This is a genomic window from Streptomyces sp. NPDC021012 (assembly GCF_044333355.1).
Taxonomy (GTDB): domain Bacteria; phylum Actinomycetota; class Actinomycetes; order Streptomycetales; family Streptomycetaceae; genus Streptomyces.
Window position 1 is genome coordinate 54,552 of sequence record NZ_JBIRQU010000017.1, and the last position, 89,518, is coordinate 144,069.

The 89,518-nt window shown below is 71.9% G+C and carries 95 protein-coding genes and 1 tRNA gene (1 of these 96 running past the window's edge); 47 read left to right on the forward strand and 49 right to left on the reverse strand.

Annotated elements, in window-relative coordinates; translation table 11 throughout:
* The 3 genes from ACH4TP_RS35395 to ACH4TP_RS35405 form a co-directional block, all read right to left on the reverse strand.
* Window positions 1-722, reverse strand: the 5' portion of a protein-coding gene (locus ACH4TP_RS35395; protein ID WP_398440208.1) for a restriction endonuclease. Its footprint begins 1,384 nt before the window's first position; the window shows 722 of its 2,106 coding nt (coding positions 1-722); the start codon lies at window positions 720-722; the stop codon falls past the left edge of the window.
* A 129-nt stretch (window positions 723-851) separates the two neighbouring features.
* On the reverse strand, window positions 852-2,285 hold the full coding sequence (locus ACH4TP_RS35400) for a PA14 domain-containing protein (RefSeq protein ID WP_398192447.1): 1,434 nt from the start codon (window positions 2,283-2,285) through the stop codon (window positions 852-854).
* 152 nt (window positions 2,286-2,437) lie between these two features.
* A tRNA-Thr gene (locus ACH4TP_RS35405) sits at window positions 2,438-2,514 on the reverse strand.
* Window positions 2,515-2,696: 182 nt separating this feature from the next.
* Here ACH4TP_RS35405 and ACH4TP_RS35410 point away from each other — a divergent pair.
* From ACH4TP_RS35410 to ACH4TP_RS35420, 3 genes are all read left to right on the forward strand, one after another.
* Window positions 2,697-3,794 carry an ABC transporter ATP-binding protein gene (locus ACH4TP_RS35410; RefSeq protein ID WP_398440209.1) on the forward strand — a complete coding sequence of 366 codons (1,098 nt, stop codon included), beginning with the start codon at window positions 2,697-2,699 and terminating at the stop codon, window positions 3,792-3,794.
* A 264-nt stretch (window positions 3,795-4,058) separates the two neighbouring features.
* Complete coding sequence (locus ACH4TP_RS35415) at window positions 4,059-4,469, forward strand: hypothetical protein (protein ID WP_398192095.1); 411 nt, start codon at window positions 4,059-4,061, stop codon at window positions 4,467-4,469.
* A gap of 46 nt (window positions 4,470-4,515) precedes the next feature.
* Window positions 4,516-5,232: an NDP-sugar synthase gene (locus ACH4TP_RS35420; RefSeq protein ID WP_389236884.1), complete on the forward strand. Its 717-nt coding sequence runs from the start codon at window positions 4,516-4,518 to the stop codon at window positions 5,230-5,232.
* 76 nt (window positions 5,233-5,308) lie between these two features.
* On the opposite strand, the gene ACH4TP_RS35425 is transcribed toward ACH4TP_RS35420, so the two are convergent.
* From ACH4TP_RS35425 to ACH4TP_RS35450, 6 genes are all read right to left on the reverse strand, one after another.
* On the reverse strand, window positions 5,309-6,859 hold the full coding sequence (locus tag ACH4TP_RS35425) for a DoxX family membrane protein (RefSeq protein WP_398440210.1): 1,551 nt from the start codon (window positions 6,857-6,859) through the stop codon (window positions 5,309-5,311).
* Window positions 6,860-6,954: 95 nt separating this feature from the next.
* Window positions 6,955-7,914: a 23S rRNA (guanosine(2251)-2'-O)-methyltransferase RlmB gene (gene rlmB, locus ACH4TP_RS35430; protein WP_389236888.1), complete on the reverse strand. Its 960-nt coding sequence runs from the start codon at window positions 7,912-7,914 to the stop codon at window positions 6,955-6,957.
* A gap of 77 nt (window positions 7,915-7,991) precedes the next feature.
* On the reverse strand, window positions 7,992-9,392 hold the full coding sequence (gene cysS, locus ACH4TP_RS35435; RefSeq protein ID WP_389236890.1) for a cysteine--tRNA ligase: 1,401 nt from the start codon (window positions 9,390-9,392) through the stop codon (window positions 7,992-7,994).
* A 67-nt stretch (window positions 9,393-9,459) separates the two neighbouring features.
* On the reverse strand, window positions 9,460-9,963 hold the full coding sequence (gene ispF, locus ACH4TP_RS35440; RefSeq protein WP_398192090.1) for a 2-C-methyl-D-erythritol 2,4-cyclodiphosphate synthase: 504 nt from the start codon (window positions 9,961-9,963) through the stop codon (window positions 9,460-9,462).
* Window positions 9,953-10,702, reverse strand: coding sequence for a 2-C-methyl-D-erythritol 4-phosphate cytidylyltransferase (ispD, locus tag ACH4TP_RS35445; RefSeq protein ID WP_389236894.1), 750 nt, complete (start codon window positions 10,700-10,702; stop codon window positions 9,953-9,955). The genes ispF and ispD overlap by 11 nt, the downstream gene beginning before the upstream one ends.
* A gap of 324 nt (window positions 10,703-11,026) precedes the next feature.
* Window positions 11,027-11,509: a CarD family transcriptional regulator gene (locus tag ACH4TP_RS35450; RefSeq protein WP_003953493.1), complete on the reverse strand. Its 483-nt coding sequence runs from the start codon at window positions 11,507-11,509 to the stop codon at window positions 11,027-11,029.
* A gap of 663 nt (window positions 11,510-12,172) precedes the next feature.
* On the opposite strand from ACH4TP_RS35450, the gene ACH4TP_RS35455 reads away from it, so the two are divergent.
* Window positions 12,173-12,820 (forward strand): DUF461 domain-containing protein, encoded by a 648-nt coding sequence (locus ACH4TP_RS35455; RefSeq protein ID WP_389236896.1) that lies wholly within the window; start codon window positions 12,173-12,175, stop codon window positions 12,818-12,820.
* Window positions 12,821-12,927: 107 nt separating this feature from the next.
* On the opposite strand, the gene ACH4TP_RS35460 is transcribed toward ACH4TP_RS35455, so the two are convergent.
* Window positions 12,928-13,608, reverse strand: a complete 681-nt coding sequence (locus ACH4TP_RS35460; protein WP_015035162.1) for a response regulator transcription factor — start codon at window positions 13,606-13,608, stop codon at window positions 12,928-12,930.
* Entirely contained in the window at window positions 13,605-14,834 is a 1,230-nt protein-coding gene (locus ACH4TP_RS35465; protein WP_389236898.1) for a sensor histidine kinase, read from the reverse strand. Before ACH4TP_RS35465 ends, ACH4TP_RS35460 begins: the two co-directional genes overlap by 4 nt.
* A gap of 263 nt (window positions 14,835-15,097) precedes the next feature.
* Here ACH4TP_RS35465 and phoU point away from each other — a divergent pair, with 263 nt between their 5' ends.
* Window positions 15,098-15,778, forward strand: a complete 681-nt coding sequence (phoU, locus tag ACH4TP_RS35470) for a phosphate signaling complex protein PhoU (protein ID WP_041130440.1) — start codon at window positions 15,098-15,100, stop codon at window positions 15,776-15,778.
* Between the two features lie 91 nt (window positions 15,779-15,869).
* Entirely contained in the window at window positions 15,870-16,022 is a 153-nt protein-coding gene (locus ACH4TP_RS35475) for a hypothetical protein (protein ID WP_177181680.1), read from the forward strand.
* Between the two features lie 56 nt (window positions 16,023-16,078).
* Here the strand turns inward: ACH4TP_RS35475 and ACH4TP_RS35480 are convergent, their stop codons facing one another.
* The 4 genes from ACH4TP_RS35480 to ACH4TP_RS35495 all read right to left on the reverse strand — a co-directional run bounded on the left by ACH4TP_RS35480 (window position 16,079) and on the right by ACH4TP_RS35495 (window position 18,702).
* Window positions 16,079-16,546 (reverse strand): GNAT family N-acetyltransferase, encoded by a 468-nt coding sequence (locus ACH4TP_RS35480; RefSeq protein WP_398192085.1) that lies wholly within the window; start codon window positions 16,544-16,546, stop codon window positions 16,079-16,081.
* Window positions 16,547-16,580: 34 nt separating this feature from the next.
* Window positions 16,581-16,934, reverse strand: coding sequence for a hypothetical protein (locus ACH4TP_RS35485; RefSeq protein WP_389236902.1), 354 nt, complete (start codon window positions 16,932-16,934; stop codon window positions 16,581-16,583).
* A gap of 134 nt (window positions 16,935-17,068) precedes the next feature.
* Window positions 17,069-17,749, reverse strand: coding sequence for a hypothetical protein (locus ACH4TP_RS35490; protein WP_398440211.1), 681 nt, complete (start codon window positions 17,747-17,749; stop codon window positions 17,069-17,071).
* A 194-nt stretch (window positions 17,750-17,943) separates the two neighbouring features.
* On the reverse strand, window positions 17,944-18,702 hold the full coding sequence (locus ACH4TP_RS35495; RefSeq protein ID WP_398192082.1) for a phosphoglyceromutase: 759 nt from the start codon (window positions 18,700-18,702) through the stop codon (window positions 17,944-17,946).
* A gap of 125 nt (window positions 18,703-18,827) precedes the next feature.
* Between ACH4TP_RS35495 and ACH4TP_RS35500 the strand changes: the two genes are divergently transcribed.
* On the forward strand, window positions 18,828-20,108 hold the full coding sequence (locus tag ACH4TP_RS35500; protein ID WP_389236926.1) for an MDR family MFS transporter: 1,281 nt from the start codon (window positions 18,828-18,830) through the stop codon (window positions 20,106-20,108).
* Here the strand turns inward: ACH4TP_RS35500 and ACH4TP_RS35505 are convergent.
* Window positions 20,098-21,024: an MBL fold metallo-hydrolase gene (locus ACH4TP_RS35505; RefSeq protein WP_398192078.1), complete on the reverse strand. Its 927-nt coding sequence runs from the start codon at window positions 21,022-21,024 to the stop codon at window positions 20,098-20,100. The genes ACH4TP_RS35500 and ACH4TP_RS35505 overlap by 11 nt on opposite strands.
* Window positions 21,025-21,126: 102 nt before the next feature.
* Here ACH4TP_RS35505 and ACH4TP_RS35510 point away from each other — a divergent pair, with 102 nt between their 5' ends.
* A complete protein-coding gene (locus tag ACH4TP_RS35510; protein WP_398440242.1) occupies window positions 21,127-22,059 on the forward strand; it encodes an AraC family transcriptional regulator in 933 nt (310 codons plus the stop codon).
* Here the strand turns inward: ACH4TP_RS35510 and ACH4TP_RS35515 are convergent.
* Together ACH4TP_RS35515 and mshA are read right to left on the reverse strand one after the other, a co-directional pair.
* Window positions 22,034-22,522, reverse strand: coding sequence for a YbjN domain-containing protein (locus ACH4TP_RS35515; RefSeq protein WP_389236930.1), 489 nt, complete (start codon window positions 22,520-22,522; stop codon window positions 22,034-22,036). The two genes, ACH4TP_RS35510 and ACH4TP_RS35515, sit on opposite strands and share 26 nt — an antisense overlap.
* Window positions 22,515-23,882 (reverse strand): D-inositol-3-phosphate glycosyltransferase, encoded by a 1,368-nt coding sequence (gene mshA, locus ACH4TP_RS35520; RefSeq protein ID WP_389236932.1) that lies wholly within the window; start codon window positions 23,880-23,882, stop codon window positions 22,515-22,517. The genes ACH4TP_RS35515 and mshA overlap by 8 nt, the downstream gene beginning before the upstream one ends.
* Window positions 23,883-24,082: 200 nt before the next feature.
* On the opposite strand from mshA, the gene ACH4TP_RS35525 reads away from it, so the two are divergent.
* The 3 genes from ACH4TP_RS35525 (at window position 24,083) to ACH4TP_RS35535 (ending at window position 27,834) form a co-directional block, all read left to right on the forward strand.
* A complete protein-coding gene (locus ACH4TP_RS35525; protein WP_398192076.1) occupies window positions 24,083-24,883 on the forward strand; it encodes a class I SAM-dependent methyltransferase in 801 nt (266 codons plus the stop codon).
* Between the two features lie 227 nt (window positions 24,884-25,110).
* Window positions 25,111-26,160, forward strand: a complete 1,050-nt coding sequence (locus ACH4TP_RS35530) for a C40 family peptidase (protein ID WP_389236936.1) — start codon at window positions 25,111-25,113, stop codon at window positions 26,158-26,160.
* A gap of 450 nt (window positions 26,161-26,610) precedes the next feature.
* On the forward strand, window positions 26,611-27,834 hold the full coding sequence (locus ACH4TP_RS35535; protein ID WP_389236938.1) for a PP2C family protein-serine/threonine phosphatase: 1,224 nt from the start codon (window positions 26,611-26,613) through the stop codon (window positions 27,832-27,834).
* A 25-nt stretch (window positions 27,835-27,859) separates the two neighbouring features.
* Here the strand turns inward: ACH4TP_RS35535 and ACH4TP_RS35540 are convergent, their stop codons facing one another.
* The 3 genes from ACH4TP_RS35540 to ACH4TP_RS35550 all read right to left on the reverse strand — a co-directional run bounded on the left by ACH4TP_RS35540 (window position 27,860) and on the right by ACH4TP_RS35550 (window position 29,285).
* The gene (locus tag ACH4TP_RS35540) at window positions 27,860-28,207 is read right to left on the reverse strand and encodes a DUF2516 family protein (RefSeq protein WP_388856953.1); all 348 of its coding nucleotides are present in this window, start codon (window positions 28,205-28,207) and stop codon (window positions 27,860-27,862) included.
* 91 nt (window positions 28,208-28,298) lie between these two features.
* Window positions 28,299-28,853: a hypothetical protein gene (locus tag ACH4TP_RS35545; protein ID WP_398440212.1), complete on the reverse strand. Its 555-nt coding sequence runs from the start codon at window positions 28,851-28,853 to the stop codon at window positions 28,299-28,301.
* 30 nt (window positions 28,854-28,883) lie between these two features.
* Window positions 28,884-29,285: a helix-turn-helix domain-containing protein gene (locus ACH4TP_RS35550; RefSeq protein ID WP_389236942.1), complete on the reverse strand. Its 402-nt coding sequence runs from the start codon at window positions 29,283-29,285 to the stop codon at window positions 28,884-28,886.
* A 91-nt stretch (window positions 29,286-29,376) separates the two neighbouring features.
* On the opposite strand from ACH4TP_RS35550, the gene ACH4TP_RS35555 reads away from it, so the two are divergent.
* Genes ACH4TP_RS35555 through ACH4TP_RS35565 form a run of 3 tightly spaced genes read left to right on the forward strand, consistent with a single transcriptional unit; the run spans window position 29,377 to window position 30,870 of the window.
* On the forward strand, window positions 29,377-29,823 hold the full coding sequence (locus ACH4TP_RS35555) for a helix-turn-helix transcriptional regulator (RefSeq protein WP_389236944.1): 447 nt from the start codon (window positions 29,377-29,379) through the stop codon (window positions 29,821-29,823).
* A gap of 10 nt (window positions 29,824-29,833) precedes the next feature.
* Complete coding sequence (locus ACH4TP_RS35560) at window positions 29,834-30,250, forward strand: VOC family protein (protein WP_398440213.1); 417 nt, start codon at window positions 29,834-29,836, stop codon at window positions 30,248-30,250.
* A gap of 35 nt (window positions 30,251-30,285) precedes the next feature.
* Window positions 30,286-30,870 carry a DinB family protein gene (locus ACH4TP_RS35565; RefSeq protein WP_398440214.1) on the forward strand — a complete coding sequence of 195 codons (585 nt, stop codon included), beginning with the start codon at window positions 30,286-30,288 and terminating at the stop codon, window positions 30,868-30,870.
* A 6-nt stretch (window positions 30,871-30,876) separates the two neighbouring features.
* Here ACH4TP_RS35565 and ACH4TP_RS35570 read toward each other — a convergent pair whose 3' ends face one another.
* Window positions 30,877-31,383 carry a hypothetical protein gene (locus tag ACH4TP_RS35570; protein WP_398192067.1) on the reverse strand — a complete coding sequence of 169 codons (507 nt, stop codon included), beginning with the start codon at window positions 31,381-31,383 and terminating at the stop codon, window positions 30,877-30,879.
* A 196-nt stretch (window positions 31,384-31,579) separates the two neighbouring features.
* Between ACH4TP_RS35570 and ACH4TP_RS35575 the strand changes: the two genes are divergently transcribed.
* Both ACH4TP_RS35575 and ACH4TP_RS35580 read left to right on the forward strand, forming a co-directional pair.
* Window positions 31,580-32,065: a MarR family winged helix-turn-helix transcriptional regulator gene (locus ACH4TP_RS35575; RefSeq protein WP_398440215.1), complete on the forward strand. Its 486-nt coding sequence runs from the start codon at window positions 31,580-31,582 to the stop codon at window positions 32,063-32,065.
* 90 nt (window positions 32,066-32,155) lie between these two features.
* On the forward strand, window positions 32,156-33,592 hold the full coding sequence (locus ACH4TP_RS35580) for an MFS transporter (protein ID WP_398440216.1): 1,437 nt from the start codon (window positions 32,156-32,158) through the stop codon (window positions 33,590-33,592).
* A 190-nt stretch (window positions 33,593-33,782) separates the two neighbouring features.
* Here ACH4TP_RS35580 and ACH4TP_RS35585 read toward each other — a convergent pair whose 3' ends face one another.
* From ACH4TP_RS35585 to ACH4TP_RS35600, 4 genes are all read right to left on the reverse strand, one after another.
* Window positions 33,783-35,756 (reverse strand): HelD family protein, encoded by a 1,974-nt coding sequence (locus ACH4TP_RS35585; protein ID WP_398440217.1) that lies wholly within the window; start codon window positions 35,754-35,756, stop codon window positions 33,783-33,785.
* Window positions 35,757-35,838: 82 nt separating this feature from the next.
* Entirely contained in the window at window positions 35,839-36,462 is a 624-nt protein-coding gene (locus ACH4TP_RS35590; protein ID WP_389236956.1) for a TetR/AcrR family transcriptional regulator, read from the reverse strand.
* 54 nt (window positions 36,463-36,516) lie between these two features.
* Window positions 36,517-37,761 (reverse strand): GNAT family N-acetyltransferase, encoded by a 1,245-nt coding sequence (locus ACH4TP_RS35595; protein WP_398440218.1) that lies wholly within the window; start codon window positions 37,759-37,761, stop codon window positions 36,517-36,519.
* 55 nt (window positions 37,762-37,816) lie between these two features.
* On the reverse strand, window positions 37,817-38,449 hold the full coding sequence (locus tag ACH4TP_RS35600; RefSeq protein WP_389236960.1) for an ABC transporter substrate-binding protein: 633 nt from the start codon (window positions 38,447-38,449) through the stop codon (window positions 37,817-37,819).
* Between the two features lie 141 nt (window positions 38,450-38,590).
* On the opposite strand from ACH4TP_RS35600, the gene dtd reads away from it, so the two are divergent.
* Window positions 38,591-39,016, forward strand: coding sequence for a D-aminoacyl-tRNA deacylase (gene dtd, locus ACH4TP_RS35605; RefSeq protein ID WP_041130415.1), 426 nt, complete (start codon window positions 38,591-38,593; stop codon window positions 39,014-39,016).
* A gap of 13 nt (window positions 39,017-39,029) precedes the next feature.
* On the opposite strand, the gene ACH4TP_RS35610 is transcribed toward dtd, so the two are convergent.
* The 6 genes from ACH4TP_RS35610 to ACH4TP_RS35635 all read right to left on the reverse strand — a co-directional run bounded on the left by ACH4TP_RS35610 (window position 39,030) and on the right by ACH4TP_RS35635 (window position 43,727).
* Window positions 39,030-39,995, reverse strand: a complete 966-nt coding sequence (locus ACH4TP_RS35610) for a YgfZ/GcvT domain-containing protein (protein WP_398192056.1) — start codon at window positions 39,993-39,995, stop codon at window positions 39,030-39,032.
* A gap of 10 nt (window positions 39,996-40,005) precedes the next feature.
* Window positions 40,006-40,443 carry a Fur family transcriptional regulator gene (locus tag ACH4TP_RS35615; RefSeq protein ID WP_389236964.1) on the reverse strand — a complete coding sequence of 146 codons (438 nt, stop codon included), beginning with the start codon at window positions 40,441-40,443 and terminating at the stop codon, window positions 40,006-40,008.
* A gap of 42 nt (window positions 40,444-40,485) precedes the next feature.
* A complete protein-coding gene (locus tag ACH4TP_RS35620) occupies window positions 40,486-41,058 on the reverse strand; it encodes an FABP family protein (protein ID WP_086826836.1) in 573 nt (190 codons plus the stop codon).
* 235 nt (window positions 41,059-41,293) lie between these two features.
* On the reverse strand, window positions 41,294-42,160 hold the full coding sequence (locus ACH4TP_RS35625; protein WP_398440219.1) for a hypothetical protein: 867 nt from the start codon (window positions 42,158-42,160) through the stop codon (window positions 41,294-41,296).
* Window positions 42,157-42,957 (reverse strand): hypothetical protein, encoded by an 801-nt coding sequence (locus ACH4TP_RS35630; RefSeq protein WP_398440220.1) that lies wholly within the window; start codon window positions 42,955-42,957, stop codon window positions 42,157-42,159. The genes ACH4TP_RS35625 and ACH4TP_RS35630 overlap by 4 nt, the downstream gene beginning before the upstream one ends.
* A gap of 17 nt (window positions 42,958-42,974) precedes the next feature.
* Complete coding sequence (locus ACH4TP_RS35635; RefSeq protein WP_398192052.1) at window positions 42,975-43,727, reverse strand: hypothetical protein; 753 nt, start codon at window positions 43,725-43,727, stop codon at window positions 42,975-42,977.
* Between the two features lie 166 nt (window positions 43,728-43,893).
* Here ACH4TP_RS35635 and ACH4TP_RS35640 point away from each other — a divergent pair, with 166 nt between their 5' ends.
* A complete protein-coding gene (locus ACH4TP_RS35640; protein ID WP_398192050.1) occupies window positions 43,894-44,256 on the forward strand; it encodes a DsrE family protein in 363 nt (120 codons plus the stop codon).
* 113 nt (window positions 44,257-44,369) lie between these two features.
* The gene (locus ACH4TP_RS35645; RefSeq protein WP_306330089.1) at window positions 44,370-44,633 is read left to right on the forward strand and encodes a DUF3099 domain-containing protein; all 264 of its coding nucleotides are present in this window, start codon (window positions 44,370-44,372) and stop codon (window positions 44,631-44,633) included.
* Between the two features lie 120 nt (window positions 44,634-44,753).
* Here the strand turns inward: ACH4TP_RS35645 and ACH4TP_RS35650 are convergent, their stop codons facing one another.
* From ACH4TP_RS35650 to ACH4TP_RS35685, 8 genes are all read right to left on the reverse strand, one after another.
* The gene (locus ACH4TP_RS35650; protein WP_398440221.1) at window positions 44,754-46,484 is read right to left on the reverse strand and encodes an IS200/IS605 family accessory protein TnpB-related protein; all 1,731 of its coding nucleotides are present in this window, start codon (window positions 46,482-46,484) and stop codon (window positions 44,754-44,756) included.
* Between the two features lie 278 nt (window positions 46,485-46,762).
* The gene (locus tag ACH4TP_RS35655; RefSeq protein WP_030693674.1) at window positions 46,763-47,053 is read right to left on the reverse strand and encodes a DUF1416 domain-containing protein; all 291 of its coding nucleotides are present in this window, start codon (window positions 47,051-47,053) and stop codon (window positions 46,763-46,765) included.
* Window positions 47,054-47,085: 32 nt separating this feature from the next.
* A complete protein-coding gene (locus ACH4TP_RS35660) occupies window positions 47,086-47,931 on the reverse strand; it encodes a sulfurtransferase (protein ID WP_389236974.1) in 846 nt (281 codons plus the stop codon).
* A gap of 182 nt (window positions 47,932-48,113) precedes the next feature.
* Window positions 48,114-48,218 carry a putative leader peptide gene (locus tag ACH4TP_RS35665; RefSeq protein WP_359096586.1) on the reverse strand — a complete coding sequence of 35 codons (105 nt, stop codon included), beginning with the start codon at window positions 48,216-48,218 and terminating at the stop codon, window positions 48,114-48,116.
* Window positions 48,219-48,390: 172 nt separating this feature from the next.
* Window positions 48,391-49,077 (reverse strand): DUF2993 domain-containing protein, encoded by a 687-nt coding sequence (locus tag ACH4TP_RS35670; RefSeq protein ID WP_398440222.1) that lies wholly within the window; start codon window positions 49,075-49,077, stop codon window positions 48,391-48,393.
* Between the two features lie 118 nt (window positions 49,078-49,195).
* On the reverse strand, window positions 49,196-50,404 hold the full coding sequence (locus tag ACH4TP_RS35675; RefSeq protein ID WP_398440223.1) for a hypothetical protein: 1,209 nt from the start codon (window positions 50,402-50,404) through the stop codon (window positions 49,196-49,198).
* Window positions 50,405-50,415: 11 nt separating this feature from the next.
* Window positions 50,416-50,670: a MoaD/ThiS family protein gene (locus ACH4TP_RS35680; protein WP_389236980.1), complete on the reverse strand. Its 255-nt coding sequence runs from the start codon at window positions 50,668-50,670 to the stop codon at window positions 50,416-50,418.
* A 45-nt stretch (window positions 50,671-50,715) separates the two neighbouring features.
* The gene (locus tag ACH4TP_RS35685; RefSeq protein WP_398192045.1) at window positions 50,716-51,534 is read right to left on the reverse strand and encodes an alpha/beta hydrolase; all 819 of its coding nucleotides are present in this window, start codon (window positions 51,532-51,534) and stop codon (window positions 50,716-50,718) included.
* A 240-nt stretch (window positions 51,535-51,774) separates the two neighbouring features.
* Here ACH4TP_RS35685 and ACH4TP_RS35690 point away from each other — a divergent pair, with 240 nt between their 5' ends.
* From ACH4TP_RS35690 to ACH4TP_RS35710, 5 genes are all read left to right on the forward strand, one after another.
* Window positions 51,775-52,581, forward strand: a complete 807-nt coding sequence (locus ACH4TP_RS35690) for a winged-helix domain-containing protein (RefSeq protein ID WP_389236984.1) — start codon at window positions 51,775-51,777, stop codon at window positions 52,579-52,581.
* 130 nt (window positions 52,582-52,711) lie between these two features.
* Window positions 52,712-53,752, forward strand: a complete 1,041-nt coding sequence (locus tag ACH4TP_RS35695; RefSeq protein ID WP_389236986.1) for a LacI family DNA-binding transcriptional regulator — start codon at window positions 52,712-52,714, stop codon at window positions 53,750-53,752.
* Between the two features lie 96 nt (window positions 53,753-53,848).
* Window positions 53,849-54,919 (forward strand): S1C family serine protease, encoded by a 1,071-nt coding sequence (locus ACH4TP_RS35700; protein ID WP_389236988.1) that lies wholly within the window; start codon window positions 53,849-53,851, stop codon window positions 54,917-54,919.
* A 35-nt stretch (window positions 54,920-54,954) separates the two neighbouring features.
* Complete coding sequence (locus tag ACH4TP_RS35705; RefSeq protein ID WP_398440243.1) at window positions 54,955-55,683, forward strand: response regulator transcription factor; 729 nt, start codon at window positions 54,955-54,957, stop codon at window positions 55,681-55,683.
* Window positions 55,680-57,071 carry a sensor histidine kinase gene (locus ACH4TP_RS35710; protein WP_398192041.1) on the forward strand — a complete coding sequence of 464 codons (1,392 nt, stop codon included), beginning with the start codon at window positions 55,680-55,682 and terminating at the stop codon, window positions 57,069-57,071. Before ACH4TP_RS35705 ends, ACH4TP_RS35710 begins: the two co-directional genes overlap by 4 nt.
* Before the next feature lie 23 nt (window positions 57,072-57,094).
* On the opposite strand, the gene ACH4TP_RS35715 is transcribed toward ACH4TP_RS35710, so the two are convergent.
* Window positions 57,095-57,949, reverse strand: coding sequence for a phosphatidylinositol-specific phospholipase C (locus ACH4TP_RS35715; protein ID WP_398440224.1), 855 nt, complete (start codon window positions 57,947-57,949; stop codon window positions 57,095-57,097).
* Window positions 57,950-58,077: 128 nt separating this feature from the next.
* Window positions 58,078-59,907, reverse strand: coding sequence for a bifunctional metallophosphatase/5'-nucleotidase (locus ACH4TP_RS35720; RefSeq protein WP_398440225.1), 1,830 nt, complete (start codon window positions 59,905-59,907; stop codon window positions 58,078-58,080).
* A gap of 152 nt (window positions 59,908-60,059) precedes the next feature.
* Between ACH4TP_RS35720 and mshD the strand changes: the two genes are divergently transcribed.
* The 11 genes from mshD to pstB all read left to right on the forward strand — a co-directional run bounded on the left by mshD (window position 60,060) and on the right by pstB (window position 71,726).
* Window positions 60,060-60,986 (forward strand): mycothiol synthase, encoded by a 927-nt coding sequence (gene mshD, locus ACH4TP_RS35725; RefSeq protein WP_389236996.1) that lies wholly within the window; start codon window positions 60,060-60,062, stop codon window positions 60,984-60,986.
* An 89-nt stretch (window positions 60,987-61,075) separates the two neighbouring features.
* On the forward strand, window positions 61,076-61,459 hold the full coding sequence (locus ACH4TP_RS35730) for a GntR family transcriptional regulator (protein WP_398440226.1): 384 nt from the start codon (window positions 61,076-61,078) through the stop codon (window positions 61,457-61,459).
* Window positions 61,456-62,289, forward strand: a complete 834-nt coding sequence (locus ACH4TP_RS35735) for an ATP-binding cassette domain-containing protein (protein ID WP_398440227.1) — start codon at window positions 61,456-61,458, stop codon at window positions 62,287-62,289. Before ACH4TP_RS35730 ends, ACH4TP_RS35735 begins: the two co-directional genes overlap by 4 nt.
* Window positions 62,286-63,254, forward strand: coding sequence for a hypothetical protein (locus ACH4TP_RS35740; protein WP_398440228.1), 969 nt, complete (start codon window positions 62,286-62,288; stop codon window positions 63,252-63,254). The genes ACH4TP_RS35735 and ACH4TP_RS35740 overlap by 4 nt, the downstream gene beginning before the upstream one ends.
* 108 nt (window positions 63,255-63,362) lie before the next feature.
* On the forward strand, window positions 63,363-65,708 hold the full coding sequence (locus ACH4TP_RS35745) for an RNA degradosome polyphosphate kinase (protein WP_389237004.1): 2,346 nt from the start codon (window positions 63,363-63,365) through the stop codon (window positions 65,706-65,708).
* Window positions 65,695-66,678, forward strand: a complete 984-nt coding sequence (locus ACH4TP_RS35750) for a CHAD domain-containing protein (RefSeq protein WP_389237006.1) — start codon at window positions 65,695-65,697, stop codon at window positions 66,676-66,678. Before ACH4TP_RS35745 ends, ACH4TP_RS35750 begins: the two co-directional genes overlap by 14 nt.
* Window positions 66,675-67,088: an NUDIX hydrolase gene (locus ACH4TP_RS35755; RefSeq protein ID WP_398440229.1), complete on the forward strand. Its 414-nt coding sequence runs from the start codon at window positions 66,675-66,677 to the stop codon at window positions 67,086-67,088. Before ACH4TP_RS35750 ends, ACH4TP_RS35755 begins: the two co-directional genes overlap by 4 nt.
* 522 nt (window positions 67,089-67,610) lie before the next feature.
* Window positions 67,611-68,753: a phosphate ABC transporter substrate-binding protein PstS gene (gene pstS / locus ACH4TP_RS35760; protein ID WP_389239109.1), complete on the forward strand. Its 1,143-nt coding sequence runs from the start codon at window positions 67,611-67,613 to the stop codon at window positions 68,751-68,753.
* 123 nt (window positions 68,754-68,876) lie between these two features.
* Complete coding sequence (gene pstC / locus ACH4TP_RS35765; protein ID WP_389239107.1) at window positions 68,877-69,851, forward strand: phosphate ABC transporter permease subunit PstC; 975 nt, start codon at window positions 68,877-68,879, stop codon at window positions 69,849-69,851.
* Window positions 69,848-70,924 carry a phosphate ABC transporter permease PstA gene (pstA, locus tag ACH4TP_RS35770; protein WP_398440230.1) on the forward strand — a complete coding sequence of 359 codons (1,077 nt, stop codon included), beginning with the start codon at window positions 69,848-69,850 and terminating at the stop codon, window positions 70,922-70,924. The genes pstC and pstA overlap by 4 nt, the downstream gene beginning before the upstream one ends.
* Before the next feature lie 25 nt (window positions 70,925-70,949).
* Entirely contained in the window at window positions 70,950-71,726 is a 777-nt protein-coding gene (pstB, locus tag ACH4TP_RS35775) for a phosphate ABC transporter ATP-binding protein PstB (protein WP_389239102.1), read from the forward strand.
* 374 nt (window positions 71,727-72,100) lie between these two features.
* On the opposite strand, the gene ACH4TP_RS35780 is transcribed toward pstB, so the two are convergent.
* Together ACH4TP_RS35780 and ACH4TP_RS35785 are read right to left on the reverse strand one after the other, a co-directional pair.
* On the reverse strand, window positions 72,101-73,099 hold the full coding sequence (locus ACH4TP_RS35780) for an anion permease (protein ID WP_389239100.1): 999 nt from the start codon (window positions 73,097-73,099) through the stop codon (window positions 72,101-72,103).
* 5 nt (window positions 73,100-73,104) lie between these two features.
* Window positions 73,105-73,725, reverse strand: a complete 621-nt coding sequence (locus ACH4TP_RS35785) for a DUF47 domain-containing protein (protein WP_041130381.1) — start codon at window positions 73,723-73,725, stop codon at window positions 73,105-73,107.
* 193 nt (window positions 73,726-73,918) lie between these two features.
* Between ACH4TP_RS35785 and ACH4TP_RS35790 the strand changes: the two genes are divergently transcribed.
* Window positions 73,919-74,275, forward strand: coding sequence for a metal-sensitive transcriptional regulator (locus tag ACH4TP_RS35790; RefSeq protein ID WP_389239098.1), 357 nt, complete (start codon window positions 73,919-73,921; stop codon window positions 74,273-74,275).
* A gap of 40 nt (window positions 74,276-74,315) precedes the next feature.
* Here the strand turns inward: ACH4TP_RS35790 and ACH4TP_RS35795 are convergent, their stop codons facing one another.
* Window positions 74,316-74,492, reverse strand: coding sequence for a hypothetical protein (locus ACH4TP_RS35795; RefSeq protein ID WP_389239096.1), 177 nt, complete (start codon window positions 74,490-74,492; stop codon window positions 74,316-74,318).
* A gap of 118 nt (window positions 74,493-74,610) precedes the next feature.
* Complete coding sequence (locus tag ACH4TP_RS35800; RefSeq protein WP_398192026.1) at window positions 74,611-75,453, reverse strand: hypothetical protein; 843 nt, start codon at window positions 75,451-75,453, stop codon at window positions 74,611-74,613.
* A gap of 128 nt (window positions 75,454-75,581) precedes the next feature.
* Here ACH4TP_RS35800 and ACH4TP_RS35805 point away from each other — a divergent pair, with 128 nt between their 5' ends.
* Window positions 75,582-75,737, forward strand: coding sequence for a hypothetical protein (locus tag ACH4TP_RS35805; protein ID WP_398192025.1), 156 nt, complete (start codon window positions 75,582-75,584; stop codon window positions 75,735-75,737).
* Between the two features lie 16 nt (window positions 75,738-75,753).
* On the opposite strand, the gene ACH4TP_RS35810 is transcribed toward ACH4TP_RS35805, so the two are convergent.
* Together ACH4TP_RS35810 and ACH4TP_RS35815 are read right to left on the reverse strand one after the other, a co-directional pair.
* Window positions 75,754-76,476, reverse strand: coding sequence for a phosphatase PAP2 family protein (locus ACH4TP_RS35810; RefSeq protein ID WP_398440231.1), 723 nt, complete (start codon window positions 76,474-76,476; stop codon window positions 75,754-75,756).
* A 223-nt stretch (window positions 76,477-76,699) separates the two neighbouring features.
* Window positions 76,700-77,731 carry an NlpC/P60 family protein gene (locus ACH4TP_RS35815; RefSeq protein WP_389239088.1) on the reverse strand — a complete coding sequence of 344 codons (1,032 nt, stop codon included), beginning with the start codon at window positions 77,729-77,731 and terminating at the stop codon, window positions 76,700-76,702.
* 312 nt (window positions 77,732-78,043) lie between these two features.
* Here ACH4TP_RS35815 and ACH4TP_RS35820 point away from each other — a divergent pair, with 312 nt between their 5' ends.
* The 6 genes from ACH4TP_RS35820 to ACH4TP_RS35845 all read left to right on the forward strand — a co-directional run bounded on the left by ACH4TP_RS35820 (window position 78,044) and on the right by ACH4TP_RS35845 (window position 85,096).
* Entirely contained in the window at window positions 78,044-78,352 is a 309-nt protein-coding gene (locus ACH4TP_RS35820) for a hypothetical protein (protein WP_388857185.1), read from the forward strand.
* A gap of 99 nt (window positions 78,353-78,451) precedes the next feature.
* Window positions 78,452-79,288 carry a hypothetical protein gene (locus ACH4TP_RS35825; RefSeq protein WP_398440232.1) on the forward strand — a complete coding sequence of 279 codons (837 nt, stop codon included), beginning with the start codon at window positions 78,452-78,454 and terminating at the stop codon, window positions 79,286-79,288.
* Window positions 79,278-80,636: a hypothetical protein gene (locus ACH4TP_RS35830; protein WP_398440233.1), complete on the forward strand. Its 1,359-nt coding sequence runs from the start codon at window positions 79,278-79,280 to the stop codon at window positions 80,634-80,636. Before ACH4TP_RS35825 ends, ACH4TP_RS35830 begins: the two co-directional genes overlap by 11 nt.
* The gene (locus ACH4TP_RS35835) at window positions 80,633-82,186 is read left to right on the forward strand and encodes an SCO6880 family protein (RefSeq protein WP_389239082.1); all 1,554 of its coding nucleotides are present in this window, start codon (window positions 80,633-80,635) and stop codon (window positions 82,184-82,186) included. Before ACH4TP_RS35830 ends, ACH4TP_RS35835 begins: the two co-directional genes overlap by 4 nt.
* A gap of 20 nt (window positions 82,187-82,206) precedes the next feature.
* A complete protein-coding gene (locus tag ACH4TP_RS35840) occupies window positions 82,207-83,601 on the forward strand; it encodes an ATP-binding protein (protein WP_389239080.1) in 1,395 nt (464 codons plus the stop codon).
* A 1-nt stretch (window position 83,602) separates the two neighbouring features.
* The gene (locus tag ACH4TP_RS35845; RefSeq protein ID WP_398440234.1) at window positions 83,603-85,096 is read left to right on the forward strand and encodes a type IV secretory system conjugative DNA transfer family protein; all 1,494 of its coding nucleotides are present in this window, start codon (window positions 83,603-83,605) and stop codon (window positions 85,094-85,096) included.
* A 33-nt stretch (window positions 85,097-85,129) separates the two neighbouring features.
* Here ACH4TP_RS35845 and ACH4TP_RS35850 read toward each other — a convergent pair whose 3' ends face one another.
* Window positions 85,130-85,690, reverse strand: coding sequence for a GNAT family N-acetyltransferase (locus ACH4TP_RS35850; protein WP_398440235.1), 561 nt, complete (start codon window positions 85,688-85,690; stop codon window positions 85,130-85,132).
* Between the two features lie 130 nt (window positions 85,691-85,820).
* On the opposite strand from ACH4TP_RS35850, the gene ACH4TP_RS35855 reads away from it, so the two are divergent.
* Genes ACH4TP_RS35855 through ACH4TP_RS35870 form a run of 4 tightly spaced genes read left to right on the forward strand, consistent with a single transcriptional unit; the run spans window position 85,821 to window position 89,386 of the window.
* Complete coding sequence (locus tag ACH4TP_RS35855) at window positions 85,821-86,732, forward strand: ATP-binding cassette domain-containing protein (protein ID WP_398440236.1); 912 nt, start codon at window positions 85,821-85,823, stop codon at window positions 86,730-86,732.
* Complete coding sequence (locus tag ACH4TP_RS35860) at window positions 86,729-87,517, forward strand: ABC transporter permease (protein ID WP_398440237.1); 789 nt, start codon at window positions 86,729-86,731, stop codon at window positions 87,515-87,517. Before ACH4TP_RS35855 ends, ACH4TP_RS35860 begins: the two co-directional genes overlap by 4 nt.
* 13 nt (window positions 87,518-87,530) lie before the next feature.
* Window positions 87,531-88,718 carry a sensor histidine kinase gene (locus ACH4TP_RS35865; protein WP_398440238.1) on the forward strand — a complete coding sequence of 396 codons (1,188 nt, stop codon included), beginning with the start codon at window positions 87,531-87,533 and terminating at the stop codon, window positions 88,716-88,718.
* Entirely contained in the window at window positions 88,715-89,386 is a 672-nt protein-coding gene (locus ACH4TP_RS35870) for a response regulator (protein ID WP_398440239.1), read from the forward strand. Before ACH4TP_RS35865 ends, ACH4TP_RS35870 begins: the two co-directional genes overlap by 4 nt.
* Window positions 89,387-89,518 lie beyond the last annotated feature (132 nt).

The following is an 89,518-nucleotide window of genomic DNA, read 5'->3' on the forward strand; positions in this document are numbered from 1 at the left end:
TCGAGCACCAGCCCCCGCCCGGCCCGGTCGTACGCCGCCGACACCTCCCGGGGGAAGCCCTCCGGCCAGGCCGTCGACGCGAAGAGCACGGCGGAGAAGAACTCGACGACGGTGTCGGGCTCCCCGTCCCGCAGCGCCGCGACCGTCCCGTCGACCCCCGCGTTGTGGGCACGGATCTCGGCTGTACGGGCGGCCACCCAGGCGTCGTACTCCCGCCGGTACGCCGCCAGTTGCTCCACCCGCCGCGCCTCCGCCGCCTGCGCCGCGTACCAGTCGTGCTCGAACCTGGCCCGCGCGTCCCGCTCGGCCTGGGCGCGCCCGGCCGGCGTCCAGGCCCCCTGCGGCTGGTAGAACCGCTGGTCCGGCATCGCCACGGGCTCCCCCAGCGGCCCCGGGGCGAACGGCTCGACCGCCTCCTCCCGCCGCAGCGACTCCACGCCGAAGGCGGGCGCCCGGCAGCCCGTCGCGAGCAGCGACTCCAGCGCCGCGACCCGCTCATCGAGCTCCCGCGTCCGCCGCAGGGCGTCCGCGTCCCGCTGCTGCCGATAGGCCGCCCGCTGCTCCCGCTGCATCCGGGCGACGTCCCGCTCGTACGCCCGCTGCGCCCGCTCGGCGTCCCGCTGCTGCCGCAGCGCCGCCTGGTGCTGCCCCTCCCGCTGCCTCTGCGCCACCCGCTGCTGCTCGGCCCACACCCCGATCAGCCCACCGGAACGCCGACTCATTCGCACACCCTCCCCATGACCCCGACGACCACCCGCACACCCCCGTGCCGCACAAGTGTCCCCCGACGGCGGCGGGCCGGGACACGCGAACGTCGCGGTGTCCCGGCCCGGCCGGACGTCAGCCGGGCGTCAGCCGAGCGGCAGCGTCGCGGTCCGGGTCTCGCTGTACGGCGAGTGGTTCCCGGCCTCGTCATAGGTGCGGGCCCGGTACTCGTAGGCGACGCCGTCGGCGGCCTGCGGGGCGCAGACGGTGACCTTGGCCGGGTCGAGGCGCGGGTCGTACGTCTTCTGCAGGACGACCGACCAGGTGGCCGCCCCCGCCGCGCGGCGCGTGATCTCGAAGCCGGAGAAGTCGCGGATCGGGGCGGGGGTCCAGTCGGTGGCGGTGGCCTGCACGCCGCCCGCGCAGGAGCCCAGGGTCAGGTCCGGGGCGTAGGCGGGGGCGATGCCGTCGGGGATCTCCAGCCACAGCTCGTTGAGCGCGGTGGCGTCGAGCGTGCTCGGGCTGAGGGTGGTGGTGCCGCCGTCGTTGGTGACGAGGACGCGGTAGTGACGGGTCTCGCCGTCGGCGGCGACGGGGGCGGTGGTCCAGGTGTTGCCCTTGGTGGTGCCGAGCGGGACCCAGCGGTAGTAGCCGTCGACCAGGTCGTTGCTCAGGACCGTGTAGTGGTCGAAGTGCGGCTCGGTGTTGAGGGGCCACTTCAGGGTGACCTTGCGGGTCGCCTTGTCGAAGGTGCCGGTCAGGGAGGTGACGACGGGCAGCGGCCGCACGATGACGTCCGCGCTGCCGGCCGAGGTGTTGCCCGCCTTGTCCCTGGCGCGCACCTCGTAGTAGTAGGGCGTGCGGTCGTCGGGGTTCACCAGGGGGTCGGTGAAGCTGCGCGCCGTGGTGGAGGCGGTGACGGTCGTCCAGGTGCTGGAGCCGACGGCCCTCCGGTGCAGGGAGTACCCGGCGAGGTCCATCTCCTTGTTGCCCGCCCAGGAGACGGTCGTCCGGCGGGAGGTGGTGTTGTAGGCGGTCGCCACGCCGGTGGGGGCGAGCGGCTTCACCTTGTCGTACGTGGCCGAGGTCCGGGGCGCGTAGGTGAAGTTGATCTTGGCGGCGCCGCTCCAGTTCGCGTGGTCGACGCGGACGGTGTGCCGGCCGGAGGGCACGGTGAGGTTGACGCTCCGGGAGCGCGCGGTGTCCCCGGTGTTCGCCCACAGGTCGATCTTGCGGACGCCGTCCAGGTAGACGCGGGCTCCGTCGGTGGCGGACACGGTGAAGGTGAAGGGGCCGCCGGAGCCGAAGTCGCGGGACACCCACCAGCGGACGCCGAAGTTGTTCGCGGCCACGCCGGCGGCCGGACTCCCCGACCAGTTCTCGGCGACGGCGGCGTCGCAGTCGGTCCTCACGGGCGTCCCGGAGAACGAGGTGTTGTTGTAGAACGTCCGCACCGGGACGTTGGTGGCGCAGGTGACGCCGGCGGCCGCCGCCTGCGGGGCGACGACCACCAGACCGCCGAGGACGACGGCGGACACGACACCGCCGCCGAGGGCGGCGACGAGGCTCTTCGAGGACACGGGGACCCTTCGGGCGGGACAGAGAGAACGTTCGGCACGAAGACTCACGCCCCCCGCCGAAGGTTGCCCCCGACCTGCCGCCCACACAAAAAACCCCGACCCCGCACGAAGGGCCGGTACGGGGGATCTCCCCCCGCACCGGCCCTTCGCCCTGGAGCCCCCTGTCGGGTTCGAACCGACGACCCCCGCTTTACAAGAGCGGTGCTCTGGCCAGCTGAGCTAAGGAGGCAGCGAGTGCAGTGTAACCAACCCGGCCCCGGCGACGGTCGGAAATCTCGTGGGGCCGTGAGTGCTGACAGATCGGGCACCGGCGGGTAGCGTCACTTGCGGTTCACCCAGGTGGACTAGACCTCAATCCTTCCTTTACTCGGATCGTCCGGCACGTTCCTGCCGGTGAAGGGACGCATCACCATGGCTTCCGTCACGTTCGACAAGGCCACCCGGATCTACCCGGGTGCCACCAAGCCCTCCGTGGACCAGCTCGACATCGAGATCGCGGACGGCGAGTTCCTCGTCCTCGTCGGCCCCTCCGGCTGCGGCAAGTCGACCTCCCTGCGCATGCTCGCGGGTCTCGAGGACGTCAACGCCGGCGCGATCCGGATCGGCGACCGCGACGTCACGCACCTGCCGCCGAAGGACCGGGACATCGCGATGGTGTTCCAGAACTACGCGCTGTACCCGCACATGACCGTCGCCGACAACATGGGCTTCGCGCTCAAGATCGCCGGCGTGAACAAGTCGGAGATCCGCGCCAAGGTCGAGGAGGCCGCGAAGATCCTCGACCTCACCGAGTACCTGGACCGCAAGCCGAAGGCGCTCTCCGGCGGCCAGCGCCAGCGTGTCGCGATGGGCCGCGCCATCGTCCGCGAGCCGCAGGTCTTCCTCATGGACGAGCCGCTGTCGAACCTCGACGCCAAGCTCCGCGTCTCCACCCGTACGCAGATCGCCGGTCTGCAGCGCCGCCTCGGCATCACCACGGTCTACGTCACGCACGACCAGACCGAGGCCCTCACGATGGGCGACCGCGTCGCCGTCCTCAAGGACGGTCTGCTCCAGCAGGTCGACTCGCCGCGCAACATGTACGACAAGCCCGCCAACCTCTTCGTCGCCGGCTTCATCGGCTCCCCCGCCATGAACCTGGTCGAGGTCCCGATCACCGACGGCGGCGTGAAGTTCGGCAACAGCGTCGTCCCGGTCACCCGTGACGCCATCGCCGCCGCCTCCGCCGCCGGCGACACCACCGTGACCGTCGGCGTCCGCCCCGAGCACTTCGACGTGCAGAGCGCGACCTCCAAGGACGGCCTGGCCGTGACGGTCAACGTCGTCGAGGAGCTCGGCTCGGACGGCTTCGTGTACGGCACCACCCGCGTCGGCGGCGAGGAGAAGGAGCTCGTGGTCCGCGTCGGCGGCCGCGACGTGCCCGCCAAGGGCTCCACGCTGCACGTCGTGCCGCGCGCCGACGAGCTGCACGTCTTCTCGACCTCCACGGGCGCCCGCCTCAGCGACTGAAGCGACCGAAGCGACTCAAGCGGCGAAGTGACCGAGGCGACCTCGACCGCCTCCGCGCGCTGCCGAACGGCCCCCCGTCCCTTGCGGACGGGGGGCCGTTCGCGTACACCGGCGGTTTGAACGGGCCAACCCCGAAAAACCCCGGCATTCCGGCCCCCATCCGCACCCCCGCGTCAACACGGGATTCGAAAAGCCGCCTCGAACCATCCCTCGCGAGAGTGACTAAATGTCGCCATATCACTACCGGCCGCTACGCTCGCCTGCGTGACGCACACTGCCCGCCGCATCGGCCGCTCTCTCGCCCTCGTCCTGCCCGTCGTCCTGGTGCTCTCGGGAACGCTCGCGGTGTCCGCCGTTCCGTGGGCCGGCCAGGACTCCGGCACCCAGCTGACGGCGTCCTCCACGGACGTCTCCACCCGGGCCAAGTCCCGTGCCCCGCAGGATATTCTCCGCGACCAGCTCCTCGCAGAGCTTCAGGAGAAGGACCCCGGCATCGCCCTCACGCACCTCCAGCGCGAGGTGGAGAACCGGCCCTCCCTCGCCAAGCACTGCTTCTCCATCGCCCGCGCCCTCGGCCGCGCCGCCGTCGAGCACTACGGCCCCTCGCGCGCCCAGTCCTTCTCGCGCCCGGTCTGCGACACCTCGTACGCGACCGGCGTGATGCGCGCGAGCTGAGCGTCATCACGCACACCGGACATACGGGGCGCCTATCGTTCCCCGTATGCACACCACTCCGACGCAGGCCGTGGTCCTGGCGGGCGGCCAGGGCACACGGCTCCGCCCGTACACCGACGACCGCCCCAAGCCGATGGTCGAGATCCCGGGCACCGGGACCCCGATCATCGGCCATCAGCTGTCCTGGCTGGCCGCCGAGGGCGTGACCGACGCCGTCGTCTCCTGCGGCCACCTCGCCGAGGTCCTCCAGGAGTGGCTGTCCTCCGCGGACCTCCCGCTCAAGGTGACGACGGTCGTCGAGACCGAGCCCCTCGGGCGCGGCGGCGGCCTCAAGTACGCCGCCGGCCATCTGCCCGCCCCGGACCAGCCCTGGTACGCCACCAACGGCGACATCTGGACCCGCTTCTCGCTGCGCGAGATGGCCGCCTTCCACACCGAGCGGGACGCCCTCGCGACGCTCGCCCTGGCCCGCCCCCGGATCCCGTGGGGCGCCGTCGAGACCGACACCTTCGGGAACATCACCGACTTCATCGAGGCGCCGCCGTCGCCGTTCCTGATCAACGCGGGCGTGTACGTCTTCGCCGCGGCCTTCACGGAGCTCCTCCCCGACCTCGGCGACCACGAGCGGACCACCTTCCCCCGTCTCGCCCGCGAACGGCGCCTGGCGGGCTTCCCGCTGCCCCACGGCGCGTACTGGAGGGCCATCGACACCGCCAAGGACCTGACGGAGGCCGCCAAGGAGCTGGCCGCGCAGAAGTCCTGACGGAAAGGCACGGGAAAAGGGCGGCACCTCCGGATGAGGTGCCGCCCTTCCCGCTCGTGCTTCCCGCTCGTGTACGTCAGCCCAGCAGGCCGCCGATCGGGTTCTGCGCGCCGCCCGTCGTCGAGCCGCCCTCCGACGGGGTGCTGCCGGTGCCGCCGGTCGAGCCGCCGCTCGACGTGCCGCCGCTGGTGCTCGGCGTGTCGCTCGTGGACGGCGGGGGCGCCGGCTTCGACTGCTGCGTGGGCGTACGGCTGCTGCCGGCGCCGGTGCTCGTGCCCTGGGTGGCGGTCGGGCGCCGCTCCTGCGTCCGGGGGGCCTCGCGGGTCGTCTCGGTGGGCCGGGTGGCCTCCTGGGTCTTCTCCTCGCGCGCGGGGGCCTTGGTGGTCGCGGCGGGCTCGGGCGCGGTGGAGGCGGCCTTCGAGGGGGCGCGGCGCGTCGGCTCCTGCGGGAGCGGCTGGCCGGGGAGGTGGTTGATCGGGTCGTCGTTGGGGCCGGGGACGGTGACCATCTCGGTGGAGCGGACGGCGCCGCCGAGGACGGAGCCGACGAGGAGGGTGAGGCCGACGACGACGGCGGCGAGGAGGGTGCTGCGGCGGGTGACGCGGCGGCGGAGGTCCCAGAGTTCGGCGCGGGGGCCGAGGGTGCGCCAGGCCTCGCCGGCGAGGCGGCCGTCGAGGGAGTAGACGGGGGCGCCGGCGATGATCAGCGGGGACCAGGCGGCCAGGTAGATGATGTCGGCCGAGTCGTAGACCGGGACGGTCTTCCAGCTGACGGTCAGGAGCAGGGCGGCGGAGAGCAGGCCGCCGACGACGGCGGCGACGCGCTGCCAGAGTCCGAGGACGGTGAGGACGCCGACGACGACCTGGAGGAAGGCGACGGTCAGTCCGGCGCCGACGGGGTGCTGGAGGGCGAAGTCCCGCAGGGGCTCGGCGAGGGCCCAGGGGTGGAGGGAGTTGAGCCACTTCACCATGGAGCCGCGCTCGCCGCCGTCGAAGTAGACGGGGTCGCAGAGCTTGCCCATGCCCGCGTAGATGGAGATGAAGCCGAGGAAGACGCGGAGCGGGAGGAGCACGACGCCGAGGTTCATCCGGCGGCCGGGGTAGTAGGCGTGCCGGACGTCGTCCCCGTGGCGCTGCGCGGTCCTGCCGTGCGGCGCTTCGTCCGCGTACGGCTCGACGGGCTCGGGCCCGAGCTCGTACAGCTCGTCGTAGGCGCCCTCGGCGCGGCGCATCGGCGGCAGCAGGGGACCGGCCTCGGCGGGCACCACGGGGGTGGGCATGGTGGTGTCGACGCGCGGGATGGCCTGGGTGTCGCCGACGCCGTGGCCGCCGTGTCCGACGGGTTCGAGCGTGGAGACGGAGGACTCGCGCACGGCCTGGAGGAGACCGGTGGCGCCCGGCGCGGACTTCCCCGTCCACACGACGGGACGGCGGCGCGCGCCGCCCGCGCCCACTCCGGACAGGGCGGCGGCACGGGCCGCGAACTTCGGCTGCGGGGCCGGCGCGAGCCGCACACGGAAGCTGGCGTGGTTCACGATCACCTGGGCGGGATCGGAATCCACCTTGACCATGCTCAGCGCCGGCTGATCGTCGAACCCCGGCCGGGGCGTTCTGGTGTCCACACTCATCTAACCGAGTGATGTGCGGTTAGGACACTGCCTTGACGGTTGCCAAATGTCCGAGGCCCGTCAAGATCACGGCCGGGGCGCGTCCCTCGTTCGGGTCAGCCCATGCGGCGGCGGGCCGCCTCGTAGAGGACGACACCGGCGGCGACACCGGCGTTGAGCGACTCGGCGCCGCCCGGCATCGGGATGCGGACGAGGAAGTCGCAGGTCTCGCCGACGAGCCGGCCGAGACCCTTGCCCTCGGAGCCGACGACGATGACGACCGGGCCGGCGAGCGCCTCCAGGTCCTGCACCTCGTGCGTGCCCTCGGCGGCGAGGCCGACGACGGCGATGCCGGCCTTCTTGTACTCCTGCAGGGCGCGGGTCAGGTTGGTGACGCGGGCGACCGGGGTGCGCGCGGCGGTGCCGGCGGAGGTCTTCCAGGCACCGGCGGTCATGCCGGCGGCGCGGCGCTCGGGGATGACCACGCCGTGGCCGCCGAAGGCGGAGACGGAGCGGACGATCGCGCCGAGGTTGCGCGGGTCGGTGACGCCGTCGAGGGCGACGATCAGCGGGTCCTCGCCGGCGTCGTACGCGTCGGCGGTGAGGTCCTCGGGGTGCGCGTACTCGTACGGCGGGACCTGGAGGACCAGGCCCTGGTGGTTCAGCCCGTTGGTCATGCGGTCGAGCTCGGGGCGCGGGGCTTCCATCAGGTTGATGTTGCCGCGCGCGCCGGCGAGCTGGAGGGCCTCGCGCACGCGCTCGTCGTTGTCGATGAACTGCTGGACGTACAGCGTGGTGGCGGGCACGCCGTCGCGGAGCGCCTCGAAGACCGGGTTGCGGCCGACGACCATCTCGCTGGTGCCCTTGGGGCCGCCGCGGCGGGGCGCGGGGCGGCGCTTGGCCGCGTTCCGCGCCATCGCGTTGGAGACGCGGTACGCCTTGTGGCCCTTGCGGTCCTCGGCCTTGGGGGTCGGGCCCTTGCCTTCGAGGCCCTTGCGCCGCTGGCCACCGCTGCCGACCGTCGCACCCTTCTTGTTGGACGTGCGACGGTTCCTGCGCTGGCTGTTCCCGGCCATGACTACCTAATCCTCGGTGTTGCGTACGTAGGTCTGTAACTGAAGTGTGCCGCCCGGAGGCCCGAGCGGCACGTCTTCTAACGGTTGCCCAGCGTCCAGCGGGGTCCGTCGGGGCTGTCCTCGATGGCGAGGCCGGACTGGTTGAGCTGGTCGCGGATCGCGTCCGCGGTCGCCCAGTCCTTGCGCTCGCGCGCCGATTCGCGCTGCTGGAGCACGAGGCGCACGAGGGTGTCGACGGCGCCGTGGAGCTCCTCGCCGCCACCGCTCTCCTCGGCCCAGTGCGGGTCGAGGGGGTCCAGGCCGAGGACACCGAGCATGGCACGGACCTCGGCGAGGCGGGCGATGGCCTCTTCCTTGTCGTCCGCGGCCAGCGCGCTGTTGCCCTGGCGGACGGTGGTGTGGATGATCGCCAGCGCGTGCGGCACGCCCAGGTCGTCGTCCATGGCCTCGGCGAAGGCCGGCGGCACCTCGGCGGCGGGGGCGACGGTCGTCCCGGCCTTCTCGGTGGCGCGCTGGACGAAGCCCTCGATGCGGGCGAAGGCCGACTCGGCCTCGCGCAGGGACTCCTCGCTGTACTCGATCATCGAGCGGTAGTGCGGGGTGCCCAGGTAGTAGCGCAGGACGATGGGGCGCCAGTTCTTCACCATCTCGGACACCAGCACGCTGTTGCCGAGCGACTTCGACATCTTCTCGCCGCTCATGGTGACCCAGGCGTTGTGCACCCAGTACGAGGCGAAGTCGTCGCCGAAGGCCTTGGCCTGGGCGATCTCGTTCTCGTGGTGCGGGAAGATCAGGTCGAGGCCGCCGCCGTGGATGTCGAAGGCGGAGCCCAGGTACTTGTGGGCCATGGCCGAGCACTCCAGGTGCCAGCCGGGGCGGCCGCGGCCCCACGGGGTCTCCCAGTCGGGCTCGCCCGGCTTGGTCGCCTTCCACATCGCGAAGTCGCGCGGGTCGCGCTTGCCGGTGATGCCCTCCTCGGAGGGCTGGCGGAGGTCGTCGATGTCCTGGTTGGACAGCTCCAGGTAGCCCGGGAAGGAGCGCACGTCGAAGTAGACGCTGCCGTCCGCCTCGTAGGCGTGGCCGCGCTCGATCAGACCCCGCATCATCTCGATCATCTCGGGCACGTGACCGGTGGCGCGGGGCTCGTAGGTCGGCGGGAGGCAGCCGAGCGCCTCGTAACCGGCGTTGAACGCGCGCTCGTTCTCGTAGCCGATGGACCACCAGGGGCGGCCCTGCTCGGCGCCCTTCCTGATGATCTTGTCGTCGATGTCCGTGACGTTGCGGATGAACGTGACGTCGTAGCCGCGGTAGGCGAACCAGCGGCGCATGATGTCGAAGTTCAGCCCCGACCGGATGTGGCCGATGTGCGGGGCCGCCTGGACGGTGGCACCACAGAGGTAGATCGAGACGCAGCCCGGCGTGAGCGGGGTGAAGTCACGGATCTGCCGGGCGCTGGTGTCGTACAGGCGAATAGTCACCACTCCAGGGTAGTGGGCGTGTGGTAGTGCCCCGCGACCGATTCCCGGCGACGGGGCACGTTTTTCACTACTCCTGATGCGATACGGGGTAGACGAGGGCGGTCGCGAGGGCGGCGAGGCCCTCGGCGCGGCCCGTGAGGCCGAGTCCGTCCGTGGTGGTGCCGGAGACGGAGACGGGCGCTCCGGCCGCCTCGCTCAGCGCCTTCTGGGCCTCGTCGCGGCGCTTGCCGACCTTGGGGCGGACGCCGACGACCTGCACGGCGATGTTGCCGATCTCGTACCCCTCGGCGCGGACGATCCGGGCGGCCTCGGCGAGCAGGGTGACGCCGGAGGCACCGGACCACTCGGGGCGCGAGGTGCCGAAGTGGGCGCCGAGGTCGCCGATGCCGGCGGCGGAGAACAGCGCGTCGCAGGCGGCGTGGGCGGCGACGTCACCATCGGAGTGCCCGGCGAGCCCGTACTCCTCGCCCTCCCAGAGGAGGCCGGCGCACCAGAGTTCGCGGCCCTTCTCGAAGGCGTGGACGTCGGTCCCGATGCCGGTACGGGGGATCAGGGGCGGCTCAGAAGCCATCGTTGGCCCTCCTGCGGGCGAGTACGGCCTCGGCGAGGACGAGGTCGAGGGGGCGGGTCACCTTGAAGGCCTCTTCGTGGCCGGGCACGACGACGACGGGCGCGCCGAGCCGCTCGACCATGCCGGCGTCGTCGGTGGCGCCCTCGCCGGTGAGGGCGATCGTGGCGTGGGCGTTGACCAGGGTGTCGTGGTCGAAGCCCTGCGGGGTCTGGACGGCGCGGAGGCGGGCGCGGACCGGGGTGGCGACGACCTGCTCGGGGTCGCCGGGCTTCTCGGCCGGCTCGACCTCCTTGACGGTGTCGGCGACGGGCAGCGCGGGGACGACGGCGACGGCCCCGTCCCGTACGGCCTCGATGACGGCGTCCACGGTGTCGACGGGGACCAGGGGGCGGGCCGCGTCGTGGACGAGGACGGTGGTGACGCCCTCGGGGAGCGCCTTCAGGCCGAGGTGGACGGACTCCTGGCGGGTGTCGCCGCCGGCGACGACGAGGTAGTCGGTCCGCTCGGGGAGGGCGTGGTCGTCGAGGAGGTGCTTGACCTCGGCGACGCCGTCGGAGGGGGCGACCACGACGACGAGCGAGACCGCGCGGGAGGCGGCCATCGCGCGGACGGCGTGGATGAGCATGGGGGTGCCGTTCAGCGCGCGGAGCGCCTTGGGGGCGCCCGGGCCGAGGCGTACGCCCCGTCCTGCGGCCGGGATCACCACGGCGGTACGACGGGGACGCGCTTCGTCTGACATCGGTTGCACTCCGGCAGGTTTGTTTCCGCGGCCGACATGGGTATGGCCTCACCGTGCCGGACGCTCCGCCTTGACCGGGCCCTTTCCGTGACGACGGTCGAGGCGTGGCCGCGTGGGCACAGGTGTTCGGCGTGTGGGGTGGAGAGAAGGTTCAGGGGGTGCGGGTTACTTCGGCGGTGTGGTCACGCGGCGAGCCGCATGCGCCCGTACCGCATGTGTCGCCCCTACCGCGTACGTGAATATGCCGCAGCGCCCGACGGCAGCACTGTGTGGATCACAGCACGCCAGCGGGCACCGCGGCATCGCTTCACTTGGAGACGTGGCTCAGGACGCGAGGACCTCGTCGAGGAGGGCCTCGGCCTTGTCCTCGTTCGTGTTCTCCGCGAGGGCCAGCTCGCTCACCAGGATCTGGCGAGCCTTGGCGAGCATGCGCTTCTCACCTGCGGAGAGTCCGCGCTCGCGCTCACGACGCCACAGGTCGCGCACCACTTCGGCGACCTTGATGACATCGCCGGAGGCGAGCTTCTCGAGATTTGCCTTGTAGCGACGGGACCAGTTCGTCGGCTCTTCGGCGTACGGCGCGCGCAGCACCTCGAAGACCCGGTCCAGCCCGTCCTGACCGACCACGTCGCGAACACCGACGAACTCCGCATTGTCCGCCGGCACACGAACCGTCAGGTCGCCCTGCGCGACCTTGAGCACCAAGTAGGTCTTGTCCACGCCTTTGATCTGGCGAGTTTCGATGGCCTCGATCAGCGCGGCCCCGTGATGGGGATAGACCACGGTGTCGCCAACCTTGAACGTCATGTGACAGGTACCCCTTCCGTGGCTATCCAGGGTAACACGGATTCAGCTTCTTCTGAATGGCGTTTTCGCAGGTCAGGGCATATCTCGGGGCTTGACAAGGGTCACACGAACGTGCTGCGGAGGGCTTCCGGAAGGCGGTATTCGCAGGTCGGAGCGGCTGCATCGACGGAGAGAAACGCGCACGTTACACATACCAGGGAGCCCCTGAGCGAGGCTCGATGCCCCGTTTTGTCCGGTTCGGAGCGGGCCTCTCACCCTACTCCGTTCGAGGATCGTCCACCCGTACGGATGCACACCGGAGTGATTCCCGAAATTGATCAATGGACATCAACCGACACCGGTGCGGGATTTTCCGCGGGGGCGGCCGCGGGGAATGCGGGGCCGCCCCCGAATTGATCAAGGCGGTTATGTGAACAACAGGTCAATGGGTCGTGATCCAGCCAACCGGACGGGCACGCGGCCGACGCGGGAGAACCGACGGGAGGAAGGGCCGCGGGCCCGTCCCGGACACCCCGGCGGCGGCTCCGCGGACGGCTGTGACCGGTTAGGGGCGGGTCGGGTGCGGGACGCGGAGTGAGGCTCGGTAACCTAAGCGCGCTGACACACCTTTAGCTGTCCCTTAGTTCCCACGCCTGTCCGTACGTCCTAGGAGATGCCGCCGCCGTGAGCCGCAGCCTTCGACGCGGCGCCCTCGCCGCCACCGCCATCGTGTTCTCCGTCGCCGCGCTGTCCGCCTGTGGAGCCGGCAACGACGCGCAGACCCTCCAGGTCCGGCCGGACAACGCCGCCGTCACCGTGGACGACGTCAAGATCCAGAACGCGCTGGTCATCACCCAGCCCGAGCCCGGCGTCAAGGGCCCGGCCGCCGTCTCGGCCACCGTCTTCAACAACGGCCGCCTGCCGCAGACCCTCGACTCGATCAGCCTGCCGGGCCTGCGCGCCGCGGTGGTGCTGAAGGCCGCCGGGGGCACGGGCCCGATCGTCGTCCCGGCCCACGGCTCCGTCGTCATCGGCGGCGAGGGCAACGCCTCCGCCCTCGTCCTGAACGGCTCCGAGGCCGCCCGTGACGGCGACGCGCAGAAGGTCGTCTTCAAGCTCAGCAAGACCGGCGACGTCGGCCTGAACGCCTTCGTCGTCCCGGCGAAGAGCTACTTCGAGGCGTACGGCCCGAGCGCCGTCCCGGCCCTCCCGCAGACGGCGCCGACCGCCTCGGCGACCACCTCGCCGAGCGCCTCCGCGACGCCCTCGGGCGAGGCCTCGCACGCCGCCGAGACCCCGGCCTCGGGCGAGCCGACGACCGCCGGCCACTGACGGCGGACAGACACGCGCGAAGGGGCGCCCCCGTTCGGGGGCGCCCCTTCGCGCGTACGTACGAACCGATGGCGGCTCTTTACGGCCAGGCCTCGGCCTACGGCTCTTTACGGCTCGAACTTGTACCCGAGGCCCCGGACCGTCACCAGGTACCGCGGCGCGCCCGGATCGGGCTCGATCTTGGCGCGGAGGCGCTTGACGTGGACGTCGAGGGTCTTGGTGTCGCCGACGTAGTCCGCGCCCCAGACCCGGTCGATGAGCTGCATGCGGGTCAGGACGCGGCCCGCGTTGCGCAGGAGCATCTCCAGGAGGTCGAACTCCTTGAGGGGGAGGTCGACCTTGCCGCCGGCGACCGTGACCACGTGGCGGTCGACGTCCATGCGGACCGGGCCGGCCTCCAGGGCCGCCGGGGTGACCTCCTCCGGCTCCCCGCGGCGGCGCAGCACCGCGCGGATGCGGGCGACGAGCTCCCGCGAGGAGAAGGGCTTGGTCACGTAGTCGTCGGCTCCTATCTCCAGGCCGACGACCTTGTCGATCTCGCTGTCCTTGGCGGTCACCATGATCACCGGGACGTTCGAGCGGCCGCGCAGCTGGCGGCACACCTCGGTGCCGGGCAGACCCGGAAGCATCAGGTCGAGGAGGACGAGGTCGGCTCCGTTGCGCTCGAACTCGTCGAGGCCGTCGGGCCCGGTCGCCGCCACGGCGACCTCGAAGCCCTCCTTGCGGAGCATGTACGACAGGGCGTCGCTGAAGGATTCCTCATCCTCGACGACGAGCACTCGGGTCACGGAAGGACCTCCGGGGCGGGAAGCGGTTCGGTCAGTAGATCGGGGGTGGGAGGCGAGGCGGGCCGGCGGTCCCGTACGGCGCCCGCCTCGGGCAGCCGCAGGGTGAAGGTGGAGCCCTGGCCCTCGGTGCTCCAGACGGTGACCTCCCCGCCGTGCGAGGCGGCCACGTGCTTGACGATGGCCAGGCCGAGCCCCGTACCGCCGGTGGCACGGGAGCGGGCCGGGTCGACGCGGTAGAAGCGCTCGAAGACGCGCTCCTTGTCCTTGTCGGGGATGCCGATGCCCTGGTCGGTGACGGCTATCTCGATCACGTCGCCGGCGGGCGCGGTGACACGGCGGGCGGCGATGCCCACCCGCGTGTGCGCCGGTGAGTAGTTCACGGCGTTCTCGACGAGGTTGCCGAGGGCCGCGGCGAGCTGGCCCCGGCTGCCCCATACGTACAGGTCGGGCGCTCCGCCGGAGACCATGGTGATCTGCTTCTTGGAGGCGGGCTGGCGGGAGCGGTCGATCGCCTCGGCGACGAGCTGGTCCACGGAGACCGGCTCGGAGTCCTCCAGCGGGTCGTCGTTCTGCACGCGGGAGAGGTCGATGAGCTCCTGTACGAGGTTGGTGAGGCGGGTCGCCTCGATCTGCATCCGGCCGGCGAAGCGGGTGACCGCCTCGGGGTCGTCCGAGGCGTCCATGACCGCCTCGGAGAGCAGGGAGAGCGCGCCGACGGGAGTCTTGAGCTCATGGCTCACGTTGGCGACGAAGTCGCGCCGCACCGCCTCGATGCGCCGGGCCTCGGTGAGGTCCTCGACCAGGAGCAGCACGAGCCGCGAGCCCAGCGGGGCGACCCGGGCGGAGACGGCGAGGGCCTCGCCGCGTCCGGTGCCGCGCCGCGCCAGGTCGAGCTCCACCTGTCGTATCTCTCCGTCGCGACGGGTGTCGCGGGCCATGTTGAGCATGGGTTCGACGGCCAGCTTGCCGCCGCGGACCAGGCCGAGCGCGTACGCCGCCGAGCTGGCCTTCACCACGGAGTCGCTCTCGTCGAGGACGACCGCGGAGGAGCGCAGCACGGACAGCACGGTGTCGACGCCGGGCGGGAGCACGGCGTCGGTGTGCAGTGAGGTACGGGTCGGTCGCGCCTGGTCGCGTTCGCTCCAGCGGAACGCCAGCATGGCGATCACGCCGGTGCACACGCCGGCGATCGCTGCCAATGCGGCGACCGCCGCGTTCACGTCCATGGCTCCAGGTTATGCGGGGTCGCGGACAGTCTCCCAGCCGTCCGAGTGGCTGCTCGAACAGTCGTCGCCCAGAGTTCACCGTGGAGATGCGGGTGGTTCATTTGATCCGGAGACCGGGGTGGCGTGCGTCGCCCAGAGTTCACCTGGGGGAAAGTACTGATTCACATCAGGGGGTGGAACCCGACGCACAGGGGGCCGAAGGTGGGAGCGTGGGGGTCCGAGCCTCACCCGGACCCCGGAGTTTTGCGTAGAGAGGGACATCCATGCGGGACGCGTACCACGAGGAACTGGACTCGATCGGCGAGGGCCTGGTCGAGATGGCCCGGCTCGTCGGGTCGGCGATCGGGCGCGCCACGACGGCGATGCTCGACGCGGACCTCAAGCTCGCGGAGAGCGTGATCGCCGCGGACCAGAAGGTCGACGACCTCCAGCACGACCTGGAGGCGCGGGCCATAGCGCTGCTCGCCCGGCAGCAGCCGGTGGCGACGGACCTGCGGATCGTGGTGACCTCGCTGCGGATGAGCGCCGACCTGGAGCGCTCCGGCGACCTGGCGCAGCACGTGGCGAAGCTGGCGCGGCTGCGGTTCCCGGACACGGCGGTGCCGCGGGACCTGCACGCCACGATCCTGGAGATGGGGCAGCTGGCGCAGCGCCTGATGGCGAAGGCGGCGGAGGTCATCATCACGAAGGACGTCGACCTGGCGCTCCAGCTGGAGCAGGACGACGACGAGATGGACCTGCTGCACCGGACGCTCTTCCAGCACCTGATGGACGACCGCTGGAAGCACGGCATCGAGACGGCCGTGGACGTGACGCTCCTCGGCCGCTACTACGAGCGCTTCGCGGACCACGCGGTGTCGGTGGCCAAGCGCGTCGTCTACCTGGTGACGGGCGAGCACGCGGACGAGCTGCAGGCGGCGGACGCGCCGGTGGAGGGCGCGTAGGCGCACGGGCTCCGATGCGCCGTTGATGCGCCGGTCCGAGTGGGCATGCAATGGGGGGAGGCGACGCACGCCTCGAAAGGGAGGGACCCCCATGGCCGAATCCCCCATGACGACCGAATCCGGGACGGAGGCGCCGCGCGAGGCGGTGTTCCTGCCGGTGCTCGGTGCCTGCGGCTGCGGCTCGGGCTGCGGCTGCGGCTGCCAGTCCGGCTCCCCGTGCCAGTGCGGGGGCTGCTCCGGCTGACCGGTGAGAGGGGGGTGCGCACCCCGCGCCCCCCTCTCCTCTTCTTCTACGTCTTCCTATACGTCGAGCACGCCCACGACCTGACCGCCGCTGGCCTCGCCGGTCGTACGGAATCCCAGCTTGTCGTAGAAGGCGCCGGGACCGTCCTCGCCGGGCTCCCAGGTCACGTAGAACCGCTGCTCGCCGCGCCGGCGCAGCTCCTCGCGCACGGCCTCGACGGCGAAGCGCCCGTATCCCCTGCCCTGGACGTCGGCGGAGATGTTGAGGCGCCAGAGCCCGCTGCGCCGGTCGGCCGGGTCCTTCTCCTCGTTCCACGGGATGTCGAGGAAGGCCATCAGGAAGCCGACGAGCTGGTCGCCGTCGAAGATCAGCCGCGGCCAGGCCTGCTCCCCGAAGGCGTACGCCTCCGCGAGGGAGCGCACGACGGGGGCGACGTTGTGCTCCTGGTGGGGGTGGACGCGCAGTTCGAGTGCGGCGTCGACGTTGGCGGGGGTGATCTGCTCCAGGCGGAGTGCTGTGCTCATGTACCGGACAGTAACGGCCCCCGCCGATGCCCGGCTACGGCCGGAAGAACACCACCGACCGCAGCTTCAGCCGGTCGGTGGCCGGGCGGCCGTGCGGGCGGAGGATCCAGGTGTCGCCGGAGCAGTCGGGCCCCGTGAAGACGATCGCCTTCTCGTCCGTGTCGTTGTGCGGCGCGAAGGCGGGCTCGGAGGAGCTCGGGTCGGCGGCCTCGGGAATCGTGATGCACTCCCCGCTCGCCGGGTCGTCGAGCGTGCCCGTCTGCGGTTCGCCGTTGATCCCGACGAACCGGTAGTGGAAGTCGCCGGTCGCGGCGAGGGCGGGGGAGGCCAGGGTGGCGGTGAGGGCGAGTGCGCCGCAGACGGCGGCGAGGGAGTGGCGGAGACGCACGGGGATCGCTCGTTTCGATTCGATGAGGACGACCAAGGTCACCCCACCTCTAACCCCCCTCGTCCCCTCGTACGCGGCGCACGGCAGCGGGAAGGTTTCGCCCTCACCCGTTCGGCGGAGAGGACCGGGCCGGGCTACGGAGTGAAGACTTCCTCGAGCTGATGAACGGCCCCGTCGTTCCCGACCTGGTACCGGAAGACGAGCCCCGAGTCCGGGTGGGCCTTCACCCAGTCGATCAGCTCCTGCACGCCGATCCGCTGGTTCTCGGTGCTGGTGACGATCGGGTTCGTGGCGGTGACGTACGCGGCCTGGTCGAGCGCCCAGCGGCTCTCCTCACCGGCGACGACGAACGGCCCCCCGTCGGAGTCCTTCGGCGCACACCCCCAAGCCCCGTGCCGCACGACGAGGTTCACCTTCCCGGTGCTGCCGGGGAGCTCCTCGATCCGGTACAGGGCGAACTCGTCGGGGTCGACGTCGTCGGGCCCGGGCGGCGAGTCGACGCAGTCCTTGGCCTTGGCCGCGGGGGCCTTCGGCTTCGGCGCGGGCGGCGGCGTGGGTGCCGCGGTCTTCGAGGCGGCCGGCTTCTTCACGGCGGGAGCGACGGTCGGGACGGCGGTCGGCGCGGCGGTGGGGGCGGCGGTCGGCGTGCCGCCCCCGGCCGAGCCGGCCGGTCCGGGAGCGGTGGTACCGGCGGCGGGCGCACCCGGCGCGGCACCGCCGGCGGCGGCACCGCCCTGCTGACACCCGGTGAGCACGGCGGCAAGGGCACCGGCGGCGAGCGTGAGGACAACGGGTCTGAGACGGTCGGCGTTCACAGGAGAGCCCCTCTTCACGGGCGACCACCCACTCGGCCGCCCCTGCCCGGAACGTAGCAACGCCCCACCTCCGGGCACAGCTCCTCACCTGCGATGTCACACACCTGGTACCTCCCGAGGACCAGCGCGGAACAACACCGAAGCCCCTCACCGGCGGACAGACCGCGAGCGGGGGGCTCCTTCGTGGGTGAGGACTACTTCTTGCCCTGGTTCTTGACGGCCTCGATGGCGGCCGCGGCGGCCTCCGGGTCGAGGTAGGTGCCGCCGGGGTTGAGGGGCTTGAAGTTCTCGTCGAGCTCGTAGGAGAGCGGGATGCCGGTGGGGATGTTGAGGCCGGCGATGTCGGCGTCGGAGATGCCGTCGAGGTGCTTCACGAGGGCGCGGAGGCTGTTGCCGTGGGCGGCGACGAGGACGGTGCGGCCGGCGAGGAGGTCCGGGACGATGTTGTCGTACCAGTACGGGAGCATCCGCTCGACGACGTCCTTGAGGCACTCGGTCTGCGGGCGGAGCTCCGGCGGGATCGAGGCGTAGCGGGCGTCGTGGGCCTGCGAGTACTCGCTGTCGTCGGAGAGGGCCGGCGGCGGGGTGTCGTACGAGCGGCGCCACAGCATGAACTGCTCCTCGCCGAACTCGGCGAGCGTCTGGGCCTTGTCCTTGCCCTGGAGGGCGCCGTAGTGGCGCTCGTTGAGGCGCCAGGAGCGGCTGACCGGGATCCAGTGGCGGTCGGCGGACTCGAGGGCGAGCTGCGCGGTGCGGATGGCGCGCTTCTGGAGGGAGGTGTGCAGCACGTCGGGCAGCAGGCCGGCGTCCTTGAGCAGCTCGCCGCCGCGCGTCGCCTCCTTCTCGCCCTTGGCGGTGAGGTTCACGTCCACCCATCCGGTGAACAGATTCTTCTCGTTCCACTCGCTCTCGCCGTGGCGGAGGAGGATCAGCTTGTACGGTGCGTCGGCCATGCGTACGAGCCTAATCGACGGCTGACGATTGACGCGCGCCGTCAATTCGCTGGCGTCCGACGTATGAGATGCGTAAGTTACGAGGGCCGGAAGCAGGGCTTACGCACAGCAGGGGGCCGCCTCACATGTCCATCGATTCACTCAGACGATCGGCCCGCGAGACGGTCTCCGGACTCCCCCCGGGCTTCTGGTGGCTGTGGCTGTCGACCCTGGTCAACCGGACCGGTGCCTTCGTCCTGACCTTCCTCTCCCTCTACCTGACCGTGGAGCTCGGGCACTCCGCCTGGTTCGCCGGACTCGTCGTCGCCCTCCACGGCCTGGGCGGCGTCGCCGGCTCCCCGCTCGGCGGTCTGCTCACCGACCGCTGGGGCCGCCGCCCCACCATGGTCTCCATGCACCTCGCGGCCGCCGCCTGCGCCGCCGCCCTCTCCGTCGTCACCAGCGCCTGGGCCATCGCCGCCGTCGTCCTCCTCATGGGCGTCGCCATGCAGGCCGTCCGCCCCTCCATCAACGCGACCATCGCCGACATGGTCCCCGCCCACGACGTGCGCCGGGCGTACGCCCTCAACTACTGGGCCCTCAACCTGGGCTTCGCCATCGCCTCCATCGGCGGCGGCGCGGCCGCCTTCCTCGGCTACCGCACCCTCTTCGTCGTCGACGCCGTCGCCACCACGCTGTGCGCCGTCATCGTCTTCCTCCGGCTCCCCGAGACCCGGCCCGAGGCCGCCGTCGACAAGCGGGGCGAGCCGGTCGCCGAGGAGAAGGTCAGCATGGTGACCGTGCTGCGCGACGCGCCCTTCCGCACGCTCGTCCTGCTCAACCTCCTCGTCTGCCTCGTCTTCACCGCCCCGTGGATCGGCCTGCCGCTGACCATGGCCGGGCAGGGCCTCTCCCCCTCCTCGTACGGCGTCGTCATCGCCGTCAACGGCATCGTGATCGTCGGCTTCCAGCTGCTCGTCAACAAGCTGACCGACAAGCGCTCGCCGGTCCTCCTGCTGGCCCTGTCCTCCCTCCTCTTCGCCCTCGGCACCGGCGCCACCGCCCTCGCCGGCTCCCCCGTCGCCTTCGCCGCGACCGTGGTCGTCTGGACGGTCGGCGAGATGATCCACGTCCCGACGAACGCCGCCGCCACCGCCCGCCTCGCCCCCGAGCACGCCCGGGGCCGCTACCAGGGCGTCATGGGCATGTCCTGGGCCGTCGCGGGCTTCGTCGCCCCGATCGGCGCCGGCGCGATCGTCGACGGACCCGGACCCGACGTCCTGTGGGCCGCGACCACCGCGATCGGCGTCGTCGCCGCCGCCGGGTACGCCGTACGGCTCCGCAAGGCCCTCTCCGAGGAGCCGGAAGAGGCCGGAGTCGTCACCACCGGGGCCAAGGACGCCGAGTCCTCCTCCGTCAGCGCGTGACCCGCCCCCTGCCGTAGGCCGCCCACCCGGCCACGGCGAACCCCTCTCCCTCCCTGCGCACTTCGGCGGCGCCCGCCCCGCCGAAGTGCGCGGGCACGATCAGCTCCCGCTCGTCGGCGGCCCGTTCGAGGATCCGCCGGCGGCTCACCGCCGCGCCCGCCGCGTCCAGGCAGAAGCAGCTCGCGCGCGCCGGGTCCAGGATCTGCACCGGGCTGTGGAGCAGGTCGCCGACGAAGACCGCCCGATCGGTCCCGGAGGCCAGCCGCAGCACGGCCGAGCCCGGGGTGTGACCGGGCGCCGACTCCAGGACGAGGTTCTCGTCGACGCGGTACGCCCCCTCCCAGAGCGTGACCAGCCCCGCGCGGTGCACGGGCGCCACGCTGTCCTCGTAGATCAGCCGGTCCTCCTCCCGGAGGCCGCCGCCGTACGCGTTCTCCGGGCCGAAGTGGAAGTCGTCGGCGGCCGGGAGCAGATAACGGGCGTTCGGGAACGTCGGCGCCCACTCCCCTCCCGCGTCATACGTGTTCCAGCCGACGTGGTCCGCATGCAGGTGCGTGTTCACGACGACGTCGACGTCCTCGGGCCGGATGCCCGCCCGCTCCAGACGGCCGAGGAAACCGTCCTGCCGCCGGTGGAAGTGCGGCGAGTGGGGCCGCTCCCGCCCGTCGCCCACCCCGGTGTCCACCAGGACCGTCCGCCCGCCGCTGCGCAGCACCCAGGTCTGCAGCGCCATCACCGCGCTGTCGCCCTCCGGCGCCCAGTGGTCCGGCGCCAGCCACTCCTCGTTGTCCCTCCACACCTCGGCCCCGGCGTCCGGGACGAGGGTGCGGGCGGGGGCGAACGGCCCCTGCCACTCGACGACCCGGATGATCTCGACGTCCCCCAGGACGATGCTCTGTGCGCTGTCGTTGGTCATGCGATCGACGGTAGGGAGGGGATGCCGAGCCTCTCAATGCCCGATCTGCTCCTCCGGATACGCGAGAAGCTCACCTCTCCCGGCGGTACGCTCCCGGCCATGGTGGACGTGGTGAGCGACGCGATCTCGGCCGTACGGGTCGGGCGGCCCTCCTCCGACCGGGTGCGGGTCTCGGGGCGCTGGTGCGCGCGGCTCGCCCCGTACGAAGGGGCCGGCTTCCACATCGTCCTCAGGGGCAGCTGCTGGCTGCTGCCCGACGGCGGCGAACCGGTCGCGCTCGGCGCGGGCGACGCGGTGCTGCTCCCGCACGGCACCGGGCACGTCATCGCGGACGCGCCCGCCGACGCGGAGACGGTGGCGGGGGCGGTGCCCTTCGAGCGGTGGGCCCTCCGCCCGCGCTCGCCCGAGAACACCTCGCACGCCCGCGAGGTCGAGATGCTCTGCGGCAAGTACCGCCTCGACCGCAGCCACGCGCACCCGCTGCTCACGGAGCTCCCGCCGCTGGTCCACCTGCCGGGTCACGACGGCGCCCGTCCCGAGCTCCGGGCCGCCGTCGGCCTCCTGGTGGGCGAGCTGGACGGACGGCTCCCCGGGGCCTCCCTGGCGCTCCCCAGCCTGCTCGACCTGCTGTTCGTGTACATGATCCGGTCCTGGGCGGCCGAGAGCACGACCGGGGCGTGGCCGGCGGCCCTGGGCGACCCGGTGGCGGCCGCCGCGCTGCGGGCGCTGCACTCCGACCCGGCCGCGCCCTGGACGATCGACCGGCTCGCGGCGGAGGCGGGCGTCTCCCGCCCGACGCTGGCCCGCCGCTTCACCGCCCTGGTGGGCCGGCCCCCGATGGCGTACCTCACCTGGTGGCGGCTGACCCGCGCCGCCGTCCTGCTCCGGGACACCGAAGCGCCCCTGGCGGCCGTCGCCCGCCGTGTCGGCTACGCCTCGCCGTACGCCCTGTCCCACGCCTTCCGGCGCGAGTTCGGCACGACGCCGGGGAGGTACCGGAGCGGCGCCGTCAGCCCTTCTGCGTCAGGTTCTTGAAGGCGTCGAGGTTGCGGGTCGACTCGCCGCGGGAGACCCGCCATTCGTACTCGCGCCGGATCGCGGAGGCGAAGCCCAGCTCCAGGAGGGTGTTGAAGTCGCCGTCGGAGGCTTCCAGGACCGAGCCGAGGAGGCGGTCCAGTTCCTCGGGGGTGACGGCGGAGAGGGGGAGCTTGCCGGCGAGGTAGACGTCGCCGAGGGGGTCGATGGCGTAACCCACGCCGTAGAGCTTGAGGTTGCGTTCGAGGAGCCAGCGGTGGACGCCGGCCTCGTTCTCGTCGGGGTGGCGGATGACGAAGGCGTTGAGGGAGAGGGAGTGGCGGCCCACCCGGAGCGACAGGGTGGTGAACAGCTTGCGCGTGCCCGGGAGCTTCACGACGTACGAGCCGGGCTCGGGGGACTCCCAGTCCAGCTCCGCGTCGTTGAACGTGTCCTCGATGATCCGCCGAACGTCCTCAGCCATGGTGCGAGCGTACGCGACGGCGGTTCTCGCGCAGCCGGTGGTCGTGCATGGCGGCCGTGTACACGTCCGCCGTGCCCGAGGCGGCCGTGTCCCAGCCGAAGGAACCGGCATGCAGCGCCGCCGCCTCGCCCATCCGGGCCGAGAGCGACGGGTCCGCCACGAAGCGGCCGAGCGCACGGGCGTAGTCCGCCGGGTCGTGCCCCTGCACGAGGAAACCGGTCACGTCGTCCCGTACGGCCACGGGCAGGCCGCCGACCGCCGCCGCGACGACCGGGGTGCCGGCCGCCTGCGCCTCGATCGCGACCAGGCCGAAGGACTCGCTGTACGAGGGCATGACCAGGACCGACGCCGCGCGGAACCAGTCCGCCAGCTCGTCCTGGCCCACCGGCGGGTGGAAGCGCACGACGTCCGAGATCCCGAGCTTGGCGGCCAGCTTCTGCAGCTGCTCCGGCTTCGCCAGGCCGCTGCCGCTCGGGCCGCCGACCACCGGGACGATCATGCGGGTGCGGAGCGAGGGGTCCTCGTCCAGGAGCCTCGCGGCGGCGCTCAGCAGGATGTCCGGGGCCTTCAGCGGCTGTATCCGGCCGGCGAAGACCGGGATGAACGCGTCCTGCGGCAGGCCGAGGCGCGCGCGGGCCGCCGCGCGGCCGTCGGCGGGCCGGAAGCGGTCGAGGTTGACGCCCGGGTGCACGACCGCGATCTTGCCGGGGTCCGCCTCGTAGAAGCGGGCCAGCTCGTCGGCCTCCTCGGCCGTGTTCGCGATCAGCCGGTCGGCGGCGGCGACGATCTGCGTCTCGCCGATCACCCGCGCCGCGGGCTCGGGCGTGTCGCCCTCGGCGAGCGCCGCGTTCTTGACCTTCGCCATGGTGTGCATGGCGTGGACCAGGGGGACGCCCCAGCGCTCGGCGGCGAGCCAGCCGACGTGGCCGGAGAGCCAGTAGTGGGAGTGGACCAGGTCGTAGTGGCCGGGGCGGTGGCCCGCCCACGCCTGCATCACGCCGTGCGTGAAGGCGCAGAGCTGCGCCGGCAGCTCCTCCTTGGCGAGGCCCTCGTACGGACCGGCGTCCACGTGCCGCACGAGCACGCCGGGGGTGAGCTCCACGACCGGCGGGAGGCCGCCGGTGGTGGCCCGGGTGAAGATCTCCACCTCGATGTCGATGGCCGCGAGGCGCTTGGCCAGCTCGACGATGTAGACGTTCATGCCGCCCGCGTCGCCCGTGCCGGGCTGGTGCAGCGGCGAGGTGTGGACGCTGAGCATGGCCACCCGCCGGGGGGTGCGGTGCCGGCCGGGGAGCCGGAGCCTGGCCGGCGCCGGGTGCCGGTGCCGGGTACCGGCGAACCGGGACACGTACTGGCTCACGTCGGCGGTCCTTCCGCTCGGGGGCGTCGGGCATGACTGCTGGAGGGCGCGGTACGTCCTCCAGCCCGCACAACATGTCGACACCCCCTTTCATTTCCGATCACGCGTCCGTTTTGCCAAACCGTTGCCGGGCCGGGCGGCGGACGGTCGCCGGGCCGGGCGGCCCGAGGGCTCCTCCCCGTACCCCGTACGCTCGTGTCATGGCCCCGCGCACCACCCGCCCCGTCGGCACACCGACCCGCGGGACCACCAACCCGAACCGGCTGCGCCGCATGGACCGCTGGATCGCCGCCGTCCACGGCCCCGCCCTGCGCCGCTCCCCCGAGCCGCCCGTCGCCGTCGACCTCGGGTACGGGGCCGCCCCCTGGACCGCCGTGGAGCTCCTGGCCCGGCTGCGCACCGCCGACCCCCGCACCCTGCTGTACGGGATCGAGATCGAGCCCGCCCGGGTCGAGGCCGCGAAGCCGTACGAGGCCGTGCACGAGGGCCTCTCCTTCGTGCACGGCGGCTTCGAGGTGCCGGTGCCCGGCGGGGCCGCCCTGATCCGGGCGGCGAACGTGCTCCGCCAGTACGACGAGGAGCAGGTCGCGGCCGTCTGGGCGCGGCTCTGCGGGCGGCTCGCGCCCGGCGGGCTGCTCGTGGAGGGGACCTGCGACGAGATCGGCCGCCGGCACGTGTGGGTGGCGCTCGGCACGGAGGGGCCGCGCACGGTGACCTTCGCGACCCGGCTCGGCTCCCTCGACCGGCCCTCGGACCTCGCGGAACGGCTGCCGAAGGCGCTGATCCACCGGAACGTGCCGGGCGAGCCGGTGCATGCCTTCCTGCGGGACTTCGACCGGGCCTGGGCGGCGGCCGCCCCGTACGCCTCGCTGGGCGCCCGGCAGCGGTGGATCCGCTCCGTCCGCGACCTGGCGGCGGACTGGCCGCTGACGGACGGTCCGCGCCGGTGGCGGCAGGGCGAGGTCACGGTGCGGTGGGAGGCGCTGGCGCCGAGGGGGTGACGGGGCGCGGGAGCGCCGGGGTGTCCGTTCCCCCGCTCTCCCCAACTCCCGTTGAATTTCTCGTGCGCGAGGAACGCCACGCGCACCTCACTCGTCCCCTGTGGGGGGGAACAGGCCGACAGACCCCGGTTTCCCCTGTCGTTTTCCGGTGGCGCATGGCACTATCGCCAGGTCGCCATCAAGTTACTGACGGTAAATCAGATATGGGTCACTACGAGGGGGAGCTCGTGAACCGACGCCGCCACGCCACCGCCGCGATCACCGTGATCTGCGCCCTGACCGTGCTGGCGTCCCCCGCCCTGACCCTCCAGGCCTCCGCCGCGCCGCTCCCCCCTCCGCCGCCGAAGAAGAGCCTGGAGGAGGTGCGCCAGGAGATCGACGACCTGTACCGGAAGGCCGCCGTCGCCACCGACGCGTACAACCTCGCCGAGGAGAGGACCAAGGAGCAGTCCGCCGAGATCGTCAAGCTCGCCCGGATGATCGTGGACGGCCGCGAGAAGATCGAGGACCTCAAGGCCAAGGCCGGCGCCGCCGCCCGCGCCCAGTACCGCAACGGCGGACTCCCCGACGGCGCGCAGCTCATCCTCACGAACGACCCGCAGCTCTTCCTCGACACCGCCGGACGGCTCAAGGAAGGCGCGAAGGCCACCACCGACCTGCTGGGCGAGATGACCCGCGCCCAGGCCGAGTTGGACACGTACGCCAAGGAAGCCGGCGACAACTGGACCAAGCTGGAGGCCAACCGCGTCAAGCAGGCCAAGGCCAAGAAGGAGATCAACGACCGGATCGACGCCGCCAAGAAGCTGGAGTCCGAACTCGCCGCCGAGGAGCGCGAGCGGCTGCGGCGCCTGGAGGAGCAGGCCCAGCTCAAGGCCCAGACGACCTGGCTCGACACCGGCGTCCTCGACGGCCTGAAGGAGGGCGCGACCCCGGAGGGCAGGAAGGCGGTCGAGTTCGCGACGGCGCAGATCGGCAAGCCGTACGTCTGGGGCGCCGAGGGACCGAAGTCGTACGACTGCTCCGGGCTGACCCAGCGCTCCTGGGGCGCGGCCGGACTGGGCATCCCGCGCACCTCGCAGGAGCAGTGGCGGCTCCTTCCGCACGTGGACATCAGGGACATGCGGCCCGGCGACCTGATCGTCTACTTCAAGGACGCGAGCCACATCGGGATGTACGTCGGCAACGGGATGATCGTCCACGCCCCGCGCCCCGGCCGGAACGTGACCCTCGCGGGCGCGGGCTCGATGGAGATCCTGGGCGTGGTCCGTCCCGCGTGAGCCGTCCCGCTCGCGGCGTGACGGAAGGGGCGTGGTCCGTCCCGCGTGAGCCGTCCGGCTCGCGGCGTGACGGAAGGGGCGTGGTCCGTCCCGCGTGACACGAGCGGGGCCCGCCCCACGTGACACGAGCCACCTTCGCGCCCTTTTCACACCTCCTGGCCGCGTGACGTTTCTCATGGGCTCCGGGCCCCCGGGCGGACCGCGCGGGGGCAAGTACCTCCCCTTCCGCGGCATATGCCAAGCATCCGGCGCCTTCTCAGGGACTGATCACCATTCCGCTGCGCACCGCCCTACCGCTATGGTCCGGGACGGGCGGGACGCCACCCGGCGCCCTGCGCACCTCGGGGGGAGGGAAGGAAACCCGGACCGATGCCCGTATCCGTACCGCGTCAGAGAAACGTCTCTGCCGTTGCGGGACCCGGCGACGCCACTCCTCTGGACGCCACCGCTATGACAGGCACAGTCACAGGAACCGATCGCACCGATCTCACTCTCCTGGTCGTCGAGGACGACCCGGCGGGTGCCCTCGCCGTACCCGAACTGCTCGACGCGGCGGACGCCGCCGGCACCCGGGTCCGCATACGCACCGCCCGGAACCTCACCGAGGCCGAGCGGCTCCTCACCGACGACGTCCACTGCGTCCTCGTCGACCTCTCCCTGCCCGGCCCGCGCGCCGGGGCCGCCGGCGACGACCCGCTCGCCCCGCTGCGGCACATCCTGCGCCTCGCCCCGCGCCACGCCGTCCTCGCCCTCGCGGCCTCCGCCGACGCCGAGCTGGCCGCCGAGGCCGTACGCGTCGGGGCCCAGGACCACCTCTTCCGCGAGGAGCTCGACGGGCGGCTGCTCAGCCGGGCCATCCGGTACGCGGTCGAGCGCAAGCGCGCCGACGCCGTCCAGGTGAAGCTGGCCGAGTCCCGGCTGCGCGCCCAGGAGAACGCCCGCCTGGAGCGCGGACTGCTCCCCACCCCGCTCCTGGAGGGCTCCGACCTCCGCTTCGCCGCCCACTACCGGCCCGGCCGCTCCCGCGCCCTGCTCGGCGGCGACTTCTACGACGTCGTCCGCACCCCCGACGGCACCGTCCACGCCATGATCGGCGACGTCTGCGGGCACGGCCCCGACGAGGCCGCGCTCGGCGTCGAGCTGCGGATCGCCTGGCGGGCCCTGACCTTCGCGGGCCTGTGCGGGGACGAGCTGCTCTCGACGATGCAGCAGGTCCTGGAGCACGAGCGGGAGAGCGAGGAGATCTTCGCGACCCTCTGCACCGTCGACATCGCGCCCGACGGGCGCCGCGCCGGCCTCTGCCTGGCCGGCCACCCCTCGCCGCTGATCGCCCGCCAGGGCCGGACGGCGCGCCTCCTCCCGTACGAGGACGGCGGCCCGGCCCTCGGCCTCCTGCCGCGCGCCCGCTGGCCGCGCCGCCAGGTCGAGCTGGGCGGGGCGTGGAGCCTGCTCATGTACACCGACGGGCTCATCGAGGGCCGCTCGGCCGGCCCCGGCTCGCCGCGGCTCGGCCAGGACGGGATGGTCGAGATGCTCAACCGGCAGCTGGCCTCGGGCCTGCGGGGCGAGGAGCTCCTGGAGGCGGCCGTGACGGAGGTCCGCGCCCTGAACGGCGGCGAGCTGACGGACGACGTCGCCGTCCTGGCCCTGGAAAGGGACAGGACCCGGATCTGAGACCCGGGTCCTGTCGTGGCGCTGTCTACCGGCCGCCGTTGTAGGGGCCGTACGGCCCGTCGCTGCTGGAGCCGCCGCCCCGGCGGCCGCCCCGGCCTCCGCCGGAGACCTGCGCGAGCGCGGGGCGCACGTCCACCATGAAGACGATGGCCGCGACCAGGCCCGCGATCTGCAGGAACAGCATCGGCAGCAGCAGGTTGATGACGAGGTTGATGCCCAGGATGATCAGCCAGAACTTCTTCGTCTGCTTGTCGGCGGCGCGGTAGGCGTCCTCGCGCGCCATGGCGGCGAAGACGAGCGCGGCGACGGCGAAGCCGGTGAAGACCAGGAAGATCACCAGGGAGAGAAGGGAGTCGAATCCCGCGCGCAACATGCTGAGCACCGCCTAGTGGGGATGGAGAGAGAGCGCCTCGCGGTCAAGGTACCCGGTACAACGCACCGGGTACCCGAATCAGTGCCCGGCCCTACTCCTTCTCGGCGGCGACCGCCGTCTTCTTGGCGGGGGCCTTGCGGGCGGTGGTCTTGCGAGCGGGCGCCTTCTCGGCCTCGGGCTCGGCGGCGGCCCCGGCCTCGGCGGTCTCCGGCTCGGGCTCGACGACGACGGCGATCTCGGTGATCTCCTCGGCGACCTCGCCCCGCCAGGCCTTGACGGCCTCCTCGCCGTGGGCGGCGACCTCCTCGTACTTCTCGCGCGCCTTCACGGCGTACTCGGCGGCGACGCCGACCCCGCGCAGGGCGAGGTCCTGGGCGGTCTCGCCGAGCTTCTTCAGGTCGGTGTCGAGGCCGCCGACGACCTCGGCGAGCTTCGACTGCACGGTGGCCTGGGCCTCCTTGGCCTGCGCGGCCACCTTCTCCTGCACGGCCTTCGGGTCGGTCTTCCGCACGGCGTCGATCCGCGCGGGCGCCTCGGCGGCGAGCTGCTCGATCAGGCCGGGAACCTTCTTGGCCTGCTGGACGGCGAGGTCGGCGGTGCCGGCGGCGAAGTAGAGAGGGGTACGCAGTTCGTCGATGATGGCCATGCTGGTGTTCCTCCCGGAGATGACGACGGACTAGCTCGAAGACGGGGTGGCATCGGGCGCGGCGGCCGCCTGTCCGGCGGCGGCCTCGGCGGCGTTCTCCTTGCGGAAGGAGTCGTAGATCTGGAGCAGCACCTGCTTCTGCCGCTCGTTGATCGAGGGATCGGCCAGGATGACGGCGCGCGTCTCCAGCTCCTCCTGCTCCCTCTCGTCGAGGATCCCGGCCCGTACGTAGAGCGTCTCGGCGGAGATCCGCAGGGCCTTCGCGACCTGCTGGAGGACCTCGGCGCTGGGCTTGCGCAGCCCGCGCTCGATCTGGCTGAGGTACGGGTTGGACACCCCGGCGGCTTCGGCGAGCTGCCGCAGGGAGAGCTGCGCGGTCCGCCGCTGCTCGCGGAGGTACTCGCCGAGGTTGCCGACGTTGAGCGATGCCATGCCCCGACCATGCCACCCTCTGCTAACTATTGCAAGCAGCTGCTTGCAAAAGTCGCCCCCGGCGTGTCGCGGGCCGTGCCATGCTGGGGCCGTGGACCTCGACGACCTGAAACGACTGCGCCGCGCGCGGGACACGATGGACCGCGACTACGCGTCCCCCCTGGACGTCCCGGCCCTGGCCAGGGTCGCGCTGATGTCGACGGGGCACTTCGCCCGCAGCTTCCGCGCCGCGTTCGGCGAGACGCCGTACAGCTACCTGATGACCCGGCGGGTCGAGCGGGCGAAGGCGCTGCTGCGGCGGGGGGACCTGAGCGTGACGGAGGTCTGCTTCGAGGTGGGCTGCACGTCGCTCGGGTCGTTCAGCTCGCGCTTCACGGAACTGGTCGGCGAGACGCCGAGCGCGTACCGGGCGCGGAGCCACGGCGAGGACGCGGCGATCCCGGCATGCGTCGCCAAGGTGCTGACGCGTCCGGTGAAGAACGGCGGGCCCGGCGAAGCGATCAGGATCGGAGAAGCGCCGCCGGACGCGTCCCCGTAGCGTCGACGGCATGGACGACATCAAGCTCTCGCAGTGCTTCATCACCGTCGACGACGCCGACAAGGCGCTCACCTTCTACCGCGACGCCCTCGGCCTCGACGTCCGCAACGACGTCGGCTACGAGGGGATGCGCTGGGTGACCCTGGGGTCGCCCGAGCAGCCGGACGTGGCGGTCGTCCTGGAGACCCCGCTCCCCGACCCCGGCGCCTCGGAGACCGACCGTAAGGCGGTCACGGACCTCCTCGCCAAGGGCCTGCTGCGCGGCGTCGTCTTCTCCACCCAGGACGTCGACGCCACCTTCGAGCGCGTACGGGCGGCCGGCGGCGAGGTGCTCCAGGAGCCGGTCGACCAGCACTACGGCGTCCGCGACTGCGCCTTCCGCGACCCGGCCGGCAACATGATCCGCTTCGCCCAGCCGAAGGCCTGACATGATGCCTTGAAGACCCAACGGGGAGGCAAGGCATGGCAGTTGACGACCGGAACGACGCGGTGGCGCCCCAGCGGCGCGCGGACGTCCTCGACGAGGCGGCGCTCCCGGGCCCGGGGCGCTTCACCGGCCCCGCGACCGGCGACGAACTGCCCATGCTGGCCGGGTTCCTGGCGGACCAGCGGGCGACGCTGGTGCTGAAGTGCGCCGGCCTGGACGAGGAGTTGGCGACCAGGTCGGCGGAACCGTCGACCCTCTCCCTCCTCGGCCTGGTCCGGCACCTCGCCGACGTCGAACGCCACTGGTTCCGCGAGATCCTCGCCGGCCAGAAGGACGCCCTCCCCCTCTTCTCCTCCCCCACCTCCCCCGACGGCGACTTCGACGAAGCCACCCCCTCCCCCACCGCCATCACGGAAGCCTGGTCCGCCTGGCACGCGGCCGTGGCCTTCTCCGACCACTTCACGGCCCAGGCCCCGCACCTCGACATCACCGGCGAGGACGACTGGCGCGGCACGGTCTCACTCCGCTGGGTCCTGATCCACATGATCGAGGAGTACGCCCGCCACAACGGCCACGCAGACCTCCTCCGCGAGCGCATCGACGGCATGCGGGGGGTGTAGCCCCCTTCACCGCGCCCAGGCCGCCAGCACCTCGAAGTCGGTGGCCGTGAGGCCGGTCCCGGCGTCCACCCGGTGGAGGAGCGCCGGGCCCGGGTGGCGGGCGGCGACCCAGGCGCGGTCGGCCGCGCCGATCTCGTCGTCCACCCAGACGAACGGCCGCCCGGCGGCCCACGCCACGAGGGCCGGCGTCTTCCAGTGGAGCCCCGGTTCCTCGGGACCGTCGACCCAGGTGACCAGGGGCAGGTCCGGCAGGCCGAGGCGGGGCGCGACCCAGCTGTTCGCGTCCTCCTCCCACGTGGTCGCCCACACCAGCTCGTACGGCAGCGCCGCGAGCCGGTCCCCCTGCGCGGGATCGAGCCGCGCGAGGAGCGGGCTCACGGACGGGGGCGGCGCGGGCGGGTACGTCGGGTACGGGTCGGGGCTCGCGCCGAAGGGGATCAGCGGTCCGTCCACGTCCAGGAACAACAGCGCGCGAGAGGCCGCGCCCGCATCCTTCCCCTCATATCCCGCCATGACCCCATGATGCCGCCCCGCGCCCCCGCCGTGGCGGTACCCACCCCGCTGTGGGCAGCGGGCGCGGGCCCCACCCGGGACGTGGGCGAAGCCCCGGGTGAAGCGGGCCGGCCCGCCGGGCGCGGGTCAGGGCGGGGGCTCACTCGTCCGCTTCGCGACCATCCGCAACGAACGCACCCTCGCTACCCTGGCAGGCATGACAGCCATGGCACCCACCCGCACCGAGCCCGACCTCTCCTACCTCCTCGATCACACCAGCCATGTGCTCCGCACCAGGATGGCCGCAGCGCTCGCGGAGATCGGGCTGACCGCGCGGATGCACTGCGTGCTGGTGCATGCGCTGGAGGAGGAGCGGACGCAGGCGCAGCTGGCGGAGATCGGGGACATGGACAAGACGACGATGGTGGTGACCGTCGACGCGCTGGAGGGGGCCGGGCTGGCCGAGCGGAGGCCGTCGGCGACGGACCGGCGGGCGCGGATCATCGCGGTGACGGAGAAGGGGGCGGAGGTGGCGCAGCGCAGTCAGGAGATCGTCGACGGGGTGCACGAGAGCGCCCTCTCCTCCCTCCCCGACGAGGAGCGCGAGGCCCTGCTGCGCGCCCTGAACCTGCTGGCCACCGGCCATCTGGAGACTCCCGTCGAGAGCCCGACGCCCGCCCGCCGGGCCCGGCAGCGCGGATAGGGGCCCAAACTCCTCCCGTAAAAAATAGTCTGCAACAAAACCTTCTGCTAGCGTCTCTCCTGTCGCCTCCGACGAACAGGAGATGTCCCCATGCCCGCGCCCAGCACCAGCCCCCGCGCCCACCTCGCCCTCGGCGTCCTCGCCACCGGCATGTTGATGACCGTCCTCGACGGCAGCATCGTCACCGTCGCCATGCCCGCCATGCAGAACGACCTCGGCTTCACCCCCGTCGGCCTCAGCTGGGTCGTCAACGCCTACCTGATCGCCTTCGGCTCGCTCCTGCTCCTCGCCGGACGCCTCGGCGACCTCGTCGGCCGCAAGCGGATGTTCCTCGCGGGGACCGGGGTCTTCACCGCCGCCTCGCTCCTCGCCGGCCTGGCCGCCTCCCCCGCCGTGCTCATCGCCGCCCGCTTCCTCCAGGGCGTCGGCAGCGCGATGTCCTCCGCCGTGGGACTCGGGATCCTGGTCACCCTCTTCACCGAGCCCCGCGAACGCGCCCGCGCCATCGCCGTGTTCAGCTTCACCGGCGCCGCCGGAGCCTCCCTCGGCCAGGTCCTCGGCGGGGTCCTCACCGACGCCCTCGCCTGGAACTGGATCTTCTTCATCAACCTGCCGATCGGCGTCGCCACCCTCCTCGTCGCCCTCCGCGCCCTCCCCGCCGACCAGAGCCTCGGACTGAAGGCCGGCGCCGACGTCATCGGCGCGCTGCTCGTGACCTCCGGGCTCATGGCCGGGATCTACGCCGTCGTCAAGATCGAGGAGTACGGGGCGGGTTCGGCGCACACCCTCGGCTTCGGGGCCCTCGCGCTCGCCCTCCTCGCCGGCTTCCTGCTCCGCCAGGCGAAGGCCGCGCAGCCGCTCATGCCGCTGCGGATCCTGCGCTCCCGCGCCGTCGCCGGCGCGAACGCCGTCCAGATGCTGATGGTCGCCGCGCTCTTCTCCTTCCAGGTCCTCGTCGCCCTCTACCTGCAGAAGGTCCTCGGGTACGGAGCGGCCGAGACCGGCCTCGCGATGCTGCCCGCCGCGCTGATCGTCGGCGCCGTCTCCCTCGGCGCCTCGGCCCCCCTCATCGCCCGCTTCGGCGAGCGGAACGTCCTGCTCACCGGCATCGCCCTGCTCGTCGGCGTCCTCGGCCTGCTGACCCGCGTCCCCGTCCACGCCTCGTACGCCACCGACCTGCTCCCCGTGATGCTGCTCGCCGCCGGCTTCGGCCTCGCGCTCCCCGCCCTCACCGCGCTCGCCATGTCCGGCGCGGAGGAGGCGGACGCGGGCCTGGCCTCCGGGCTCTTCAACACCACCCAGCAGATCGGCATGGCCCTCGGCGTCGCGGTCCTCTCCACCCTGGCCGCCGCCCGCACCGAGTCCCTGACGAAGGCCGGAAAGCCCAACGCCGAAGCTCTGACCGGCGGTTACCACCTCGCCTTCGGCGTCGGCGCCGGTCTCCTCCTCCTCGCCCTGGCCGTCGCCTTCACCGTCCTGCGCCCCCGTGTCCCCGAGGACGACCGACAGCTGACCATGGCGGCGTGAGAGCCGACCGACGCCTCGCCGCCCCGCTCTCCCTCCAGACGGCCCGGCGACGCGTCACCGCCGCCGAACCGGGCGTGTGCGAACGCACGGCCCGCCGGGATCGCCGCCCGACCGGCCGGCCCCGGCGCCCGCGTGGGGCTCCTCGGCCCGCCGGAGGCGCGTACGGCCCCGGCCCGTACCGGCCCCGGACTCACCGCTCCGTACGGAGGCACTCCGGCAGCTCCGCCTCGTGCACCAGCGTCAGGCGCGACACCGCCCGGGTGAGCACCACGTACAGCCGGTTCGCGCCGCGCGCCTCGGCCGTCAGGATCGCGGCGGGTTCGACGACCACGACGTGGTCGAACTCCAGGCCCTTCACGAGGGTCGCGGGCAGCACGGCCACCCGCTCCCCGCACCCCCTCAGCGCCCCGGCGACCGCGTCCACGAGCCCGTCGGCCGTGATCACCCCCACCGAGCCCTCCTGCGCGAGCGCCGCCCGCACCGCCTCCCGCGCCCCGGCCGCCAGGTCCGCCGTCCGGTGCACCGTCACCCCGCCGTCCCGGCGCACCGAACGCCCGGCGGGCACATCGGCCCCGAGCTGCGGCAGCAGCCGGTTCGCGAGGTCGACGATCGCGGCCGGTACGCGGTAGCCGAGGGTGAGCGGGACGACGGGCGTCCCCGGCTTGCCCAGATGGGCCAGCTGCTCGTCCCAGGACCGTGCCGCCCACGGGGTGGTGCCCTGCGCGAGGTCCCCCAGGACCGTGAGCGAACCGAACTCGGTCCGCCGGGCGATGGCCCTGCACTGCATGGGCGAGAGGTCCTGCGCCTCGTCGACGACGACGTGCCCGTAGCTCTCGGGGCGCTCGACGAGCCCCGCGAGCTCATCGAGGAGCACGAGGTCGGCGGCGCTCCACCGCGCCGAGCGGTACGAGCGGGGCGGCCGCGCCCAGCGGATGGCGGCGAGCTCGGCCTCGGTCAGAGCAGAGTCGACCGGGTCCGTCAGGACCTCCGCGAGGACCTCCTCCGGACTGGTCTTCGGCCAGCACGCGTCCAGGAACGCCGTCACCGCCCGCGCCCGCTCGATCTTCCGGGCCCAGGCCGCGCCCATGGGCCCCCAGCGGCGTTCGGCCCGGAGCTGGAGGGCGCGGACGACGCGGGAGCGGACGCGTTCGCGGCCGGTGGCGTAGGGCGGGGCCTCCTGCCGTACGGCCGTGACGATCGCGGCGAGTTCGGCGGCCGGGAGCCGCCAGTGGTACCTGCCGTCGGGGACGGCGAGGTCCTCGGCCGGGGCCGGGTCGACCCTGCCGTACAGCGCGCGGTGCAGCACCCCCGCCATCCGGGCGTCGTGCTTGACCAGGGCCGCGGCCCCGCCGTCCTCGGCCCGTACCGGATGGCGGGCGATCTCCTCGTCGAGGGTGGTCTGCCGGATGCCGGTCTCGCCGAGCGAGGGCAGGACTTCGGCGATGTACGAGAGGAAGGCGCGGTGGGGGCCGAGGACGAGGAGGCCGGAGCGGCGGATGCGCTGCGGATGCGTGTAGAGGAGGTACGCGGCCCGGTGCAGCCCCACCGCGGTCTTGCCGGTGCCGGGGGCGCCCTGCACGCACAGGGAGGCGGCGGGCTCGGAGCGTACGAGGTCGTCCTGTTCGGGCTGGATGGTGGCGGCGATGTCCCGCATGGGGCCCACGCGGGGGCGCTCGATCTCCCCGGTGAGCAGAGCGCTGACCCGGCCGGACCCTCCTTCGTCGAGCCGCTCGTCCTCCAGGGCGGTCAGGTCCTCGGTCGCGCCCCGGCTGTTCGGGGCCCAGCCGAAGCGGCGCCGCCGCAGGACGCCCTGCGGGTCGTGCGCGCCGGCCTGGTAGTAGGCGCGGGAGACGGGCGCGCGCCAGTCGACGACGAGCGGCGGGGCGGCGGGGTGCTCGGCGATCCGGCGGCGGCCGATGTGGTGGATCTGGCCGTCCTCGCGGTCGAGGCGGCCGAAGAACAGCGGCCCGGGCGGCTGTTCGCCCATCTCCTTGGCGCGGCTGCGCAGGTGGTAGCCGAGCGCCTCGGCGTCGGCGCCGGAGGCGGCGACGTCCTCGCCGATGACGACCTGTTCGGCGACGTCCTCGGTCATGCGGATCAGGGCGGCGCGGCAGGCGTCGTGGTGGGAGCGTTCACGGGCGAGCTCAAGGTCCAGTGACGTCATTCCGTCGAGCGTACCGGAAAACGTTACTGGGTTACATTTTTTACTTGGTCACGGCATGATCCGCGCGGCCAGTACGGCACCGCTAGTACGGCAGCCCCTCCCGCAGCGACCGGAACGCCTCCCCCGCCGCCGCCACCGCGTCCCCCGCCACCGCGTCGAGCGGCTCGCCGGCCGTCAGCCGGGCCACGTTCTCGTTCGCCAGGATCCGCAGCACGGCCACGATCTGCCCGGCCGCGAGCCGCGCCACCAGCCGGTCGCCGCCCAGCGCCCGCGCGAGGACCTCCTCCGACCGCTGCTGGTAGCCGTGGATCGCGGCGAGCAGGGCCGGCGTCCCGTACAGCAGCCGGTGGTACGCGAGGACGGCCGGCACGTCGCAGAGCCCGGTGACCGGATCGCGCCGCTCAAGGCCGTCGAGCAGGTGCGCGTACAGCGCGTCGAGCGGCGCCGAGCCCTCGGCCCGCCCGGCCTCCACCACGCGCGCGGACTCGTCCTCGTGATCGGCGAACCGGTGGAGGACCAGGTCCTCCTTCGCGGGGAAGTACCGGAAGAGCGTCGGCTTCGAGACCTCGGCGGCGGCCGCCACCTCCGCGACGGAGACCCCGTCGAAGCCCTTCTCCAGGAAGAGGGCGATCGCGGCGTCCGACAGGGCTTGCCGGGTGCGCGCCTTCTTCCGCTCGCGCAGCCCGGCCGGGTACTCAGGCTTCACGGGACATCTCCTTCGAGAGGCGTCCATCCTAGTGAGGGCCCGGCGGAGCGGGAATCAGAAGATGTCGGGCGAGAAGCACCGCAGCGAGGTGCGGAACAGCAGGTCGGCGCGGGCCGCCGCACCGCCCGTCAGCTCCTCCACGCGCCCGAGCCGGGACAGCCGCACCGCCGACTCGTCACCGAACGCCAGCGTGCCCACCTCGGCCACGTCCAGGGCGAGATCGGCCGAGCGGGTGGTCGGGACACAGGACGCGCCCGCCGGGGAGGCGTCGAGCAGGAAACGCCCGCCGGCGAGCCCGGCGGCGTCCCGCACCTCCAGGACGAGGCCGTCCTCCACCGGATACGTCCGGCCCTCCAGGAGCCGGGCCACGTCCAGGGCCCGGACCCACAGCATGTCCGAGTACGTCAGCAGCTTCGCCGCGCGCGCGTCGGGCAGGAGCAGCGGCAGCAGGTCGTCGGGCGCCCGGTAGCCGGAGCGGACCGTGGCGATCCAGTCGATCGAGCACACGTACTGCCACAGAGCGCGCTCGGCGGCCGGGGTGACGGCGATGAGGTCGCGCACGGTCGCCGTGTTCTGCGGCTGGTTCGCGGTGTCCCACTCGCCGTCGGCGGTGTACGCCACGTACCCCTCGACCTCGCCGGACGCCGACCGGTACATCGCGTAGTACGGCTCCCGCCACGGCGCGCGCTGGGGGCGGAGCCCGGTGTCGCGGTCCCAGTCGCCCTTGTCGCGGCTGGTGAGCCCGGCGCGGACGCCGGCGAGCCGGCGGTACAGCCCGGGGCCGGTCTTGCGGATCTCGTCGGCGTCCGTCAGGTCGATCCGCCCGCCGTCCTCCGGGCGGCCCGAGCGGCGCGGGTCGAGACCCGCCCGACGCACGTCCACGCTCCACTCGGCGATCCAGCTCGCCGGGCCGAAGCCGTACCGCCCGTAGATCGGGTACTCGGCGGCGATCAGCGTCGCGATCGCGTCGCCCCGCTCCTTCGCGGCGGCGAGGTCGGCGGACATCATCCGGCTGAGCAGCCCCTGCCTGCGGTGCGTCGGCGCGACCGTGACCTGGGTGATCGCGTCGGCGGTGAGACCGCCCCCGCCGACCGTGCTGACCTCCTGCCGGAAGGACCGGAAAGTGCCGACGATCCGGTCCCGGTCGAAGGCGCCGAGCGTCCGCGCCAGGTCCGCGTGGGCCAGCCGGTCGGCGAGCTCCTCGTCGGAGACGACCGGCTCCTTGAGGAACCCGGTCCGCAGCGACCGCTGCCACTCCCGGAACTCGGACTCGGCCACCGCGCGCACGTCGACAGTCATCCCCCGACCCTACGCACGGCCGTGCCGCCCCCGCACCGGCTTTTCCGTGCCCGGCTCAGGCCAGCAGGTCGTCGACCTGCGCCTCGCCCTCCCGGTAGCGGCGGGCGATCTCCGCGCTGCAGTCGTCGGCGGTCCGCTGGAGGTGCTGGCGGCGGCGCGAGACCTGCTGCTCGTACCCCGCGAGCCTGCCCATCGCCGCGTGCAGCTCGTCGTCGGTGCGGGCCGACAGGTCCGACAGCTCGACCTCCGACAGCATCTCGGCCGCGAGCCGCCGGTACTCCTCGCCGCGCGGCGTCGACAGCGTCACGTGCCGCGCCGAACTGCGGTGCCGCGAGGGCACGTCGGCGAGGATCTCGGAGAGCCGGTCGAGGACCGGGGCCTCCGGGTCGGTCCGCCGCGCCAGCTCGGCCCGCAGGATGTCGATCCGGCCCTGGAGCATCCGGCGCACATAGCTCAGGTCGGCCTCGTCGCTCTGCGCGTCCCGGCGCAGCGCGCGCAGCTCGGGCAGCCGCAGGGCCCCCAGGTCGGGCTGCGGACGGCCGGCCCGCGGCCGGTCCGTCCACTCGGGCTCGGCCTCGGGCCCGGGCTCGGCGGTCCGCTGCACGGGTGGGCGCGTCATGGAAGAACCACCGACTCGGATCAGCGGTACGGGGCCGGACGGCGTCGGCCCGGTGCCAGGTGCACTCATGAGAATCGTCCCCTCGACCGGTGCGGTCGGCCGCACCGCCTCACACGCATGGTGCCACTCCTCCCCGTGCACGTGCAGGCGCTCTGCACCCGTTCGGCCCCTCGTCCTTCGGCCCGCCGCCCGCTCGGTAGGTTGGTGCCCATGCGAGCAGTGGTGCAGAGGGTCGACGGCGCGAGTGTCGTCGTCGCAGGGGAGACCGTCGGTGAGATCACCGGCGAAGGGCTGTGCGTGCTGGTCGGGGTGACCCACGACGACACCCCGGAGAAGGCCGCCCAATTGGCCAGAAAGCTCTGGTCCGTCCGGGTACTGGACGACGAGAAGTCGTGCTCCGACGTGAACGCGCCGCTGCTCGTCATCTCCCAGTTCACCCTCTACGGAGACGCCCGCAAGGGCCGCCGCCCCACCTGGAACGCCGCCGCGCCCGGCCCGGTCGCCGAACCCCTCGTCGACGAGGTCGTCGCCCAGCTGCGCGCCCTCGGCGCGCACGTGGAGACGGGCCGCTTCGGAGCGAAGATGAGCGTCTCCCTCACGAACAACGGCCCGTTCACGGTACTGATCGAGGTCTGAGCCCCCAGGGCTCTCAGGGCTCGACCACCACTTCCTGCGCGGCGGCCGTCGTCCCGGCGATCAGCGGGGCGTCCACCGGCACGTTCCGCTTCACCAGCGCCAGGGCGATCGGCCCCAGCTCGTGGTGGCGGACGGCCGTCGTCACGAAGCCGAGCTGCCGGCCCTCCTCGCCGTCGGCGGCCAGCCGGACCGGGGTGCCGTGGCCGGGCAGCAGGACCTCGCTGCCGTCCAGGTGCAGGAAGACCAGGCGGCGCGGCGGCTTCCCCAGGTTCTGCACCCGGGCGACGGTCTCCTGGCCCCGGTAGCAGCCCTTCTGCAGATGGACGGCGCTGCCGATGAGGCCGACCTCGTGCGGGATGGTCCGGTGGTCCGTCTCGAAGCCGAGCCGCGGCCGGTGCGCCTCGACGCGCAGCGCCTCGTACGCGAGGATCCCGGCGGCCGGCCCGTGCGAGGCCGCGAAGGACTCCAGGTCGGCGCGCGGCAGGAACAGATCGCGGCCGTGCGGGGTCTCCCGTACGACGACGCCCTCGGGCACCTCGGCGATGGAACCCGCCGGGAGGTGCACGACCGCGAAGTCCTCGGTCCGGTCGGCGACCTCGACCCGGTAGAAGAACTTCATCGCCTCCAGGTACGCGATGAGCTCGGCCCGCGTCCCCGGCTCGACGTGCGCCCACACCGTCTCGCCGTCGTCGACGAGGTACAGGGCGTGCTCGATGTGCCCGTTCGCGGAGAGGATCAGCGCCTCGGTGGCCTGCCCGGGCGGCAGTTCGGTCATGTGCTGGGTGACGAGCAGGTGCAGCCAGCTCAGCCGGTCGTCACCGGAGACGGCGACGACGCCCCGGTGCGAGAGGTCGACGAAGCCGTCGCCTTCGGCGAGGACGCGCTGCTCGCGGAAGAGATCGCCGTAGTGCGCGGCGACGCCTTCGTCGCGGCCTTCGGCGGGGACGGCGCCGGGCAGGGACAACAGAGGGCTCTTCATACAGAAGAGCCTACGACTCGACGGCGGCGTCCTTGTTCGAACAGTCCCGGCACCGGCCGAAGATCGCGAAGTGCTTCATGTCCGTCTCGAAGCCGAAGGTCTCCCGGAGCTTCCCCGTGAACTCGGCCGCCACCTCGACGTCCGCCTCGATCACCTCGGAGCAGTCCCGGCACACCAGGTGCAGATGGTGGTGCCGGTCGGCCAGGTGGTAGGTCGGCGCCCCGTGCCCCAGATGCGCGTGGGAGACCAGCCCGAGCTCCTCCAGGAGCTCCAGGGTCCGGTACACGGTGGAGATGTTCACCCCGGACGCCGTCCTGCGGACCTCGCCGAGGATGTCGTCCGGGGTCGCGTGCTCCAGCTTGTCCACGGCCTCCAGGACAAGCTGACGCTGCGGCGTCAGCCGATAGCCGCGCTGCCGCAGGTCGCTCTTCCAGTCGGTGCTCACCACGCCCTCCAGTGTAGGAGGACGCGGCGCGTCACCCCGGTGTGTCTAGCGGAAGAAGGCGATGCCGTCGTCCGGCATGTCGGGCAGGTTGCGGGCCATCTCCGCGACCTCCTCCGGCGTGACGACCTTCTTCAGGTGCGCCGACATGTACGGGCGGAGCGGGACCTCGGGGGTCGCCTTCTCGCCCACCCACATGAGGTCGCTCTTCACGTAGCCGTAGAGGCGCTTGCCACCGCTGTACGGGCCCGAGGCCGCGGTCCGGGCGACGGCGTCCGTCGCCAGGTCGATCTGCGGCTTCTGGTCGGCGAGCTCGCCGTACCAGATCTCGACGACGCCCTGGTCACGGACCATGACGACCTCGACCTTGCGGTCCTTGTCGATCCGCCAGTAGCCGCTCTCGCTCTCCAGCGGACGGACCTTGTTGCCGTCGTTGTCCAGGACCCACGTGTGCGACTGGTACTCCAGGAAGTCCCGGCCGTCGTGGCTGAACGTCACGGACTGGCCGAAGTTGCACTTCTCGGCACCGGGGAAGTCGGAGACGCCCGCGCCCTCCCACGTACCGAGCAGGAACGCGAGGGGGACGAGGTCCGGGTTGAGGTCGGACGGGATCTCGATCATGAGCAGCTCTGGCGTTCTCTAGAAGTGGTTACCGCTGGCCCTGGTACAGCTTCTTCACGGTCAGACCGGCGAAGGCGATCACGCCGACGGCGACCAGGACCAGGAGGGTTTCGAAGAAAGCGATCATGAAGTGCTCCTCGACGAGCGGTGAAGGCGGAACGGGCCGGACCCCAGCTTAGTGGGCGGGGGTCCGGCCCACTCGGTGAGGTGGGTCTCGCGGATGATCAGCGGACGATCAGCCGAGCAGCTGCGCCTGGAGCGTGACCGTCTGCTGGAACGGCACCGTCAGCGCCCCGCCCTTCCGGGTCTGGGTGACCACCGCGAAGGTGTCCCCGGCCTGGATGTAGGCCCAGCGGGTCTGCTCGGGGCCGTACGGCGCCTCCTCCGCGTAGGCGTAGAGGGCCTGGTTCGGCACGTCGACGTCCTTCACGGACATGTCGATCTTCGACACCTCGACCCCGAGGGGCAGCCGGTCGAACCGGGCGACCTCGCTCATGGTGTCGTCCTTGAACGCCTCCGCGAAGGCCACCGACGAGAACCGCAGCAGGTGGATCCGGGTGGTCGTGCCGTCCGGCGTGGTCCAGCCGCGCGCGGCGACGTGCCGGAGCGCCGAGCCGGCCAGCTCCTCCTTCACCGGCCCCCGGTCCTTCTCCTTCAGCAGCCCCAGGTAGGAGTCGAGCCCGACCCACCCACCGTTCAGCTTCGGGTCGACCGTCGCGCCCGCCGGGGCGGGCAGCAGGAGTTTCCGCAGGTCGGCGTGGTGGATCTCGCCTTCGTTGCCCTCGGAGTACGGGCGCGGGGCGCCCTCGGGCAGCGCCGGAAGCGCGAGCTTCGGGTACTCCCAGCGGCCGTCGGACTCGGTCGCGAGCCCCGGCACGTCGGTGCGGTCCAGGGCGGTGATCCCCAGGGCCGTACCGGCCCCCACCCCACCGCAGACGAGCACGGCGGCGGTCCAGCGGACGATGCCCCGGAGCAGGCGCTTCCGGGACTTCCGGGGCTTCACCGACGCGACCTCGGCAGGCGACTCGGCCTGCATCCGAGTCTCTGCCTGCGTCTGAGCCTGCGCCTGCGTCTGCGTCTGCGTCTGCGTCTGCTCGGTCATACGTACTCCCCCGGGGATGCGATGTGGTCGAGCTGCTTCGTCAGCAGCCCGGCCACGGCCGCCTTGTCGAACGGCTTGGCGCCCGCCGCCGTCATGGTGACGAAGACCTCGGAGTCGTACGCGAGGCAGATCATCTCCTCCAGCGCCGCGGCCCGCTCCTTCTTGTCGAGCGAGTCGTCCTCGGGGGCCATGTAGCAGACGGCGTTCCTGTGGTCCTTCACCTTGGGCCCCTTCGGGAACTCCAGGGCGTCCATGACCTCCTTGCGGAGCCGGTAGCTGTTCTTGATCTGCTTCTTGTCCTTCATGCTCGCGAGCTCGAAGCTGACGACGAGGTCGGCGGCCGGGTCGGCGAAGGAGCGGACCCCGATGCCCTGGATGCCGAGCTTGTCGACGCCCTTCTCGAACGCGCGGCGCTTCTTCCCCGACAGCCCCTTGCCCGCCTGCTTCATGAGCGCGGCGGCCTCCGCGGCGCCGAGCTCGCCGTCGTTGCCGTACAGCTGCTCGTCGGGGCCGAACTCGTACCCCTCCGGCAGCGGCAGCAGGAGCTTGCCCAGCGGCGTGCCGGCCTTGCCGCGGGCCTGCGCGGCGGCCGGGTCCTCGTCCTCCTTCGCGGTCCCGTCCGCCGCGCCCCACACCCGCGTCGGCGCGGTGCGGTCGGCGGAGGAGACGGTGACGGCGGTGTACGTGACGCCGCCGCCGACCAGGCCGAGGACGAGCACGGACGGCAGGACGACGCCGAGCAGGACCCGCCGCGCACCCCGCTTCTTCGGCTCCTGATCCACCACGGGTTCGGTCACGTCGTTCCGGTCCTCACTCACAGGCGCCCCAGCTGTCGCTCGGCCAGCGAACGGATCTCCTTCTCGGAGATCTTCTCGGTGTCGCCGACGAAGATCTCGACGGCGATGTCACCGCGGTGGAAGTAGGCCCTGGCCTCGTAGAAGTCCAGGTAGCCGGCCTTTCGGTCCACGGGGAAGAGGTAGTAGCGGCCGTCGGGCGAGCCCTTGAGCTCCTTGCCCTCGTCGCCGGCGTAGTCCTTGTCCGGCATGTAGCGCTGCTGGTCCTCGGTGTACTCCTGCGCGCCGAGGGTCTCGTTCGCGCGGTACTGGATCAGCCGGACCTCGACCCTCTTGTGCTCACCGGACACCCAGGACTCGGCCGCGATCCGGCGGACGCCCAGGTCCAGCTGGTGGTCGAGGGCGCTGCCGGGCTCGGTGAACTGCGAGGCGAACTCGGACACCGACATCCAGCCGTCACGAGGGTCGAAGACGTCCTTCTTCGCCCCCGCAGGCTTCGGCAGCAGCAGCTTCCGCAGATCGCCCCGCGCCTTCGCCTGGAGGTCGTCCTTCGCCGACAGCGGCTCCGGCTCCTGCCCCTTCGGGAGCGGCTTCGCCGGGTACGCGAGGCCCGGCTGGTTGAGCGGCGGGAGCGCGGTCGGTTCGCGGTCGGCCTGGACGCCGTAGCCGACGGCGGTGCCGCCGACGAGGCCGATGACGGCGGCGACGGCGATCAGCCCGACGGTACGGAGGACCCGGCGGCGCGGCCGCTGGACCGGAGGCGCTGGTTCCATGGCCGTCTCGGGCTCAGGCGGCGCCAATGTATCCGTATTTTGGATACTTTCTTCCATACTCAAGAGTCCCCCCACGAGACCTGAAGCGCGGATTCCGTCACCCGCGCACACAGCTGACACGTGAGGGGCGCATGAGGTTGCAGCGCCGCGCATTACAGTTCGGCATATGGCGAAGAAGCTCGTGATCAAGGTGACCGCCGGGGCCGACGCCCCCGAACGCTGCTCCCAGGCCTTCACGGTGGCCGCCGTCGCCGTCGCCAGCGGCGTCGAGGTCTCCCTCTGGCTGACCGGCGAGTCCTCCTGGTTCGCCCTCCCCGGCCGCGCGGCCGAGTTCGAACTCCCCCACGCCGCCCCGCTCCCCGACCTCATCGACTCGATCCTGGCCGCCGGCCGCCTCACCCTCTGCACCCAGTGCGCCACCCGCCGCGACATCACGGAAAAGGACGTCCTGCCCGGCATCCGCATCGCCGGCGCCCAGGTCTTCGTCCAGGAAGCAATGTCCGACGACACCCAGGCCCTCGTCTACTGATTCAGACGCGCCCCTCGCACCGCTCGACCCCAAGGGGCCTCCCGGGCTTCGAGCCGCTGCGCCGGACTCCGGTCGCCGGTGACGGGCGGCTCGCTCGGCCGTACGCTGAAGGTGTGTACGCGCGACGTCGGCACGTCTACTTCTGGATGATGGGCGCCTGTCTGGCCCTCTTCGTGGGCGCCTGGGCCGTCGTGCGGCTTTTTTCGATGCCGGTCGCCATCGGCATGTGCGTGGTCGCCATGGTCATCCCCCCGATCGCCGCGATGGTCGCGAACCGGCGGGGCCCGGAGGACCGCTGGTGGGACGACCCTTCGGGCGATCCGAAGTCCGATGAGTGGTGGGACGAGCTCGACGGGAAGAAGCGCCGGGAGCCCTGAGGGCGCGGGCGCGCCCGGAGTCGGCGGACGGAGGCCGGCGCAGCGCCTCGAAGCCGGGGAGGCCCCTTGGGGCCGAGCAGTGCGAGAGGCGCGGAAAAGAGAGGACCGGAGGGCCGTGCCTCAAAGTCCTGGAATGGCGTCCAACCGTCCCTGCACACCGACGCCCGAAGCGTCGTCGGCGGGGCGCCCCGAACGGTCCTGGGCGACCTGGACCACTGTCATCGTCCGTCGGCGTGGCGCATCCCGTACGCCGTCCTCCGGACCATCGGCGATCCTCAGTGCGCGGCCGGAACCGGGAACGATGCGGTACGCGGGCGGGCGATGGGTCTCCGTACCGGCCAGGCTGCGTGGCTCGACGCACTGCCGCCCGACCTCTTCCGTCTGCCTGCGGGATACGGACTTCTCTGCCCTGCGCCGCGCGCCCATCCCCTGGCCGCGCCTCCCGATCACGACGGCCGAAGCCTCGTGCCGGGACGTCTTCACAAGAGTGGTGCTCGTACTTCTCTGCCAGTGCTCAGCACCCCAGCGGCTGGTGTACGCGGGATCCACCACGATCACCGCCAGCCCCGCGCGATGCGCCATCACCACCAGCCGGGACATGAACCGCGCATGCGGCAGACCGGCCACCCGCGCCCGGAACCTCCTGCCGGACCGCCCGGACCATCCGCACTGCTCACGACCGGTGGCGAAGCCCAGGTCCTCGATGACCAGGGCAGTCGCGCCACAACTCCTCGCCGCACGAATCACCGTGCTGCAGGCGTGCCGCACCGAGGCGTCACGACGGGATACCGGCCCCTCGCACGCTATGTCGACCCGACCGGGCCGATCCACCGGATTGCCGTGAGAGTCCAGACGCCAGAACGCCAGGTGGTCCACGTTCTGGTCGATCCCCAGCACCCCTCCGCTCACGGCCGCGACCAAGCGCGCGTCATCGTCCACGCCCGCCGGTACAGGGGCGATCACCTGGGTGAAGGACGCGGTCAGATAACAGCGGTCGGCATCGAAACGGATGGTGTATCCGACCGCCCGATCCGCCTCGACCTGCGAGCGCCACTCCGCATCCCGATACGCGAATCGGCAGCGCGCGTCGAGGGTGTAGCGACCGAAGCGGTCGCAGTGCTCCCGATGGCGCTCCGCGATGACCGCCGGGAGTTTGACCACGACGACGCCGTCGGGGCCGACGCGCAGGGACTGGTTCCCGTACGTCTTCCCGGCCTCTCCGTCGGCCTCGATCCGGTTCCGCGCTTCCCACCAGTGGTCCTGCCAGTCCCGCAGCGACCGCCCGGAACGGTCCAGATGCAGTCGCCGGCGCAAGAGGTCCTTGCCACCACGGACCACATGCACCCGACCGGCCGCCGCATCGGCGGCCACACGGGCGGCACGTGCGCGAAGGCCGAGGAGGCGCTGCTGTTTGGCCGCCCGAACCCGCCGCGTCGGATACCCCTTGGCCCGCGTTCCCTCGTCCCGGCCGCCCACCGGGATGGCCAGGCGCCGCTCGATCGAGTCGATCTCGGCCGCGAGGGAGGCGAGATGTGCCGTCTGTGCCCGTCGGGCGAGCTGCCACTGGTCGTTCGAACCACGTGTGATCGTGCCCGCCCACCGCGAGGAGGTGAGGGCGGTCAACTCACGCTTGCGCCGGGCGAAGTCCGCCGTGGTGTGCCGGGTTCCCAGTGCCACCCGCTCGGCGAGATCGCGCGCCGCCAGCCCTGACAGGTACTCGGCCAGCTCTCGGAGGATCACGGCATCACGGCCGGACAGGCGCAGCCTGGTCCGCACGGACAGCGCGCCGGTCGGCGCGGCCAGGCGGGGCGGTGTCAGTACCCGCAGTCCGGATGCGGAACGCGCGACCATGCCCCACCTCCGATCACCTGCTCGTCGGATGTATCAACGAGTCGGATGAACGAAGGTCACACATGCGGCCGAATCATCAGCACGCGGAATGGCACGAAGGGCCGTGCCTCGATTGCCTGGGCGTAAAGCGGGCGTCCAAACCCCCCAGGAGGCACGGCCCTCCGGCCGTTCGATGGGGCTTCGTGCCGCGCCGGCTCCGGTGGACGGAGTCCGGCGAAGCGGCTCGAAGCCCGTGAGGCGCCCCGGGCGCCGAGCGGTGCGAGGGGCGCGTCAGGGAATCAGACCGCGATGGCCACGTCCGTCAGGCTGCCGGCCTCGGTGACGACGACCTTGCGGTCGGCCTGGGCGCCGGGGACGAGGGCGCGGAGGGTCCACTCGCCGGTGGCCGCGTAGAAGCGGAACTGGCCGGTGGCCGAGGTGGGGACCTCGGCGGTGAACTCGCCGGAGCCGTCGAGGAGGCGCACGTAACCGGTGACGGGCTCGCCGTCCTTGGTCACCTGGCCCTGGATGGCGGTCTCACCGGGCTTGAGGGTGCTGACGTCGGGGCCGCCGACCTGGGCTCCACACATGTTCTCTGTCCTGTCCTGAAGAAGAAGTGGGGTTACTTGTTGGCGCCGAGCTCGATCGGCACGCCGACGAGGGAGCCGTACTCGGTCCACGAGCCGTCGTAGTTCTTGACGTTCGTGACCTCGAGGAGCTCGTGCAGGACGAACCAGGTCAGCGCGGAGCGCTCGCCGATGCGGCAGTAGGCGATGGTGTCCTTCGCCAGGTCGACCTGCTCGGCCTCGTAGAGGGCCTTGAGCTCGTCGTCCGACTTGAAGGTGCCGTCGTCGTTGGCGTTCTTCGACCACGGGATGTTGCGGGCGCTCGGCACGTGGCCGGGGCGCTGCGACTGCTCCTGCGGGAGGTGCGCCGGGGCGAGCAGCTTGCCGGAGAACTCGTCGGGCGAGCGGACGTCGACCAGGTTCTGGGAGCCGATCGCGGCCACGACGTCGTCGCGGAAGGCGCGGATCGAGGCGTCCTGGGCCTTGGCCTTGTACTCGGTGGCCGGGCGGACCGGGACCTCGGAGCCGTCGACCAGGTCACGGGAGTCGAGCTCCCACTTCTTGCGGCCGCCGTCGAGGAGCTTGACGTCCTGGTGGCCGTAGAGCTTGAAGTACCAGTAGGCGTAGGAGGCGAACCAGTTGTTGTTGCCGCCGTAGAGGACGACCGTGGTGTCGTTCGCGATGCCCTTGGCCGAGAGGAGCTTCTCGAAGCCCTCCTGGTCGATGAAGTCGCGGCGGACCGGGTCCTGCAGGTCCTTCGTCCAGTCGATGCGGATGGCGTTGCGGATGTGGTTCTTCTCGTAGGCCGAGGTGTCCTCGTCGACCTCGACGAGGGCGACCTGCGGGTTGTCGAGGTTGGCCTCGACCCAGTCCGCGTCGACCAGAACGTCGCTGCGAGCCATGCTGTTCTCCTCCGGGGCAGTGTGCGGGGGTGTGCTGCGGTGGTGCGGGTGTGGTGCGGTACGCGTCGTCGCGTGCGTGCGGACATGCGGATGTACGGACATACGGGCGTGCGTACGGCTCTGCACGGGGCGGCCCCGACGTCGGTCGGCGGGCCTGAGGGATACGGGAGTCGGCGTCCCGCTCAGACTGAGCGACAGAGCATGGCGGCGACGCGGCACAGGTCTACTGCCCGCCGCTTCGTGAGATCCGCCTGTCGCTTCATGCCCTCGATCGTAGGGACGGACATGCGGCCGTGTCACCGGTGTGTCGTATTTTGAGACGCGATCGTCCGAGATGCGAGACGTGATCGCGGTTCGGGGCGGCTCCGGACGGCTCCGCGCCCAGGTGTCCGCTTCGTCTTCTGCGGATCGGACGGCCACGTCTCAACATGTGGAAAACCGGCTTCCGCACGGCCCCCGTCAGCCCGCCAGGGCGACGTCCTTGCCGGTCACGGTGACCGCCAGGCCTTCCGGGCGCGGCTCGACCTTCTCCACCTTCATGCCGGCGATCAGACCGATCGGCCGCTCGAAGTCGGTGCGCGCGCGGACCAGTTCCTCCACGCCCGGGATGCCCGCGCCCGGCACCTCGTCGGCGCGGACCTTGAGCGTGTCGCCGTTCACGACGGTGACCGTGGAGAGGACCGACCTGGTCAGGCTGCGGCCCAGGATCTTCACGCTGCCGGTGACCTTGACCTTGCCGTTCCCGCCGTAGGCGACGGTGGCCTCGCGGTCGGAGGCGGCGGTGAGGTCCGCGTACGAGATGAGGGCCGTGCCGCTCGCGGAGCCCGCCTTGGCGCCCGCCCAGTCGCCGGTCACGGTCACGTCCCGCAGGGCCACGGTCAGCTCGCCGACCCGGACGTCCTTGTCGCCCGCCGTGGCCCGTACGCCGGCCGCCTTCACGTCGACCTCGTCGAACCGCCTGTCCACGACCTGGGTGAGGAACGGGAAGCCCTTGATGTCGACCTCGACCGACTCGGCGGGCGCGCCCGAGAGCTTCACCCGGCTCGACGCCTCCGACTCGGCGTACGACACGGCCAGCCGGTCGACGCCGACGAGGATCCCGCCCAGCACGACGGCCACGATCAACAGAATCCGCAGTGCTCGCATGGGCTGTGCGTCCCCCCGTTTTTGTTCCCGAAACAGTTCCGGCCCCCCGACACGAAGATCGACGTGTCGGGGGGCCGGTTGGTTCCCCTGGCGGAAAGGACCGCGGGCCGGGCCAGGGTCAGGCCAGGGCGCGGCCCAGCAGGTAGACGGCGGGCGCGGCGGCCGTGAGCGGCAGTGCGACGCCCGCGGTCATGTGGACGAAGCGCGAGGGGTAGTCGTAGCTGGCGACCCGCAGGCCGATCAGCGCGCAGACCCCGGCGCCGAGGCCGAGCAGCGCCCCGGAGGTCCCCAGGTCGGTGAGGCCGCCGGCCGCGATCCCGGCGCCGGCCGCGGCGAGCAGCGCGGCGATCAGGGAGACCGGTCCGGGCAGCGGCAGCGCCCGGGCGAGGACGGCGGCGGCGACCGCGATCCCGCCGACGACGACCGCGTCCGGGTCGGCCCCGAGGTGCCCGGTGGCGACGACGGTGAGGGCGGCGGAGGCGATAGTGGCCATCAGGCCGTACATGCGCTCGTCGGGGTCGGCGTGGCTGCGCAGCTGGAGGACCAGGCAGAGCAGCACCCAGACGCCGAGCGTGCCGAGGATCGCCGCGGCCGCGTGCTCCCGGCCGGTGGCGAGCAGGGCGGCGTCGGAGACGAGGCCGCCGAGGAAGGCGAGGGCGATGCCCTGCCGGGCGGGCCACATGCCGTTGAGCCGGAACCAGCCGGCGGCGGTGAGGCCCTGGAGCAGGACGAGCGGGACGACGAGCCCGTACGAACCGAGTGAGGCGCCGCCCGCGAGCAGCAGGCCGAGGACGGCGGTGAGGGCCGCGGGCTGCATCCCGGGCTCGATCACCGGCGAACGGCCCTCGGCGCGGGCGCGCTGGGCGTCGGTGAGGCGGACGTTCCCGGAGGTGGTGGGCGAGGAGTACGCGGGCCCGTCGTCGGCCACGGGGGCGGCCGGGGCCACGGGGGCGGCCGGGGCCACGGGGGCGGCCGGGACGGGCTCGGCCACGGGGACGTGCCCGGCGACCGGCTCGGCGACCGGCTCCGCGTAGTACGCGGCAGGGCTCCCGTGCGAGGCGTACGGCTGCTGCTCCCCGTACGACTGCTGGTACGGCTGCTGCTCCCCGTACGACTGCTGGTACGGCTGCTGCTCCCCGTACGACTGCTGCTGGTACGCCCCCTGCTGCGGCGCGGGCGCCTGCGCCGCCTGGATCTGCTCGTACGAGACGGCCGGCTGGTACGAGGTGTCCCAGGTCTGGCCCTCCCAGGTCTGGGTGACCTCGGCGGGGTTCTCGGCGTACGGCTGCTCGTACTGCTGCCCGCCGTAGTACTGGTCGTTGCTCATTGCTCTGGGGTTCACCCTCCTGCGAACGGGGGGAGCACCTCGACCGTGCCGCCCTCGGCAAGCCGTACCGTCTCATGGCTCCGGGTCCCGACGGGGTCGCCGTCGACCAGGAACGAGCACCGCTTCAGGACCTGGACGAGCTCGCCCGGGTGCTTCGCGCGGGCGGCGTCGAGGGCCTCGGCCAGGGTTCCGGCGGTGTACGGCTCCTCGGCGACACCGGCGGCGGCCTTGGCCGCGGCCCAGTAGCGGATGGTTCCCGCTGCCATAGCGGCGCTCCTCTCGTTCGTGTGCGCGCCGCCCCCCATCATGGGCTATGCGCGCGTGAGCCAGTCCCCGAGCCGGGCGAGCAGCTCCCCGCCGGCCGCGTTCTCGGCGTGGCCCATGCCCCGCTCCACCCAGAGTTCCGCGTCGCCCGCGGCGGCCAGCATGCGCGGGTGGTCGAGCGGGAAGTAGGCGTCCCGGTCGCCGTGGACGATCAGGAGGGGCGTCGGCGCGATCAGCGGGACCGCCTCCACGGGGGACAGGGGCACGGGGTCCCAGGCGCGGCTGTCGATCCGGGTGCCGAAGCCGTACCGCCCGACGAGGCGGCCCGCCGGCCGGGTGACCACCCAGTGGACGCGGCGCATCGGGGCCGTCCCCCGGTAGTACCAGCGGGCGGGCGCGGAGACGGCCGCCACCGCGTCCGTACGGGCCTCCGTCCCGCGCTCCAGGGCCGCGTGGCGCAGGACGACGGAGCCGCCCATGGAGAAGCCGACCGTCGCCACGCGCGCGTGGCCGAGCTCGCGGGCCCAGCGGACGGCGGCGGACAGGTCGAGGACCTCCCGGTCGCCGACGGTGGACCGGCCGCCGGAGCGGCCGTGCCCGCGGAAGGAGAAGGTGACGACGGCCGCGCCGCGCTCGGCGAGGGCCAGCGCGGCGCGCCGGACGGCGGGGCGGTCGGCCGACCCGGTGAAGCCGTGGGCGAGGACGACCGCCGTATCGGTGACACTTGCCCGTGAGGGTTCGTAAACCGCCTCGATCCGGACACCGTCATCGGTACGCAGCGTGGACCGCGACGTGGACCGCAAAGGGCGGGAAGTGAGCGAGGAAACATCCAGGATGTGAAATCGGCCCTCTGCCTCGGAACTCATGTGGGCTATTCTGCTTGCCAGAGGATCCGGGCAACGCAGCCCCCGGGTCCTTTTGTGTTTTCCGACCGTTGTTACGGACGGATGAACAAAAGCTCTCAGGCGCGAGAGAGCCAACGTGAGCACACATAGACGTCCTCGCAGGGACCGAGGAGGAACCGACGTCATGGACGAGCGAACGACGACGACGCACGACGGACCGACGACGCACGGCGTACCGACGACCGAAGAAGGTGCGGCGCGATGAGTTCTCTGCTGCTCCTGACCAACGCCCTCCAGCCGTCGACCGAGGTGCTTCCCGCCCTCGGCCTGCTGCTGCACAACGTCCGGGTCGCCCCGGCCGAGGGCCCCGCCCTCGTGGACACCCCCGGCGCGGACGTGATCCTCGTCGACGGGCGGCGCGACCTCCCGCAGGTGCGCTCGCTCTGCCAGCTGCTGCGCTCCACGGGGCCGGGCTGTCCGCTGGTCCTCGTCGTCACGGAGGGCGGTCTCGCGGCCGTCACCGCCGACTGGGGCATCGACGACGTCCTCCTCGACACGGCGGGCCCCGCCGAGGTCGAGGCGCGGCTCCGGCTCGCGATGGGCCGGCAGCAGATCGTCTCGGACGACTCCCCGATGGAGATCCGCAACGGCGACCTGTCGGTCGACGAGGCGACGTACAGCGCGAAGCTCAAGGGCCGGGTCCTGGACCTGACCTTCAAGGAGTTCGAGCTGCTCAAGTACCTGGCCCAGCACCCGGGGCGGGTCTTCACGCGCGCGCAGCTCCTCCAGGAGGTGTGGGGGTACGACTACTTCGGCGGCACCCGGACGGTCGACGTCCACGTGCGGCGGCTGCGGGCCAAGCTCGGCGTCGAGCACGAGTCGCTCATCGGCACCGTCCGGAACGTCGGCTACCGCTTCGTCACGCCCGAGAAGGTCGAGCGGGCGGCGGAGGAGGCCCGCGCCAAGGCGGACGGGACCCACGTCCAGGCCGACGGGACCCGTGCCCCGGCGGACGGGGCCCGTGCGAAGGCCGACGGGGCCCTCGCCCAGGAGGAGGCCCGAGCCTGAGGAGGAGGCCCTCCCCGGCGCCCGCGTCAAGGGAGCCACGGAGGGCATCACCCCCTCGGAGGACAGGAACGTGGCGTATGCCACAGTGCGACCTGCCGGTAGGCAGGTCCCCCCGCGTAGACTTCCGCGCGTGGCCAAGGTGACGCGGGACGACGTGGCGCGACTTGCGGGTACTTCTACCGCCGTCGTGAGCTACGTCATCAACAACGGACCCCGGCCGGTCGCCCCGGCCACGCGCGAGCGTGTCCTCGCCGCCATCAAGGAGCTGGGCTACCGGCCCGACCGGGTGGCCCAGGCGATGGCCTCGCGGCGCACCGACCTCATAGGCATGATCGTCCCCGACGCGCGCCAGCCGTTCTTCGGGGAGATGGCGCACGCGGTCGAGCAGGCCGCCGCCGAGCGCGGAAAGATGGTCCTCGTCGGCAATTCCGACTACCGGACCGAGCGCGAGGTCCACTACCTGCGCGCCTTCCTCGGCATGCGGGTCTCCGGACTGATCCTGGTCAGCCAGGGCATGAGCGAGCAGGCCGCGAGCGAGATCGAGGCCTGGGACGCGCGCGTGGTGCTGCTGCACGAGCGGCCCGAGGCGATCGACGACGTGGCCGTCGTCACCGACGACATCGGCGGCGCCCAGCTCGCCACCCGGCACCTCCTGGAGCACGGCCACCCGTACGTGGCCTGCCTCGGCGGTGTCCCGAACACCCCGGCCGTCGGCGACCCGGTCGCCGACCACGTCGAGGGCTGGCGCCGCGCCATGCAGGAGGCCGGCCTCTCGACCGAGGGCCGGCTCTTCGAAGCTCCGTACAACCGGTACGACGCCTACCAGGTCGCCCTCAAGCTGCTCGCGGGCCCGGACAGGCCGCCGGCCATCTTCTGCTCGACCGACGACCAGGCCTTCGGTCTCCTGCGGGCCGCCCGCGAGCTGCGCATCGAGGTGCCGACGGAGCTGGCGGTCGCGGGCTTCGACGACGTGAAGGAGGCGGCGCTCACCGATCCGCCGCTGACCACGGTCGCCTCGGACCGCCCCGCGATGGCCCGCGCGGCCGTGGACCTGGTCCTCGACGACTCGATCCGGGTGACGGGCTCCCGCCGCGAGCGCGTGAAGCTCTTCCCGTCGGCCCTGGTCGTCCGCCGCTCCTGCGGCTGCCACGGCCAGGACCGGCATGCGTAGGACCACGCGCGCCCTTACATAGGGCATACAGGCTTCTGTCGGGCTTCTCAGCCGCTCCTCAGACTGCTCTCATGTACGGATCCGAGAGTCATAGCCATGACGGACTTCCAGGAGCAGCAGCCGCAGCAGCCGTACTACCCGCCACGCCCCCCGTACGAGCCGACGCAGCCGATCAGCACCGAGCCGGGCACGACGATCTGGCCCTCGGGCGGTCAGGTGCCGCCGCCGGTGGAGCCGCCGCTCGTCGCCTCCGTCCCCGGCCCCTCGCCGCGGCGCCGCGCCAAGCGCGGGGTCGGGCTCATGGCGGCCGTGGCCATCGCTGCCGCGGCGGTCGGCGGCGGCACGGCGACGCTGCTCCAGAACCTCACCTCCGACAAGGCCTCCGTGAGCGCCTCCGCCCCCGTCGTGAGCGGCACCAACGTCTCCGTCGGCAGCAAGGGCACGGTCGCCGGGGTCGCCGAGGCGGTCTCCCCGTCCATCGTGGAGATCTCCGCGACGTCGGACTCCGGCAAGTCCACCGGCTCGGGCGTGATCATCACCTCCGACGGCGAGATCGTCACCAACAACCACGTGGTCTCCGGCGCCTCCACGGTCACGGTGCGGCTCAGCGACGGCAAGACGTACGAGGCCCGGGTCGTCGGCACCGACCCCGACAAGGACCTCGCCCTGATCAAGCTCCAGGGCGCCTCCGGGCTCAAGGCCGCCACCCTCGGCGACTCCTCGAAGCTGAGGGTCGGCGACGAGGTCGTGGCGATCGGCTCGCCCGAGGGCCTGACCGGCACCGTCACCAGCGGCATCGTCTCCGCGCTCGACCGGGACGTGACCGTCGCCAAGGAGGAGGGCGGCCAGGACCAGCAGCAGGGCCAGCAGCAGTGGGACCCGCGGCAGGGCTGGCCGTTCGAGTTCGGCGGACAGCAGTTCAACGGCGACACCGGCTCGTCGAAGACCACGTACAAGGCGATCCAGACCGACGCCTCGCTCAATCCGGGAAATTCCGGCGGCGCGCTGATCAATATGAACGGCGAGATCATCGGAATCAATTCGGCCATGTATTCGCCCAGTTCTTCGAGCGGCTCCACCGCCGGAAGCGTCGGCCTCGGATTCGCGATCCCGGTCGACACCGTGAAGGCCGACCTGGACGCCCTCCGCTCGGGCGGCACGAACTGAGCACGTGCGAGGCTGACCCCATGACGGGACAGCCCATGACCGGACAGCACAGCGAAGCCGAACGCATCCTCGTCGTCGACGACGAACCCGCCGTCCGCGAGGCCCTGCGCCGCAGCCTCGCCTTCGAGGGGTACGGGACCGAGGTCGCCGTCGACGGCCTCGACGCGCTCGCGCGGATGGAGTCGTACGCCCCCGATCTCGTCGTCCTCGACATCCAGATGCCCCGCATGGACGGGCTGACGGCGGCCCGCCGGATCCGGGCCGCCGGCTCGACCGTGCCGATCCTGATGCTCACCGCCCGCGACACCGTCGGCGACCGGGTCACCGGCCTCGACGCCGGCGCGGACGACTACCTGGTGAAGCCCTTCGAGCTGGACGAGCTGTTCGCCCGCATCCGGGCCCTGCTCCGCCGCAGCTCCTACGCCTCCGCGTCCGCCGCCGCCCCCGCCGAGGCCGACGTCCTGGCCTTCGAGGACCTGCGGATGAACCTGGCCACGCGCGAGGTGACCCGGGGCGGGCGGACCGTGGAGCTGACGCGGACCGAGTTCACCCTCCTGGAGCTGTTCCTCGCGCACCCCCGCCAGGTCCTGACCCGGGAGCAGATCCTCAAGGCCGTGTGGGGCTTCGACTTCGAGCCCAGTTCGAACTCGCTGGACGTGTACGTGATGTACCTGCGGCGCAAGACCGAGGCCGGCGGCGAGCCGCGCCTCGTCCACACCGTCCGGGGCGTGGGCTACGCGCTGCGCGGAGGAGGCGGGGAGTGACGGGCCGCCTGAGGAACTGGTTCCGCTCGCGGCCGCTGCGCTCCCGGCTCGCGCTGCTCACCGCGGCCGCCGTGGCGTTCGCGGTGGCGGCCGTGTCGCTGGCCTGCTGGTTCGTGACGCGGGCGCAGCTGGAGGCGGAGCTGGACTCCTCGCTGCGCAGCACCCGCCTGGACCCGAACGGCGTGCAGCAGCTGCTCTCGATGTGCCGCCAGGGCACGCCGCCGCCGGTGGCGGGCTCGTACACGGTGCAGGTGGTCCTCGGCGACGGCGGCGCCTGCACCTCGGGGGAGGCCGCGATCCCGGTCGGCGCCGCCGAGCTCGCGGTGGCCCGGAAGCAGCTGGACGACTCCCTGCACACGGTGAAGGACGGCGCCGGCCGCGAGATGCGGGTCTACACGTACCAGCAGGACAGCCCGCTGGAGATCGCCGTCTCCGTCGCCCGCCCCCTCTCCGAGATCGACAACTCGATGTCCACGCTCCGCTGGGTGCTGCTCCTGGTCTCCGGGATCGGCGTCGTCGGCGCGGGCGCGGCCGGCCTGTGGGTGGCGCGGACCGGCCTGGAGCCGGTGGACCGGCTGACCGGCGCGGTCGAGCACGTCGCCGCGACCGAGGACCTGACCGTCCGCATCCCGGTGGAGGGCGAGGACGAGATCGCCCGGCTGTCCCGCTCCTTCAACGCGATGACGGCGGCGCTCGCGAGCTCCCGGGACCGGCAGGCGCAACTCATCGCGGACGCGGGCCACGAGCTGCGCACGCCGCTGACCTCCCTGCGTACGAACGTCGAGCTGCTCGCGCGCAGCGAGGAGACCGGCCGGGCGATCCCGCCGGACGACCGGCGGGCCCTGATGGCCTCGGTGAAGGCGCAGATGACGGAGCTGGCCGCGCTGATCGGCGACCTCCAGGAGCTGGCCCGCCCGGACGCGGTCCAGCCGGGCCCGCTCGAAGTGGTCCCGCTGCACACGATCCTGCGGACGGCCCTGGACCGGGCGCGCCTCCGCGGCCCCGAGCTGACCTTCGTGACGGACCTGGCGCCCTGGTACGTACGGGCGGAGGCGCCCGCGCTCGAACGGGCCCTGGTGAACGTCCTGGACAACGCGGTGAAGTTCTCGCCGCCCCGGGGCACGGTCGAGGTGACCCTGATGCGCGGCGAACTGACCGTCCGCGACCAGGGCCCCGGCATCGCCCCCGACGAACTCCCCCACGTCTTCGACCGCTTCTGGCGCTCCCCCTCGGCCCGCAGCCTCCCGGGCTCCGGCCTGGGCCTGTCGATCGTGGCCCGTACGGTCCAGCAGGCGGGCGGCACGGTCTCCCTCGCCCCGGCCGAGGGCGGCGGCACGGTGGCGACGCTCCGCCTGCCGGGCGCCCCGACCCCGCCGCCGGAGCTGTGAGGCCGGGGGACGACGGCCCCGCTCTAGTTGTGCCTCAGCAGGGCCTCGACGAGCCCGGCCCGGGTGTTGGGGAAGTCCAGGGGCACGATCCCGAGCCCGACCTGCCCGGCGAGTTCGGCGCTGTCCAGGAAGCCGTGCACCCACGGGTTGAGCCGGTCGGAGTTCCAGCGGGGCGGGAGGTAGGCGGAGGTGCTGACGAAGTTCACGTAGAGCCGGCCGGGCTGGGTGACGGCGGCGCGGAACTGGGCCTGGATCTTGGGGTACTTGGCGTCGGGGAGGGCGTTCCAGTCGTCCTGGACGGCGAAGACGGAGCCGTCTCCCCACCTCAGCCCGGGAAGCCCGCCGTTGTCGGCGAGGAGCACGACCCGTCCGCGGGCCTCGCCGAGCAGGGGCAGCGCGTCCCCGATCCGGAAGAGGGACCGCCAGCCGCGCCGGTCGAGGTAGTCGTCGAAGACGGCGCGGAAGGTGGCGTCGGACTCCTCGGAGTACTCCTGCTTGACTCTCATGAGGACGGTCTCGGAGGGGTGCGCGGCGAGGAAGTCCCGGCAGGCGACGAGCACGTCGCCGAACATCATGTTCTGGTACGAGGCCCCGTGGTGGATGGCGAACGACCCGCCGGTCACCCGGCACCGCACGTCCAGGAACCGGATCCCGCTGTCCAGCTGCTGGGCGATGGTGGTGTTCTGGCACTCGCTCCAGGCCCCGCCGAACCGGGCCCCCGAGTCGTGCGTCCCGGGAATCGTGAGCCGCCGCAGCGGCGTCCCGTCCCCCTTCTCCCCCATCCACGCGCGCGTGTCCACGGCCGAGGCGGCGGGCGCCCCGACGAACAGCGCGGCTCCGGCCCCGAGGGCCCCCACGAGCAGTCGTCGTCGGTCCATGGACCGGGACTATGACAGGTCCACAACAACAACACCAGAGCGCGTACGGAAGTACGGACGTACGGGAAAGGGGGGCGGCGCCCCGCCGAAACGGTTCGCCGCCCCCCCTGTTCAGAGGCCCGTGCGGACTACTTCACGACCGTGATCCGGTTCGCCGCCGGGACCTGCAGCGGGTTGGCCGCCGAGGAGTGGGACGACAGGTAGGCGTTGAAGACGTCGAGGTCCGAGGCGCCGACCAGCTTGTTGGTGCCGGTGGCCAGGGCGCCGAAGCCGTCGCCGCCGCCCGCGAGGAACTCGTTCATCGCGACGCGGTAGGTCTTCGCCGGGTCGATCGCCTCACCGTTCAGCTTGATCGTGCCGTCGACGACGCGGTCCGCGCCCGTCTTGGTCATGTCGAGCGTGTACGTGAGACCCTTCGACACCTGGAGGATCTTGATCGAGTTCAGGTTCGAGCCGCTGACCTGCTGCTTCAGCGCGGTGATCAGGTTCGCGCCGGTCAGGTCGACCACGTTCATCATGTTGGTGAAGGGCTGCACGGTGAAGGACTCGCCGTACGTCACCACACCGTCGCCCTCGGCGCCGGACGCCTTGTAGACGAGGTCGGCGCGGATGCCGCCCGGGTTCATCAGGGCCAGCTGCGCGCCGCCCTTGTCCGCCGGGGACAGGCCCTCCAGCTGCGCGTCGGCGATGACGTCGCCGAGCGGCTTCTCGTACGCCGTGGAGCCGCGGCCGTTGATGTCGGCGGCGATGTAGCCCTGCGGGCGGTTCGCGACCGGCGCGGCGAGCGCCTTCCAGTCGGCGATCAGCTGCGAGATGTCCTGGGCCTTCGGGACGTCGCGCGAGACGACGTGGTTGGCGGAGGCGACCGCCGTGCGCACGATGTCCTTGGTGGCGCGGTCGTACGTCAGCGTCGTGTCCGTGTACAGCTTGCCGAACGAGGACGCCGAGGTGACCAGGCGCGGGTTGCCCGCCGGGTCCGGGATGGTGCACACGTACGCCTGGTGCGTGTGGCCCGTGACCAGCGCGTCGACCTGCGGCGAGACGTTCTTCGCGATGTCGACGATCGCGCCGGAGACGCCCTCGCCCTCGCCGTCGCCGTCGCCGTCGCAGTTGTAGTTGTACGAGGCGGAGGCCGGCATGCCGCCCTCGTGCACCAGGGCGACGATGGACTTGACGCCCTTGCGCTCCAGGATCTTCGTGTACTTGTTGATCGTCTCGACCTCGTCGCCGAACTTGAGGCCCTTGACGCCCTCGGCGGTGACGACGTTCGGGGTGCCCTCCAGGGTCACGCCGATGAAGCCGATCTTGACGCCGTCCTTCTCCCAGACGTAGTACGGGTCGAGGATCGGCTTGCCGGTCTTCTCGTCCGTCACGTTCGCCGCGAGGTACGGGAAGTCGGCGCCGCCGAAGGTCTCGCCCTCGACGAAACAGCCGGCGGTCGGGTGACAGCCGCCGTTCTGCATCCGGGCCAGCTCGCGCGCGCCCTCGTCGAACTCGTGGTTGCCGACCGAGGTGACGTCGAGGTCCAGGTCGTTGAGCGCCTCGATGGTCGGCTCGTCGTGGAAGAGCCCGGACAGCAGCGGCGAGGCACCGATCATGTCGCCGGCCGCGGCGGTGATGGAGTAACGGTTCCCCTCACGGGCCTGGCGCAGGTGCGTCGCCAGGTACTCGACGCCACCGGCGTCGATCTTCTCCGTCGTCCCGTCCTCCTTGGTCCGGGTGACCTGCCCGGACGAACCGGCCGGCGGCTCCAGGTTGCCGTGCAGGTCGTTGAAGGACAGCAGCTGGACGTCGACCATCCGGCCCCAGCCCTTGCCGTTCGTCCCGCCCGCGGCGTACTCGCCCCCGGCCGCGCCGGCCGACGGCATCGCGGCGAAGAGCGCCCCCACCGTCGCAAGCCCGGCTCCGGCGGCGAGAATTCGCCGCCCCGTCTTGTTCTTCCTTGGCGTCGCTGCCATCTCTCCCCTAGTCCCCTTGCCCCGATTCGCGGCCTTGATCTACTCCCCCGTTGCGCGTGAAGCCTAGAGTCAACGCGCGTAGCGCAACAGGGGGGAGTGGGTTACAAGACAGTTGCCGATGGCTGACGAGGTGTCGCCGTAGGCTCGTAGCCATGACTTCCGACGCGGCGCCGGCCCTCGAACCCGGACGGCAGATCCACACGTATGACGAGCTCACGCCCGAGCAGATCCAGGACGTACTGGACCTCCTCGCGGCCGCCGACCAGTCCGACGGCCTGCACGCCGTGTCCGAGCAGGGGCGGCTCTACCTGCGGCACGGCAAGCGCGAGGGCGTGCGCCACTTCCTCCTCACCGTCGGCTCCCGCCTGTACGGCTACGCCCAGCTGGAGGAGACCGACCCGATCGAGGCCCCGGCCGCCGAACTGGTCGTCCACCCCTCCCACCGGGGCCGCGGCCACGGCCGGGCGCTCGGCACCGCCCTGCTCACCGCCTCCGGCAAGCGGCTGCGGGTCTGGGCGCACGGCGGCAAGTCGGCGGCCCGGCACCTCGCCCAGGTCCTCGGCCTGACGCTCTTCCGCGAGCTCCGCCAGCTGCGCCGCTCCCTGGTGCCGCTCGACATCCCGGAGCCGGTGCTGCCCGAGGGCGTCACCGTCCGCACCTTCACGCCCGGCGTCGACGACACGGCCTGGCTCGCCGTCAACGCCGCCGCCTTCGCCCACCACCCGGAGCAGGGCTCCCTCACCCAGCGGGACCTGGACGACCGGATGGCCGAGCCGTGGTTCGACCCGAAGGGCTTCTTCCTCGCCGAGAAGGACGGCAGGCTCATCGGCTTCCACTGGACGAAGACCCACGCCGAGGAGCAGCTCGGCGAGGTGTACGTGGTCGGCATCCTCCCCGAGGCCCAGGGCGGCGGCCTCGGCAAGGCCCTGACCGCGATCGGCCTGCGCCACCTGGCGGCGCAGGGGCTCCCGACGGCGATGCTGTACGTGGACGCGGACAACACGGCGGCGGTGCGGGTCTACGAGGGGATCGGCTTCACCACGCACGAGGTGGACCTGATGTACCGCACGGAGTCTTAAGACCCTTCGGAACGGGGGCGGTTGACACCGCCCCCTTCCTTCCACCACCCTTTCACTACTTGATTAGTGAAAGGGTGGTGGAAGGGATCGTGCTCGAGTACCGCATCGACCGGCGCAGCGGCGTCGCCACCTACCTCCAGATCGTCCAGCAGACGAAGCAGGCCCTCCGGATGGGCCTCCTGGAACCCGGCGACCGGCTGCCCACCGCACGCGAGGTCGTCGAGGCGACGGCCATCAACCCCAACACGGTGCTCAAGGCCTACCGCGAGCTCGAACGCGAAGGCCTCGTCGAAGCCCGCCGCGGCCTCGGCACCTTCGTCCGCGCCACCCTCGGCACCGGCCCCGCCGACTCGCCGCTCCGCGGCGAACTCACCGACTGGGCCCGCCGCGCCCGCGCCGCGGGCCTCGACCGTGAGGACGTGGCCGCGCTCTTCACATCCGCACTGAAGGAACACTTCGAGGGGGACGAATGACCGACCCGGTCATCGAGGCCGAGGGCCTCGGAATGCGGTACCGACGGCGAGGCGGGGGCTGGGCCCTGAAGGACTGCACCTTCACCCTGCCCCCCGGCCGCGTCGCCGCCGTCGTCGGCCCCAACGGGGCGGGGAAGTCGACCCTCCTCGGCCTCGCCGCGGGCCTGCTGCACCCCACGGAGGGCAGGATCACGGCTCCCGCGCGGGACCGCCTCGCGTACGTCGCCCAGGACAAGCCGCTGTACGGGCAGCTCACCGTCGCCGAGACGCTGCGCCTGGGCCGCGAGCTCAACCCGGACCGCTGGGACCCGGCCGCCGCCGGGAGCATCGCCGGCCCGCTGCCCGGGAACGCCCGGGTCCGCTCCCTCTCCGGCGGGCAGCGCACCCGGCTCGCGCTCGCGCTCGCCCTCGGCAAGCGGCCCGAACTGCTGCTCCTCGACGAGCCGATGGCGGACCTCGATCCCCTCGCCCGACGCGAACTCATGGGCACTCTCCTGGCCGACGCCGCGGAACGCGGCACGACCGTCGTCATGTCCTCGCACATCCTCACCGAGCTGGAAGGCTCCTGCGACCACCTGCTCCTCGTGCAGGACGGCCGCATCCGCCTCGACGGCGCGATCGACGACCTGCTCGCCGCGCACACCCTGCTGACCGGCCCGGTCGCGGACCTCGCCCCGCACACGGTCGTCGACTCCCGGACGACGGGCCGTCAGCTCACGGCCCTCGTCCGCCGCGAGGGCCCCGTCGAAGGTCCCTGGGAGGCCAGCGAGCCCTCCCTGGAGGAACTCCTCCTCGCCCACCTCCGCACCACCGAAGGAGCCGCGGCATGAGCGCCCTCGCCCTCAAGGGCCCGCAGTGGGTGACGTTCCGGCAGCACCGGCGGGCGGTGTGGTGGTCGCTCGCCCTCGCGGCCTGCGCGGTGGCCGTCATGGTCGCCTCGCGGATGTGGTCGGACGGCGCGGTGGACGCGCTGCGAACGGCGGGCTGCCCCGTCAACGGCTCGGACAGCTCCTGTTTCCAGGCGCAGCGCGACTACGCCGACGACCAGTGGTTCGCCCGGAACCTCGTCACCTACGCCGCCGCGGGCATGCTCGTCCTGCCCGTCCTGCTCGGGGCGTTCGTCGCGGGCCCGATGCTCGCCCGCGAGCTGGAGTCCGGCACGTACAAGCTGGCGTGGACGCAGTCCATCAGCCCGGTGCGCTGGCTCGCGGCCAAGGTCGCGGTCCCCACCGCGCTCACGCTCACGGTCGTCCCCCTGCTGAGCCTGGTCTTCTACTGGTCGTGGTCGACGGGCCCCGCCGACGACTTCCCCACGTACTGGTACGAGCCGACGGTGTTCGTCTCGTTCGGCATCGTGCCGGTGGCGCACGCCCTCCTGGGCCTCGCCCTGGGTACGGCCGTCGGCATCCTCGTCCGGCGCACCGTCGTCGCGATGGGGGTCGCCGCCGTCGTCGTCGGGGTGGCCCTGGCGGTCCTCTCCCGGCTGCGCGACGGCCTCTGGCCGGTCCGGACCCTGACCGGCTCCGGGGTGTCGACCGAGGGTCACGCCTGGCCACTGGACCGGGGCATGCTCACGGCATCCGGTGAGCGCGTCCTCTGGCAGGACTGCTTCGCCGTCCAGTCGGACAACGTCGAGCGGTGCATGACCGCCCGGGGCGGGGTCACCGGGTTCCTCGACATCCACCCCGCCTCGCACTACTGGCCCCTCCAGCTCGTCGAGTCCGGCATCTGCCTCGCCCTCGCCGCCCTCGCGGCCTACGCCGCCTTCCGCGTCCTGCGCGCCCGCCACCCGTAACCCTCGGTAAGAAGGCGGGGGCGGGGCCCCGACAAGGGCCCCGCCCCCGATTCCCGCACGACACGTCCCCGTTACCGGCCATTCAGACGCGCTTGCGACGCTCACGCAATGAAGCGCTCCGTGTCCGCTCTCCCCAAAGGGAGACTTCCCTCCCCCACGGCCCGCTCCGACGCGCCCGACCACCCCTTCGCGCGGAAGAATGGGGCCATGAAGCAGCAGCCCGCCGAGGTCCCGGTCCAGTCCTCCGCCACGCCGTCCGCCCCGTCGTCCGGAAGGGAGCCCTTCGGCCCCGTCACCGCGCACGTCGTGAACGGCACCATCGTCACCGACATCGACGCCGACCTCGACGCGGATCCCGACGTCTACGAGGACGACGGCACGCTCGGCGACAAACTGCCGCAGGGGCGCTTCCTCGACCGGGAGCGCAGCTGGCTCGCGTTCAACGAGCGGGTCCTCGAACTCGCCGAGGACCCGACGACCCCGCTCCTCGAAAGGGCGAACTTCCTCGCGATCTTCGCCTCGAACCTCGACGAGTTCTTCATGGTCCGCGTCGCCGGCCTCAAGCGCCGCATCGCCACCGGCGTCGCCACCCGCTCCGCCTCCGGCCTCCAGCCCCGCGAGGTCCTGGACCTGATCTGGACGCGCTCGCGCGAGCTCATGGCCCGGCACGCCGCCTGCTACCAGCAGGACGTCGCCCCGGCCCTCGCCGACGAAGGCATCCACCTGATCCGCTGGCCGGAACTCACCGAGAAGGAGCAGGCCCGGCTCTTCACGCTCTTCCGGCAGCAGATCTTCCCCGTCCTGACCCCGCTGGCCGTGGACCCCGCGCACCCCTTCCCGTACATCTCGGGACTCTCCCTCAACCTCGCCGTGGTCGTGCGCAACCCGGTCAGCGGCCACCGCCACTTCGCGCGCGTCAAGGTGCCGCCGCTGCTCTCCCGCTTCCTGGAGGCCTCCCCGCAGCGGTACGTGCCCCTGGAGGACGTGATCGCGGCGCACCTGGAGGAGCTGTTCCCCGGCATGGAGGTGCTGGCGCACCACATGTTCCGGGTGACCAGGAACGAGGACCTGGAGGTCGAGGAGGACGACGCGGAGAACCTGCTCCAGGCCCTGGAGAAGGAGCTCATGCGCCGCCGCTTCGGCCCGCCGGTGCGCCTGGAGGTCGAGGAGTCCATCGACCCGTACGTCCTCGACCTGCTGGTCCGCGAGCTGAAGATCTCCGACGCCGAGGTCTACCCGCTGCCCGGCCCGCTCGACCTCACCGGGCTCTTCGGGATCGCCGGACAGGACCGGCCCGAGCTGAAGTACCCGAAGTTCGTCGCCGGCACCCACCGGGACCTCGCCGAGGTCGAGTCCGCGTCCGCGCCCGACATCTTCGCGGCGCTGCGCGAGCGGGACGTGCTCCTGCACCACCCGTACGACTCCTTCTCCACCTCCGTCCAGGCCTTCCTGGAGCAGGCGGCGGCCGACCCGGACGTCCTCGCGATCAAGCAGACGCTGTACCGCACCTCCGGCGACTCCCCGATCGTCGACGCCCTCATAGACGCGGCCGAGTCCGGCAAGCAGGTCCTCGTCCTCGTCGAGATCAAGGCCCGCTTCGACGAGCAGGCCAACATCAAGTGGGCGCGGAAGCTGGAGGAGGCCGGCTGCCACGTCGTGTACGGCCTCGTCGGCCTCAAGACCCACTGCAAGCTCTCCCTGGTGGTACGCCAGGAGGGCGAGCTCCTCCGCCGGTACTCGCACGTCGGCACCGGCAACTACCACCCGAAGACGGCCCGGCTCTACGAGGACCTGGGCCTGCTCACCGCCGACCCGCAGGTCGGCGCGGACCTGTCCGACCTGTTCAACCGGCTCTCCGGCTACTCCCGCCGCGAGACCTACCGGCGCCTGCTCACCGCCCCGAAGTCGCTGCGCGACGGACTGGTCTCCCGGATCACCAAGGAGATCGCCCACCACAAGGCCGGCCGGCCCGCGTACGTCCGCATCAAGGTCAACTCGATGGTCGACGAAGCGGTCATCGACGCCTGCTACCAGGCCTCCCGGGCCGGCGTCCCCGTCGACATCTGGGTCCGCGGCATCTGCGCCGTACGCCCCGGGGTCACCGGCCTCTCGGAGAACATCCGGGTCCGCTCGATCCTCGGCCGCTTCCTGGAGCACTCCCGGGTCTTCGCCTTCGGCAACGGCGGCGAACCCGAGGTCTGGCTCGGCAGCGCCGACATGATGCACCGCAACCTGGACCGCCGGATCGAGGCCCTCGTACGGGTCTCCGACCCGGCCCACCGGGCGGCGCTCACCCGGCTCCTGGAGACCGGAATGTCCGACACCACCTCCTCCTGGCACCTCGGCCCCGACGGGAACTGGACGCGGCACGCGACCGACCCCGAGGGCCGGCCCCTGCGGCACGTCCAGGAGATGCTCATCGACGCGCGGAGGCGCCGGCGTGCACAACCCTGACCACTCGGACGTCACGGCGGGCGAGGTCCTGGCCCCCTACCTGCACGCGCGGGCCGCGGACTTCCTCCGCGGCCTGCGCCTGCACGGCGAGAGCGGCTCCGACACGGCCGGAGCGGAGGAGGCCGCCCGCACGCTGCGGAGCGCGGCCCGCCGGATCGGCGGCACCCTCCACACCTTCCGGCCGCTGCTCGACCCGGCCTGGGCCGACCAGCTGCGCACGGAACTCGCCTGGCTCTCGGGCACGCTCGCCCTGGAGCAGGCCTGCACCTCCCGCCTGGTCCGCCTGGTGGACGCACTGTCCCGCCTATCGAACGGCACCGGACCGGTCCCGGCCGCCAGGGGCACGGAGGGCGGCCCCGGCCTCACCGTGGGCGCCGCCCGGGCGGGCGCCCTCCTCGAACGCCAACTGACCCTGGCCCGTACGCGCGCCCACTCGGCCTCCCTCCAGGCGCTCGGCTCCGCCCGCTTCCACGCGATCGCCGACGCCGTCGCCCTCCTCGCCTCCGAGGTCCCGCTCGGCCCGGCGGGCGCGGCCCCGGCCGTCGAGGTCATCGACGCCCCCGCCGAGCTCGCCGAGCGGCGCCTCCGGGACGCGGTCGCCGCCCTCCCCCTGACCCGGGCGGCCCACCCGTACAACGCGGACGCCCTCGCCCTCGCCGCCGGCGAAACCCAGGACGCGCCCTGGCACCACACCCGGGCCCTGCTGCGCCTGCACCGGTACGCCAACGAGGCCCTGCACACCGGCGGCGAACCCGAGTCCGTCCTGTACGAGGCGGCCCGCGCCCTCGACCGGCACCGCGACGCGGCGGAGGCGGCCTCGGCGGCGGCCACCGCGGCCCGCACGCCGCGGATCGCCCCGGCGACGGCGTACGCGCTGGGCGTCCTCCACGCGGACCAGCGCCACGAGGTGGAGGCGGCCCGCTTCGCCTTCCAGCGCGCGTGGCGGCGAACGACGGCCCCGGTCCCATGACCACCCCGACCCCGATCCTGGCGGCGGGCTGCGTCCTGTGGCGCCCGGCGATTTCCGGCCACGGCATCGAGATCGCCCTCGTCCACCGGCCCAAGTGGGACGACTGGTCCCACCCCAAGGGCAAGCGCAAACGCGGCGAGACCGCCGAGGCCTGCGCCCTGCGGGAGGTCCTGGAGGAGACGGGCCGCCGCTGCGAACTCGGCCCCCGCCTGCCCACGGCGCACTACTGGGTGGACGGCCGCCCCAAGCAGGTCGAGTACTGGTCGGCCCGCGCCCTCGACGGCGGCTTCGTCCCGACCAAGGAGATCGACGCCCTCGTCTGGCTCCCCCCTCCCTCCGCCCGCCACCGCCTCACCCAACCCCGCGACCGCGACCTCCTGGACGCAGCCCTCACCACCCCCCACCTCTGACCACCACCCGGGCCCCACACGGGGCCCACACCTGCCTGGGGCTTCACCCCGCTGCCGTGTGGGCAATCGTCCCGCCGGGGCGGGACGGGTGGGCACACGGGACGGCGCTCTCTAGCGGCGCCTCCGCGTTCCGCGCCCGAACCCGCACCACGTTGTGCGCCGTGCACCGGGTGCGGGTTCAGGCACTGAAGCCTCTGGCGCCGGCAGGGCGCCGTTCCGTTGTGCCCACCCGTTCCGCCCTGCGGAACGATTGCCCACAACGGGGGGGCGGCGGGGGCACCGCCCCGGCAGGCGCGGCCCACAACCGCCCGCCGTCCGCCCAAGGACCCCGCACCCGCCCTTCCGGCACGGTTCACTTCCCGTTCACCCTCCCCCGCCGACCGCTTCACCTGTTCTGCCTAATTTCGGCCTTACACGGTGCACGGAGCACAAAGACGCACCGACCAACCGACACACGCCGCCGTAGAACGGTCAGGACATGACGGTCCGCGACAAGGCGGCTTCTGGAAGGAACACCCGAAAGTGAAGCTTTCGCGCAAGAACGGGCTTCGCGCCTCCGCGATCGGTGCCCTCGTCGTCTCCGGTGCGCTCGTCCTCTCGGCGTGTGGCTCGGACAACAACACGGAGACCCCGACGAAGGACGGCGGCACCAAGACCTCCGCCGCCGCGTCGAACATCGCGTGCGACGGCGCCAAGGGCCAGATCCTCGCCGCGGGCTCCAGCGCGCAGAAGAACGCCATGGACCTGTGGGTCAAGAACTTCCAGGCCGCGTGCTCCGGCGTCGAGGTCAACTACCAGGCCATCGGTTCCGGCGGCGGCATCACCAAGTTCAACCAGGGCCAGGTCACCTTCGCCGGCTCCGACTCCGCCCTGAAGCCCGAAGAGGTCGCCGCCTCGCAGAAGATCTGCAAGGGCGGCACGGGCATCAACCTCCCCATGGTGGGCGGCCCCATCGCCATCGGCTATAAGCTGGACGGCGTGGACAACCTGGTCCTCGACGCCCCCACACTGGCCAAGATCTTCGACACGAAGATCACGAAGTGGAACGACCCGGCGATCGCCAAGCTGAACCCGGGCGCCAAGCTCCCCGACACCACCATCCAGGCCTTCCACCGCTCGGACGAGTCGGGCACCACCCAGAACCTGGGCAAGTACCTCTCCGCCACGGCCCCGGCCGACTGGAAGTACGACCCGAAGACGAAGTCGTGGCCCGCCCCGAACGGCCAGGCCGCCAACGGCTCCTCCGGTGTCGCCACCGCGGTCAAGGACGCCGAGGGCTCCATCGGCTACTTCGAGCTCTCCTACGCCACGGCCAACAAGATCTCCACGGTCAGCATCAACACCGGCGCCTCCGCCCCGGTCGCCGCCACCACGGAGAACGCCTCGAAGGCCATCGCCGCCGCCAAGGTCAAGGGCACCGGCAGCGACCTGGCCCTCTCCCTCGACTACACCACCAAGGCCGAGGGCGCGTACCCGATCACCCTGGTCACGTACGAGATCGCCTGCGACAAGGGCAACAAGGCGGACACCCTGCCGACCCTGAAGGCGTTCCTCACCTACACCGCCAGCGAGGAGGGCCAGAAGGTCCTCTCCGACGCCGGCTACGCCCCGCTCCCGGCCGAGATCGCGGCCAAGGTCCGCGCGATCGTCCCCACCCTGTCCTGACCCCCGGCCGGGGCCGGCCCCTCACCTCCCGTGGAGGAGCCGGCCCCGGCATCCGGTGCACCGCCGCCAGGGCCCCGTCACCCCGCGAGGGACGTACGGGACCCGCAGACCGGAGAAGAACAGATGGCTACCACCACACCTGACATACAGAGGAGCCGGCGCGCCAAGAGCGCGACCCGCCCCGGAGACCGCGTCTTCAGCGGCCTGTCCAAGGGCTCCGGCATCACCCTCCTCGTGATCATGGCCGCGATCGCGGTCTTCCTGACCTACCGTGCCGCCCTCGCCATCTCGAAGGACAGCACGAACTTCTTCACCACCTTCGAGTGGAACCCGGCGAACAACCCGCCGGTCTTCGGCATCGCCGTCCTCGCCTTCGGCACCCTGGTCTCCTCGGTCATCGCGATGGTCATCGCCGTGCCCGTCGCGATCGGGATCGCCCTCTTCATCTCGCACTACGCCCCGCGCAAGCTGGCCAAGCCGCTCGCGTACGTCGTCGACCTGCTCGCCGCCGTGCCCAGCATCATCTACGGCCTCTGGGGCGCGATCTTCCTCGTCCCGTACCTGGACGGCCTCAACAAGTGGCTCGACCAGTACTTCGGCTGGACGTACATCTTCGACAAGTCCCAGGACGGCGTCGCCCGCAACCTCTTCACCGTGGGCATCCTCCTGGCGATCATGATCCTTCCGATCATCACCAACGTGACCCGCGAGGTCTTCCTCCAGGTCCCGAAGATGCACGAGGAAGCCGCCCTCGCCCTCGGCGCCACGCGCTGGGAGGTCATCCGCATGTCGGTGCTGCCCTTCGGCCGCTCCGGCATCATCTCCGCCTCCATGCTGGGCCTCGGCCGCGCACTCGGCGAGACCATGGCCGTCGCCGTGGTCCTCTCCCCCAGCTTCGTCCTCTCGGGCCACCTGCTCGACCCGGGCGGCGGCACCTTCGCGCAGAACATCGCCGCCAAGTTCAACGAGGCCGACGGATTCGGCCGGGACGCGCTGATCGCCTCCGGTCTCGTCCTCTTCGTCATCACCCTGCTGGTCAACGGCGCCGCACGCTGGATCATCGGCCGCCGCAAGGAGTACTCGGGGGCAGCGGCATGAGCCACGCCATACAGGAACGTCCGGTCGCGGCCGCCCCGCACCGCGCGCCTCTCTCCCACGCCCGGCTGCCCCGCTGGACCCCGGCCGCCGTCGCCGCCGGCTCCATCGCCGCGGGCGTCGGCATCGGCCTCGCCGCCGGCTGGCACAGCAAGGTCCAGTGGGGCCTGATCGCCGCGCTGCTCTTCGTCCTGGTCACGTACACCCTCACCACCAAGGTCGAGGGCCGCCGCCAGGCCAAGGACCGCGTCGCCACCAGCCTCGTCTGGGTCTGCTTCGTCCTCGCCGTCGTCCCGCTGCTCTCCCTCGCCTGGGTCACGATCAGCAAGGGCCTCGAAGCCCTCAGCCCGTACTTCCTGACCCACTCGATGAACGGCGTCCTCGACGCCGAGGAGGGCGGCGGCGTCTACCACGCGCTGCTCGGCACCATCGAGCAGGTCGGCATCGCGACCCTGATCGCCGCGCCGATCGGCCTGCTGACCGCCGTCTACCTCGTCGAGTACGCCACCGGCGGCAAGCTCGCCAAGGCCGTCACCTTCTTCGTCGACGTCATGACGGGCATCCCGTCGATCGTCGCCGGCCTCTTCATCCTCGCCACCTGGAACCTGATCCTGGGCTTCGGCCCCTCCGGTTTCGCCGGCGCGATGGCCCTCGCCATCCTGATGATGCCGGTCGTGGTCCGCTCCACCGAGGAGATGCTCAAGCTCGTCCCGAACGAGCTCCGCGAGGCCTCCCTCGCCCTCGGCATCCCCAAGTGGCGCACCATCCTGAAGGTGGTCCTGCCCACCGCGATCGGCGGCATCACCACGGGCGTCATGCTCGCGGTCGCCCGCATCACCGGTGAGACGGCCCCGGTCCTCCTCCTCGTGTTCGGTACGAAGCTCATCAACCCGAACCCCTTCGAAGGCGCCCAGTCCTCCCTGCCGCTCTACGTGTACGAGCAGTACGCGGTCGGCACCGACGCCGCCGTGGCCCGCGCCTGGGCCGCCGCGCTCGTCCTGATCGCCTTCGTCATGATCCTCAACCTGGTGGCCCGCGGCATCGCCCGCTGGAAGGCCCCGAAGACCGGCCGCTGACCGCGGTAAATTGGAAGTGATTCACATGGCCAAGCGAATCGACGTCAGCGGCCTCTCCGCCTACTACGGCGCCCACAAGGCGATCGACGACATCTCGATGACCGTCGAGCCCCGCTCCGTGACGGCCTTCATCGGCCCCTCCGGCTGCGGCAAGTCCACCTTCCTGCGCACCCTGAACCGGATGCACGAGGTCACCCCCGGCGGCCGCGTCGAGGGCAAGGTGATGCTCGACGACGAGAACCTGTACGGGGCCGGTGTCGACCCCGTCGCCGTGCGCCGCACGGTCGGCATGGTCTTCCAGCGCCCGAACCCCTTCCCCACCATGTCGATCTTCGACAACGTGGCGGCGGGCCTGCGCCTCAACGGCTCGTACAAGAAGTCCCAGCTGAACGAGATCGTCGAGCGGTCCCTCAAGGGCGCCAACCTCTGGAACGAGGTCAAGGACCGCCTCAACAAGCCGGGCTCCGGCCTCTCCGGCGGCCAGCAGCAGCGTCTGTGCATCGCCCGCGCCATCGCCGTCGAGCCGGACGTCCTGCTCATGGACGAGCCCTGCTCGGCCCTCGACCCGATCTCCACCCTCGCCATCGAGGACCTCATCGGCGAGCTGAAGGAGCGCTTCACGATCGTCATCGTGACGCACAACATGCAGCAGGCCGCCCGCGTCTCGGACCGCACCGCCTTCTTCAACCTGGCGGGCGTCGGCCAGCCCGGCCGGCTGATCGAGCTGGACGACACCGAGCGCATCTTCTCCAACCCGAGCGTCCAGGCGACCGAGGACTACATCTCCGGCCGCTTCGGATAACCCAGACCCCATGCGGCTCCGCCGCGTGGCCGTCTTACGGTGCTGCATGGCGGTGCCACCGTAACGACGAGGGCCCGGCTCCCCCACAGGGGAGCCGGGCCCGATCATTTCCAGCGGGTCCTACCCGAAGAACAGCTTGATCACGTAGTAGCTCACCGCGGCGACGATGCCCGCCGCCGGCACGGTGATACCGCATCCCCCGGGGGACGACCCCCGGACCCCCAGCAGCACCGGTCGCCGCCGTCCGTCAGCCGAAGAGCAGCTTGATCACGTAGTAGCTCACCGCGGCGACGATGCCCGCCGCCGGCACGGTGATACCGCATCCCCCGGGGGACGACCCCCGGACCCCCAGCAGCACCGGCCGCCGCCGTCCGTCAGCCGAAGAGCAGCTTGATCACGTAGTAGCTCACCGCGGCGACGATGCCCGCCGCCGGCATGGTGATGAACCAGCCCAGGACGATGTTCTTGGCGACGCCCCACCGGACCGCGTTGACGCGCTTCGTCGCGCCGACGCCCATGATGGCGGAGGTGATGACGTGCGTGGTCGAGATCGGCGCCTTGAAGACGAAGGCGGTCAGGAACATGATCGACGCGCCGGTCGTCTCCGCCGCGAAGCCCTGCGGCGGGTCCAGCTCGATGATCTTGCGGCCGAGGGTCCGCATGATGCGCCAGCCGCCCGCGTACGTACCGAGCGAGAGCATGATGGCGCAGGCGAGCTTCACCCACACCGGGATCGGCGCGTCGGCGCTCTGCACGTCGCCGATGACCAGGGCCATCACCACGATGCCCATGGTCTTCTGGGCGTCCTGGAGGCCGTGGCCGAGCGCCATGCCGGCCGCCGAGACGGTCTGCGCGATGCGGAAGCCGCGCTTGGCCTTGTGCGGGTTGGCCTTGCGGAACATCCACAGGATCGCGGTCATCACCAGGTAACCGGCGATGAGGCCGACGATCGGCGAGAGGAACATCGGGATGACGATCTTCTCGAGGACGCCCGACCAGATGACCTGCGTGCCACCCGCGAGCGCCGCGCCCACCATGCCGCCGAACAGGGCGTGCGAGGAGGACGAGGGGAGCCCGAAGTACCAGGTGACGAGGTTCCAGACGATCGCGCCGAGCAGCGCGGCGAAGAGGATGCCCATCCCCGAGTTGCCGGTCGGCGTCTCGATCAGGCCCTTGCTGACGGTGTGCGCGACGCCGCTGCCGAGGAAGGCACCCGCCAGGTTCATGACCGCCGCCATCGCGAGCGCGGCCCGGGGGGTCAGCGCCCGGGTCGACACCGAGGTGGCGATGGCGTTGGCGGAATCGTGGAAGCCGTTCGTATACGTGAAGCCGAGCGCGACACCGATGGTCACGATCAGAGCGAAGGTGTCCACGAAGCTCAGGACTCCTTGACCGCGATGGTCTCCACCGTGTTGGCCACGTGCTCGAAGGCGTCGGCCGCCTCCTCAAGGACGTCCACGACCTGCTTGAGCTTCAGCACCTCGATGGCGTCGTACTTGCCGTTGAAGAGGTGGGCGAGCAGCTTGCGGTGGATCTGGTCGGCCTGGTTCTCAAGGCGGTTGACCTCGATCCAGTACTCGGTGAGGTTCGACATCGTCCGCAGGTTCGGCATGGCCTCGGCGGTCAGCTCCGCCGCCCGGGCCAGGACCTCGATCTGCTGCTCGACACCCTTGGGGAGCTCTTCGATGTTGTAGAGGACGACCAGGTCGACGGCCTCTTCCATGAAGTCCATGATGTCGTCGAGGGACGACGCGAGGGAGTAGATGTCCTCGCGGTCGAACGGCGTGATGAAGGAGGAGTTCAGCTGGTGGAAGATCGCGTGGGTGGCGTCGTCACCGGCGTGCTCCGCTGCCCGCATCCGCTCCGCGATCTCGGCCCGGGCGGAAGGCTCCGCTCCGAGCAGTTCCATCAGGAGCTTCGAGCCCGTGACGATGTTGTCCGCGGACGCGGCGAACATGTCGTAGAAGCTCGTCTCCCTGGGGGTCAGACGAAATCGCACGTGAGGTCCTCGGGGTGCTGGGTTTCGGTCAGGCTGATGCTAGGCGCATCATCCGGCCACGGCTAACCGGCGTCTCTCAGTGTCGCCCATCAGGCACAGTGAACTGCAGCGGGCCCCCGCCCGGATCGGCGGGGATCGGTACCATATACCCACGAGGGGTATACACCCCCTTTTCTGGACAACGGAGGACGCGATGACGACCACCGAGACGGACCAGGTCACCCCCGAGACCGTCGGGGCGGCCGTCGAGCCTGCCGACCACGCACACGGCGTGCACGGCTACCACAAGCAGAAGGACGAGCACCTCAAGCGGCTCCGCCGCATCGAGGGCCAGATCCGCGGCCTCCAGCGGATGGTCGACGAGGACGTCTACTGCATCGACATACTCACGCAGGTCTCCGCCTCGACGAAGGCGCTCCAGTCCTTCGCCCTCCAGCTCCTGGAGGAGCACCTGCGGCACTGCGTCGCGGACGCGGCGGCCACCGGCTCGGGCATCGACGAGAAGGTCGAGGAGGCCACGAAGGCCATCGCCCGCATGCTGCGCACCTGAGGCGCGGCGGACGGGGCCGTACCGGGGCGCGGCCCGGCCGTCAGAGGTCCGGCCCGGCCACGGCCCGCAGGACCTCGTCGATCCGGTCGGCGCTGAGCCGCTCCCCGTCCGCGGCCGACGCCGCGATGATCAGCTCGCCGCAGAGCTCGATCTCGGCGAGGGCGACGCGGTCCGGGTCTGCGGGCACGGTTGCTGTACCGGGCGGGGCCACGCGCATCCACCTCTTCCTGCCGGCGTCGGTCTCCCAGCGGTCTCCCAGCGTAGGGACGGGGCCTCGAGCCGCGCATGACACGTCCGGACCATTTGCCGATGGTCCGTACCGCCACCGGGCCGGGTCAGGTCTCGATCCTCCCGGCGTAGATGTCGCGGCGGTCCGGCAGCGTCACCTCGACGGGGACCCCGAAGCCGTACAGCAGGGTCGTCGAGGCGACCGCGACCGTCCGGCCCTGGTTGCGGAAGCCGAACTGGTGGCGCACCTTCCGCAGCCGTCCCTCCGCGTCGAGGTACGCGTCGAAGGGGACCGTGTCCTTGGCGAACCCTTTCGCCGCCGCGGTGAGCGCCCCGCGCAGCTGCGGCGAGGCTGCCCGGGCGGCGTGCGCGAGGTCGACGACCCCCCGGTAGTGGCCGACTTTCACCCCTGCCAGGTCGACCTGGCCGAGGTAGGTGACCTCACGGGCGCCGCGCAGCAGCTCGGCCGCGGCGGCGGGGTCGGTGGCGCCGTTGGTGACGAGGTTGCCGTCGTCGAGGGTCGTGGTGTCCACCCGCACCCACTTGTCGGCGGGGACTCCGGCGCCCCGGTTCTTCATGTAGAGGGCGCCGGGGGTGAGGAGCTCGGTGATCGGCCGGTGCTCGCTCGCCCCGGCGGGGTCCTTGGGCAGCATCACCTGGAGGCGGCCGGTGCGGCGCCGGAAGTCGTAGCCGCCCTCGCCCCGGATGGTGACCCGGGTCCCGCCTGCGGCCATCTCCATGGAGGTGCTCGCCTTGGAGGTGCCGGCCCGCACGAGGGCGTCGGCGGCGCTCCGTACGGCGAGGGCGGGGTCGGCCGCCGGCTTCGGGTCCTCGGGGGCGGCGCAGCCCGTGACCGCCAAGGTCCCGACGAGGGAGCCGACCAGGACGGCGGTGACGGCGAACCCCCCGCGACCGAGACCGTGCGGACGTCCGTACCGCTGCTCCACCATCGCCGCCAACCCCCAACGCCTCACCGCTGTTTGCCGGGACCCGCCCTTCCCCCGGCCCTCGGGCCCGGGGACACCCGATCCCCCTAACGACGGGCGGGGCGTGCCGTCACGCGCAGTACGGTGGTGGGGTGCATGCGCAGGCCTCCTCCCACACGACGACCACCACGGAACGCGGCTCGTTCGCGCTGGCCCGCTGCAGCTGCGGCTGGACGGGACCGGCCCGCAGATCCCGCGACAAGGCCCGTACGGACGCGGCGGAGCACCTCCGGGCCAACGCTTCCTGACTGCGCGGCGGGTCGGCTAGGCGGCGAGGTCGTTCCGTCCGGTGCCCCGGGCGGGGCCGCCGAGCCGGGGCTCGGGGATGCCGACGGCCTCGGGGCGGGGCGCCGCGTCGGCCCGGCGGGAGCGGACGAGGCGGGCGCCGCGTCCGGAGCGGGCGACGGCGGAGACGACGGGCGTGAGCAGGGCGAGCGCGACCGGGGCGAGGAGCAGCGCCACCGCCGTGCCGAGGGCGAAGCCGCCGATCACGTCGGTCGGGTAGTGGACGCCCATGTAGACCCGTGCGAAGCCCTCGACGAGCGCGAGGCCGATGGCGGCGAGGCCGAACCGCCGGTTGGCGACGAAGAGGCCGACGCCGAGCGCCATCGTGAGGGTGGCGTGGTCGCTCACGAACGAGAAGTCCGTCTTCCCGTCGACGAGGACCTCAAGGCCCTGGTGGTCCTTGAAGGGCCGGGGACGCTCGACGAAGCCGCGAATGGGAATGTTGACGAGAAGGGCGATGCCGGCGGCCAGCGGGGCCCAGACGAGCCCGGCGACGGCCGAGACGGAGTCACCGGGAGCACCGCGCCGGCGGACGCTCCACCAGCACCAGAGCACGACGAGGACCATCGCGAGCACGATCCCGTACTCGCCGGCGAACTCCATGACGCGGTCGAACCACGGCGGGGCGGCCTTGGCCAGGCCGTTGATGTCGTAGAGCAGGCCGACATCGGGGTTCACGGCGTCCGATGCGAGTCCAGCCATCTGCTGCGGGCCCCTTGCTCTCGTGTCTGGTTTCCAACCCCCGTGGGCAGAGCGGTCGGATCGGGGAACGAACCGCCTGAGGCGTACGTTCCGCTCTCTCCGGTGGATCATGACGACGTTATCGAAGAGTGACGGTTCACCGCAGCTCAGGGCCTGTGCATGACGGAGAGTTCCAGCCATGCCCGATACGCCGGGAAGGCGGCCGACGGCCCGTCTGCTTCCCTCAGGCCTGCGGCAGATGGGTGGGCAGCGCCGCCGCGCCCTCCTTGGTGACCCGGGTGGCACCGAAGTAGTCCGGGGTGTCGATCCGGTCGAAACGGATCACCGCCCCGGTGCGCGGGGCGTCGATCATGTAGCCGCCGCCGACGTAGATGCCGACGTGCCGGATGGCCCGGGAGTTGGTCAGGTCGTCCGAGAAGAAGACGAGGTCGCCCGGCAGCAGCTCGCTCCGGCTCGGGTGCGGACCGGCGTTGTACTGGTCGTTGGCGACGCGCGGCAGGGTCACCCCGACGCTGTCGTACGCGGCCTGGGTGAGCCCGGAGCAGTCGAACCGCCCGCCCTCCGCGGCCGTGCCCGTACCGCCCCAGAGGTACGGGGTGCCGAGCTTCCCCTGCGCGTAGGTGATGGCGGCCGCGGCCTGCTGCGAGGGCGCGACACGGCCCAGCGGCCGGGCGAAGCTCTTCTCCAGGGACCGGATGATGCGGACGTAGTTCCGCGTCTCGCTGATGGGCGGCACCCCGCCGTGCTTGATGACCCGGTACGCGCCCGCGTTGTACGCGGCCAGCATGTTGTCCGCCGGGTCCCCGGGCACGTCCTTCACGTAACCGGCGAGCTCGCAGTCGTACGAGGCGGCGGACGGGATGGCGTCCTTCGGGTCCCAGATGTCCCGGTCCCCGTCCCCGTCGCCGTCGATGCCGTGCCCGGCCCAGGTGCCGGGGATGAACTGGGCGATGCCGCGGGCGTCGGCCGAGGAGACGGCCTGCGGGTTCCAGCCGCTCTCCTGGTACAGCTGGGCGGCGAGCAGGGCCGGGTTGATGGCGGGGCACAGGTTCCCCCACTGCTGCACGAGCCCCTGGTACAGGGCGGGGACGGCCCCCTTCGCGAGGCCCACCGAACCGTTCTTGCCGGCCGTGCCGCCCGCGATCCCGGCCGCCGCGGAGTACGTACCGATGACGAGCATGGCGACGAACCCGAGACAGACCCCCAGGGCCCCACCGGCCACCAGCCACGCCTTGCCCGCCCTACGCACCGTCAACCACCCCTCGGTTCATGGCAGTACGCCAGGGCCGCCAGTCTAGGTCGCGCCCGACGCGGCCCCAAGAGTGCAACAACGACAATCATTGCCCGGAGTCACTCTCCGTGATACACAGAGTGACCATACGCTTCTTCGCATGGAAACCGGCCACGCCACCGCAGGTCAAGACGGTCAGATCGGTCAAGTGTGCGGGGATCGGGTAAAGAGAGCCGCCAAGCCGTCACACGTGAGCGGTTTCATCAGCGAAGATAGGGCGATGACCCATGCCGTCCGGCAGGGGCGACCAAGTACCCAACAGGGGCGGTGAGTTATATGTACCTGGCGGCCGACAAAGGCGACATCACCACCATCATCGGTGGAATCGCCCCCAACTGGGGTCCCTTCGGAAGCCTGGGCAACGAGGCCAAGGTGATGATCGAGGTCGTGATGGCCGTGGCCATCCTGCTCTGCCTCGGCATCGCCATCTGGGGAGCGGCCAAGCAGCGCATCGGCGCGACCGCCCTCCGGGACACGTTCAGCGCGGAACAGGGCAAGGGCCTGATCGTCGCCGGCCTGACCGGCGTCTTCATCATCGGATCGCTGGGGACGCTCTTCACCATCGTGTACGGGATGGCCGTCTGATCTCCCATCGGACCCGACCCTCCCGAGAATGCGTTCCCTGATGCCCAGTCATGTTGCAGCACGGCCGTACCCGCGAACGAGTGAGGGGGCGTACCCGGCATGAGTCCCGGCGACGAGCACGACAGCTTCGGCGGCGTGGGCGGCTCGGGCCAGACCCGGACCCGCCTGCCCGAGGGCAACAGCGGCGACGTCTACGGCGGCGCCCGCCGCCCCGTCCGCAGCTCCCGATCCCTCCTCACGGTCGTCGGCGTGGTGGTCCTCCTCGTCGCCGCCATCGCCTTCGCCAACCGCGGCGACACCCCCCCTGCCGACGCCTCCAACCCCCGCTCCACCACCCCCGGCCGCACCTCCCCCACCACCCCCACCGGCACCCGCCCCGTCACCACCAAAACCGGCACCATCCCCACGGGCTACAGCCACGACGACCAGGGGGCACAGAGCGCGGCCGCCAACTACGCGGTGGCACTGGGTTCGGCGGAGATGTTCCAGGACGGCTCCCGCGAGAACATCGTCCGCACCATCTACGCGCCCGCGGTCGTCGACGGCCTCCTGAAGCAGCTCGACGCCTCCTACTCGGCCGGACTCATGAACAGCGTCGGCCTCGACGCGAACGGCAACGTGCCCAGCGGCTTCAGCTTCGTGTCCCGCACCATCCCGGTCGGCACCAAGGTCACCGACTACACGGACGGTTCGGCGACGGTCGAGGTCTGGTGCACGGGCCTGGTCGGCCTCGCCGGCGAAGGCTCCACCAAGCCCGTCACCTCCTCCTGGTTCACGCTCACGCAGAAACTCACCTGGACCGGAAACGACTGGCGGATCTCCTCGTCCGGGCAGAGCGAGGGACCGACCCCCGTCAGCGGGGACAACCGCGCCTCCCTCGCGGACGACATCGCCAAGGCCGTGGACGGATACGGAGGCTTCACCTATGCCCGCTAGCCGAGGCCCCGCGGGCCGCTCGCCGGCCGCACGCGCCACCGCGCTCGCCACCACGCTGACGGCCGCGTTCCTCTCCGTACCCCTGCTCCTGGCCCCGGCCGCCCACGCGGCCCCCACGCCCACCCCGCCGGCCCCGACACCGACGCCGACTCCGAGCCCCACCTCCAACGAGTGCGGGCTGATCTTCGGCCAGGCCCGCGAGCTGTGCGAGAAGGGCCAGACGGGCGGCACCGGCGGCTCCTCCGTCACCGACCCCACCTCCGCCCTGGACCCCCTCTCCTCCCTCGCCCGCGGCTTCGCCGACGCCGCCATCAAAGTCGTCGACGTCCTCTCCAAGGCAGTCAAGGAAACCGCCGACGTCGACTTCACCAACATGCAGTTCCTCGGCCGCTACGCCATCGTCTTCGCCGCCGCCACCTTCCTCACCCTCCTCCTCTGGCTCCTCGCCGTCGCCAAGCGGGCCGTCCGCGGCGTCCCCCTCACCACGGCCCTCTCCGAAGCCATCGGCTTCCTCTGGCTGACGGTCCTCGCCTCCGCCTTCACCCCCCTGATCCTCTACACCGTCGTCAACGCCACCGACGCCATCACCGAGGTCATCGCCTCCGGCACCGGCCAGCAGACCGACATCTTCTTCGGCAGCTTCAAACAGGCCCTCCAGAAGGGCGACAGCATCGGTGGCGGCCCCATCATGCTGATCATCGTCTCCCTGGTGACCGTCCTCGCCGCCGGCGTCCTCTACCTGGAACTGTTCCTCCGCGCCGTCCTGCTGTACGTCGGCGCCCTCCTCGGCGTCGTCGTCTACTCCGGCCTCGTCGACAAGAACATGTGGGGCCACGTCCGCCGCTGGGCCGGCATCATGATCGCGATCATCCTGGTCAAACCGGTCATCGTGATCGTCCTCGGCCTCGCCGGCGCCCTCTCCTCCGGCACCGGCCCCGACTCCGTCTCCGCCGTCGTCTCCGGCCTCTCGATCATCCTGCTCGCCATCTTCGCCTCCGCGATGATCTACCGCTTCGTCCCCGGCTTCGGCGACGAGATCGCCGCCTCCCGCAACAACCGCCTCCACCGCGCCGGCGAGAACGCGGCCGCCGCCGTCATCTCCTCCCCCGCCTCCCTCGTCTCCCAGGGCATCAAGACCCACAGCACCCGCGACAGCGGCGGCGGCGGCACCCAGTCCTCCGCCCCCCGCCCCGCCAACCCCGTCTCCGGCGGCATGGCCGCCCACAGCAGCCGCGGCGCAGGCGGCGGCACCGGCGGCGGCAGCTCCACACCCCCGCCCCGCAGCAGCAGTCCCACCGCGGGTACCCCGCACAGCAACCGCAAGAACTCTGGAGGTGCAGGGCGTTGACGACCCAGTCCCAGCCGGTCGCGCCCCGCCGCACGTATCTCGTCGGCCGCGCCCGGCCCAACGCGATCGTCGGCAAGAACCGCGAGACCGGCGAGATCGCCCTGATCATCGTCGGCGCCTTCCTCGGCATGATGAGCGGACTCCTCGTCCCCGCCCTCCCCCTGCGGATCGCGCTCCTCGCGGGCCTCCCCATGCTCGCGATCGCCGCCGTCTACCTCCCGTACAAGCACCGCACCTTCTACAAGTGGTTCGAGATCAACCGCAGCTACAAGCGGATGCTCAAGCGCGGCACGGCCTACCGCTCCATCGCCTCCGAGGCCGGCACCCGCCTCGACGGCCGCGAGGTCGAGGTCGGCCCGCCCCCCGGCATCGGCCACGTCGGCTGGCTCTCCGCCCCCTTCGGCCCCGACGAGATCGCCGTCCTCCTGCACGCCGACCGCCGCACCGTCACCGCCGCCATCGAGATCGAGGGCCCCGGCGTCGGCCTCCGCGACAGCGAGGACCAGGAAGCCCTCGTCGACCGCTTCGGCACCCTCCTCAAGCACGTCGCCAACGGAGACGGCTTCGTCACCCGCCTCCAGATGCTCGCCCGCACCCTCCCCGCCGACCCCGACGCCCACGCCAAGGACGTCGCCCAGCGCGGAGACACCCAGGCCCCCGCCTGGCTCCAGGAGTCCTACGACCAGCTCCAGTCCATGGTCTCCACCTCCAGCGAGCAGCACCGCGCCTACCTCGTCGCCTGCATGCACTACACCCGCGAGCTCGCCGCCGAGGCCAACGCCATGGCCCGCGCCGCCCGCCACGCCTCCGGCGCCCGCAAGCTCGACCGCGACGCCGGCATCGCCGTCGTCATGGCCCGCGAGCTCACCGACATCTGCGCCCGCCTCGCCGAGGCCGACATCCGCGTCCGCCAGCCCCTCGGCCAGTCCCGGCTGTCCTCCCTCGTGCACTCCATGTACGACCCGGACCACCCCATCGACCACATCCAGGCCATGACGAAACGAAACGCTTGGCCCGCCGAACTCGACGCGATGGAACCGACCTACCTCCAGGCCAAGACCCGCGAGTCCTCCACCCGCGCCCCCTGGTGCCACGCCACCGCCTGGATCAAGGAGTGGCCGATGACCCCCGTCGGCGTCAACTTCCTCGCCCCGCTCCTCGTCCACACCCCCGACGTCATCCGCACGGTCGCCGTCACGATGGACCTGGAGCCCACCGAGGTCGCCATCGAGCGGATGCTCACCGAGAAGACCAACGACGAGGCCGACGCCAGCCGCGCCGCCAAGATGAACCGCACCGTCGACCCCCGCGACATCGCCGCCCACGGCCGGCTCGACCAGCGGGGTGAAGATCTCGCCAGCGGCGCGGCAGGAGTCAACCTCGTCGGGTACATCACGGTGTCGTCGCGTTCGCCCGAGGCCCTCGCCCGGGACAAGCGCACGATCAGGGCCTCCGCCGGCAAGTCGTATCTGAAGCTGGAGTGGTGCGACCGCGAGCACCACCGGGCCTTTGTGAACACCCTGCCGTTCGCGACCGGCATCCGCCGCTAGGGCCGAAGGGGCACAGACCCATGCGAGATCCGCTGTCCGTCCTCACCGACGCCTTCACCTCCTTCCTCTTCGGGAAGGTGGAGACGACCCGCCTGCCCGTCCGCACCTCCACCGGGCAGGCCCAGGCCGTCTACCTGCCGACCGCCGCGCCCGGCCTCGGCGACTCCGGCGTCATCATCGGCCGCGAGGTCTACAGCGGCAAGGGCTACATCTACGACCCCTTCCAGCTGTACGGGCAGCAGCTCCCCGCCCCCCACTGGCTGGTCCTCGGCGAATCCGGCAACGGCAAGTCGGCCCTGGAGAAGACCTACGTCCTCCGCCAGCTCCGCTTCCGCGACCGGCAGGTCGTCGTCCTCGACGCCCAGGGCGAGGACGGCGTCGGCGAATGGAACCTCATCGCCCAGGAGCTGGGGATAACCCCCATCCGCCTGGACCCGATGGTCGCCAACGACTCCGGGATCCGCCTCAACCCCCTCGACCCCTCGATCACCACCACGGGCCAGCTCGCCCTGCTCCGCACCATCATCGAAGTGGCCATGGGCCACGGCCTCGACGAGCGCTCCGGCTTCGCCCTCAAGGTCGCCCACGCCTACGTCACCGAACACACCACCGACCGGCAGCCGATCCTCACCGACATCGTCGAACGCCTCCGCCACCCCGAGGCCGAATCGGCCGAGGCGATGAACGTCGACATAGACGACGTACGGGCCTGGGGCCTGGACGTCGCCCTCGTCCTCGACCGCCTCGTCGACGGCGACCTCCGCGGCATGTTCGACGGCCCGACCACGGTCGGCATCGACCTCGACGCCCCCCTCATCGTCTTCGACCTGTCCCACATCGACCGCAACTCCATCGCCATGCCCATCCTCATGGCGATCGTCGGCGTCTGGCTGGAACACACCTGGATCCGCCCCGACCGGAAGAAGCGCATCTTCCTCGTCGAGGAGGCCTGGCACATCATCAACAGCCCCTTCGTGGCCCAGCTGTTCCAGCGCCTCCTGAAGTTCGGCCGCCGCCTCGGCCTGAGCTTCGTGGCCGTCGTCCACCACCTCTCCGACGTCGTCGACGGAGCAGCGGCAAAAGAAGCGGCGGCCATCCTCAAGATGGCCTCCACCCGCACCATCTACGCCCAGAAGGCCGACGAGGCACGCAACACCGGCCGGGTCCTCGGCCTGCCCCGCTGGGCCGTCGAGATCATCCCCACCCTCACCCCCGGCATCGCCGTCTGGGACGTCAACGGCAACGTCCAGGTGGTCAAACACCTCATCACCGAGAAGGAACGCCCCCTCGTCTACACCGACCGCGCCATGACGGAGTCCTCCGTCGCGGACCCGGAACTCGAGTGGGAGACCGAACAGCGCGCGATCCTCATCGAGCAGCAGGTGAACGGCACTTCACAGTCGACGGTGGCGTGACGTGACCGAGCAGAAGAGGCAGGGCGGCGTCTCCGACGGCTTCGTCGTCGGACTGTTCGCCCTGGTCCTCGGCCTCGCGGTCCTCGTCTGGACCGCGACCGGCCTGGCCGGACTCCTCGCCCACGGCTCCTGGCCGACCGGCGTCACCTTCACCCGCACCCCGCTCGCCCTGCGCTCCCTCACGACGGCCCCGACCGACCTCCCTGCCGCCTGGCCGGCCACCCCACCGGGCACCCTCTCCGGCTACGGCCTCTTCTGGGGCCTGCTCATCGGCGAGGCCATGATCCTGATGGTCCTCGCGGTCTTCGCCCTCGGCACCCTCACCCGCTGGCGCGCGGTCCGCGCGAACCGGAAGGCGGGCGCGTACGAGACGGCCCCGGTACGCAAGGACACGGGCGTACGGAACCACACGGAGGCACGGGAGGAACCCGCCACGCCCCCGGCCCCCCGCCGCCCCACGGAGCAACAGCCCCAGACCCCACCCCCGGCAACAGAGACACCGACCCCGCCACCGACCCCCATAGCCACCCCCCGCACCCTCTACGGCCCCCCGGACACCCGCCGCCCCGCCGCCGTACAGGCGATCCTGGACGCGGAGGGCCCGGCCCTGGTCGTCACCTCCGACCCCGCCGTCTGGTCCTCGACGAAGGACGCGCGCGGCAAACTCGGCCCCGTCCTCGTCCACGACCCCGGCCACCTCTGCGACACCCCCGCCCGGCTCCACTGGTCACCGTCCGAGCACTGCGAGGACCCGGCGGTGGCGCAGGAACGCGCGGCCGCCCTGCTCTCCCCCGTACGCCCGCACTCCCGCCTGGACGCGGCCACCGCCGACACCGCGGAGACGCTCCTGCGCTGCTGGCTGCACGCCGCCGCCATCGACGGCCGCCCCTTCCGACAGGTCCACCGCTGGGCACAGGGCGCGGGCGCCCACGAGCCCGTACGCATCCTCCGCAGCCACCCGAAGGCCGCCTCGGGCCTGGCGGGCCTCCTGGAGTCCGCGCTCACCGCACACCCGGAAAGCCGCCGCCTGGCCCAGGAACTGACGGCCCGTGCGCTCGCCTCCCTCTCCTCGATCCACATCAGGGAGGCATACGCGCCAAATCGAACTGACTCGCTGGCGCTCGCATCTTTCATCGCCGAAGGGGGCACCCTCTACGTGGTGGGCGAGGCGATCGAGGATCCCCGCACCCACCCCGGCGCGATGCCGCTCCTCACGGCCCTCGCCGCAAGCGTGGTCGAGCACGGCCGCCGCATGGCCGCACGGTCATCCGACGGTCGGCTCGACCCACCACTGACCCTCGTCCTCGACGACGTAGCCGCAGTGGCCCCCCTCCCCCAACTCCCGGACCTCCTGGCCACAGGCCACCCCCAGGGCCTCCCGACCTTCGCCCTGATGCGCTCCGAGGAACAGGCGAGGTCCCGCTGGCCGGAGGCCGTCGTGGGCAATCGTTCCGCTGGGTCGGAACGGGTGGGCACAACGGAACGGCGCCGTTAGCCGCGCCCAGGCTCCCGCGCCTGAACCCGCGCCCTACGAAGGCCGCACCAACTCGTACTCCAGCTCCCGCGCCGTATCGTCCCCCGGCACCGCCACCGCATCCCCGGTAGCGACGAACCCGAACCGCCGATAAAACGCCGCGGCCCGCGCGTTCTCCTCGTGCACGTACAGCCGCACCCGCTCCACCGCCGGCTCCGGCACCGTCCAGGACCACTTCACCCCCGCCCGGAACAACGCGTCGATCACCCCCGTCCCCCGCGCCTCGGGACGCACGTACACACCCACGATGTGCGTCTGGTCGACCTTCGCCGCCTCACCGAACCGCGCCTCGTCCGACGGCCGCTCCACGAGCAGCGTGATCGTGCCCGCCCAACTCCCGTCCGGGGCCTCGGCCACGAACTGCAGCACGCTCCCGTCGCCGCTCTCGGACGACCCCTCCGCCCGGTCCTTCCAGAAGGCGTCGGGCCGCTCGACGGCCGCCTCGTACGTGTCGAGGAACGCCAGGTGCGCGATCGGGTCCTGGAGGGCGGCCAGCCGGATCTCGCGGGTCTTCTCCCACTCGTCGGCGCGGATGGTGCGTATCGAATAGTCCATGCCGCCGATCCTGGCGAGCCCCACACCCCGCTGACAAGCCCTTTCCGTCGTACCCGGGTACTACGGCCCACCCCGCGCACCCACCCGCGGTCCGACGCCCGGCCCCCGCCCGCTCCCTACCGTCGAAGACATGATCCGAGCAGAGAACCTCACCAAGAAATACGGCGACACCACCGTCGTCGAGGACCTCAGCTTCACCGTCCACCCCGGCTCCGTCACCGGCTTCCTCGGCCCCAACGGCGCCGGAAAGTCCACCACCCTCCGCATGATCCTCGGCCTCGACGCCCCCACCCGCGGCCACGCCACCGTCGACGGCCGCCCCTACGCCGCCCACCCGGCCCCGCTCACCCGCGTCGGCGCACTCCTCGAAGCCCGCTCGGTGCACCCCGGCCGCTCCGCCCACCACCACCTCATGGCCCTCGCCCACACCCACGGCATCCCCCGCGCGCGCGTGGAACGCGTCCTCGCCCTCACCGGCCTCACCCACGTCGCCCGCAGACGCGTCAAGGGCTTCTCCCTCGGCATGGGCCAGCGCCTCGGCATCGCCGCCGCGCTCCTCGGCGACCCCGCCACCGTCGTCCTCGACGAACCGGTCAACGGCCTCGACCCGGAGGGCGTCCTCTGGATCCGTACGCTCCTCAAGAACCTGGCGGCCGAGGGCCGTACCGTCCTCGTCTCCTCCCACCTCATGAGCGAGATGGCCCTCACCGCCGACCACCTGATCGTCATCGGCAAGGGCCGGCTCCTCGCCGACACCACCGTCGACGAGCTCGTACGGGCCTCCGGCGGCGCGAGCGTCAGGGTCGTCACCCCGGACGCGGACCGCCTCCGCACGCTCCTCCCCGCCCTCCCCGGCGCCCGGATCACCACGGAGACCCCCGACACCCTCCTCGTCACCGGCCTGGAAGCCGCGGAGATCGGCCGCACGGCCGCCGCCCACGCCGTCCCCCTCCACGAACTCACCCCCCAGGCCCCCTCCCTGGAGCAGGCCTTCATGGACCTCACCCGCGACTCCGTCGAATACCAGGGAGCCCCCGCATGACCACCACCGCGCCCACGACCGCGATCACGATCACCCCGGCCCGCGTCCTCCGCTCGGAATGGCACAAACTCCGCACGGTCCGCTCCACCTGGATCACCCTCCTCGCCTCCGCCGCACTCCTCCTCGGCGTCGGCATCCTCATGGGCGCCACCTACACCTCCGACGGCGGCGACTCCGACGTCGACACCGTCGTCCTCACCCTGTACGGCTCCCAGCTCGGCGTCATCGCCCTCGCCGTCCTCGGCATCCTCGTCACCGCCGGCGAGTACGCGACGGGCATGATCCGCGCCACCCTGACAGCGGTCCCCCGCCGCCTCCCCGTCCTCTGGGCGAAGGCCACGGTCTACACGGCCACGGTCTTCACGATCTCCCTCCTCACGGCCCTCCTGACCTTCCTCACCGCCCAGATCTTCCTCTCCGACACCGACCAGGCCGCCTCCCTCACCGACGACGGCGTCCTCACCGCCGTCGCGGGCAACGCCGCCGGCGTCACCCTCCTCGGCCTGATCGCCCTCGGCCTCGGCGCCGCCCTCCGCTCGGTGCCCGGCGCGATCGGCGCCTTCGTCGGCGGAGTCCTGATCGTCCCGCAGATCCTCGGGATGCTCCCGTACGAGGCGATGGACACGGTCGTGAAGTACTTCCCCACCCAGGCGGCCGCCGCCCTCGGCTCCGCGACCCCGCTCCAGGGCGCCGCCTCGCCCGGCGCGGCCCTCCTCGCCCTGCCCCTCTGGGCGACCGCGGCACTCGCGGTCCCCGCACTGCTGCTCGAACACCGCGACGTATGAGGATGATGACGGCGTGACCACGGAGACGACGACAGCCCCGAGCCGGTACGCCCGACAGCTCATGACCCGGATCCGGGCCTTCGACGCCCGACACCCCTGGGTGTGGGACACGGCGGTCACCGCCTCCTGGACGACGGCGGCCCTCGTGGACGCCGCCGGCGGCTGGCGGACCACCGCCCAGGACCAGTCCGTCCCCGTCTGGCTCGTGGTCACCGCGACCCTGACGCTCTCCGTCCCCCTCTACTGGCGCCGCCGCCACCCGATGACCGCCCTGGCGGTGATGGCCTGCGGAGCGATGGCCGGCGACGCCTCGGGCGCCTTCCTCCAGTCCGGCTACCTCCAGGCGCTCCCGCTCTTCCACATCGCCCTCAACCGCCCGCCCCGCGCACTCCTCTGCTCCCTGGCCCTGCTCGCCCCGCCGCTGGTCGCAGGCGCCCTCCGCTTCCCCCAGGAGTCCTGGGAGCAACGCCTCGTCCCCGCCCTGTGGGCGTACGCACTCGTCGCCCTCCTCGGCATCACGGTCCGCTCCCGCCGGGACGAACGCGCCCACGAGGTCCGCCTCGCCGCCACCGCCGAACGCGCCCGGATCGCCCGGGAGATGCACGACATCATCGGCCACAACCTCTCCGTCATCACCGGCCTCGCCGACGGCGGCCGTTACGCGGCCGCCAAGAACCCCGAGCGCGCCGCCCAGGCCCTCGACGCCATCGGCACGACGAGCCGCCAGGCCCTCGCCGAACTCCGCCGCCTCCTGGGCGTCCTGCACGAGGACGCCGAGACCGCGACCCGCGCCCCCCAACCGACCCTGACCGACCTGGCCCCCCTCATCGAAGGCGTACGGAAAGCAGGCCTGCCGGTCGAAGCCACCCTGCCCTCGACCGCCCCCGCCCCCACCCTCTCGGCAGGCGCCCAACTGACGGTCTACCGGGTCCTCCAGGAAGCCCTGACGAACACCCTGAAACACGCGGGCCCGGACGCGACGGCAACCGTCCGCCTCTCCTGCACCTCCGACACCCTGGAACTCCTGGTCACCGACACCGGAACACCCTCACCCACCCCCTCCCAGGGCCAGGGCCAGGGCATCACCGGAATGCGCGAGCGCACGGCCCGCTACGACGGCACACTCGAAAGCGGCCCACTGCCGACCGGCGACGGCTGGCGCGTACGACTCCGACTCCCCCTGGAGGACTCCCCCTCGTGACGACCGTTCTCATCGCGGACGACCAGCCGATGCAGCGCTTCGGCTTCCGCATGTTGCTGGAGAGCCAGGACGACATGACGGTCGTCGGCGAGGCCTCGAACGGCACCGAGGCGATCCGCCTGGTCGACCGCCACCACCCCGACGTCGTCCTCATGGACATCCGCATGCCCGGCCTCGACGGCATCGAGGCCACCCGCCGCATCATCACCACGGGCTCCCGCACCCGCATCCTCATCGTCACGACCTTCGACCTCGACGAGTACGCGTACGACGGCCTCCGCGCCGGCGCGAGCGGCTTCCTCGTGAAGGACGCCCAACCGGAAGAACTCCTCTCCGGCATCCGCGCCATAGCCGCCGGCGACGCGGTCGTCGCCCCCAGCCTCACCCGCCGCCTCCTCGACGCCTACATCCACCACCTCCCCTCCACGACCGCCCCGCCCCCACCCCCGTCCGAAGACCCCCGCCTCGCCACCCTCACCGACCGCGAACGCGAAATCCTCACCGTCATCGGCCAGGGCTGGAGCAACACAGAAATCGCGGAACGCCTCCACCTCGCAGAATCCACGGTAAAAACCCACGTGGGCCGCATCCTCGCCAAGACAGGCACCCGCGACCGCGTCCAGGCCGTCATCCTGGCCTACGACACCCACCTGGTCACGCCGGCCTGAACCCGCATGGACCTGCATTGGTCCCGAATTGGTCCCGAAACGCAGAAAAGCCCCGCACCAGATGGTGCGGGGCTTTCCCACAATGATTGTTCGGCGGCGTCCTACTCTCCCACAGGGTCCCCCCTGCAGTAC

What these genes read in the sequence shown, in the direction of transcription:
- ACH4TP_RS35410 (WP_398440209.1), top strand. Translation starts at nt 2,697, where the DNA reads ATGGCTTCCGTCACGTTCGACAAGGCCACCCGGATCTACCCGGGTGCC.
- ACH4TP_RS35420 (WP_389236884.1), top strand. Translation starts at nt 4,516, where the DNA reads ATGCACACCACTCCGACGCAGGCCGTGGTCCTGGCGGGCGGCCAGGGC.
- ACH4TP_RS35425 (WP_398440210.1), bottom strand. Translation starts at nt 6,859, where the DNA reads ATGAGTGTGGACACCAGAACGCCCCGGCCGGGGTTCGACGATCAGCCG.
- rlmB (WP_389236888.1), bottom strand. Translation starts at nt 7,914, where the DNA reads ATGGCCGGGAACAGCCAGCGCAGGAACCGTCGCACGTCCAACAAGAAG.
- ispF (WP_398192090.1), bottom strand. Translation starts at nt 9,963, where the DNA reads ATGGCTTCTGAGCCGCCCCTGATCCCCCGTACCGGCATCGGGACCGAC.
- ispD (WP_389236894.1), bottom strand. Translation starts at nt 10,702, where the DNA reads ATGTCAGACGAAGCGCGTCCCCGTCGTACCGCCGTGGTGATCCCGGCC.
- ACH4TP_RS35450 (WP_003953493.1), bottom strand. Translation starts at nt 11,509, where the DNA reads ATGACGTTCAAGGTTGGCGACACCGTGGTCTATCCCCATCACGGGGCC.
- ACH4TP_RS35465 (WP_389236898.1), bottom strand. Translation starts at nt 14,834, where the DNA reads ATGGACGTGAACGCGGCGGTCGCCGCATTGGCAGCGATCGCCGGCGTG.
- phoU (WP_041130440.1), top strand. Translation starts at nt 15,098, where the DNA reads ATGCGGGACGCGTACCACGAGGAACTGGACTCGATCGGCGAGGGCCTG.
- ACH4TP_RS35475 (WP_177181680.1), top strand. Translation starts at nt 15,870, where the DNA reads ATGGCCGAATCCCCCATGACGACCGAATCCGGGACGGAGGCGCCGCGC.
- ACH4TP_RS35480 (WP_398192085.1), bottom strand. Translation starts at nt 16,546, where the DNA reads ATGAGCACAGCACTCCGCCTGGAGCAGATCACCCCCGCCAACGTCGAC.
- ACH4TP_RS35495 (WP_398192082.1), bottom strand. Translation starts at nt 18,702, where the DNA reads ATGGCCGACGCACCGTACAAGCTGATCCTCCTCCGCCACGGCGAGAGC.
- ACH4TP_RS35500 (WP_389236926.1), top strand. Translation starts at nt 18,828, where the DNA reads ATGTCCATCGATTCACTCAGACGATCGGCCCGCGAGACGGTCTCCGGA.
- ACH4TP_RS35505 (WP_398192078.1), bottom strand. Translation starts at nt 21,024, where the DNA reads ATGACCAACGACAGCGCACAGAGCATCGTCCTGGGGGACGTCGAGATC.
- ACH4TP_RS35515 (WP_389236930.1), bottom strand. Translation starts at nt 22,522, where the DNA reads ATGGCTGAGGACGTTCGGCGGATCATCGAGGACACGTTCAACGACGCG.
- ACH4TP_RS35525 (WP_398192076.1), top strand. Translation starts at nt 24,083, where the DNA reads ATGGCCCCGCGCACCACCCGCCCCGTCGGCACACCGACCCGCGGGACC.
- ACH4TP_RS35535 (WP_389236938.1), top strand. Translation starts at nt 26,611, where the DNA reads ATGACAGGCACAGTCACAGGAACCGATCGCACCGATCTCACTCTCCTG.
- ACH4TP_RS35540 (WP_388856953.1), bottom strand. Translation starts at nt 28,207, where the DNA reads ATGTTGCGCGCGGGATTCGACTCCCTTCTCTCCCTGGTGATCTTCCTG.
- ACH4TP_RS35545 (WP_398440212.1), bottom strand. Translation starts at nt 28,853, where the DNA reads ATGGCCATCATCGACGAACTGCGTACCCCTCTCTACTTCGCCGCCGGC.
- ACH4TP_RS35550 (WP_389236942.1), bottom strand. Translation starts at nt 29,285, where the DNA reads ATGGCATCGCTCAACGTCGGCAACCTCGGCGAGTACCTCCGCGAGCAG.
- ACH4TP_RS35560 (WP_398440213.1), top strand. Translation starts at nt 29,834, where the DNA reads ATGGACGACATCAAGCTCTCGCAGTGCTTCATCACCGTCGACGACGCC.
- ACH4TP_RS35565 (WP_398440214.1), top strand. Translation starts at nt 30,286, where the DNA reads ATGGCAGTTGACGACCGGAACGACGCGGTGGCGCCCCAGCGGCGCGCG.
- ACH4TP_RS35570 (WP_398192067.1), bottom strand. Translation starts at nt 31,383, where the DNA reads ATGGCGGGATATGAGGGGAAGGATGCGGGCGCGGCCTCTCGCGCGCTG.
- ACH4TP_RS35575 (WP_398440215.1), top strand. Translation starts at nt 31,580, where the DNA reads ATGACAGCCATGGCACCCACCCGCACCGAGCCCGACCTCTCCTACCTC.
- ACH4TP_RS35580 (WP_398440216.1), top strand. Translation starts at nt 32,156, where the DNA reads ATGCCCGCGCCCAGCACCAGCCCCCGCGCCCACCTCGCCCTCGGCGTC.
- ACH4TP_RS35585 (WP_398440217.1), bottom strand. Translation starts at nt 35,756, where the DNA reads ATGACGTCACTGGACCTTGAGCTCGCCCGTGAACGCTCCCACCACGAC.
- ACH4TP_RS35595 (WP_398440218.1), bottom strand. Translation starts at nt 37,761, where the DNA reads ATGACTGTCGACGTGCGCGCGGTGGCCGAGTCCGAGTTCCGGGAGTGG.
- ACH4TP_RS35600 (WP_389236960.1), bottom strand. Translation starts at nt 38,449, where the DNA reads ATGAGTGCACCTGGCACCGGGCCGACGCCGTCCGGCCCCGTACCGCTG.
- dtd (WP_041130415.1), top strand. Translation starts at nt 38,591, where the DNA reads ATGCGAGCAGTGGTGCAGAGGGTCGACGGCGCGAGTGTCGTCGTCGCA.
- ACH4TP_RS35610 (WP_398192056.1), bottom strand. Translation starts at nt 39,995, where the DNA reads ATGAAGAGCCCTCTGTTGTCCCTGCCCGGCGCCGTCCCCGCCGAAGGC.
- ACH4TP_RS35620 (WP_086826836.1), bottom strand. Translation starts at nt 41,058, where the DNA reads ATGATCGAGATCCCGTCCGACCTCAACCCGGACCTCGTCCCCCTCGCG.
- ACH4TP_RS35625 (WP_398440219.1), bottom strand. Translation starts at nt 42,160, where the DNA reads ATGACCGAGCAGACGCAGACGCAGACGCAGACGCAGGCGCAGGCTCAG.
- ACH4TP_RS35635 (WP_398192052.1), bottom strand. Translation starts at nt 43,727, where the DNA reads ATGGAACCAGCGCCTCCGGTCCAGCGGCCGCGCCGCCGGGTCCTCCGT.
- ACH4TP_RS35640 (WP_398192050.1), top strand. Translation starts at nt 43,894, where the DNA reads ATGGCGAAGAAGCTCGTGATCAAGGTGACCGCCGGGGCCGACGCCCCC.
- ACH4TP_RS35650 (WP_398440221.1), bottom strand. Translation starts at nt 46,484, where the DNA reads ATGGTCGCGCGTTCCGCATCCGGACTGCGGGTACTGACACCGCCCCGC.
- ACH4TP_RS35655 (WP_030693674.1), bottom strand. Translation starts at nt 47,053, where the DNA reads ATGTGTGGAGCCCAGGTCGGCGGCCCCGACGTCAGCACCCTCAAGCCC.
- ACH4TP_RS35660 (WP_389236974.1), bottom strand. Translation starts at nt 47,931, where the DNA reads ATGGCTCGCAGCGACGTTCTGGTCGACGCGGACTGGGTCGAGGCCAAC.
- ACH4TP_RS35665 (WP_359096586.1), bottom strand. Translation starts at nt 48,218, where the DNA reads ATGTCCGTCCCTACGATCGAGGGCATGAAGCGACAGGCGGATCTCACG.
- ACH4TP_RS35670 (WP_398440222.1), bottom strand. Translation starts at nt 49,077, where the DNA reads ATGCGAGCACTGCGGATTCTGTTGATCGTGGCCGTCGTGCTGGGCGGG.
- ACH4TP_RS35675 (WP_398440223.1), bottom strand. Translation starts at nt 50,404, where the DNA reads ATGAGCAACGACCAGTACTACGGCGGGCAGCAGTACGAGCAGCCGTAC.
- ACH4TP_RS35680 (WP_389236980.1), bottom strand. Translation starts at nt 50,670, where the DNA reads ATGGCAGCGGGAACCATCCGCTACTGGGCCGCGGCCAAGGCCGCCGCC.
- ACH4TP_RS35685 (WP_398192045.1), bottom strand. Translation starts at nt 51,534, where the DNA reads ATGAGTTCCGAGGCAGAGGGCCGATTTCACATCCTGGATGTTTCCTCG.
- ACH4TP_RS35690 (WP_389236984.1), top strand. Translation starts at nt 51,775, where the DNA reads ATGAGTTCTCTGCTGCTCCTGACCAACGCCCTCCAGCCGTCGACCGAG.
- ACH4TP_RS35700 (WP_389236988.1), top strand. Translation starts at nt 53,849, where the DNA reads ATGACGGACTTCCAGGAGCAGCAGCCGCAGCAGCCGTACTACCCGCCA.
- ACH4TP_RS35705 (WP_398440243.1), top strand. Translation starts at nt 54,955, where the DNA reads ATGACCGGACAGCACAGCGAAGCCGAACGCATCCTCGTCGTCGACGAC.
- ACH4TP_RS35715 (WP_398440224.1), bottom strand. Translation starts at nt 57,949, where the DNA reads ATGGACCGACGACGACTGCTCGTGGGGGCCCTCGGGGCCGGAGCCGCG.
- ACH4TP_RS35720 (WP_398440225.1), bottom strand. Translation starts at nt 59,907, where the DNA reads ATGGCAGCGACGCCAAGGAAGAACAAGACGGGGCGGCGAATTCTCGCC.
- mshD (WP_389236996.1), top strand. Translation starts at nt 60,060, where the DNA reads ATGACTTCCGACGCGGCGCCGGCCCTCGAACCCGGACGGCAGATCCAC.
- ACH4TP_RS35735 (WP_398440227.1), top strand. Translation starts at nt 61,456, where the DNA reads ATGACCGACCCGGTCATCGAGGCCGAGGGCCTCGGAATGCGGTACCGA.
- ACH4TP_RS35740 (WP_398440228.1), top strand. Translation starts at nt 62,286, where the DNA reads ATGAGCGCCCTCGCCCTCAAGGGCCCGCAGTGGGTGACGTTCCGGCAG.
- ACH4TP_RS35745 (WP_389237004.1), top strand. Translation starts at nt 63,363, where the DNA reads ATGAAGCGCTCCGTGTCCGCTCTCCCCAAAGGGAGACTTCCCTCCCCC.
- ACH4TP_RS35755 (WP_398440229.1), top strand. Translation starts at nt 66,675, where the DNA reads ATGACCACCCCGACCCCGATCCTGGCGGCGGGCTGCGTCCTGTGGCGC.
- pstC (WP_389239107.1), top strand. Translation starts at nt 68,877, where the DNA reads ATGGCTACCACCACACCTGACATACAGAGGAGCCGGCGCGCCAAGAGC.
- pstA (WP_398440230.1), top strand. Translation starts at nt 69,848, where the DNA reads ATGAGCCACGCCATACAGGAACGTCCGGTCGCGGCCGCCCCGCACCGC.
- pstB (WP_389239102.1), top strand. Translation starts at nt 70,950, where the DNA reads ATGGCCAAGCGAATCGACGTCAGCGGCCTCTCCGCCTACTACGGCGCC.
- ACH4TP_RS35790 (WP_389239098.1), top strand. Translation starts at nt 73,919, where the DNA reads ATGACGACCACCGAGACGGACCAGGTCACCCCCGAGACCGTCGGGGCG.
- ACH4TP_RS35795 (WP_389239096.1), bottom strand. Translation starts at nt 74,492, where the DNA reads ATGCGCGTGGCCCCGCCCGGTACAGCAACCGTGCCCGCAGACCCGGAC.
- ACH4TP_RS35800 (WP_398192026.1), bottom strand. Translation starts at nt 75,453, where the DNA reads ATGGTGGAGCAGCGGTACGGACGTCCGCACGGTCTCGGTCGCGGGGGG.
- ACH4TP_RS35810 (WP_398440231.1), bottom strand. Translation starts at nt 76,476, where the DNA reads ATGGCTGGACTCGCATCGGACGCCGTGAACCCCGATGTCGGCCTGCTC.
- ACH4TP_RS35820 (WP_388857185.1), top strand. Translation starts at nt 78,044, where the DNA reads ATGTACCTGGCGGCCGACAAAGGCGACATCACCACCATCATCGGTGGA.
- ACH4TP_RS35825 (WP_398440232.1), top strand. Translation starts at nt 78,452, where the DNA reads ATGAGTCCCGGCGACGAGCACGACAGCTTCGGCGGCGTGGGCGGCTCG.
- ACH4TP_RS35830 (WP_398440233.1), top strand. Translation starts at nt 79,278, where the DNA reads ATGCCCGCTAGCCGAGGCCCCGCGGGCCGCTCGCCGGCCGCACGCGCC.
- ACH4TP_RS35840 (WP_389239080.1), top strand. Translation starts at nt 82,207, where the DNA reads ATGCGAGATCCGCTGTCCGTCCTCACCGACGCCTTCACCTCCTTCCTC.
- ACH4TP_RS35850 (WP_398440235.1), bottom strand. Translation starts at nt 85,690, where the DNA reads ATGGACTATTCGATACGCACCATCCGCGCCGACGAGTGGGAGAAGACC.
- ACH4TP_RS35855 (WP_398440236.1), top strand. Translation starts at nt 85,821, where the DNA reads ATGATCCGAGCAGAGAACCTCACCAAGAAATACGGCGACACCACCGTC.
- ACH4TP_RS35860 (WP_398440237.1), top strand. Translation starts at nt 86,729, where the DNA reads ATGACCACCACCGCGCCCACGACCGCGATCACGATCACCCCGGCCCGC.